102 protein-coding genes and 1 pseudogene (2 of these 103 only partly in view) are annotated in these 114,945 nt (G+C 73.3%); 60 read left to right on the forward strand and 43 right to left on the reverse strand.

The genetic code is table 11. The features are described 5' to 3' along the window. The 9 genes from ACN27G_RS15900 to ACN27G_RS15940 form a co-directional block, all read left to right on the forward strand. Positions 1 to 353 carry the 3' end of an MSMEG_0569 family flavin-dependent oxidoreductase gene (locus ACN27G_RS15900; RefSeq protein WP_421493588.1) on the forward strand. 1,036 nt of this gene lie to the left of the window's left edge, so the window shows 353 of its 1,389 coding nt (coding positions 1,037-1,389); its start codon lies off the left edge, out of view; its stop codon occupies positions 351 to 353. Beyond that, entirely contained in the window at positions 346 to 1,161 is an 816-nt protein-coding gene (locus ACN27G_RS15905) for an amidohydrolase family protein (RefSeq protein WP_421493589.1), read from the forward strand. The genes ACN27G_RS15900 and ACN27G_RS15905 overlap by 8 nt, the downstream gene beginning before the upstream one ends. Before the next feature lie 19 nt (positions 1,162 to 1,180). Continuing rightward, positions 1,181 to 1,693, forward strand: coding sequence for an MSMEG_0572/Sll0783 family nitrogen starvation response protein (locus tag ACN27G_RS15910; RefSeq protein WP_421493590.1), 513 nt, complete (start codon positions 1,181 to 1,183; stop codon positions 1,691 to 1,693). Positions 1,694 to 1,702: 9 nt separating this feature from the next. Beyond that, the gene (locus tag ACN27G_RS15915) at positions 1,703 to 2,755 is read left to right on the forward strand and encodes an MSMEG_0568 family radical SAM protein (RefSeq protein ID WP_421493591.1); all 1,053 of its coding nucleotides are present in this window, start codon (positions 1,703 to 1,705) and stop codon (positions 2,753 to 2,755) included. Beyond that, a complete protein-coding gene (locus ACN27G_RS15920) occupies positions 2,752 to 4,242 on the forward strand; it encodes an MSMEG_0567/sll0787 family protein (protein WP_421493592.1) in 1,491 nt (496 codons plus the stop codon). Before ACN27G_RS15915 ends, ACN27G_RS15920 begins: the two co-directional genes overlap by 4 nt. Continuing rightward, positions 4,239 to 5,087 carry a carbon-nitrogen hydrolase family protein gene (locus ACN27G_RS15925; protein ID WP_421493593.1) on the forward strand — a complete coding sequence of 283 codons (849 nt, stop codon included), beginning with the start codon at positions 4,239 to 4,241 and terminating at the stop codon, positions 5,085 to 5,087. Before ACN27G_RS15920 ends, ACN27G_RS15925 begins: the two co-directional genes overlap by 4 nt. Positions 5,088 to 5,122: 35 nt before the next feature. Then, on the forward strand, positions 5,123 to 5,959 hold the full coding sequence (locus ACN27G_RS15930; RefSeq protein WP_421493594.1) for a carbon-nitrogen hydrolase family protein: 837 nt from the start codon (positions 5,123 to 5,125) through the stop codon (positions 5,957 to 5,959). Further along, positions 5,956 to 7,221: an MSMEG_0565 family glycosyltransferase gene (locus ACN27G_RS15935; RefSeq protein ID WP_421493595.1), complete on the forward strand. Its 1,266-nt coding sequence runs from the start codon at positions 5,956 to 5,958 to the stop codon at positions 7,219 to 7,221. Before ACN27G_RS15930 ends, ACN27G_RS15935 begins: the two co-directional genes overlap by 4 nt. A gap of 312 nt (positions 7,222 to 7,533) precedes the next feature. Then, entirely contained in the window at positions 7,534 to 8,529 is a 996-nt protein-coding gene (locus tag ACN27G_RS15940) for a serine hydrolase domain-containing protein (RefSeq protein WP_421493596.1), read from the forward strand. Positions 8,530 to 8,555: 26 nt separating this feature from the next. Here the strand turns inward: ACN27G_RS15940 and ACN27G_RS15945 are convergent, their stop codons facing one another. From ACN27G_RS15945 to ACN27G_RS15955, 3 genes are all read right to left on the reverse strand, one after another. After that, a complete protein-coding gene (locus ACN27G_RS15945) occupies positions 8,556 to 9,269 on the reverse strand; it encodes a hypothetical protein (RefSeq protein ID WP_421493597.1) in 714 nt (237 codons plus the stop codon). A gap of 152 nt (positions 9,270 to 9,421) precedes the next feature. After that, the gene (gene katG / locus ACN27G_RS15950; protein ID WP_421493598.1) at positions 9,422 to 11,620 is read right to left on the reverse strand and encodes a catalase/peroxidase HPI; all 2,199 of its coding nucleotides are present in this window, start codon (positions 11,618 to 11,620) and stop codon (positions 9,422 to 9,424) included. Between the two features lie 371 nt (positions 11,621 to 11,991). After that, positions 11,992 to 12,867 carry a universal stress protein gene (locus ACN27G_RS15955; protein ID WP_421493599.1) on the reverse strand — a complete coding sequence of 292 codons (876 nt, stop codon included), beginning with the start codon at positions 12,865 to 12,867 and terminating at the stop codon, positions 11,992 to 11,994. A gap of 470 nt (positions 12,868 to 13,337) precedes the next feature. Between ACN27G_RS15955 and ACN27G_RS15960 the strand changes: the two genes are divergently transcribed. Further along, positions 13,338 to 14,015 (forward strand): phosphoribosyltransferase, encoded by a 678-nt coding sequence (locus ACN27G_RS15960; protein ID WP_421493600.1) that lies wholly within the window; start codon positions 13,338 to 13,340, stop codon positions 14,013 to 14,015. A 79-nt stretch (positions 14,016 to 14,094) separates the two neighbouring features. Here ACN27G_RS15960 and ACN27G_RS15965 read toward each other — a convergent pair whose 3' ends face one another. After that, positions 14,095 to 14,811 (reverse strand): CBS domain-containing protein, encoded by a 717-nt coding sequence (locus tag ACN27G_RS15965; RefSeq protein WP_421493601.1) that lies wholly within the window; start codon positions 14,809 to 14,811, stop codon positions 14,095 to 14,097. A gap of 433 nt (positions 14,812 to 15,244) precedes the next feature. Between ACN27G_RS15965 and ACN27G_RS15970 the strand changes: the two genes are divergently transcribed. Next, the gene (locus tag ACN27G_RS15970; RefSeq protein WP_421493602.1) at positions 15,245 to 15,805 is read left to right on the forward strand and encodes a hypothetical protein; all 561 of its coding nucleotides are present in this window, start codon (positions 15,245 to 15,247) and stop codon (positions 15,803 to 15,805) included. 428 nt (positions 15,806 to 16,233) lie between these two features. Then, entirely contained in the window at positions 16,234 to 16,386 is a 153-nt protein-coding gene (locus tag ACN27G_RS15975) for an AbfB domain-containing protein (protein ID WP_421493603.1), read from the forward strand. Positions 16,387 to 16,471: 85 nt separating this feature from the next. On the opposite strand, the gene ACN27G_RS15980 is transcribed toward ACN27G_RS15975, so the two are convergent. From ACN27G_RS15980 to ACN27G_RS16025, 10 genes are all read right to left on the reverse strand, one after another. After that, complete coding sequence (locus ACN27G_RS15980) at positions 16,472 to 17,920, reverse strand: RICIN domain-containing protein (RefSeq protein ID WP_421493604.1); 1,449 nt, start codon at positions 17,918 to 17,920, stop codon at positions 16,472 to 16,474. A 356-nt stretch (positions 17,921 to 18,276) separates the two neighbouring features. Then, positions 18,277 to 19,365, reverse strand: coding sequence for a substrate-binding domain-containing protein (locus ACN27G_RS15985; RefSeq protein WP_421493605.1), 1,089 nt, complete (start codon positions 19,363 to 19,365; stop codon positions 18,277 to 18,279). 13 nt (positions 19,366 to 19,378) lie between these two features. After that, entirely contained in the window at positions 19,379 to 20,143 is a 765-nt protein-coding gene (gene kduD, locus ACN27G_RS15990; protein WP_421497337.1) for a 2-dehydro-3-deoxy-D-gluconate 5-dehydrogenase KduD, read from the reverse strand. A gap of 2 nt (positions 20,144 to 20,145) precedes the next feature. Then, a complete protein-coding gene (iolB, locus tag ACN27G_RS15995) occupies positions 20,146 to 20,970 on the reverse strand; it encodes a 5-deoxy-glucuronate isomerase (protein WP_421493606.1) in 825 nt (274 codons plus the stop codon). Between the two features lie 63 nt (positions 20,971 to 21,033). Next, entirely contained in the window at positions 21,034 to 22,260 is a 1,227-nt protein-coding gene (locus ACN27G_RS16000; RefSeq protein WP_421493607.1) for a glycoside hydrolase family 88 protein, read from the reverse strand. A 65-nt stretch (positions 22,261 to 22,325) separates the two neighbouring features. Then, the gene (locus ACN27G_RS16005; RefSeq protein WP_421493608.1) at positions 22,326 to 23,003 is read right to left on the reverse strand and encodes a hypothetical protein; all 678 of its coding nucleotides are present in this window, start codon (positions 23,001 to 23,003) and stop codon (positions 22,326 to 22,328) included. A 4-nt stretch (positions 23,004 to 23,007) separates the two neighbouring features. Further along, on the reverse strand, positions 23,008 to 23,904 hold the full coding sequence (locus tag ACN27G_RS16010; protein ID WP_421493609.1) for a carbohydrate ABC transporter permease: 897 nt from the start codon (positions 23,902 to 23,904) through the stop codon (positions 23,008 to 23,010). After that, on the reverse strand, positions 23,901 to 24,809 hold the full coding sequence (locus ACN27G_RS16015; RefSeq protein WP_421493610.1) for a carbohydrate ABC transporter permease: 909 nt from the start codon (positions 24,807 to 24,809) through the stop codon (positions 23,901 to 23,903). Before ACN27G_RS16015 ends, ACN27G_RS16010 begins: the two co-directional genes overlap by 4 nt. A gap of 84 nt (positions 24,810 to 24,893) precedes the next feature. Then, positions 24,894 to 26,195, reverse strand: a complete 1,302-nt coding sequence (locus tag ACN27G_RS16020) for an ABC transporter substrate-binding protein (RefSeq protein ID WP_421493611.1) — start codon at positions 26,193 to 26,195, stop codon at positions 24,894 to 24,896. Continuing rightward, positions 26,192 to 28,261, reverse strand: coding sequence for a DUF2264 domain-containing protein (locus tag ACN27G_RS16025; RefSeq protein ID WP_421493612.1), 2,070 nt, complete (start codon positions 28,259 to 28,261; stop codon positions 26,192 to 26,194). The genes ACN27G_RS16020 and ACN27G_RS16025 overlap by 4 nt, the downstream gene beginning before the upstream one ends. A 303-nt stretch (positions 28,262 to 28,564) precedes the next feature. Between ACN27G_RS16025 and ACN27G_RS16030 the strand changes: the two genes are divergently transcribed. Further along, complete coding sequence (locus ACN27G_RS16030; protein WP_421493613.1) at positions 28,565 to 29,701, forward strand: substrate-binding domain-containing protein; 1,137 nt, start codon at positions 28,565 to 28,567, stop codon at positions 29,699 to 29,701. A 98-nt stretch (positions 29,702 to 29,799) separates the two neighbouring features. After that, positions 29,800 to 31,335, forward strand: coding sequence for a hopanoid C-3 methylase HpnR (hpnR, locus tag ACN27G_RS16035; protein WP_421493614.1), 1,536 nt, complete (start codon positions 29,800 to 29,802; stop codon positions 31,333 to 31,335). Between the two features lie 42 nt (positions 31,336 to 31,377). Here hpnR and ACN27G_RS16040 read toward each other — a convergent pair whose 3' ends face one another. From ACN27G_RS16040 to ACN27G_RS16080, 9 genes are read right to left on the reverse strand one after another with little or no spacing between them, the layout of a single operon-like run. Further along, entirely contained in the window at positions 31,378 to 33,099 is a 1,722-nt protein-coding gene (locus tag ACN27G_RS16040; protein WP_421493615.1) for a cytochrome b, read from the reverse strand. Then, positions 33,096 to 33,962, reverse strand: a complete 867-nt coding sequence (locus ACN27G_RS16045) for a ubiquinol-cytochrome c reductase iron-sulfur subunit (RefSeq protein WP_421493616.1) — start codon at positions 33,960 to 33,962, stop codon at positions 33,096 to 33,098. Before ACN27G_RS16045 ends, ACN27G_RS16040 begins: the two co-directional genes overlap by 4 nt. A 22-nt stretch (positions 33,963 to 33,984) precedes the next feature. After that, positions 33,985 to 34,962, reverse strand: a complete 978-nt coding sequence (locus tag ACN27G_RS16050) for a c-type cytochrome (RefSeq protein ID WP_421493617.1) — start codon at positions 34,960 to 34,962, stop codon at positions 33,985 to 33,987. Between the two features lie 13 nt (positions 34,963 to 34,975). After that, entirely contained in the window at positions 34,976 to 35,371 is a 396-nt protein-coding gene (locus tag ACN27G_RS16055; RefSeq protein ID WP_421493618.1) for a c-type cytochrome, read from the reverse strand. Further along, positions 35,368 to 36,351 carry a cytochrome c oxidase assembly protein gene (locus ACN27G_RS16060; protein ID WP_421493619.1) on the reverse strand — a complete coding sequence of 328 codons (984 nt, stop codon included), beginning with the start codon at positions 36,349 to 36,351 and terminating at the stop codon, positions 35,368 to 35,370. The genes ACN27G_RS16055 and ACN27G_RS16060 overlap by 4 nt, the downstream gene beginning before the upstream one ends. Next, a complete protein-coding gene (locus ACN27G_RS16065; protein ID WP_421493620.1) occupies positions 36,339 to 36,737 on the reverse strand; it encodes a hypothetical protein in 399 nt (132 codons plus the stop codon). The genes ACN27G_RS16060 and ACN27G_RS16065 overlap by 13 nt, the downstream gene beginning before the upstream one ends. Further along, positions 36,737 to 37,357 carry a cytochrome c oxidase subunit 3 gene (locus ACN27G_RS16070; protein WP_421493621.1) on the reverse strand — a complete coding sequence of 207 codons (621 nt, stop codon included), beginning with the start codon at positions 37,355 to 37,357 and terminating at the stop codon, positions 36,737 to 36,739. The genes ACN27G_RS16065 and ACN27G_RS16070 overlap by 1 nt, the downstream gene beginning before the upstream one ends. Then, entirely contained in the window at positions 37,354 to 39,279 is a 1,926-nt protein-coding gene (gene ctaD, locus ACN27G_RS16075; RefSeq protein ID WP_421493622.1) for a cytochrome c oxidase subunit I, read from the reverse strand. The genes ACN27G_RS16070 and ctaD overlap by 4 nt, the downstream gene beginning before the upstream one ends. A 12-nt stretch (positions 39,280 to 39,291) precedes the next feature. Then, complete coding sequence (locus ACN27G_RS16080) at positions 39,292 to 40,299, reverse strand: cytochrome c oxidase subunit II (protein ID WP_421493623.1); 1,008 nt, start codon at positions 40,297 to 40,299, stop codon at positions 39,292 to 39,294. A gap of 119 nt (positions 40,300 to 40,418) precedes the next feature. Between ACN27G_RS16080 and ccsA the strand changes: the two genes are divergently transcribed. Genes ccsA through ACN27G_RS16110 form a run of 6 tightly spaced genes read left to right on the forward strand, consistent with a single transcriptional unit; the run spans position 40,419 to position 45,714 of the window. Further along, the gene (ccsA, locus tag ACN27G_RS16085) at positions 40,419 to 41,324 is read left to right on the forward strand and encodes a cytochrome c biogenesis protein CcsA (protein WP_421493624.1); all 906 of its coding nucleotides are present in this window, start codon (positions 40,419 to 40,421) and stop codon (positions 41,322 to 41,324) included. Further along, the gene (locus ACN27G_RS16090; protein WP_421493625.1) at positions 41,321 to 41,548 is read left to right on the forward strand and encodes a hypothetical protein; all 228 of its coding nucleotides are present in this window, start codon (positions 41,321 to 41,323) and stop codon (positions 41,546 to 41,548) included. Before ccsA ends, ACN27G_RS16090 begins: the two co-directional genes overlap by 4 nt. Further along, positions 41,545 to 41,952, forward strand: a complete 408-nt coding sequence (locus ACN27G_RS16095) for a cytochrome c maturation protein CcmE (RefSeq protein ID WP_421493626.1) — start codon at positions 41,545 to 41,547, stop codon at positions 41,950 to 41,952. The genes ACN27G_RS16090 and ACN27G_RS16095 overlap by 4 nt, the downstream gene beginning before the upstream one ends. Beyond that, entirely contained in the window at positions 41,949 to 44,060 is a 2,112-nt protein-coding gene (locus ACN27G_RS16100; RefSeq protein ID WP_421493627.1) for a heme lyase CcmF/NrfE family subunit, read from the forward strand. Before ACN27G_RS16095 ends, ACN27G_RS16100 begins: the two co-directional genes overlap by 4 nt. Continuing rightward, positions 44,057 to 44,686, forward strand: coding sequence for a TlpA family protein disulfide reductase (locus ACN27G_RS16105; RefSeq protein WP_421493628.1), 630 nt, complete (start codon positions 44,057 to 44,059; stop codon positions 44,684 to 44,686). The genes ACN27G_RS16100 and ACN27G_RS16105 overlap by 4 nt, the downstream gene beginning before the upstream one ends. Continuing rightward, positions 44,683 to 45,714 (forward strand): cytochrome c-type biogenesis protein CcmH, encoded by a 1,032-nt coding sequence (locus ACN27G_RS16110; protein ID WP_421493629.1) that lies wholly within the window; start codon positions 44,683 to 44,685, stop codon positions 45,712 to 45,714. Before ACN27G_RS16105 ends, ACN27G_RS16110 begins: the two co-directional genes overlap by 4 nt. Before the next feature lie 115 nt (positions 45,715 to 45,829). Here the strand turns inward: ACN27G_RS16110 and ACN27G_RS16115 are convergent, their stop codons facing one another. Further along, positions 45,830 to 46,234, reverse strand: coding sequence for a phage holin family protein (locus tag ACN27G_RS16115; protein ID WP_421493630.1), 405 nt, complete (start codon positions 46,232 to 46,234; stop codon positions 45,830 to 45,832). Between the two features lie 64 nt (positions 46,235 to 46,298). Further along, complete coding sequence (locus tag ACN27G_RS16120) at positions 46,299 to 46,787, reverse strand: Asp23/Gls24 family envelope stress response protein (RefSeq protein ID WP_421493631.1); 489 nt, start codon at positions 46,785 to 46,787, stop codon at positions 46,299 to 46,301. A gap of 249 nt (positions 46,788 to 47,036) precedes the next feature. Between ACN27G_RS16120 and mbhE the strand changes: the two genes are divergently transcribed. From mbhE to ACN27G_RS16180, 12 genes are all read left to right on the forward strand, one after another. After that, the gene (mbhE, locus tag ACN27G_RS16125; protein ID WP_421493632.1) at positions 47,037 to 49,382 is read left to right on the forward strand and encodes a hydrogen gas-evolving membrane-bound hydrogenase subunit E; all 2,346 of its coding nucleotides are present in this window, start codon (positions 47,037 to 47,039) and stop codon (positions 49,380 to 49,382) included. After that, the gene (locus tag ACN27G_RS16130) at positions 49,379 to 49,903 is read left to right on the forward strand and encodes an MnhB domain-containing protein (RefSeq protein WP_421493633.1); all 525 of its coding nucleotides are present in this window, start codon (positions 49,379 to 49,381) and stop codon (positions 49,901 to 49,903) included. Before mbhE ends, ACN27G_RS16130 begins: the two co-directional genes overlap by 4 nt. After that, positions 49,900 to 50,277, forward strand: coding sequence for a sodium:proton antiporter (locus tag ACN27G_RS16135; protein WP_421493634.1), 378 nt, complete (start codon positions 49,900 to 49,902; stop codon positions 50,275 to 50,277). Before ACN27G_RS16130 ends, ACN27G_RS16135 begins: the two co-directional genes overlap by 4 nt. Continuing rightward, the gene (locus ACN27G_RS16140; RefSeq protein WP_421493635.1) at positions 50,274 to 51,854 is read left to right on the forward strand and encodes a Na+/H+ antiporter subunit D; all 1,581 of its coding nucleotides are present in this window, start codon (positions 50,274 to 50,276) and stop codon (positions 51,852 to 51,854) included. Before ACN27G_RS16135 ends, ACN27G_RS16140 begins: the two co-directional genes overlap by 4 nt. Beyond that, entirely contained in the window at positions 51,851 to 52,390 is a 540-nt protein-coding gene (locus ACN27G_RS16145) for a Na+/H+ antiporter subunit E (RefSeq protein WP_421493636.1), read from the forward strand. Before ACN27G_RS16140 ends, ACN27G_RS16145 begins: the two co-directional genes overlap by 4 nt. After that, on the forward strand, positions 52,387 to 52,641 hold the full coding sequence (locus ACN27G_RS16150; protein WP_421493637.1) for a monovalent cation/H+ antiporter complex subunit F: 255 nt from the start codon (positions 52,387 to 52,389) through the stop codon (positions 52,639 to 52,641). The genes ACN27G_RS16145 and ACN27G_RS16150 overlap by 4 nt, the downstream gene beginning before the upstream one ends. Then, positions 52,641 to 53,012: a monovalent cation/H(+) antiporter subunit G gene (mnhG, locus tag ACN27G_RS16155; RefSeq protein WP_421493638.1), complete on the forward strand. Its 372-nt coding sequence runs from the start codon at positions 52,641 to 52,643 to the stop codon at positions 53,010 to 53,012. Before ACN27G_RS16150 ends, mnhG begins: the two co-directional genes overlap by 1 nt. A 231-nt stretch (positions 53,013 to 53,243) precedes the next feature. Next, positions 53,244 to 53,879 carry a hypothetical protein gene (locus tag ACN27G_RS16160; RefSeq protein ID WP_421493639.1) on the forward strand — a complete coding sequence of 212 codons (636 nt, stop codon included), beginning with the start codon at positions 53,244 to 53,246 and terminating at the stop codon, positions 53,877 to 53,879. Next, a complete protein-coding gene (locus tag ACN27G_RS16165) occupies positions 53,876 to 54,316 on the forward strand; it encodes a phage holin family protein (protein ID WP_421493640.1) in 441 nt (146 codons plus the stop codon). The genes ACN27G_RS16160 and ACN27G_RS16165 overlap by 4 nt, the downstream gene beginning before the upstream one ends. Before the next feature lie 58 nt (positions 54,317 to 54,374). Further along, positions 54,375 to 55,037: a DUF3618 domain-containing protein gene (locus tag ACN27G_RS16170; RefSeq protein WP_421493641.1), complete on the forward strand. Its 663-nt coding sequence runs from the start codon at positions 54,375 to 54,377 to the stop codon at positions 55,035 to 55,037. A gap of 293 nt (positions 55,038 to 55,330) precedes the next feature. Continuing rightward, the gene (locus tag ACN27G_RS16175; RefSeq protein WP_421493642.1) at positions 55,331 to 56,329 is read left to right on the forward strand and encodes a LacI family DNA-binding transcriptional regulator; all 999 of its coding nucleotides are present in this window, start codon (positions 55,331 to 55,333) and stop codon (positions 56,327 to 56,329) included. A 263-nt stretch (positions 56,330 to 56,592) separates the two neighbouring features. Then, positions 56,593 to 57,834 (forward strand): cellulose-binding domain-containing protein, encoded by a 1,242-nt coding sequence (locus ACN27G_RS16180; RefSeq protein WP_421493643.1) that lies wholly within the window; start codon positions 56,593 to 56,595, stop codon positions 57,832 to 57,834. A gap of 102 nt (positions 57,835 to 57,936) precedes the next feature. Here the strand turns inward: ACN27G_RS16180 and ACN27G_RS16185 are convergent, their stop codons facing one another. Further along, positions 57,937 to 58,347, reverse strand: a complete 411-nt coding sequence (locus ACN27G_RS16185; protein ID WP_421493644.1) for a winged helix-turn-helix transcriptional regulator — start codon at positions 58,345 to 58,347, stop codon at positions 57,937 to 57,939. Positions 58,348 to 58,425: 78 nt separating this feature from the next. On the opposite strand from ACN27G_RS16185, the gene ACN27G_RS16190 reads away from it, so the two are divergent. Then, a complete protein-coding gene (locus ACN27G_RS16190) occupies positions 58,426 to 58,836 on the forward strand; it encodes a RidA family protein (RefSeq protein ID WP_421493645.1) in 411 nt (136 codons plus the stop codon). Positions 58,837 to 58,897: 61 nt separating this feature from the next. On the opposite strand, the gene ACN27G_RS16195 is transcribed toward ACN27G_RS16190, so the two are convergent. The 3 genes from ACN27G_RS16195 to ACN27G_RS16205 all read right to left on the reverse strand — a co-directional run bounded on the left by ACN27G_RS16195 (position 58,898) and on the right by ACN27G_RS16205 (position 72,483). After that, positions 58,898 to 60,298 carry an MFS transporter gene (locus ACN27G_RS16195; protein WP_421493646.1) on the reverse strand — a complete coding sequence of 467 codons (1,401 nt, stop codon included), beginning with the start codon at positions 60,296 to 60,298 and terminating at the stop codon, positions 58,898 to 58,900. After that, the gene (locus ACN27G_RS16200; RefSeq protein ID WP_421493647.1) at positions 60,295 to 71,052 is read right to left on the reverse strand and encodes an amino acid adenylation domain-containing protein; all 10,758 of its coding nucleotides are present in this window, start codon (positions 71,050 to 71,052) and stop codon (positions 60,295 to 60,297) included. The genes ACN27G_RS16195 and ACN27G_RS16200 overlap by 4 nt, the downstream gene beginning before the upstream one ends. Positions 71,053 to 71,451: 399 nt before the next feature. Beyond that, a complete protein-coding gene (locus ACN27G_RS16205) occupies positions 71,452 to 72,483 on the reverse strand; it encodes a LacI family DNA-binding transcriptional regulator (RefSeq protein WP_421493648.1) in 1,032 nt (343 codons plus the stop codon). Between the two features lie 124 nt (positions 72,484 to 72,607). On the opposite strand from ACN27G_RS16205, the gene ACN27G_RS16210 reads away from it, so the two are divergent. From ACN27G_RS16210 to ACN27G_RS16235, 6 genes are all read left to right on the forward strand, one after another. After that, on the forward strand, positions 72,608 to 73,846 hold the full coding sequence (locus ACN27G_RS16210) for an amino acid ABC transporter substrate-binding protein (protein WP_421493649.1): 1,239 nt from the start codon (positions 72,608 to 72,610) through the stop codon (positions 73,844 to 73,846). 8 nt (positions 73,847 to 73,854) lie between these two features. Further along, positions 73,855 to 74,742, forward strand: coding sequence for a branched-chain amino acid ABC transporter permease (locus ACN27G_RS16215; protein ID WP_421493650.1), 888 nt, complete (start codon positions 73,855 to 73,857; stop codon positions 74,740 to 74,742). Continuing rightward, positions 74,726 to 75,886, forward strand: a complete 1,161-nt coding sequence (locus ACN27G_RS16220; RefSeq protein ID WP_421493651.1) for a branched-chain amino acid ABC transporter permease — start codon at positions 74,726 to 74,728, stop codon at positions 75,884 to 75,886. Before ACN27G_RS16215 ends, ACN27G_RS16220 begins: the two co-directional genes overlap by 17 nt. Before the next feature lie 19 nt (positions 75,887 to 75,905). Continuing rightward, positions 75,906 to 76,685: an ABC transporter ATP-binding protein gene (locus tag ACN27G_RS16225; RefSeq protein WP_421493652.1), complete on the forward strand. Its 780-nt coding sequence runs from the start codon at positions 75,906 to 75,908 to the stop codon at positions 76,683 to 76,685. Continuing rightward, positions 76,675 to 77,445, forward strand: a complete 771-nt coding sequence (locus tag ACN27G_RS16230) for an ABC transporter ATP-binding protein (protein WP_421493653.1) — start codon at positions 76,675 to 76,677, stop codon at positions 77,443 to 77,445. Before ACN27G_RS16225 ends, ACN27G_RS16230 begins: the two co-directional genes overlap by 11 nt. A 107-nt stretch (positions 77,446 to 77,552) precedes the next feature. Further along, entirely contained in the window at positions 77,553 to 79,700 is a 2,148-nt protein-coding gene (locus tag ACN27G_RS16235; protein ID WP_421493654.1) for a PQQ-dependent sugar dehydrogenase, read from the forward strand. Positions 79,701 to 79,807: 107 nt separating this feature from the next. On the opposite strand, the gene ACN27G_RS16240 is transcribed toward ACN27G_RS16235, so the two are convergent. Together ACN27G_RS16240 and ACN27G_RS16245 are read right to left on the reverse strand one after the other, a co-directional pair. Further along, positions 79,808 to 80,464 carry an exonuclease domain-containing protein gene (locus ACN27G_RS16240; protein ID WP_421493655.1) on the reverse strand — a complete coding sequence of 219 codons (657 nt, stop codon included), beginning with the start codon at positions 80,462 to 80,464 and terminating at the stop codon, positions 79,808 to 79,810. Between the two features lie 6 nt (positions 80,465 to 80,470). After that, entirely contained in the window at positions 80,471 to 82,306 is a 1,836-nt protein-coding gene (locus ACN27G_RS16245; protein WP_421493656.1) for a putative nucleotidyltransferase substrate binding domain-containing protein, read from the reverse strand. Between the two features lie 332 nt (positions 82,307 to 82,638). On the opposite strand from ACN27G_RS16245, the gene ACN27G_RS16250 reads away from it, so the two are divergent. Continuing rightward, entirely contained in the window at positions 82,639 to 83,061 is a 423-nt protein-coding gene (locus tag ACN27G_RS16250; RefSeq protein WP_421493657.1) for a hypothetical protein, read from the forward strand. 17 nt (positions 83,062 to 83,078) lie between these two features. Here ACN27G_RS16250 and ACN27G_RS16255 read toward each other — a convergent pair whose 3' ends face one another. Further along, positions 83,079 to 83,732, reverse strand: a complete 654-nt coding sequence (locus ACN27G_RS16255) for a CBS domain-containing protein (RefSeq protein ID WP_421493658.1) — start codon at positions 83,730 to 83,732, stop codon at positions 83,079 to 83,081. A gap of 225 nt (positions 83,733 to 83,957) precedes the next feature. Here ACN27G_RS16255 and ACN27G_RS16260 point away from each other — a divergent pair, with 225 nt between their 5' ends. The 9 genes and pseudogenes from ACN27G_RS16260 (at position 83,958) to ACN27G_RS16300 (ending at position 93,626) form a co-directional block, all read left to right on the forward strand. Then, positions 83,958 to 84,272, forward strand: a complete 315-nt coding sequence (locus tag ACN27G_RS16260) for an HPF/RaiA family ribosome-associated protein (protein ID WP_421493659.1) — start codon at positions 83,958 to 83,960, stop codon at positions 84,270 to 84,272. Positions 84,273 to 84,473: 201 nt separating this feature from the next. Then, entirely contained in the window at positions 84,474 to 84,701 is a 228-nt protein-coding gene (locus ACN27G_RS16265; RefSeq protein ID WP_421493660.1) for a DUF1918 domain-containing protein, read from the forward strand. Continuing rightward, positions 84,698 to 85,738, forward strand: coding sequence for an Acg family FMN-binding oxidoreductase (locus ACN27G_RS16270; RefSeq protein WP_421493661.1), 1,041 nt, complete (start codon positions 84,698 to 84,700; stop codon positions 85,736 to 85,738). Before ACN27G_RS16265 ends, ACN27G_RS16270 begins: the two co-directional genes overlap by 4 nt. After that, positions 85,731 to 86,921, forward strand: a complete 1,191-nt coding sequence (locus tag ACN27G_RS16275) for an ABC transporter ATP-binding protein (protein WP_421493662.1) — start codon at positions 85,731 to 85,733, stop codon at positions 86,919 to 86,921. The genes ACN27G_RS16270 and ACN27G_RS16275 overlap by 8 nt, the downstream gene beginning before the upstream one ends. 65 nt (positions 86,922 to 86,986) lie before the next feature. Then, positions 86,987 to 87,973 carry an Acg family FMN-binding oxidoreductase gene (locus tag ACN27G_RS16280; RefSeq protein WP_421493663.1) on the forward strand — a complete coding sequence of 329 codons (987 nt, stop codon included), beginning with the start codon at positions 86,987 to 86,989 and terminating at the stop codon, positions 87,971 to 87,973. A gap of 298 nt (positions 87,974 to 88,271) precedes the next feature. Next, positions 88,272 to 89,885, forward strand: coding sequence for a hypothetical protein (locus ACN27G_RS16285; RefSeq protein WP_421493664.1), 1,614 nt, complete (start codon positions 88,272 to 88,274; stop codon positions 89,883 to 89,885). 418 nt (positions 89,886 to 90,303) lie between these two features. Further along, the gene (locus tag ACN27G_RS16290) at positions 90,304 to 91,722 is read left to right on the forward strand and encodes a cytochrome ubiquinol oxidase subunit I (RefSeq protein WP_421493665.1); all 1,419 of its coding nucleotides are present in this window, start codon (positions 90,304 to 90,306) and stop codon (positions 91,720 to 91,722) included. Positions 91,723 to 91,734: 12 nt separating this feature from the next. Further along, positions 91,735 to 92,727 (forward strand): annotated as a pseudogene (gene cydB / locus ACN27G_RS16295) (cytochrome d ubiquinol oxidase subunit II); the annotation flags it as partial. 185 nt (positions 92,728 to 92,912) lie between these two features. Beyond that, positions 92,913 to 93,626, forward strand: a complete 714-nt coding sequence (locus ACN27G_RS16300; protein ID WP_421493666.1) for a DsbA family protein — start codon at positions 92,913 to 92,915, stop codon at positions 93,624 to 93,626. Here ACN27G_RS16300 and ACN27G_RS16305 read toward each other — a convergent pair. Beyond that, a complete protein-coding gene (locus ACN27G_RS16305; protein WP_421493667.1) occupies positions 93,601 to 93,894 on the reverse strand; it encodes a DUF1876 domain-containing protein in 294 nt (97 codons plus the stop codon). The genes ACN27G_RS16300 and ACN27G_RS16305 overlap by 26 nt on opposite strands. 301 nt (positions 93,895 to 94,195) lie before the next feature. Between ACN27G_RS16305 and ACN27G_RS16310 the strand changes: the two genes are divergently transcribed. From ACN27G_RS16310 to ACN27G_RS16355, 10 genes are all read left to right on the forward strand, one after another. Then, complete coding sequence (locus tag ACN27G_RS16310; protein ID WP_421493668.1) at positions 94,196 to 95,314, forward strand: NAD(P) transhydrogenase subunit alpha; 1,119 nt, start codon at positions 94,196 to 94,198, stop codon at positions 95,312 to 95,314. Continuing rightward, on the forward strand, positions 95,311 to 95,670 hold the full coding sequence (locus tag ACN27G_RS16315; protein WP_421493669.1) for an NAD(P) transhydrogenase subunit alpha: 360 nt from the start codon (positions 95,311 to 95,313) through the stop codon (positions 95,668 to 95,670). Before ACN27G_RS16310 ends, ACN27G_RS16315 begins: the two co-directional genes overlap by 4 nt. Beyond that, positions 95,667 to 97,067 (forward strand): NAD(P)(+) transhydrogenase (Re/Si-specific) subunit beta, encoded by a 1,401-nt coding sequence (locus ACN27G_RS16320; RefSeq protein WP_421493670.1) that lies wholly within the window; start codon positions 95,667 to 95,669, stop codon positions 97,065 to 97,067. Before ACN27G_RS16315 ends, ACN27G_RS16320 begins: the two co-directional genes overlap by 4 nt. Before the next feature lie 9 nt (positions 97,068 to 97,076). Further along, on the forward strand, positions 97,077 to 97,643 hold the full coding sequence (locus tag ACN27G_RS16325; RefSeq protein ID WP_421493671.1) for a 2-oxoacid:acceptor oxidoreductase family protein: 567 nt from the start codon (positions 97,077 to 97,079) through the stop codon (positions 97,641 to 97,643). Next, entirely contained in the window at positions 97,636 to 98,817 is a 1,182-nt protein-coding gene (locus ACN27G_RS16330) for a hypothetical protein (RefSeq protein WP_421493672.1), read from the forward strand. The genes ACN27G_RS16325 and ACN27G_RS16330 overlap by 8 nt, the downstream gene beginning before the upstream one ends. Continuing rightward, entirely contained in the window at positions 98,814 to 99,815 is a 1,002-nt protein-coding gene (locus ACN27G_RS16335) for a thiamine pyrophosphate-dependent enzyme (RefSeq protein WP_421493673.1), read from the forward strand. Before ACN27G_RS16330 ends, ACN27G_RS16335 begins: the two co-directional genes overlap by 4 nt. Then, on the forward strand, positions 99,812 to 101,437 hold the full coding sequence (locus ACN27G_RS16340; protein ID WP_421493674.1) for an NAD(P)-binding protein: 1,626 nt from the start codon (positions 99,812 to 99,814) through the stop codon (positions 101,435 to 101,437). Before ACN27G_RS16335 ends, ACN27G_RS16340 begins: the two co-directional genes overlap by 4 nt. A 41-nt stretch (positions 101,438 to 101,478) precedes the next feature. Further along, positions 101,479 to 101,889, forward strand: coding sequence for an Hsp20/alpha crystallin family protein (locus ACN27G_RS16345; protein WP_421493675.1), 411 nt, complete (start codon positions 101,479 to 101,481; stop codon positions 101,887 to 101,889). Positions 101,890 to 102,042: 153 nt separating this feature from the next. Continuing rightward, a complete protein-coding gene (locus ACN27G_RS16350; protein ID WP_421493676.1) occupies positions 102,043 to 102,960 on the forward strand; it encodes a universal stress protein in 918 nt (305 codons plus the stop codon). Further along, positions 102,960 to 103,949 (forward strand): Acg family FMN-binding oxidoreductase, encoded by a 990-nt coding sequence (locus ACN27G_RS16355; protein ID WP_421497338.1) that lies wholly within the window; start codon positions 102,960 to 102,962, stop codon positions 103,947 to 103,949. The genes ACN27G_RS16350 and ACN27G_RS16355 overlap by 1 nt, the downstream gene beginning before the upstream one ends. 100 nt (positions 103,950 to 104,049) lie before the next feature. On the opposite strand, the gene ACN27G_RS16360 is transcribed toward ACN27G_RS16355, so the two are convergent. Continuing rightward, a complete protein-coding gene (locus ACN27G_RS16360) occupies positions 104,050 to 104,559 on the reverse strand; it encodes a universal stress protein (RefSeq protein WP_421493677.1) in 510 nt (169 codons plus the stop codon). A 377-nt stretch (positions 104,560 to 104,936) separates the two neighbouring features. On the opposite strand from ACN27G_RS16360, the gene ACN27G_RS16365 reads away from it, so the two are divergent. After that, positions 104,937 to 105,206 carry a dsRBD fold-containing protein gene (locus tag ACN27G_RS16365; protein ID WP_421493678.1) on the forward strand — a complete coding sequence of 90 codons (270 nt, stop codon included), beginning with the start codon at positions 104,937 to 104,939 and terminating at the stop codon, positions 105,204 to 105,206. Between the two features lie 63 nt (positions 105,207 to 105,269). Here ACN27G_RS16365 and hypE read toward each other — a convergent pair whose 3' ends face one another. The 9 genes in view from hypE to ACN27G_RS16410 are tightly spaced (at most 5 nt apart) and all read right to left on the reverse strand, a layout consistent with a single transcriptional unit that may run on beyond the window. Further along, positions 105,270 to 106,304, reverse strand: a complete 1,035-nt coding sequence (gene hypE / locus ACN27G_RS16370) for a hydrogenase expression/formation protein HypE (protein ID WP_421493679.1) — start codon at positions 106,302 to 106,304, stop codon at positions 105,270 to 105,272. After that, the gene (hypD, locus tag ACN27G_RS16375; protein ID WP_421493680.1) at positions 106,295 to 107,410 is read right to left on the reverse strand and encodes a hydrogenase formation protein HypD; all 1,116 of its coding nucleotides are present in this window, start codon (positions 107,408 to 107,410) and stop codon (positions 106,295 to 106,297) included. Before hypD ends, hypE begins: the two co-directional genes overlap by 10 nt. Further along, on the reverse strand, positions 107,407 to 107,706 hold the full coding sequence (locus ACN27G_RS16380) for a HypC/HybG/HupF family hydrogenase formation chaperone (protein ID WP_421493681.1): 300 nt from the start codon (positions 107,704 to 107,706) through the stop codon (positions 107,407 to 107,409). The genes hypD and ACN27G_RS16380 overlap by 4 nt, the downstream gene beginning before the upstream one ends. A gap of 5 nt (positions 107,707 to 107,711) precedes the next feature. Beyond that, positions 107,712 to 110,213 carry a carbamoyltransferase HypF gene (locus ACN27G_RS16385; RefSeq protein ID WP_421493682.1) on the reverse strand — a complete coding sequence of 834 codons (2,502 nt, stop codon included), beginning with the start codon at positions 110,211 to 110,213 and terminating at the stop codon, positions 107,712 to 107,714. Next, positions 110,210 to 110,779 carry a hydrogenase maturation protease gene (locus ACN27G_RS16390; RefSeq protein ID WP_421493683.1) on the reverse strand — a complete coding sequence of 190 codons (570 nt, stop codon included), beginning with the start codon at positions 110,777 to 110,779 and terminating at the stop codon, positions 110,210 to 110,212. The genes ACN27G_RS16385 and ACN27G_RS16390 overlap by 4 nt, the downstream gene beginning before the upstream one ends. Continuing rightward, positions 110,776 to 112,152 carry a Ni/Fe hydrogenase subunit alpha gene (locus tag ACN27G_RS16395; RefSeq protein ID WP_421493684.1) on the reverse strand — a complete coding sequence of 459 codons (1,377 nt, stop codon included), beginning with the start codon at positions 112,150 to 112,152 and terminating at the stop codon, positions 110,776 to 110,778. Before ACN27G_RS16395 ends, ACN27G_RS16390 begins: the two co-directional genes overlap by 4 nt. Further along, a complete protein-coding gene (locus tag ACN27G_RS16400; RefSeq protein WP_421493685.1) occupies positions 112,136 to 112,948 on the reverse strand; it encodes an oxidoreductase in 813 nt (270 codons plus the stop codon). Before ACN27G_RS16400 ends, ACN27G_RS16395 begins: the two co-directional genes overlap by 17 nt. Further along, entirely contained in the window at positions 112,948 to 113,853 is a 906-nt protein-coding gene (locus ACN27G_RS16405; RefSeq protein ID WP_421493686.1) for an FAD/NAD(P)-binding protein, read from the reverse strand. The genes ACN27G_RS16400 and ACN27G_RS16405 overlap by 1 nt, the downstream gene beginning before the upstream one ends. After that, positions 113,850 to 114,945: the 3' portion of a 4Fe-4S dicluster domain-containing protein gene (locus ACN27G_RS16410; RefSeq protein ID WP_421493687.1), read on the reverse strand. The gene runs 35 nt beyond the window's last position; 1,096 of the gene's 1,131 nt are visible here — the last part of the coding sequence; its start codon lies beyond the right edge, outside the window; the stop codon is at positions 113,850 to 113,852. The genes ACN27G_RS16405 and ACN27G_RS16410 overlap by 4 nt, the downstream gene beginning before the upstream one ends.

Consider the following 114,945-nt stretch of genomic DNA (forward strand, 5'->3'; position numbering starts at 1 on the left):
TCTGGAGCACCGGCTTCCACCGCGACCACCGCTGGGTCGAGGTGCCGGTCTTCGACGGTCGGGGCTATCCGGCGCACGAGCGGGGCGTGACGAGCTGCCCGGGGTTGTACTTCCTCGGCCTGCCCTGGCAGCACACCTGGGGGTCCGGCCGGTTCGCCGGGGTCGGCGACGACGCCGGGTACCTGGCCGGGCGGATCGCCACGGCGGGCCGGCAGCGCGCCACCGACGAGGTCCGGTGGATCGCGGGTACGCCGTCCGAGACGTATCCCGACCTGGACTGGTTCCTGCCCCGGCCCGCCGGTGGCCGGGTCGCCACCGGAGCCGGCATCGGCACGGGAGCCGGCAATGGCTGACTCCTGGGTCAGCGACGCACACCGGCACCTCGGGGTGCTGCCGGCGTACCCGTTCTACGGCGGCGGCCCGGTGCAGCCGGCGACGGCCGCCCGGGCCACCGTCGCGCAGCTCATGGCCGACCTGGACGCCGAGCGCACCGAACGGGCGCTGGTGCTGCCGAACTACGGCGTGCCGGACCCGGACGTGGCGTTCGCCTTCAACGAGCTGGTCGTGGAGGCGGCGCAGGCCGACGACCGGATCCGCTGTGGACTCTGGGTCTCCTCCCGGGCCGACGACGTGGAACGCACCGAAGCGGCGCTCGCGCTCGCCGGCGAGCCCGGCGTACGCGCCCTGAAGCTCAGCTTCCTGCTCGGCGGTCGCGCGGACGACGCCGGCCTCGACCGGATCTTCGCCGTCGCCCGGCGGCACGGGCTGGTGGTGCACGTGCACACCTCCCCGGGCGCCGCCTCCGACATCGACCAGGTGGGAGAGCTGGTCGACCGGTACGCCGACGACGTCGCCCTGCACCTCGTGCACTTCGGCGGCGGCATGAGCGGGCACATCAAGCTGGTCGGCGGCCGGTTCTTCGACTGGATCTCCGCCGGCAAGCGGGTCTACACCGACCTCTCCTGGGCGATCGGCTTCGCGCCCCGCTGGCTGGCCCAGGAGATCTCCCGGCGCGGCGTCGGCCACGACCGGGTGCTCTTCGCCAGCGACGAGCCGTGGGGCGACCACGCCGGCGAGCTGGCGAAGCTGCGCGCCGCCGCCGGTGACGGCGAACTCGCCACTGCGATGTTCCACGGGACCTTCGACAAACTCTACGGATAGCCCCCGGAAAGGACTCATCATGGCCGAACTGACCGACCTGGAGCAGAAGAGCCTCAGCGAGATCCCGCACCCCTCGCTCGCCGAGGGATCGACGATCTACGGTGGCACCAAGGTCTTCCCCGACTACCAGGCCGAGGAGGGCGAGGTCTACTTCACGCTCGTGCACGGCATCGCGCACGAGTCGTCGGTGAGCTTCGTCGCGATCCTCCAGGCGACCCGGGCCCTGCGCAAGGGCTTCGAGTCGGCCATCTACTTCTACGGACCCGGGTCGCTGAACTGCCTCGCCACCCGCGGCTTCCCCACCACCGGCAACTCCGCGTTCCCCGGCGAACACAACATCAACAACTCGTTGCAGACCTTCATCGCCGAGGGCGGCAAGGTCTACTGCTGCCGGTTCGGGCTCTCGCTGCACGGTGCCCGCGAGGAGGACCTGATCGAGGGGGTCATCCCGACGCACCCGCTCGACGTCCAGGACGCGCTGATCCACTACAAGCGCAAGGGTGCGGTCATCAACTCGACGTACATGTTCTAGGAGGCGACGGTGAGCGTTGGCACCCGGGCGGAGATCGCCGTTCGCGGCGTACGCGTGGAGGCCCCGGTCCGCCGGCCGGCGGGCGCGGGGCCCAGCGACGACGGCCATCTGGTGGTGGACGGTGCCAACGCCGCCCTCCCGGTGGACCCCACCAGCCCCTACGTGGTACGCGACCAGCGGCTCTGGCGCGACGGCCGTGACCTGGGGCTCTCGATCCAGGTGGTCCGGCGTCCCCGGTTCTACGACCTGACCACGACCGACGGCGTCCCCTACGAGCAGATCGCCCGGCTGCACGGCGCGGACGTGCTGGCCAGCACGGTGGTGCAGACCTGCATCCGCTACGACGAGCCGCAGCGCTGCCGCTTCTGCACCATCGAGGAGTCGCTGCGCTCCGGGGCGACCACGGCGGCCAAGACCCCGGAGCAGTTGGCCGAGGTCGCCGAGGCCGCCGTCCGGCTCGACGGCGTGCGGCAGATGGTGCTGACCACCGGCACCACGGCCGGGCCCGACCGGGGCGGCCGGCACCTCGCCCGCTGCGTGCGTGCGGTGCTGGCGGCCGTGCCGGGGCTGCCGATCCAGGTGCAGATCGAGCCCCCCGGCGACCTGAGCGTGCTCGGTGAGCTGCGGGACGCCGGGGCGGCGGCGATCGGCATCCACGTCGAGTCGCTCGACGACGCGGTACGGCGGCGCTGGATGCCGGGCAAGGCCACGGTGCCGCTCGCCGACTACGAGCGGGCCTGGGACGAGGCGGTACGGCTCTTCGGCCGCAACCGGGTCTCCACCTACCTGCTGATCGGCCTCGGCGAGGATTCCGACGAACTCGTCGCCGGTGCCGGGCGGCTGATCGCGCGCGGGGTCTACCCGTTCGTGGTGCCGTTCCGGCCCACCGTCGGCACGCTCGCCCGCCGCGACGGTATCGGCGGGCCGGCGCCGGCACTGGTCCGGGACGTGACCGAACGGGTGGCGGCGCTGCTGCGCGCGGCCGGCATGACCGGCGCCGACCAGACGGCCGGCTGCGCGGCGTGCGGGGCGTGCGGTGTGCTGACGGCGGCCGGCGGATGACCGCGGTCACCGGCCTCCCCACCGGCCTGAGGACCCGGCTCGGCGTGGCCCCCGCCGATCTGGCACCGGTGCTCACCGGGAGCCGCCCCGGGCCGACACCGGTGGCCCGGGTCGAGCCCGCCGAGGACCCGGCGACGCTGGCCGCGTACCGGCGGCTGCGGATCAGGGTCTTCGTCGAGGAGCAGGGGATGTTCGCCGGCGACGACCGCGACGAGCACGACGACGACCCGCGCACGCTGGTCCTGGTCGCCCGCGACCCCGACGGCACCGTGCTCGGCGGGGTGCGGCTCGGCCCCGCCGGTCCGGGTGCCGACCTGGGCTGGTGGATCGGTGGCCGGCTGGTCGTCGACCCGGCGGCCCGCGGCGGGACAGGCATCGGGCCGGCGCTGGTCCGGGCCGCCTGCGCCTGGGCGGAGACCTCGGGTGTCCTGCGGTTCGAGGCGACCGTGCAGGCCCGCAACGAAACGCTCTTCCGCCGCCTCGGCTGGCAGGCGGTACGCCCGGTGCGGGTCGCCGCCCGGCCGCACGTGCTGATGCGCTGGCCGATCGGGCGGGTCGCCGCGCTCGCCGAAGCCACCAAGCGGTCGCTCGGCACCCTGCTCGCCGGGATGGCCCCGGGCGGTCCCGGTTTCGTCGGCGACGACGGCGCACCGGTCCCCGGCACCGACGTGGTCGCGGCCTGCGACGCCGTCATCCCGTCGATGGTGGAACGGGATCCGTGGTGGGCCGGCTGGTGCGCGGTGCTGGTCAACCTCAACGACCTCGCCGCGATGGGCGCCGCCCCGGTCGGCCTGCTCAACGCGGTCGGCGCCCGGGACGCCTCGTTCGCGGCGCGGATCCTCGCCGGCCTGCGCGCCGGCGCCGGGGCGTACGGCGTACCGGTCCTCGGCGGGCACACGCAGCTCGGCGTGCCGGCGGCGCTGTCGGCGACGGCGCTGGGGCGTACCGCCGATCCGGTGCCCGGCGGCGGTGGGCGCCCCGGGCACCGGGTACGGGTCACCGCCGACCTGGGCGGCCGGTGGCGCCCCGGTTACCACGGGCGGCAGTGGGACTCGACGACCGGCCGCGACCGCGCGCAGCTGCGGGCGATGCAGAGCCTTGTCGCCACCGCCCGGCCCGCCGCCGCCAAGGACGTGTCGATGGCCGGGATCGCCGGCACGCTCGGCATGCTCGCCGAGGCCAGCGGGGTCGGGGCGGTGCTCGACGTCGCGCACGTGCCGCGGCCGGAGGGCGCCGCCATGGGTGACTGGCTCACCTGCTTCCCGGGCTTCGGGATGGTCACCGCCGACCGGGCGGGGAGCCCGGTCCCGGTGGCCGGGCCGACGGCCGGCGCCGACTGCGGCGAGCTGGTCGCCGGGCGGGGAGTCCGGTTGCGGTGGCCGGACGGTGAACTCACCGAGGCGATACCCACCGACGTCACGGGATTGGGCCCGGCCGCCGCCACGGCATCGGGAACGGCCGGCATCACGGGATTGGGGACCGCATGACGGGCATCGTACGGATGGCGGCCGCCGCCGCACCCTTCGGCCGCGACCTGGCGGCGGACTTCGCGAGGATTGAGAGCATCGTCGCGGCCGCCCGGGCGGCCGGCGTCGACCTGCTCGCGCTCCCCGAGGCGTGCCTCGGCGGCTATCTGGCGCACCTCGACGGCGGTGCCGACGGGCCGCCCGCGCTCCGGGTCGACGGGCCCGAGATCGCCCGGCTGTCGGCGATCGCCGGTGACATGGTGGTCTGCGCCGGGTTCTGCGAGGCCGACGGCGAGCTGCGCTACAACAGCGTGGTCTGCGTCGACGGCGGCGGCCTGCTGGGGCACCACCGCAAGGTGCACCAGCCGTTGAACGAGAGCGCCAGCTACGCCTCCGGCGGGTCGTTCGACGCGTTCGACACACCTGTCGGCCGGATCGGCATGATGATCTGCTACGACAAGGCCTTTCCGGAGGCGGCGCGGTCGCTGGCGCTGGACGGCGCCGAGATCGTCGTCTGCGTCTCGGCCTGGCCCGCCAGCCGTACCGCGCCCAGCGACGATCTGGCCGAGGACCGCTGGACCCGGCGGTTCGACCTCTTCGACCGGGCGCGGGCCCTGGAGAACCAGGTGGTCTGGGTCTCCGCGAACCAGTCCGGCACCTTCGGTTCGCTGCGCTTCGTGGCCAGCGCCAAGATCGTGGATCCGGGCGGGGACGTGCTGGCGACGACCGGCACGACCGCGGGGACGGCGATCGCCGAGCTCGACCTGGGCCGGGCGCTGAGCACCGCCCGCCGGTCAATGGCCCACCTGCGCGACCGGCGCCCCACCGCGTACGCCCGGCTGGCGCCCGAGCCGGTGGTCGTGTGAGCGGCCCCGCGCACCGGTCCTCGAAGATCTAGGCCATGCCCGTCACGCGTATCGCCGCCGCCGCCGCACACTTCGGCCGCGACCTGGAGTTCGACCTCGCCCGCATCCGGAAGATCATCGCCGATGCCGGTGCCGTCGGTGTCGGCCTGCTCGTCCTGCCCGACGCGGCCCTCGGCGGTTACCTCGCGGACCTGCGGCACCCGGATCCGGCCGCCCTGCCGCCCGCGCTGAAGCGGGACGACCCGGTGATCGAGCAGATGATCGCGATGGCGGGCAGCATGGTGGTCTGCGTGGGCTACTGCGAGGCCGACGGCGACGACCGCTACAACGCGGCGGTCTGCGTCAACGGCGACGGTGTGCTCGGCCGGCACCGCAAGGTGCACCTGCCGGCGGCCGAGGTCACGGTCTACCGGCCGGGCGACACCTTCGCCGCCTTCGACACCCCGGTCGGTCGCATCGGGATGCTCATCGACTACGACAAGACATTTCCCGAGTCCGCGCGCACCCTCGCGCTGGACGGGGCGCAGATCGTCGCCACCCTCTCGGCCTGGCCGGCGAGCATCACCAACCAGGCGCCGAAGCTGTCCCAGGACCGCCAGTCGCGCCTCTTCGACCTCTACGACTGCGCCCGCGCCGCCGAGAACCAGATCGTGGTGGTCTCGTCCAACCAGACCGGTGCGATGGGCGGGATGCGGTTCCTGGGCCAGTCCAAGGTGGTCGGGCCGGCCGGCAACGTACTCGCCCGTACCTGGGCAAAGGCCGGCCTCGCGGTCGCCGAGCTCGACGTCGCCGCCGAGATCGCGGCGGCCCGCCGGGTGCTGCACCACCTCGACGAACGCCGTCCCGAGTCCTATCTGGACCGGCGGCCGTGAGCCCGGGGAGCGCGTCGCCGCAGCCGTCCCGGGAGCGGCTCTCGATCGCGTTGCTGAGCTACTCGACCCGGCCGCGCGGCGGGGTCGTGCACACGCTCGCCCTGGCCGAGGCGCTTGCCGCGCTCGGCCAGGAGGTCACCGTCTGGACGCTCGGCCGGGGCGGCGACACCGGCTTTTTCCGGCCGGTCGACCCCGCGGTCCGGCAGCGGATCGTGCCCTTCCCCGACCGTCCGGGCGAGACGGTCGGCGCCCGGATCCTGCGCTCCATCGCCACCCTCCGGTCGTCCTTCACCCCGGACCGGTACGACGTCGTCCACGCCCAGGACTGCATCAGCGCCAACGCGGTGCGGCGCTGTCTGCGTACCGTCCACCACGTCGACCAGTTCACCACTCCTGAGCTGGCCGCCTGCCACGAGCGGGCCATCGTCGAGCCGGCCGCGCACGTCTGCGTCTCGGCCGCGGTCGCGGCGGAACTCCACGCCGGCTGGGGCATCACGGCCACGGTCATCCCGAACGGCGTGGACGCGCCCCGGTTCGCGGCGGCGGCAGAGCCGGCGGGGTGGCGCGCCCGGCGCGCCTGGCGCCGCCGGTTCGGCCGGTACGTGCTCGCCGTCGGCGGCATCGAGCCGCGCAAGGGCTCGCTCGAGCTGCTCGGCGCGTACGCACTGCTCCGCCGCGACCTGCCCGACCTGCGCCTGGTGGTCGCCGGTGGCGAGACGCTCTTCGACTACCGCGACTACCGGGCCCGCTGGGACGCGACAGCGACACGCCTGGCGGTCGCGCCGGAGATCCTCGGTCCGGTCGACCACCGGGCGCTCCCCTCGCTGGTGGCCGCCGCGAGCGTCTTCGCCTTTCCCTCCACCAGGGAGGGTTTCGGGCTCGCCGCCATGGAGGCCCTCGCCGCAGGCGTGCCGGTGGTCGCCCGTGACCTTCCGGTGCTGCGGGAGGTGTTCGGCGACGCGGTCCGCTACGGCACCGACCCGGTCACGCTCGCGGCCGCCATGCGCGCCGCCGTCGAGCTGCCCGACCCGGCCCGGCAGGCCGCCGGCCGGGCGCTGGCCGGGTCCCACACCTGGCACGCCGCCGCCGAGGCGCACCTGACCCTCTACCGGTCGCTGCTCGCCCCTGTCACCGGCCACGACTCCACCGGCCGCGACTCCACCGGCCACGGCTCCACCGGCCACGGCTCCACCGGTCGCGGCTCCACCGGCCGCCGCTCCACCGGTCGCGGCCCGGTGGGAGACCGACCGTTGCGGCGATGACAGGGGCCACCGGGCCGGCGGAGAATAGGTAGCCTGTCCGACGTCACACTCGATCACCTGGGAGATCATCGTGCGGGTGCGAACCGTGCTCATGACCGTCGCCGTCCTGCTGGTCGCCACCGGGGTGGCCGTCGTCCTCGGCCTCGGCCAGGTGCCGGCCGCCTGGGACGTTGCCGGCTACACCTGGTCCAACTGACATCTGCGCACCGCGTCCGGCCGGTGGGCGCCGGACCGCCGCCCTGGCGGCCACCGCCCGCGCCCCGCCGGCCGGATCGGTGTGCGCGCCGCGTGATCCTGCGGAACGGGGGCCCGATGACGGCGACACAGCTGCGCGACCGTCTGGACGAGACGATCGAGGAAGGACAGACCGCCGGCCTGCATGCGGTCGTCGCCGTCCGCGGCGGCGAGACCCTGCTGGAGTACTACGGCGCGGGCGAGGACTTCGCCTGGAACATCCCACTGGGCGTCGTCGAGTTCGGGCCCGGGACATTGCACGACCTCCGCTCGGTCACCAAGAGCGTGACGGCGCTGCTCTACGGCATCGCGCTGCACGAGGGCCGGGTCCCGCAGCCTTCGGCACCACTACTGCGGCACCTCTCCGAATACCCCGACCTGGCGGCCGACCCGGCACGGGCCCGGCTCACCGTCGAACACGCGCTGACGATGTCGCTCGGTCTGGAGTGGCGCGAAGACCTTCCTTACGACAGTCCGGCCAACGCCGAGATCGCCATGGAACTCGCGCCGGACCGCTACCGCTACGTGCTGGAGCGGCCGATCGTCGATCCGCCCGGCACCCGCTGGCACTACTGCGGAGGCGCCACGGCGCTGCTCGGCCGGCTGATCGCCGACGGCACCGGCCAGCCGCTGGCGGAGTACGCCCGGACGGCGCTCTTCGAGCCGCTGGGCATCCACCCCGTCGACTGGATGGCCGGGCCGGACGGGGTGGCCTCGGCCGCCTCCGGGCTCCGGCTGGCCGCCCCCGACCTGGCCCGGATCGGCGAGCTGGTGCTCGGCTGCGGAACCTGGCACGGCCGCCGGATCGTTCCCGCCGACTGGATCCGCGAGATGCTCCGGCCCCGCCCCCACCTGCGCACCCACTGGGGCGCCGGCTACGGCTACCAGTGGTACGTCGAGGCCGTCGCGGAGCACCGGATGGTGGCCGGCATGGGCAACGGCGGCCAACGCCTGCTCGTCCTACCCGACCTGGACCTCGTCGTGGCCATCAACGCCGGCAACTACACCGAGCCCGAGCAGTGGCGGACCCCGGTGACCGTGCTGCAGCGGGTCATCCTGCCGGCGTTGAGCTGACGCGCGGGGCGGGCTGACACGCCGGGTCACTCCCCCGTGCGCAGGCGCTCGACGGCCTTCGGTGCCAACTCGCGGACGTACGACTCGGTGCCGCTGGCGTTCTCCCAGCCCAGATCGGCGAGAACCATGATGTGGTCGCCGACCCGTGCCAGCACGGCCGGGGTGGTGGTGACGGACTCCTCGTCGCCGTAGCGGAACCGCGCGGACACCCGCACGAGCAGCGACTCGTCACCGGCGACGTCCGTGCCGGCCACCTCCCAGCGGTGCTCCCCGGACTCCAGGCTGCCCGGACACCGCCGCACCGCCGCCGCGATCTCGTCGAAGGCCGCCGCTCCGTGCCCGGGATGCAGCCCGACGTACTCGAGCACCACCTGTGGTGTCTCATTTTCGCCGGGGCTGACGTGCGCCCGCATGGCGACGGCGGCGGTCCGGGTCTCGTCACTCGGATAGCGCTCGCCACACGGCCGCAGCGGCCGCAGATGCTCGCTGTCGCCCTGCGGCATCGGCCCGAGCGTCGCGCCGCCGAGGTCCTCCGGCTGGAGCAGCGCCGACGAGCGGATCACCTGCGTCGCGTCGGGTGACGGCGACCCGGTCGGTGGGCTCGCCGAGCCGGTCGCACCGGCCGGCGCCGTTGCGGAGGACGTCGAGGTGGTCTCCGGGCTGCCGTCCTGGGCACAGCCGGCCAGCAGGGCGACGGCCACCGCCGTGGCGAGCAGGGCCTGCGGAGCGGTACGGCGCATGACATCCCCCGTCATAGTTCGGGTTGGTTCGGACGTTATCCCCCGAACTGCCCCGGTGCCTCGACGGGCAAACATTCCTCGGGCGGGTCGCCGTAGCCGGACGAGGCAGCGGCCCGGGTCAGCGCACGCCGGCCCGGGCCGCTACCCGCGCGTCAGACCAGGTCGTACCGGTCGAGGTTCATGACCTTGACCCACGCCGCCACGAAGTCCCGGACGAACTTCTGCTGCGCGTCCGCACCGCCGTAGACCTCGGCGATGCCGCGGAGCTGGGAGTTCGAGCCGAAGACGAGGTCGACGGCGGTGCCGGTCCACCTGACCTGCCCGGTCGCCCGGTCCCGCCCCTCGTAGACGTCCTCGGCCGAGGCGGAGACCTTCCACTCCGTGCCGATGTCGAGCAGGTGCACGAAGAAGTCGTTCGTCAACGTCCCCGGCCGGTCGGTGAGGACACCGTGCGGCGCCTGCCCCAGGTTCGCCCCCAGGGCCCGCATGCCACCGATCAGGACCGTCATCTCCGGGGCGGTCAGCGTCAACAGGTTGGCCCGGTCCAGCAGCAGGGTCTCCGGCGAGAGCTTCTGCCCGGCTCGCAGGTAGTTGCGGAACCCGTCCGCCCGGGGTTCGAGTACGGCGAACGACTCCACGTCGGTCTGCTCCTGCGAGGCGTCGGTGCGCCCCGGCGTGAACGGCACCGTGATGTCGTGCCCGGCGTTCCTCGCCGCCTGCTCGATGGCCGCGCAGCCGCCGAGGACGATCAGGTCGGCGAGCGAGACCTTCTTACCGCCCGACTGCGCGCCGTTGAACTCCTGCTGGATCCCGGTCAGCGTCTGCAGCACCGTGCCGAGCGAGGCCGGGTCGTTGACCTCCCAGTTCCGCTGCGGTTCGAGCCGGATCCGGGCGCCGTTGGCCCCGCCCCGCATGTCGGTGCCGCGGAAGCTCGCCGCCGACGCCCAGGCGGTGAAGACCAGCTGGGAGACGGAGAGCCCCGAGCCGAGGATCGTACGCTTCAGCTCGGCGACGTCCTGCTCCGTGACCAGCTCGTGGTCGACCGGCGGGACCGGGTCCTGCCAGAGTTGGGGCTCCGGCACCCACGGGCCGAGATAGCGGGTGACCGGTCCCATGTCGCGGTGCAGCAGCTTGTACCACGCCTTGGCGAACGCCTCCGCGAACTGGTCCGGGTTCTCCATGAAGCGCCGGGAGATCGGCTCGTAGATCGGATCGACCCGCAGCGCGAGGTCCGTGGTCGCCATCATCGGGGCGTACCGGACGGAGGGGTCGTGGGCACCGGGCACGGCGTCCGCCCCGGCACCACCCTTCGGCCTCCACTGCTTCGCGCCGGCCGGGCTCTCGGCGACCTCCCACTCGTAGCCGAAGAGCGTCTCGAAGAAGCTGTTGTCCCAGGTGATGGGGGTCGGTGTCCAGGCGCCTTCGAGGCCGCTGGTGATGGTGTCCCCGCCCTTGCCGCTGCCGAAGCTGTTCTTCCAGCCGAGCCCCTGCTCCTCGAGCCGGGCCGCCTCGGGCTCCGGGCCGACGTACTCGTCGGCCCGGGCGGCCCCGTGGGTCTTGCCGAAGGTGTGACCACCGGCGATGAGGGCGACCGTCTCCTCGTCGTTCATCGCCATCCGGCGGAAGGTCTCCCGGATGTCCCGGGCGGCGGCCAACGGATCCGGGTTGCCGTTCGGCCCCTCCGGGTTCACGTAGATCAGCCCCATCTGCACCGCGCCGAGCGGGGCGGCGAGGTCCCGGTCGCCGCTGTAGCGCTCGTCGCCGAGCCAGGCGTCCTCGGGACCCCAGAAGATCTCCTCCGGTTCCCAGACGTCCTCCCGCCCGAAGCCGAAGCCGAAGGTCCTGAACCCCATCGACTCCAGGGCACAGTTGCCGGCGAAGACCAGGAGGTCGGCCCAGGAGATCTTCTGTCCGTACTTCTGCTTGACCGGCCAGAGCAGCCTGCGCGCCTTGTCCAGGTTCGCGTTGTCGGGCCAGCTGTTGAGCGGGGCGAAGCGCTGCGCACCGTCGCCGCCACCGCCGCGACCGTCCTCGATGCGGTAGGTGCCGGCGGAGTGCCAGCTCATCCGGATGAAGAGCGGCCCGTAGTGACCGTAGTCCGCCGGCCACCAGTCCTGCGAGGTCCTCATCACCTCGAAGACGTCCCGCTTCAGCGCCTCGACGTCGAGCTTCTGGAACTCCTCGGCGTAGGTGAAGGACTCGTCCATCGGGTTGGCCCGGGGTGAGTGCTGATGGAGGACCTGAAGGTTCAGCTGGTTGGGCCACCAGTCCCGGTTGGTCCTCGGCCGGCCCCGCTTGGGGGTCGGGGCCGGAATTGCCGGGTTTTCGCTCTCGCTGCCGTGCTCAGGCACGTCGATCCTTCTCCTGTCAGTCGCTCGTGCTGTCAACCGGTTGCTGGTGCCCGGAGGCACTCGGGGCAAAACACCCTGGTAGATGACTTGTATCGTCCGGTCGGGACGCTCGGCTGTCGGATGCGCTCGGGCGGGGACGCCCGTCGGCGGTGCTGTCGAGGTGGATGACGGCACCGCCCGACCGACGTCCCGCAGTATGCCCTACTTTGTTCTTGAATGCATCAAGTATCCGATAGAGCCTTGCCGGGCGGGTCGGGCGCACGCCAGCGCAGGCGCGGGGATGCGCGGCGTGCCGCCACACCCGACCGTATCTCCACTCCGGGCGCCGTGCAGGCGCCGGCCGAGGAGTTCGCGGGAATGTCCGGTCCCGGTCACCGATGGACGACGGCCACCGGACAGGCCGCGTGGTGCAGCGCGGCGTGACTGACCGAGCCGAGCAACAGCCCGGTGAAGCCACCGCGCCCGCGCGAGCCCACGACGAGCAGCCCGGCCTCGGCCGACTCCTCGATGAGGACACTGCCCGGACGGCCGTGACGAAGCCGCCGGATGACGGAGACCTCCGGGTACCGCTCGCGCCAACCCGCGATCGACTGCGCCAGCACCACCTCCTCGTCGGTGCCGGGGACATCCCGGTCGTACACCAGGGGAAGCATGTCCCCGGGAGCGGTGGAGGTCGGATACCGCCACGCGTGCGCCGCGACGAGCGGCACGCCGCGACGGGCCGCCTCGTCGAACGCGAAGGCGACGGCGCGCTCCGAGACCTCCGAGCCGTCGACGCCGACCACGACCGGACCGCCGGGCCGCTCCTGACCCCGAACGACCACGACCGGGCAGGTCGCGTGCGTGGCCGCCTGGACGGCGATCGAGCCGAGCAGCAGCCCGGAGAACCCGTCGAGGCCGCGGTCACCGAGCACCAGCATCGCGGCGTGCCGGGCATGGCGCAGCAGTACCGGTGCCGCCGACCCGTCGTCGATCGTGGCGCTCACCGTCACGCCGGGGGCCGCCCGCCGTGCCTCCCGCATCGCCTCCGCCACCACTCGCTCGGCCTGATGCCGGAAACCGCCCTCGGGAGGCCCGGCCGGGTCCGGACCGAGCGGCACCGGCAGCAGCGCCCACACGAAGGCGTGGACGAGGAGCAGCGGCCGGCCGTGCAGCGCCGCCTCGCGGGCCGCCAGCCGTGCGGCGGCCAGCGCCGATTCGGAACCGTCGATACCGACGACAACCTGTCCACCTGGTGAGTCGGACATGTCTCCTCCTGGTACCGAAGCGCCCGCAGCCGGACGGTCCGGGTGGCCGGATCAACCGGGGTGGGCGTCTGTCTCCACGATGCCCCGAAGTCGATCTTCTCGGCAGGGCCGGACGCCGGGATGGGGCGGGACCTTCGGCCCGGCCCCCGCGCCCGGCGTCACGGCCGGCCGCGGCGGCGCCGTTCCCCCGACGCCAGGCCCGCCACGGCAGCCGCTCGGGTCGGACGACCAGGGACGGTTGGACCTGCGAATCAGGGACCATCGCCGGTACGCAGCCGGCGCCGCTCGTCGCATCCTCACCGTGGGAGGACCGCATCCTCGCCACGGGACGGGCCGCATCCCCGCCGATCGGGAGAGGCCACATGTCCCCGCCGTTCGGAAGAGGCCGCGTCCCCGCCGATCGGGAGAGGCCACATCCCCGCCGTTCGGAAGAGGCCGCGTCCCCGCCACCGAAGGAAGGAGGCGGAACCGTGAGCTTCCGGGATCGTGCAGAGGCGGGCCGGCGGCTGGGCCAGCGGCTCGCGCAGCTACGTGGGGGCGACGCGGTGGTGCTCGGCGTCGCCCGAGGCGGTGCGGCCGTCGCCTACGAGGTGGCCCGGGTGTTGGCCGTGCCGCTCGACGTCGTCGTCGTCCAGCGCCTGGTGGACCCGTTCGTCTCCGGACTGACCCTGGGGGCGGTCGCCGAGGGCGGTGTCGTGGCCACCGATCGGACGGCGGTGGATCGGGCGGGCATCGACGCCGATGGTCTCGCCCGCATGGTCGACGCCGTCCGGCGGGAGGTTGCGCAGCGCGGCCGACGGATGCGGGCCGGGCGGGCGCCGGTGCCGCTGGCCCGGCGTACGGCGGTCGTCGTCGACGACGGCGTCGGCACCGGCATGACGGCCCGGGCGGCGTGCCGTTCCGTGCGGGCCCGCCACCCCGACCGGATCGTCCTCGCCGTGCCGCTCGCCACGATCGGGACCGTCGTCGCCCTGGCCCAGGAGGCCGAGGAGGTCGTCTCCATCGGTGCCCCGGCGTGGCTCCCGGAGCGCTCCCGCTGGTACCGGCTGCCCGCTCCGTCCGACGAGGAGGTGGCTGAGCTGCTGCACGTCGCGGCGATCCACTCTCCGTACCGGCCCGGCCGCCGAACGGGTGCGACGGCCGGGTAAGCCGCCGTGCCTCCGTCCCGATCCCCGGCCGGCCCGGCTCCGGGACGGCCTCATCAGGTGTGGGACGGCCTCATCAGGTTCAGTTCCGGGACGGCCTCATCAGGCGTTCCGCGCTGCCGAACGCGTAGCCGTGCGACCGGAGCATCCGGGAATCGTCGTGCTCCCAGCGGAGCCGGTCGACGACCTCCACCACGCCGGCTACCTCGGTGACGAACGTGACGACGAGGCCGGCGAGGCTGCGGCTCTCCACGGTGCCCGTCAGCGTCACCGCGCCGTCGACAACGTCGACCTGGACGGCCAGCGGATCGACCCAGAGGGAGCGCCGCAGGACGTCGTCGACGATCTCGGCCCGGATCGCGGCGTCCGGCCGGGTGTGGATGCGCAGGAGGTCCCGCCGGGACACGATGCCCACCAGACACCGGTCGCTGTCGACCACGGGCATCCGCTTGATCCGCTCCTTCTCGAGGCGCCGCGCGGCGGTGCTCACCGGTGCGTCGGGGGACACGACGACGGCCGGTGCGGTCATGAGGTCGGCGGCGACGGTCGCGCGCGTCCTGCTGTCGACCCGCCGCCGGCCGGCGAAGATCCGCCGGTGCTGTTCGTCCCCGATCGCCTCGACCTTGTGCAGGAGGTCGGCTTCGGAGACCACACCGAGGACCCGGCCGTCGGCGTCGAGCACCGGCGCGGCACTGACGCCGGCCCCGGTCAGCGTGTCGACCACTTCACGGTAGGTGGCGTCCGGCGCGACCGACACCACGTCGCGGGTCATCACGTCCTCGACTCTCCACCGTCTCATCGTGGGCTCCTTCCTCTCGTCGGCGGTCGAGCCGCCGCATCTCGCGTTCGGGTCGGCTCCCGCGTTCGGGTCGGTCTGCCCGCGAGGTGGGGCGTGGACACCCCACGGCAGGCGGGCCGGCACGCGATCCTCCCGCTGCCTCACCTACAGCCTCGGTCCGCCGGGCTGCTGGCGGCAGTGGCGTTCGGCCCGATGACGCCGGGCCGAACGCCCGGAACCGCTCGCGGAAGAGCGGCCGGTAACCGCTCCGACAGGGGCGACCCGGTCCCCCCTCCGACGGGAGCGACCGGGATCGGGTCGAAGGTCCCGGCGACGGCGGGACGGGAGACCCGCCGCCGTCCGGCCTGCGGACTCTGCTGGTCAGAGTTCGAAACCGATGAAATTGATGTGTGCCCAGCGGGGGCACGGCGGAGACGAGAGGACGTGCATCGCCATGACCGCGATTTCCGAGCGGCAGACGACGGGAACGACCGCTCCTGCGGTCGGCATCGGCGTGACCGAAACGGCGGCACAGAAGGCCGCCCGGTACATCTGGGCCGCCGTGCGGCTGGCCCTCGGCTGGACCTTCCTGTGGGCGTTCGTCGACAAGGTCTTCGGCCTGGGCTTCGCCACTCCGGCGGAGCGGGCCTGGATCGAGGGCGGCAGCCCGACCCAGGGTTTCCTGAGCGGCTCGGAGGGACCCTTCGCGGGCTTCTACCACTCCCTGGCCGGCACCGGCTTCGCGAACTGGGCCTTCATGCTGGGCCTGCTCGGGATCGGTCTGGCTCTCACACTTGGCATCGGAATGCGGGTGGCGGCCACGGCCGGCGCGGCACTGTACGTGATGATGTGGTCGGTGGCGCTGCCGCCGCAGACCAACCCGTTCATGGACGAGCACCTGATCACCGCGGCCGTGATGGTCGGCCTGGCCCTGGTGGGCGCCGGTAGGACGATCGGCTTCGGCAAGGTCTGGGAGAGTCTCCCGATCGTGCAGAAGCAGCCCTGGCTCAAGTAGGCCCGGCTTGACCCGCGTCTCACCTGAACACCGCTCCACCCGATGGGGGCGCCGCCGTAGCGGCGCCCCCGTCGCACGCGTCCGCATCTCACGTGGATCAACCCTCCCGTGCCGGCGCCGTCCGGGTTACATCGGTACCGGAAACAGCGACCGGGCGCCAGGATCCGAACCGAGAGGTTCAGGACCGTTCACACTCGAACACGCCCGGCACGACCACCAGGGATCGAGGTTTGTCGAGGGCTTGACAGGCGCCGTGTTACCGCTAACATCTCCTTGCAACACGGCCTTGCCCGGTGCGACATCAGGCGCGGATGGCGCACCGACCCTCGCCCCGAGGCCGTCGGTCCGGGCCCCCACGCGCACCACCACGCATGCCGTCCAGACGGCCGATCCGTGCGAGTCTCGTGCCGACGGCGGTCCGGACTGCCATGCCGACCGCCCCCGGAAGACACCACCGCACGTCGTTCCAGTCCCACAACTACCCCGACCGGTACATCCGGCACCACGACTACCTGCTCCGCCTCGACCCGATCGGTGACACACAGGGACGCGGCGACGCGACCTTCCGGGTGACCACATAGCCGACGCACACCCGGAGGAGCCGAGCACCCGGGCGCCGCGCCTCACCGGCGCGTGCCACGGGTGCTCGGCGCGTCTCCGGCACGGTCAGGACTGGGTACGGCTCCACTGCTGGTTGGTGCCGCCGGTGCAGGCGTACTGCTGGATGTCCGCGCCGTCGCCGGTGCCCCGGTCGACCACGTCCAGGCACTTGCCGCTGTGCCGGGCGCGCAACTGGTGGTAGCTGCCGGTGGCGACCCACTGCCACTGCTGGTTGGTGCCGCCGCCACAGGTGTACTGGATGATGTTGGCCCCGTCGGCGGTGGAGGCGGAGGCGACGTCGAGACACTTGCCGCTGTTGGAGTTGATCACGCGGACGTAGCCGCCGCCGGCGTCCTGGAACTCCCACTTCTGGTTGCCGCCGCCGTTCCAGCTCCACTGCTTGATCTCGGCGTTGTTGGCGGTCGAGCCCTCGATCACGTCCATCACCTTGCCGCTGTTGCGGTTGGTGACCCGGTAGTAGGTCGGCGAGCTGCCGGTGACGGTGCCGGTGGCGGTGTCGATGGTGATGGAGGGGTACCAGCTCAGGCTCATGCTGGTGCTGGAGGGAAAGCTGATCGGCAGCCAGACGTACTGGGAGTCGTTGACCGGCCCGTCCCAGGCGCCGGCCCAGCGGTCACCCATGTAGAGGTAGCTCGTGGTGGAGCTGCCCTGGATCGGCAGCACGTAGGTGGGCTGGGAGCTGAAGGTGGTGGAGTTGCCGACGTTGGTCCAGCCGGTCCACGGGCCGGAGATGCTCGACGCCGTGGCGTACTTCGCCTGGTTGGGGCTCCAGCCGGTGGCGGCCGAGGTCAGCAGGAAGTACGTGCCGCCCCGCTTGAACATCGCCGGCGCCTCCCGGTGTGCGTCGTTCCAGAAGTTGCCGACCAGGCTCGCCACGTTGAGATAGTCGGAGGTGAGCCGATAGATGTGCAGGTCGTAGTTCTCGTCGGCGGCCGAGATCATGTACGCGGTGCCGCCGTCGTTGTAGAGGGTGATGTCCCGGGACATGTGCTGGCCGAGCGGCCGGAAGCTGCCGTGGTAGGTGTAGGTGCCGTCCACGGTCGCCGAGGAGGCGACGGCGGCCCGCGCCTCGCTGTAGTTGGACCCGTTCTCCTTGTGCATCCACATCACGTACCGGCCGGTGCTGGCGTTGTAGATCACCTTCGGTCGCTCGATGTTGGCGACCTGCAACTCGGATGCGGACGACTGGGTGAGGACGTTGTTGCGGAACTCCCAGTCCCGCAGGTTGGTGGAGCGGTAGACGGAGACGGCCCGGAAGGTGTTGTTGGCGTTCCGGTTCTCGCCGAACCAGTAGTAGTAGTCGCCGACCTTGAGGACGCCGCCGCCGTGCGCGTGCAGCGGGTTGCCGCCGGTGTCGGTGAATTGGGTCCCGTTGGTGATGGTGACCGGCGCCGCCTGCGCCGGAGCGGGGGTCACCGCCACCGCCGCCAGGATCGCCGTGGCGGTCACGGCGAGTGCCGTGCCGAGGGACGCAGGGCGTCTGGTAGCTCTCACTGCGGTCGTCCTTTCCGTTGGTGGTGGAACCTGTCGCGGCGGCGGGGACCGGCCACCGCCGGGGTGGTCGGGACAGACCCCGCCTGGGTGGTCGGGACAGACCCGCCGGGCCGTTGCGGGCGGCGCCGCCGAGCGGATGCGGCAGGCCCGCGACGGGCGTCGGTCCGCCTCGTCGGTAACCCCTTGGTAATCGAGCGGGGCTACGGACACCACAGTTCGAACCGACTCATTCAAGAAGATACATACACGAACATTAATCTCCGAAGCCCCGCATGCGGGAGCCGGGCCCGACGGCGCGGCCTCCGCGAATCTGACGGTTGCCTGACGGTCGGGTCCACGGATGGCGGCCGCCGGTGTCAGCGCATCGGTGACAACCGCAGCGACGAGCCCCGGACGACAAGTTCGGGGGCGAGGAGAACCCGGCGTGCCGGTCGGCGCTCCCCGTCGAGCAGGCGGGAGACCATCAGCTCGACGGCGAGCCGTCCGACCGAGCCCTTCGGCGGCCGGATGGCGGTGAGGGTGGGCTCGCCGAGGTGGGCGATCTCGTCGTCGTAGGAGACGATCGCCAGGTCACCGGGAACGGCGATGCCGCCTTCCGCGCAGAGCTGGGCCACGGCGATGGCGTGCGGGTCGCTGTGCACGATCAGGGCGGTGATCTTCGAGTGCCGGCACTCCCGGAGGATGCGACGGATGGCGTCCCGCTCCCCGGGTGCGCCGAGCATGATCGCCTCCGGGCCCGAGCCGGCGGGAGCGGCCACGGCCGCCCGCCAGGCGTCCCGCAGGTGTGCCGACGTCGGACTCCCCTGTGCCAGCACGAGGCCGATGCGCCGGTGCCCCTGCTGCCGGAGGTGGTAGACGGCGATCTCGAGGCCGAGCGCGTGGTCGCTGCGTACCCACTCGATGTGCCGGGTCGTCGGCGTCCACCGGCGCGGCTGGCGTTCGACGAGGATGGTCGGCACCGAGAGGCGACCGATCCAGTCGAGGATCTCGGCGGAGTCGTCACCCTCCAGGCTCGGCGCCAGGAGCAGGCCCTGGACCTGCTGGGCGTCGACGAGCCGGCCGATCTGCCGGTGGTCCTCCTCCGGGTCGTAACTCGAACCGCGCAACTGGATCGCGACGCCGAGCGCCGCCGCCGCGGCGCGCGCCCCGGCCACGACGAGCGGCCAGTAGAAGTCGAGCGAGGGAACGACCATGCCCACCGTGAAGCGCGTCGCGGTGGCGCGCCGGGGCGGGCCGGCGGCGGAGCTCTGGGACGGCAACGTCGCCCCGCCGTGCACCTTGGCGACGAGACCGCGTTCGGCCAGCGCGGCGATGTCGCGGCGGATGGTCAGCTCGCTGACGCCGAGGTCGCGGGCGAGGTCGCGTACCCGCACGGCACCGTGCCCGCGAAGCTCGGCGAGCAGTCGCTCCTGGCGCTGCGCGCTGAACAGCCGATCCGTCTCCACGAGGCGTCCACTCCTAACGGGCGAGCCAGCCTCCGTCCACCGGCAGGACGACGCCGTGCACGTACCGCGCCGCGTCGGAGGCGAGGAAGACCACGGCGCCCGTCAGGTCGTCGGGCACCCCCCAACGACCGGCCGGGATCCGCTCCCGGATCGCGGCCTCCCGGTCGGCGTCGGCGCGCAGCGGTGCGGTGTTGTCGGTGGCGATGTAGCCGGGGGCGATGGCGTTGACGTTGACCCCGGTGGCGGCCCACTCGTTGGCCAACGCCCTGGTGAGCCCCACGACGGCGTGCTTGGCCGCCGCGTACGACGGCACGCGGATCCCGCCCTGGTAGGAAAGCATCGACGCGAGGTTGACGATCTTCCCGTGCCGCTGGCTGAGCATGATCCGGCCGGCGGCCTGGCAGAGCTGGAACACCGCGTCGAGGTCGACCCGGAGCACCACGGCCCAGTCCTCGGGCGGGTGCGCGACCGCCGCCGAGCGGCGGATGATGCCGGCGTTGTTCACCAGGATGTCGAGGCGGCCGAGCTCGTCGGCCGCCGTCGCGACCGCCCCGGCGAGGTCGTCCGGGCCGGCGGTGGCGAGATCGACGGGTACGACGAGCGCCCGCCGGCCGAGCGCCGCCACCCGGGCGACGGTCTCGGCCGGACGGGTGCGGCCGAGCAGCGCGACGTCGGCACCGGCCTGCGCCAGGGCGGTGGCGAGCGCCTGCCCGATGCCCCGGTTGCCGCCGGTGACGAGGGCGACGCGGCCGTCGAGCCGGAAGCTGTCCAGGACCATCGTCACAGGCCCAGGCCGCGCAGCGTCGGAACGGTCTGGCCGACCCAGGCCAGCGCGGCATCCTCCCGGGCGCCCTGGGTGCGCTGGGTGCCGGCGAGGAACCAGAGGAAGTAGGTGGTGTAGCCGGGTGCGCTGACCACGGTGTGGTAGCCCTCCGGCATCATCTGCATCACGTGGTCGCGGATGGTGACGTTCTCCTCGTACCCCTCGTCGGTGTAGACGCGGCTGATCCCGAAGCCGTCCGCCGGGCTGACCCGGTAGTAGTACATCTCCTCGTGCGCGGCCTCGGCGGGCAGGTCGTCGACCTTGTGCCGGTGCGGCGGATAGGTGCTCCAGTTGCCGGAGGGGGTGTAGGTCTCCCCCACGATGAGCCTGCGGGCCGGCAGCTCCGGCTGGGAGATCTCGGTGAGGATCTGGTGGTAGGTACGCCCGAAGTTGGCCGCACCCCACCGGCCGCCGACCACCTGCTCGGGCGCGATGACGTACGGGTCGGTGGCCAGCTCGCTGGGTGCGCTGGGCAGCGCGACCTCCAGGTCGGTGACCGCCTCGACGGCAAGGCTGGAGCCGGCGGGGACGTAGACGGAGTACGGCTTGCCGGAGAAGACGTCCGGCCGCCCGCCGACCCCGGCGAAGCGGCGGCCGGCGACCGTGAAGTCCGCCGTGCCGCCGAGGACGACGGCGAGGATCTCCCGGTCGCCGGATTCGACGCTCCAGGACTCGCCGGCGGCGAGCCTGAGCAGGTTGAAGTCGAGCAGCCGGCAGGGGTTGACGGGCAGGCTGTTGCAGCCCGCGCCGGCCGGGATCGTGCAGTGGTACCGGTAGTCCATCATGCCTTCCTCACAGGTGTACGTCGGTCGCGTCGGATGCCGGGACGGTGTCGACGAGGGCGGTTACCGGGGGCTGGACCAGGGGCTGGACCAGCCGGTAACGGTGGCGCGGGTCAGTGCCTCCAGATAGAAGTAGTCGCCCCAGAGATTGCCCTCGTCCACGCCGATCCCTTTGGGCTTGTCGTAGACGCCGTGCCGGAGCAGCGCCTCCGGGCCCCGCTGCCGCTCACCGCCGTGACCGGCGGTGGCGTAGCCGTCGATGAGCGAGTGCAGGATCTGCCCGGCCGCCGTGCGGTACCGGTCGGCGTCGGCCCGGTATGCGTCGGCCCGGTCGGCGAGGTTGTCGGCGAGCTCGACCAGACCGCAGGCGGCGATGGCCGCGGCCGAGCTGTCCCGCTCCTGGCCGCTGCCGTCGCCGAACTCGAGGTCCCAGTAGGCGACCCGGTCCGCGGGGAGGTGGTCGAGGAAGTAGTCGGCGCAGGTACGCGCCGCCGCGAGCAGCGCGGGATCGCCGGTGTGCCGGTGGTTGAGGCTGAACCCGTAGATCCCCCACGCCTGCCCCCGGGCCCAGCAGGAGTGGTCGGCGTGGCCCTGCTCGGTCTCCCCCCGCAGCGGCGCCCCGGTCTCCGCGTCCCAGTAGTAGGTGTGGAAGGTGGTGCCGTCCGGGCGCAGGATGTGCGCGCGGAGCTGGGCGGCGTGCCGGCGGGCGGCGTCGGCGTAGCGGTGGTCACCGGTGGCGTCGCTGGCCCAGAAGAGCAGCGGCGTGTTCATCAGGCTGTCGATGATCGTGCGACCGCGCTGCCGGGGATCGTCCAGGTCACCCCAGGCCTGGATGATCCCGGCCGGTTCGAGGACCCGGGTCATCAGGTGGTCGGCGGCGGCGAGCGCGGCGCCCCGGGCCCGCCGATGGCCGGCCCGGCGGGCCGGGATCACGCAGGCCAGCGTGTAGAGGAATCCGAGGTCGTGGGTGTCCAGGTCGATGCCGCGGTCGACCCGGTCGGCGAAGCTTTCCACGTGCGACAGCGCCGCGTGCCGGTAGCGCTCCTCGCCGGTCAGGTCGTACGCCAGCCAGAGCATGCCCGGCCAGAAGCTGGTGGTCCAGCCGACGTTGGACCCCTGCGGCAGGCCACCGGCCGGCGGTCGCAGGGGGTAGCGGTTGCCGGCGGTGGTGTCCGCCGGATACCGGTCGCCGAGGGCGTCGATGTTCCTGCCGATGGTGCGGAGCGCGGCCGCGACGGCGTGCGCGGTCGCGCCGGCGTCAGGGCTGGGACGGACGTCGGTCGCCGTCATGGTTGCTGTGTCTCCCTCGTGTGTCCGGGGCGGGTGCCGGCGGGTTCCGCCGTGCTACCGGGCGGTCAGGCGGTCGTCGGGGCGGTCGTCGGGGGGTCCAGGGCGGCGCGCAGGGTGAAGCGGCTGTTGGCCCAGACCACGTAGAGCAGCGGCGCGGCGGCGAGGCCGAGCGCGATCGCGGGCCGGGCCACGAGAAGCTGCCCGAGCAGCCCGAGGACCAGCAGGGAGGCGGCGGTGAGGTACCACCGGCGCACCGCCAGGTAGAGGCAGGCACGGGCCACGTCGGGCAGCCGCGCGCCGGGCCGTTCGGCGATCACCACCAGCCCGAGCAGCCCGGTGCCGGCGGTGAGGACGGCGAGCACGACCAGGACCGGCAGGGCGAGCGCGCCGGCCCGGTGCCCCCAGAGGGCGTACGCGTCGACCCCGAGGACGACCAGCACGGCGGTCGCCCCGGCCGCCCAGAGCGTGGCCGGCCGGGCGGCGGCGCGCCAGGCGTGGCCGTACCTGCGCAGCAGGCTTCCGCCCGCCCCCGACGGGTAGCCGGACATCACCGCGAAGACGCCGCAGAGCCCGGGGGCGCAGAGCGGTGCGGTCAGCGCGTAGAGCGGCCAGGAGCGCGCCGGGTCGGTGGTGAAGAGCAGCACGACCAGCGGCAGGCTGCCGAGGACCAGCAGCATGTTGCTGACCAGGGCGACGTACGCACCGTCGAAGACGGCGGCGATGGTCTGGTGGCGCGGTCGCACGGCCTCACCCCTTCAGTCCGGTCGAGGCGATGCCCTCGACGAAATACCGCTGCCCGAGCAGGAAGATGACCGCCACCGGCAGCACCGAGAGCACGGAGCCCGTCATGATCAGCGCGTACTCGGCGTTGTACTGCGAGATGAACGTGCGCAGTCCCAGCTGGACGGTGCGCAGCTCGGGGCTGCGCAGATAGATCAGCGGGCCGAGATAGTCGTTCCAGGTGGTGACGAAGGTGAGCAGGGTCAGGCTGGCCAGCGCCGGCCGGGAGAGCGGCAGCATGATCCGGCGGTAGATGCCGAACTCGGTGAGCCCGTCGACCCGCGCCGACTCGCTCAGCTCCTCCGGGATGGTCTCGTAGAACTGCTTCATCAGGAAGACGCCGAACGCGCCGAACGCCTGCAGCGCGACGATCGCCCAGAGCGTGTTCGACAGGTGCAGCTTCGACATCAGGATGAACTGCGGGATCATGTACGACTGCCACGGCACCGCGATGGTGCCGACGTACGCCAGGAAGAGCAGGTTGCGGCCGGGGAAGCGGACCCGGGCGAAGCCGTACGCGGCGAAGCTGCCGGTGAAGACCTGCAGAAGGGTGACGATCACCGAGAGCAGCAGGGTGTTGCCCAGCCAGGTCGTCATCTCCGAGCGCTGCCAGATGTCGAGGTAGTTGCGCCAGACCACCGGGTCCGGCAGCCAGGTGATGGGGATGGTGAAGACGTCGTTGTTGGTCTTCAACGACGACACGACCATCCAGTAGAAGGGCAGCAGCAGCGCGGCGGCCGAAGCGGCGAGGACGGCGTAGCCGACCAGCCGCCAGCCCCGCGACGCGACGCGGCGGCCCGGTGGCCGGACGCGGCCGGGGACGGTGATGCCGGCGGGGGGCGCGGGGGCCTCGGTCGCGGTCATCGTGCGTTCCTCCGCTTGTTGATCATGAACTGGATGACCGTGACCCCGAAGCAGAGCGCGAAGAGCACGATGGAGACGGCCGAGGCGTAGCCGAACTGGTTCTCCATGAAGCCCTTCTGGTAGATGTACTGTGACAGCACCAGCGTGGACTGCCCGGGACCGCCCTCGGTCATCACCAGGATGAGGTCGAAGACCTTGAAGCTCTCGATGGTGAGGATCACGGTGACGAAGAACGTGGTGTGCCGCAGTCCCGGGAGCGTGACGTGCACGAACCGCTGCCAGGCGGTGGCACCGTCGATCTGGGCCGCCTCGTAGAGCTGTGCCGGGATGGTCTGCAGGCCGGCCAGGAAGAGCAGCATGTAGTAGCCCATGTAGCGCCAGGTGCCGACGATGATGACGGCCGGCATCGACCAGTCCGCCGAGGTCGTCCAGCCGGGCGGGTTCGCCACGCCGACGGCGCCGAGAAAGGCGTTGATCGGCCCGTACTCCGGGCTGAAGAGCTGGTTCCAGACCACCGCGATCGCCACGATCGAGGTGATGTACGGGAAGAACGCGACGGTACGGAAGAACCGCACGCCGCGCAGCCTGCGGTTGAGCAGCAGCGCCAGCCCGAGCGAGGCCACCATGGTCAGCGGGATGTGGAAGACCGTGTAGTAGACGGTGTTCCACAGCGCTGTCCAGAAGCTGGCGTCGTTCCACAGCCGCCGGAAGTTCGCCGTGCCGGTCCAGTTGGCCACGCCGAAGACGTTCCAGTCGGTGAAGGCCATGTAGAAGAGCACCGCCACCGGCACGAGCGTGAGCACGGCGAAGCCGAGGAAGTTCGGCAGGATGAACGACCAGCCGGCGATCGTGTTGCGCCACACCAGCGGCCGGCGCCGCAGCCGCGTACGCGGCATGGTTGTCATAGGAAGTCTCCGGAAAGCGTCTCGGCGTGGGGTGGTGGGTCCGGCGCGCGCGGTGCCGCACCGGACCCACCGGCGGTCAGCACCTCACTGGTTGAGGACCTCGTTCTTGGCGCGGGTCTGCGCCTCGTTGATCGCCTCGTCCAGGCCCTTGCTGTCGGAGAGGATCGCCGAGTGCGTCTCGTTGAGGATGTTCTGCAACCCGGCCGTGTGCTTCGACACCGGGTTCTCCGGCTTGATCATGTGCGTGGCGTAGGCGAACTTCGACACGTCGTCCTGCGGTACGCCGTCGAGCCCGAAGAGCGTCGCGCTGACCGCCTCGGTGACCCGGGCGGGGGTGATGCCGATCCCGGCCAGGGCCTTGGCGGCGTCCTCGCTGGCCGCGTAGCCGACGAAGGCCTTGGCGGCGGCGACCTTCGACTTGTCGATCCTGGGGTTGATGCCCAGCCCGGTCGGGTCACCGAAGGTGACCGGTGTGGCGGAGGTGCCGGTGGTGGAGGTGTCGAACTGCGGCGCCGGGGCGATACCCCACTCGAACGTGTCGGCGTCGCCGCTCCTGCGCTGGTTGAGCAGGGTGGCGATGTACCAGGTGCCCATGACCATCATCGCCGACTGCTGCTTGCCGAACTGTGCCTGGTAGGTGAGCTTGTTGGTGTTGGCGGTGCCGAAGCTCGGCTGCGCACCGGCCGCCTGCAGGTCCAGCGACCGCTGGTAGTACGGCTTCAGGTAGTCGAAGTTTCCGGAGAGCAGGTCCGCGCCGGGTGTCTGGGCGAGCGCGAGACCCTGCACCGTGGACTGGAAGATGTGCTGGTAGGCGCCGCTCGCGTTCGAGCCGGCCGCCTTGAGCCCGGTGCTCAGCTGCTTCGCCGCCGCCACGTAGTCGTCCCAGGTCCAGGTGCCGTCCGGGGGCGGCACCTTCGCCTTGGCGAAGAGCTCCTTGTTGTAGTAGAGCACCCACGAGTCCTGCCGGTACGGGATCGCGTACATCTTGCCGTCGACCTGGTAGGACGCGAGCGCGGAGACCGAGCCGAGATCGGCGGCGGCGTCGGAGACGTCGAGCAGCTGGCCGCCGCTCGAGTAGGTGTAGAAGTTCTTCAGGTTCTTCTGCACGTAGACGTCGGGGGCGGTGCCGGCGGCCAGGTCGGCGGTCATCTGGGTGTCGTAGTTGGCCGTGTCGTATTCCTTCAGCTCCACCGTCACGTTCGGGTGGCTTGCCTTGAACCCGTCGGCGAGCGTCTTGAACTCGGGCGTGGAGGAGAGGCTCCAGCCCGCCAAAGTGATCGTCACCGGTGCGTTGGGGTCGACCGGCTCGTCCTCGCCACTGCAACCGGCGAGGACGAGCGCCAGCGCCGTCGCGGCACTGACCACGGCCGGTATCGCGCGCTTCATCCCTTCTCCTTAGGTAGGGGGCCCGGTGTGGGCCCGCAGGACTGCCCGGTCGCCGAAGCGGCGAACCCGGCAGGATCCGTCTCCAGGCGGGTCGCGGTGCGGGCCCCGTCGGGCCAGTCGACCGCCACCTGGAGACCGTCGGTGCCCTCGGCGAGCAACACCCGGCACGGGCGGCCGGTGGCCGCGACCGTCGCGGTGAGCTCGACGAGGACGGTGATCCACTTTCCCGGCCGGACGGCGTGGTCCAGCCAGGGCACCACCAGCCCGCCGGGCAGCGGCCCGCCGTCGGGCAGGGTGGTGGTGCCGGCCGTCCCGCCGCCGTGCACACTGGCGAGCCGGCTGGTCAGACCCGCCCCCGTGACCCGGACCAGGCCGCCGTCCAGGGCCGCCGTGGCCTCGCCGGGCACGGCCCAGCCGCCGACCCGGAGCCGCAGCGCGTCCGCCGGCACGCCCTCGGCCAGGCTTTCCACCCGGGCCAGCCGGACCTCCCAGGGACCGCGCACCAGCGACCAGACCGCGAGCTGCCCGGCAGGCCAGCTCCGGCCCGCCCGGCCTCCGCCGTGGTCGCGCTGGTCGGGATCCGGCTCGACCCAGTGGGCCAGCGCGCGAGAGCCCGCCACACCGACCAGGACACGGTCGCCGTCGCCGTCGCCGTCGCGGTCGCGGTCGCGGTCGCGGTCGACGCGTACGGCCAGCAGGCGCATGCCGGCGCGGTGGGTGGCCCGGCCGGCGAGGTCGACGAGGGTGACCGACTGGTCGAGCGGGGTGAGCCAGCCGCTCGGGTCCAGCACCGGAGTGGTCGCGGTGGAGTAGCCGAGGCGGGCGTAGAGCGGGGAGTCAGCGACGGCGGCGCCCTCGCCGGCATGGTCGGTGCCGTGGTTGACGACCCGGACGATGCCGTCGGCGCGGGTGGCCGAGACCAGCCAGCCGGGCGCGGGCACGGCGAGCACCGCGTCCCGCTCCTCGACCGGCAGCGGCTCCTCCGGCGCCGTCCATACCGGGTGCTCCGCCGGCAGCGCGAGGCCGAGCAGGCCCTTGCTGGCCCAGTACGGCGAGCCGGGTCCGGAGTACGACTGGGCCAGTCGCGGCCACGGCCCGTGCCAGCCGAGGGTGAGCAGGCCCCGCCCGTCGGGTGCGCCGTGGTCGACGAAGTGCCGCACGATGCCCGTGGCGGCCCGGCGCAGCCGCCCGAGGCCGACCGAGGGCACCCCGGCGAGTGCGCCGATCCAGAACGGTGCGGCGGCGGCGAACCGGTAGACCAGGCTCCGGCCCTGGATCAGCGGGGATCCGTCGGCGCCGACCAGCGTCACCGCGTCGCGCAGGAAGCGGTCGAGCATCGCCACGTCCCGGTCACGGCGGGCGGCGGCCAGGTCGGTGGCGCCGGCCATCCGGGCCCAGAGCGCCGGGTAGAGGTGCAGCGCCCAACCGACGTAGTGGTCGTAGGCGCGCTCGGGACCGTCGGACATCCAGCCCTCGGCGCGGACGAAGCTGTCGTGACTGGCGAGATCCTCGGCCATCTCGTCGGGTGAGTACGGGCCGCCCACCGAGCGGAGGAAGGTCTGCACCACCAGCCGGAACCAGACCCAGTTGATCCGCGGATAGCTGCTGTCGCCCACCGCCGGGGCCAGGTAGTCCACCACCCGCTCCCGCACCTCGGGCGCGAGCCGGTCCCAGATCCAGGGACGGGTCAGGTCGAGCACCAGGGCGAGGGAGGCGGCCTCCACCTTCGCCTGGGCGTGCTCGTCCAGCCGCACCCAGCGATCCGGGGCGGACGGGTCGGTGCCGGCGGCGATCCCGGCCGCGTACCGGTCGGCGAGCTCGTCCAGGCCCTCGCCCCGGGCACCGGCGATGCGGAAGCCCGCCAGCAGGAAGGTCCGGGCGAACCCCTCCAGCCCGTCGACCGCGCGCCCGTAGCCGCCGGCCGGACCGGGGAAGGTGACCAGGGCGTGGCCCGGTGAGGCGTACGGCCGGGCGGCGGCGAGCATCCGGTCGGCCAGCGCCACCAGCTCGGCCCGGCCCCAGGTGTCGGCGGGGGCGGCGTGGGGTGTCGCGCGGTCCTGTCGCATCGGTCCGTACTCCAGGGGCGGGCGGAGGGGCGGTGTCGACGTTGTGTCGGGCAGGCAACCGCCGGGTTTCCGAAGTAAAACGCTCACAAGTGAACGTGTCAATACGATGTCCGGACTGAAACGAGCAGACTCGATCAGAAGTCGACCTGGTATGGTCAGGATCGATCACAGCCATCCCGCAACTCGGCGAGGTCTGATGCCCACCACCCCGCCCCGCACCGGCCGGCACGGCGCACCCTGCCCGATGCCGCCGGTCCCCCCGCGAGGAGCCCGCGCCCGCGCCGCGACCCCCGGAGGTGCCCGATGACCCACCACGGCAACCCGGCCGACACACCGGAGGCCCGCGGACCGCTCCAGGTGGCCCGCCGCCAGCAGTTGCTGGAGGCGCTCCAGCGGGACGGGGCGCTGCGCATCTCCGACCTGTCCCAGGCACTCGGCGCCGCCGCGGTCACCATCCGGCGCGACATCGCCCAGCTCGCCGCCGAAGGTCTCGTCCGGCGGGTGCACGGCGGGGTCGCCCTGATCACGCCCGACGGCGCGCCGCCGGCCGACCCCGGCCCCGCCGCCGGTCCCGACGGCTTCAGCGGGCGCACCCTCGGCATGCTGGTGCCGTCGCTCGACTACTACTGGCCCGAGGTGGCCCGGGGCGCCGAGGAGGCCGCCCGCGAGCTCGACATGCGCGTGGTGCTGCGCGGCTCCTCATACGAGAGCGAGGACGACCAGCCGCACCTGGCCCGCCTTCTCGACCGGACGGCGGTCGACGGTCTGATCGTCGCGCCCCGGATGGACGCGCCGAGCACGGAGCGCACCATCGGATGGCTCCACCGGGCCGGGGTACCGGTCGTGTTGCTGGAGCGCACCGCCACCGTGGGCGCCGCGCATGCCGTGATGGAGTCGGTGGTCACCGACCACGCGCTCGGGGCGGCCACGGCGGTGCGGCACCTCGGCTCCCTCGGCCACCGCCGGGTCGGCCTGGTGCTCGACAGCAACAGCCCGACCAGCCCGCACGTCCGGCGCGGCTGGTTCGAGGCGACCACGGAGTGCGGCATGGCGGCCGGCTCCACGGTGGAGGCGCTGGTGCCGGACGCCCGGTCGCCGGACCGGGACGCCGTCCTGGACGGCGTGCTCGACCGGTGCCAGGCGACCGGCACCACCGCGCTGCTGGTGCACGCCGACGCCGAGGCGATCGCGCTGGTGCAGCGCTGCGAGGAGCGGCACGTCGCCGTTCCCGGCGACCTGTCCATCGTGGCCTACGACGACGAGGTCGCCGCGCTGGGCAATCCGCCGCTGACCGCCGTACGGCCACCGAGGCGCTCCATCGGGCGCGCCGCCGTACGCCTCGTCGCCGACCGGCTCGCCGATTCCGACCGCCCGGCGCACCGCGTGGTCATCAGCCCCTCCCTCCGGATACGCGAGTCGACCGCAGCGCCGCGCGGATAGCCCGACCGCGCTGGACCGTCGCATTCACCTCCCGCACCCATGTCGGGTATGTAAGGATAAAAGTCGCGGATCGGCGCCGACCGGACGGGGTGGATGACATGAAAGTCATGTTGGTGCATCCGAGCGTCCTGATGTATTCGGAATTGTTTCTCCGGCTGGAACCGTTGGGGCTCGAGTGCGTGGCCGCGGCGACAAGAGACGCCGGCCACGAGGTGCGCCTCGTCGATCTGCAGACCCACAGCCTGGCTGAGATGGCCAGGGAATACCTGGATTTCGAACCGGACGCCGTCGGATTCGGCCTCAACTACCTGGCGAACGTTCCCGAAGTCATCGACCTGGCCCGCTGGGTCAAGAAGCGGCGACGGCCGCCCTTCGTCTTCGTCGGCGGCCACTCGGTCTCGTTCGTCGCCGACCACGTCCTGCAACAGGCCGACGGCGCGATCGACGCCGTCGTGCGGGGCGAGGGGGAGACCGGGACCGTGGCACTGCTGGCCGCCGCCCGGGACGGCGCCGCGCACGAGGCGCCCGGCGCGGTCACCCCGCAGGGGCGCGGTCCGCAGCCCCGGCTGCTGGAGTCGATCGACACCCCGCGCCCGGCCCGGGACCTCGTCCGCCGCCGCAACCGCTACTTCATCGGGGTGCTGGACCCCGCGGCCTCGGTCGAGTTCACCCGGGGCTGCCCCTGGGACTGTTCCTTCTGCTCGGCCTGGACCTTCTACGGCCGCAGCTACCGCAGACTCTCCCCGGAGGTGGCGGCCGACGAGATATCCAGGATCAGGGAGCCCGGGATCTTCATCGTCGACGACGTGGCCTTCATCCGCCCGGAGCACGGCGACGCCATCGCCGCCCAACTGGAGCGCCGCCGGATCCGCAAGCAGTACTACCTGGAGACCCGGGCCGACGTACTGCTGCGCAACACGGAGGTGTTCGCCCGGTGGAAACGACTCGGCCTCAACTACATGTTCCTCGGCATGGAGGCGCTGGACGCCGAGGGACTGGACCTCTTCCGTAAACGCATCAGCCCGGACGAGAACATCAGAGCACTGGAACAGGCCAGAAAGCTCGGCCTCTCGGTCGCCATCAATCTGATCGTCGATCCACAATGGGACAGCGAACAGTTCCGTCTGGTTCGGGAATGGGCGTTGAGCGTACCGGAAATCGTCCACCTGTCGGTGATGACGCCGTACCCGGGCACCGAGATCTGGCACACCGAGTCGCGCAAGCTGACCACTTTCGACTACCGGCTCTTCGACATCCAGCACGCCGTCATGCCCACCCGGCTGCCGCTGCCGGAGTTCTACCGGGAGCTGGTACGCACCCAGGCGGTGATCAACCGCAAGCACCTCGGCGTCGTCGCGCTGGCCCGCACCGCCGGGCTGGTCGCCCGGCACCTCGCGCACGGGCAGACCAACTTCGCCAGGATGCTCTGGCGGTTCTCCCGGGTGTACAACCCGGAACGACTCTACGCGGAGCACCAGCGCCCGGTCCGGTACCGGCTTCCGGAGCCGAAGCCGCAGGCGGTGGGAGCCCGTGACCGCAAGCAGCTCTACATCCACGCCGACCGCGAGTCGGCGGCGCGAACCGTGCCGGCCGCCGACGCCGTTGCCCTGCCCGACCTGCACCGCCCCGCGTGACACCGAAGGCGGCGGGGCGGCACCGCGCGGCCGGGCGTGCGGTCACTCCCGTCGGTCCCGGCGCCCCCGCCGGAATGCGAGCACCAGCAGGGCGAGGTAGGAGCCGGCCCGACCGGCCGCGCGTCCCGCCCGCCGCACCGAGCCGCTCGCCGTGCCGGCCGGGGCGCCGGGCGGCTCCACCTGCCGCACCGGCAGCCCTCCGTACGCGGTCTCCGCCGCCCGCGCAGCCTCCGTGCGGGACAGGTACGCCTGGTTGCCGTTGAGCGTGATCACGCTGCTCCGGTACTGCCAGCGCCACACCCCGGACCGTTCCCGCCACAGTTCGATCCGGTCGCCGTCCTCCGGTGGCGTGCCCGGCCGCCCGCCGCCGGTCGGCCCGTGCCGCGGTCCGGGCGTCCCCGGTGCCGACCGCAGCGCCGACCGCACGTCTGTGTCGCTCACCTCGCCGACTCCCCGGGCACCGCCGGCCCGGAGCGTGCGGGCGACGAGGTAGGCGACGACGCCGGCCGGAACCGGCAGCACCAGCACCAGCACCCGGAGGACGGAGAGGATGTCCAGCACCGGCACCCGCAGTACCTTGGCGATGATGTCGTCGGCCGCGGCGACGAGCAGCACGGCGAAGAGGGTCAGCACGGCGACGCCGGTGCCGAGCCGCACCGGATGGTCGCGGGGTGGGTCGAGGAGCTGGTGGGAGAGGCGGCTTCCCGCGCGGCGGCGGTCCAGGAACGGCCAGAGGTAGAGGATGGTGAAGGTCAGCCCGCCGAACACCACCCCGGGGAGGAACGGCGACGGCACCAGATGGCCGAAGATCCGGAAGTCGACGGCGGGAAAGAGGCGTAGCGCCCCGTCGCCCCAGGCGACGTACCAGTCGGGTTGGGCCGGCGAGGTGGCCTGGGCCGGCGCGAACGGCCCGTAGAGCCAGACCGGGTTGATCTGCGCCAGCCCGCCGAGGGCGAAGGTCACCGCCAGGACCCAGGCGAGGAGCGCGAGCGTACGCACCGTGTAGCCGGGCCAGAACCGCGAGCCGACCACGTTGTTCTCGGTGCGACCGGGGCCCGGGAACTGGCTGTGCTTCTGTCTGATCAGGATGCCGAGGTGCGCCGCGATCAGCGCGGCCAGCACGGCGGGGACGAGCAGCACGTGCGTGACGAAGAGCCGGGGCACCAGGTGCTCGGTCGGAAACTCCCCGCCGGCGGCGAGGAAGACCAGCCAGGCGCCCACCACGGGGATCGACTGGGCAACCGAGTAGAGGATCCGCAGGCCGGTACCGGAGAGCAGGTCGTCCGGGAGGGAGTAGCCGGTGAAGCCGTTGAATATCGCCAGCAGCAGCATGGTGACCCCGATGAGCCAGTTGATCTCGCGGGGCCGGCGGAACGCGCCGGTGAAGAAGATCCGCAGCAGGTGGAGCACGATCGCGGCGACGAAGAGCAGCGCGGCCCAGTGGTGCGTCTGCCGCATCAGCAGGCCGGCCCGGACGTCGAAGCTGAGCCGGACCGTCGAGGCGTACGCGGCGGAGGTGCGGGTGCCGTCCATCGGCGCGAACGAACCGGTGTAGACGGTGTCGGCGGTGCTCGGCTCGAAGAACAGGGTCAGGAAGATCCCGGTCAGCACGAGGACGACGAAGGAGTAGAGGGCGATCTCCCCGAGCATGAACGACCAGTGGTCCGGAAAGATCTTGGCGAGCGCCCTGCGGAGTACCGGCGCGGTCCGCAACCGGTCGTCGACGCTCCGGGCCGCCCGCCGGAGGAGCCAGCGTGTGATCACTTCAGGCTCCAGAAGCCGGGCCCGGGCGGGGCGGTGAAGTCGCCGGTGGCGACGAGAAAGCCCTCGGCGTCCACGGCGATCGGCAGCCCCGGCAGGGGTCGGGCCGCCGGCCCGGCGATCGGGCGGGCCGCCGCCAGCAGGTCGAAGTTCGACTGGTGGCAGGGGCAGAGCATCCGGGCGGTCTCCTGGATGTAGAGGGCGACCGGGCAGCCGGCATGGGTGCAGAGCAGCGAGTGGACGACGACACCGTCGACCTGCCCACCGGGCGGCGGTACGGCGAACCGGGCCGGGTCCAGCCGGACGGCGAAGGCCGGTACGTCGCCCCGGTCCTCGTGCCCCTCGGGAAAGACGGTCAGCAGCGTGCCCTCGACGACCTCGGCGGGGCGTACCGGGGTGCCGTCGGCGCGGACCAGCCGGATGCCGGCGGCCCAGGGCGTGGTACGCAGCGCCCGCACCGGGCGCTCCCGGTCGAACGGCAGCAGGGAGCGGAGCGGAAACAGGGCCGCCCCACCCAGCGCGGCCAGCGCCAGCGCCAGCATGGCCACCAGCCCACTCCGGCGTGCCGGGCTCTCCGGCCCGAGCAGCGCCTCGTCGGTGAGCTGCCGCTCGGACGCGGGCGAGTCGAACGGCTCGTGCTCCTCCACGTGGCCGCCGACGGGGAGCAGCCGGCGGGCCCAGACGCCCAGCCCGGCCGCGAGTCCAGCGAAGGCGACCGCCAGCGAGACCCCTTCCAGCTGGGTCTGCCCGCCGGTGGCGTACACGGTGGCGAACCCGGCCGCGCCGAGCGCGCTGACGCCGAACGCGGCGCCGACGACCCGGGACGCGGCACGTTCGCGGCGGCTCTCCTGGTCGGTCCGGGTCACGGCAGCTCCCGGCGGTGCACGGTCACTCGCCGGCCCTGGAGCCGAGCCAGCGGGCGGCGAGGACGAGCAGCACCAGGCCGATCCCCCAGGCCACCAGCCCCTCGGTGGTGGGACCGAGCCGGCCCAGTGACGCACCGCCCCGGTCGAGCCGGTCGCCGCGCAACTCCTGGACGTAGCCGGCCAGCGCGTCGACCTGCTCCCGGCTCAGGACGCTCTCCGGAAAGACCGGCATCAGCCCGGGGCCGACCCGGATCGCCTCGGCGACCTGGATCGGGCTGGACCGGTCCAGCGAGGGAGCGACGAATCCGTTGCTCAACGTCGCGCCGACCCCGGTGGCGGAGTGGCAGGCGGCACAGGTGCTCAGGTACAGCTCGCGGCCCTCCCGCAGGTCACCCGGGCCCACGGTCGGGATCTGCGGCCCGCCGCCGCCGAAGCTGGCCACGTGGGCGACGAGCGCCCGGATCTCCTCGGCGTCGAAGGCGGGCTCCCGGTGCGGTACCTGGGCCACCTCCCTCTGCACCGGCATCCGGCCGGTGTTGAGCTGGAAGTCCACCGAGGCGGGACCGACACCGACCAGGGAGGGCGCCCGCTGGCTCCCCTGCCCCGCCGGCCCGTGACAACTCGCGCAACTGCGAAGGTAGAGCTCCGCTCCCCGGGCTGCTGCCGGATCCACCGAGGGTGTCGGATCCGCCGGGGATGGGTCGGCCGAAGGTGGCGGGCCCGGTGCGCCCGTCGAGGGCGGCGGCACCGGCGACCCGGCCGGACCCGGGGTGCCGGCAGGGGACGACGTGGCGGCCGGCGGAGGTGTCGGGGCCGGGGCCGCGTACCCGGGCAGCGGCACCGGGCCGGCGGCGAGGCCCAGCACGGCGGCGACCACCAGGCGGCGCCGGCCGTACGGCCGGCCCACCGGCGACGGCGTGCCGGGGACGCGGCGGCCGGCACCACCGGCACCGTCCCGGCCCGCCGTGGTCAGCGTCGCTGTCGTCGTACGCCCCTTCACCCCGTGCCCCGCCTCACTCGAGGGTGAACAGGTAGGCGGCGATGTCCCGGGCGTCGGTCTCGGTGACCCCGAGATCGGGCATGGCCGTGCCGGGCTCCACCGACTGCGGGTCCTGGATCCAGCGTTGCAGGTTCTCCGCGTTGTTCGGCAGCGCACCGGCGATGTAGGACCGGGCGCCGAACCGGGTCAGCGGCGGACCCACGAGACCGTCCGCCCGCCGCACACCCGGCACGACGTGGCAGCTGCCGCAGCCGTACTCCTGGATCAGCCGCGCCCCCCGGTCGGGGTAGCCCTCCCGGAGCTCCGGTGGTGGCGGCGGCGGTACCCGAGCGCACGCGGCGAGCGTGGCCACGGCGGCGAGCACCGCCGGCAGCGTCGACCGGGACCAGCCCACGACGGTCCGGTTCATCGGGTGCCCCTCCCGGCCGCCGGACCCACCGGCGGACCCTCGGTCAGCTCGGGCCGGCCGATCGCGCCGGTGCCCGGATCGCCGCTGCCGCCCACGCCACCATCCGGAAACGGGGCCGGTCCGCGCGGCGAGCGCCGGTCCAGGCCGGAGAACCAGCGCAGGAAGACGACCGCCGCCACCGCCAGCACGATCACGTCCATCGGGATCCACATCAGCAGGCCGGCGAGCTGCTGCGCGGTGAGCGGGTCCCCGCCCTCGGGGGTCAGGGTGGCGACCGGATAGACGGGCCCGGGTGCGAGGGTGAGGGCCGCGCCGAGTGCGGAGGCCACCAGCATCGTGCCGACCAGCAGCAGCACGGCGGCCGGGCCGTCGAGCCGGTGCCGGCCGGCGCCGAGCACCACCGACCAGAGCAGCGCCGCCGCCACCACGAAGGAGACGTGCTCGACCAGGTGCAGGAGCGTGTTCTCCGCCGCCAGCCGGTAGGGGGTGGGCAGGTGCCACACCCAGAGCACGGCGCCGTGCAGGGTGCCGGCGAGCAGGGCGACGGGTCCGGGCCGGCGCATCCGGGCACCGGCGGTCGACGCGCGCCACCGCGCCCAGTACCGGCGCAGCCGCCTCGGCGCGGCCAGTGCCAGGGGCAGCCCGACCGCCGCGGCGGCCAGCGCCGGACCGGCCACCACCAGCAGGAGCATGTGCTGAGCCATGTGCCCGGCGAAGGAGCGCGCGGCCAGCCCGTGCACCGGCCCGGTCGAGGCGGCCAGCACCGCGCCGACCCCCAGGGCGAAGCAGCCGACCCGCCACCGGCCGACGACCGCGCCGACCCCGCGCCGGCTCCAGAGCTCGTGCACCCCCCTGGCGTATCCGGCGCCGACCAGCGCGAGCGTGGTGACCAGCCCGAGATTGGTCCACGCCTGCGCCGCCACCGCGCCGCCGTGGGCCAGCGGCACGGCCGGCGCGGCCCAGCAGGTCACCGCTGACATGGCGGCAGCACCAGGGCGGCCACGCCACCCAACGCGATCATGGCCAGCGCGAGCATGTTGAGCCAGAGCCCGACGAAGGCGAGCATGTGTGCCCGGCCCACCGACCGGTGGCCGCCCTCGGGCAGGTCGGACCGGGTACGGCGCCAGGCGAGCACCGAGACGGCGAGCGCGGCGACGGCACCGGCCGCCGGTACGAGTACGGCCAGCGCGATCGCGCCGCTCAGCGGAAACCCGGCGAGGTTGTCGTGGCCGGCGGCGCAGGTGAGTTCGTCGACGGCCCAGGCGACCAGCGCGTGCAGGGTCCAGAAGGCGACGCCGCCGAGTACGGCGAACCAGAGCAGCAGCCCGCCGACCAGGGCGGTACGCGGTGGCAGTCGCTCCGTCATCACAACCTCGGCGAGAGGTAGATCGTGAAGAGGATCGCCACCCAGACCGCGTCGACGAAGTGCCAGTAGAAGGCGACGATCCGGACCCGTTCGTGGCGTTGGGCGCCGAAACTGCCCTGTAGCGAGCCGGCGAGCAGCCAGCAGACCATGAGCAGCCCGACGGTGACGTGCGCACCGTGGAAGGTGGTGATCGAGTAGAAGAGCGACCCGTAGGCGTTGCTGGTGAAGGTGAACTCCCGCAGCTTCTCGGAGTACTCCAGGCCCTGCAGGCCGAGAAAGGTCCCACCCATCAGCAGCGTGGCGAGCAGCCCGGCGCGCAACTGCCAGCGCCGGCCGCGCCGGATGCCGGCCTCGGCCCAGAGCACCGGCAGGCTGCTCGGCACCAGCAACGCGGTCATGACCAGCGGCAGCAGGAGTTCCGGTTCCCGGATGCCCTCCGGCGGCCACGGCCCGCCCTGCTGGAACCGGAGATAGAAGTAGCTCCCGAGCAGGGCGGCGAAGACCGTGCCCTCGGTGGTGATGAAGAGCATCACCCCCCACCACGCGGTCGAGCGGCCGACCGGCTCCTCGGTGGCGAGCGCCGAGGGGCGGATCGCCGTGCGGGCGTCCCGGATGGTCATGCCGGCAGCCCCGCTTCCTCCGGCGTACGCCGGGGCGGCCAGAGCCAGGCGGCCAGCGTGCCGGCGACCAGGGCACCGCCGGCGGCGGCGACCCAGTACCAGGCGAAGAGCAGCCCGACGAAGAGGACGAGCAGGCCGAGCGCGGTCACCAGCGGCCGGACCGTCGGCTCCGGCATCTCCACCGCCCGCTCGTAGCGGCCGTCGAACTCGCTGGTGAAGAGTGCCCGGTGCCCGTCGGCCAGGATCCGGTCCCCGGTCGCGCCCGGCCCCATCGACTCGGCGGTCCGCGGATCCCAGACCGGATGCAGGGTGTGCACCCGGGGCAGCACCGCGAAGTTGTACGCCTTCGGCGGCGAACTTGTGGCCCACTCCAGGGTGTCCCCGCCCCACGGGTCGTCCGGTGCCTCTTGCCCCCGGCGCAGCGCGTGCACCACCCCGATCGCCACCAGCAGCAGCCCGACGGCGAGCAGGTACGCCCCGACGGTGGCGGCCAGGTTCCACGGGTCCCAGCCGAGCCCGCCGGGATAGGTGTAGACCCGGCGGGGCATGCCGAGCAGCCCGGCGAGGTGCATCGGGAAGAAGGTGAGGTTCATGCCGACGAAGACCAGCCAGAACGCCCACCGACCGAGGCCGGCGTGGAACATCCGCCCGGTCATCTTGGGCAGCCAGTAGTAGATCCCGGCGAGGATGGGGAAGACGGCACCGCCGAAGAGGACGTAGTGGAAGTGCGCCACCACGAAGTAGCTGTCGGTGACCTGCTGGTCGAAGGCGGTGAACGCGAACATCACCCCGGTGAAGCCGCCGATGACGAAGGTGACGAGGAAGCCGAGCACGAAGAGGAACGGCACGCTCAGCACGATCCGACCGAGCAGCATGGTGGCGAGCCAGGCGAAGATCTGCAGCCCCGACGGGATGGTGATGATCGTGCTCGCGGCGCTGAAGAACGAGTACGACAGCTGTGGCAGGCCGGTGGCGAACATGTGGTGCACCCAGACGCCGAACGAGATGACCGCGATGGCGACGATCGAGAAGACGATCAGGGGATAGCCGACGATGGGGCGCCGGGAGAAGACCGGCAGCACCGACGAGACGATGCCGAGGGCGGGCATCACGATGATGTAGACGTCCGGGTGACCGAAGATCCAGAAGAGGTGCTGCCAGAGCAGGACGTTCCCGCCGTGCTCCGGTTGGAAGAAGCGGGTGTCGAAGCGGCGGTCCAGGAAGAGCATGGCGTTGTCGAGGTTCAGCACCGGGATGGCCACGATCACCATGAACGAGGTGGCGACGATCGCCCAGACGAAGATCGGCACCCGGTTCAACGACATCCCGGGCGCACGCATCTTGAGCGCGGTGACGATGAAGTTGATCGCGCCGGCCGTGGTGGAGATGCCGAGGAAGAGCAGCCCCAGCGTGTAGACGTCGAGGTGCAGGCCGGGCGTGTTCCGCTCGTCGGTCAACGGCACGTACGCGAACCAGCCGCCGTTCGGCGCCACCCCGGCCGGCACGCTGGCCCACATGAAGAGCCCGGAGAAGAGGAACACCCAGTAGCCGAAGGCGTTCAGCCGGGGGAAGGCCATGTCCCGGGTGCCGAGCATCAGCGGCACCAGGAAGTTGCCGAACCCGAAGAGCATCGGCGTCGAGAAGAGGAAGATCATCGCCGTGCCGTGCATGCTGAAGAGCTGGTTGTACTCGCCCGGCGACAGGACCTGCGCCTCCGGGGCGGCCAACTGCGTACGCATGGCGAGCGCGCTGATCCCGGCGAAGCCGAAGAAGAGCCCGGCGGTGACCAGATAGCGGCGCCCGATCTTCTTGTGGTCCACGGTGGTGAGCCAGGCCCGCAGGGTCGACGGCTCCGCCCAGTGCCGCTGCAACGACTCGCGCGCCTCGGCGACGGCGTCGTGTGCGGCGGTGCGAGACGACATGGTCTCCGGCTCCTAACGCAACGACGCGAGGTAGGCGATCAGATCCGGCAGGGCCGCCGCGTCGACCGGTTGCGGCGGCATCGCGTTGCCCGGCTTGATCGTCTGGGAGTTGACGATCCAGCCGCCCAGGTGCCCGCCGTCGTTCGGCGCCGCGCCGGCGCCGAGGCTCCACCGGGAACCGATGGTGGTGAGGTCCGGCCCGACGGTGCCGCCGGCCGGAGTCCCCCGGACGGTGTGGCAGGCGACGCAACTGCTCTGCAGGAACGCCTGCTGCCCGCGCTGCTCCGCCTCGCCCTCCGGTGCCGGGGCCGGCGTGGATAGCCGCCCCAGCCAGGCGTCGAAGTCGGCCCGCGGCCGGGCCACCACCAGAAAGGCCATGTGCGCGTGCTGGAGACCGCAGTACTCCGCGCACTGGCCGCGGTACTCCCCCGGCCGCTCCGCCCGGAGCCAGGTCTCGCGTACCTCGCCGGCGATCAGGTCGGTCTTCGGCATCAGTTGCGGCACCCAGAAGCTGTGCAGGACGTCGACGGTGCGCAGCCGGATCCGCACCGCCTCCCCGACGGGGATGTGGATCTCGTTGGCCGTGGCGCCGTCGACGCCCGCGTAGCGCACCTCCCACCACCACTTGTGCCCGGTCACGTCGACCGTGACGGCGGGCGGCTCGTCCGGCGGTCCGAGCGCCGCGAGATCACGTAGCCCGATGCCGTAGACGGCCACCAGTACCACGAAGGGCAGGCCGGCACCGGCGACGACGACGAAGCGGATCGGGTCGGAGCGGTTGACCCGGCCGGCCCGGCTGCGGAACACCAGCGCCCAGGCCAGCAGGGCCATGACCTCCACGAAGACCGCCACCGAGATCCAGAACAGCAACCACCAGAAGCCCTCCAACCGGCGCGCTCCCGTCCCCGCCGGGTCGAGTGTGGAGGGTGCGCTGCCGGCGCACGCGGAGACCAGCGGGAGCAGGACGACGGCGGCCGGGACGAGAAGCCACCGGCGGTGGGCGGCGGGCTTCCTGCCCATCACCGGTCACCACCTCCGCTCGTCCAGGCTGCGAGCCAGCCTAACCAGGCAAATACGACAGGTGGTCTATTTCGCTATTTAGCTATCGAGTCACCTCTCACTCCTGCATCATCGGGCTCGTGGACCTTCCTCGACCGGTGCCCGGCACCGCCCGGACTGCCGGCACCGGCCGGGTTGCCGGCACCGGCCAGCGGCGCGGCACGTCCCCGACCTCCACCGTCAGCGACCGGCGGGCGGCCGGTGACCGGCGGGCGGCCGGTGACCGGCGGGCGGCCGGTGGCCGGCGGAGCCTCGGCTGGCTGGCCGCCGGCCTGACCGGTGCCGCCGCCGCGGCGGGACTGCTGATCGCCCCGCCGGACGCGCTGCAGGGTGACGCCCAGCGGCTGATGTACCTGCACGTGCCGGCCGCCTGGACCGCCTACCTTGCCTTCGCCGCCGTCCTCGCCGCCAGCCTCGGTTACCTCGCCACCCACGACCTGCGGTGGGACCGCTGCGCCCGGGCCGCCGCCGAACTCGGCGTCGGACTCACCGCACTGACCATCGCGCTCGGCGCCGTCTGGGGCCGGGCGGTCTGGGGTACCTGGTGGGCCTGGGACCCGAGGCTCGTCAGCACCGCCCTGCTCCTGATCGTCTACCTCGGTTACCTGGCGGCCCGGCAGTCCCTCCATCCCGGCCCCGCCCGGGCCGGCGGCCCGGGGGCGCACCGGAGCGCACGGATCGCCGCGGTCATCGGGATGGCGGGCTTCGCGCTGGTGCCGCTGGTGCACTTCTCCGTCGTGTGGTGGCGGTCCCTGCACCAGCCCGCCACGATCCTCGCCCCCGAACGCCCACCCATCGACCCGCTGATGGCGGCCGCCCTGGGACTGAGCCTGGCCGCCTTCACCGTCGCCGCGATCTGGATCTTCCTACGTCGTCTCGCGACGCTGGAACCCGCACTCCCCCGCCGCACGCCACCATCAGGCTCGACTCCACCGCCACCGCTACCAGCACCCACGTCGGCGTCGAGTGTGGTGCGGGCCGGATGACCGGCTGGACCGCCGTGCTCGCCGGTGTCGGCCTGACAGCCGCGACCGCCGCCTGGGCCATCCGGTGGAGCGGTGCCCGGCCGCGCCCGCCCCGGCCCACCGGCACACCCCGCTCCGGCACCACACCGCTCCCCCACACGGCACCGCTTCCCCACACGGCACCGCTCCCCCACGCCGCACCGCACTCCGACATCGTCGGGCCGGCGGCCCGGGAGGCAGGGTGATCCGGCCGACCCGCGCCCGCCTCGCCCTGTCGGCGGCCGTGCTCACCGGCACCGGAGTGCTGGTCTACGCCGGTTTCCAGGGCGCCCTCAGCTACTACCGCACCCCGGCGGAACTGGCAGCCGATCCGGACGCCCTGCTCTCCCGGACCCGGCTGGGCGGGGCCGTGGTGCCGGGTTCGGTCCGGCACGAGGGCGGGGAGACCGTGTTCCGGCTCGCCTCGGAGGGGCGGGAGATCACGGTACGACAGCGGGGCGTGCCGCCGGAGGCGTTCCGCGCCGGCCGGGACGCGGTCGTCGAGGGCGTTCTCGGCACCGACGGCGTCTTCCACGCCGACCAGATACTCGTCAGGCACGGCAACGACTACCGACCGGCGGAAGCGGCTCCGTCCGGGACGGCCCGGTGACCGGTCAACTCGGCACCTGGTCGCTCGGGGCCGGCCTCGCCGCCTCCGTGGCGGCGACGCTGCTCTGGCTGCGTCTCGCACTGATCCCGGCAACGCCCGTCCGGCCCGCCCGGCTCGCCACCGGGGCCGGGCTGCTCGCCGCGCTCGGTGCGTTCGGCGCCCTGGAATGGGCGCTGCTGCGGCACGACTTCGGTCTGCGGTTCGTCGCCGAGAACGGCGGCCGTGACGTGTCGCCGTACTACACCTTCACCAGCCTGTGGTCGGCGCTGGACGGTTCGCTGCTGCTCTGGCTGGTGATCCTCGCCGGCTACGCCGGCCTGCTCGCCCGCACCGCACCCGCCGGCGACCGGCGACTGCATCACTGGGCGATGAGCGTGGTCAGCCTGGTCGCCGTCTTCTTCTTCGCGCTGTCGTACTTCGCCGCCAACCCCTTCCACCCGGTTTCGCCGGTGCCGGCCGACGGACCCGGGCCCAACCCGCTGCTGCGGGAGCATCCGGCGATGGGGTGGCACCCGCCGCTGCTCTACGCCGGCTACGTCGGGCTGGTCGTCCCCTTCGGCTACGCCATCGCCGGACTGTTGGCGGGCCGGAGCGGCCGGAACTGGGCGGGCCCGGCACGGCGCTGGACGCTGCTGGCCTGGGCGCTGCTCACCGCCGGCATCCTGCTCGGCGCCTGGTGGTCGTACGCGGTCCTCGGCTGGGGCGGCTACTGGGCCTGGGACCCGGTGGAGAACGCCTCCCTGCTGCCCTGGCTGACCGCCACGGCATTCCTGCACACGCTGCTCACCCGCCGTGGTCCGGCCCGGGTCGGTTGGCCGGCGGCCCTGGCCTGCGCCAGTTTCCTCCTCGTCCTGGCCGGCACCTTCCTGACCCGGTCCGGCGTGGTTGCCAGCGTGCACGCCTTCACCGAGTCGCCGCTCGGTCCCATGCTCCTCGGCTTTCTGCTGCTCGTGGCGACCGCCACCGTGGTCCTGATCGGTTGGCGGGCCGGGTCCACACCGGATCCGACGGAGGCAACCCTGCCGCGCCCCGACGCGGCAGGGACAGCTCCGCCGCTGTCCCGGGCCACGGCGCTGCTGGGCAACCGGATCCTGCTGAGCACCATCGCCACGGTGGTGCTGGTCGGCACCGTCTTTCCACCGATCGCCGAGGCCGTCTCCGGCACCGCCGTCGCGGTCGGACCGGTGTACTACCACCGCACGGCGGTCCCCCTGTCGATCGCCCTGCTGACGCTGATGGGCCTCGCCGTTCTGCTGCCGCCGACCGGTGCACGCCCCGCCGAGACCGCCCGCCGGGTTCTCGGTCCGGCCGCCGCCGGCCTGGCCGTCGTCGCGGCGGTCGGTCTGGCGAGCCGTCCCGGTCCCATGGCGTTGGCCGCCTTCGGCTGCGCGGGTTTCTCGCTCGCCGCGACGGTCGCCGCACTGTGCCGGGGGCGGCACGGCGACGCTGCGCAGCGCCGGATCCGGCGGTGGCCCCGGGTCGGCGGCGCCCTGGCACACGCCGGAATCGCGCTCGTCGCCGCCGGGGTCGCCGCCTCGTCGGCCTACACCGTGGCCACGGAACGGCAGCTTCCGGTCGGCGAGACGCTTCGGCTGTCGGCGGCCAGCGTACGGCTGACCTCGGTCGACCGGGTCCAGACCGGCGCCGGCATGACGGTCCGGGCCCGGCTGGCGCTCGGTCCGGCCGACCGGCCGGCCGGCACGCTGGTGCCGCAACTGAGGTACCACCCGCAGCACGACACGACGGTGAGCCGCCCCGCCATCCGGTCGGGGCCGTTCCGGGACACCTACGCCACCCTGCTCGCGGTCTCGGCCGACGGTCGTTCCGCCACGGTCCGGCTGGCGGTCAACCCGATGGTCGCGCTGATCTGGGTCGGCGGGCTGTTCTGTGCCCTCGGTGGCCTACTCGCCCTCGGGACGGGGCTCCGGCTGCCCCGGCGGGTGCGGGCGGCGCACCGCCGGGCGGGACGGGAGCCCGTCGCCGCCGGCCCGACCGACCGACCCGACGTCCCGGCGGCCGGCACCGCGGTCCGGTCCGGACGAGCTGCCGCCGCCGGCCGGGAGGACGGGCCGGTGGCGGGGTCCGCCGCCGGAAGCGAGCCCGGATGATCGGGGTGATCGGGCGGCTCCGACGGCGCCGGCCGGCGTTGCGCCCTTCCGGGCGGCGCCGTCGGAAGCCGACCCTGCGGCTGGCGTACGGTCCGGTCCCGGTGATCGGTCTGGTCGCCGCCCTCGCCCTGGTGGCCGTCGTCGTGGCGGCGGTCGGCACGGCGGCGGGAGGCAACGGGGGCGACCCGGCGGCCGGGTCGGGCCGTCCGGTCGCGGACGCGCCGGGGCTCGCCGGACGGACCCTCGACGGCGAACCGTTCGACCTCGCCGAGCTACGCGGTCAGGTGGTACTCGTCAACGTCTTCGCGTCCTGGTGCGGCCCGTGTCAGGACGAGTTGCCGCTGCTGGTCGACGCCGGACGCCGGTGGTCGGGACGGGACCTCCGGCTGGTCGGGCTGGCCGTCCGGGACAGCGAGGTGGCCCTCCGCGCGCTGCTCGAACGGACCGGCGCGCGGGACCTGGCCGTGCTTCCGGACCCGGCGGGCAGCACGGCCGTCGACTGGGGGGTACGCGGCGTGCCGGAGACGTTCCTGCTGGACCGGCACGGCCGGATCGTCGACCGGATGATCGGCCCGGTGACGGCCCGCTGGCTCGACGAGCGGCTGGCGCCGCTGCTGGGCCCGTGAGGCTCCGCCGGCTCGCGGTCACGGCAGGGCTGACGATCCTGATCGCCGGCGCCCTGGCCGGTGCCTGGCGTTCCGTGGCGGCCGGCGGCGAGGACGATCCGGCCCGGCGCCTCGCCGCCGGACTGCGCTGCCCCGCCTGTCAGGGAGAGTCGGTGGCCGACTCCCGGTCGCCGATCGCCGCCGCCATGCGGGAGGTGATCGCCGGCCAGCTCCGGGAGGGACGCGGCCCGGAGGAGATCCGGGCCTACCTCGTCGACCGCTACGGCACGGAGGTGCTGGCCGCACCGCCGGCCCGAGGTTGGGGGCTGCTGCTCTGGACCGCTCCGGCCCTGGCGTTGACGGGGCTGGTGGTGCCGGCCGGGTACGCCCGGTTCCGGTCCCGCCGCCCCGGCACCGCCGCGTCCGGCCGGCGAACCCCGGGCCGCCGGGCCGGCCCCGGACCCTGGGCTGGCTCCCGGCCCTGGACTGGCTCCCGGCCCCGGACTGGCTCCCGGCCCCGGACTGGCTCCCGGCCCCGGACTGGCTCCCGGCCCCGGGACCGCCGGATGCCCGATCGCGGTGGCCGGCTCTGGAGCGTCGGCGCGGTCGTGGTGCTCGCGCTGGTCGGCGCCGTCGCCCTGGCCGCACCACCGGCTCACCGCGCCGCGCACCCTGCTGTCCCGCCCAGCCCCGGACCCGCCGATCCGACAGCCGGCCAGCTGATCCTGGCCCGGTCGCTGGAGTCGCGGGGACACTACGCGACGGCGGCGCAGGTCTACCGGACGGTGCTGGAGCAGCGCCCGTCCGCCGAGGTCCGGCTGCGGCTGGCGTTCACGTTGATCCGGCTCGGGCAGGCCGCCGAGGCCGCGCGGCTCGCCCAGGCGGTGCTGGCCGACCATCCCGACACACCGGACGGCCTCCTGATCCTGGGGCTCGCCCAACGGCGCAGCGACCCGAAAACGGCGTCCGCGACGCTGCGCCGGTTTCTCGTCCGGGCACCCGGGCATCCCGCTGCGGCCGAGATCCGCCGGCTCCTCGACACCGGCTGACCCCCGCGCGCCGCAGATGCCCGTCCGGAACGGCCGGTGCCGGCTCGCGGCGCCGCCGGGCGAGGGCCTCGCGGTCGCCCGGCACGTCGTCGCCGGTGGAGGAGGCGGGTTCCGCTCACCTCCGGCCGGCCCGCACGCCGGCCACTATCCCGCGCAGCTCGGTGGTGACGCGGTCGGTCCGACCACCCGCCGCCCGCAGCCGCGTCAGCCCGGTGACGGCGAGCAGGGCGGCACCACCGAGGTATCCGGCCGCCAGCACGGCCGTGGAGCGCCGGGCCGGCAGCCTCGCATCCACCAGCGACAGTACGGCGGCGGATGCCGCTCCCAGGCCCAGGAGGGCGGCGATGCCGGCGCCGGCCAGCAGCGCCGCTCCCAGCCCGGCCCGGCGCGCCGACTCCGCGAGATCGGCACGGAACCGCATCGCCTCCTGGACGGCCAGCTCCCGGACGTCCCGGGCGAGCCGGTCGCCGGGAGCCGCCGCCCCGGTCAGGGAATCGTCCGCCCGGTGCACCCTGATCACCCCTTCCCAAGGCTGCCGACGGTCGCGGCGGCCCGTGCAGAGAGCCGACGAACGGCGCGGGCCCCTACCGCGTGCCGGGCCCGGTGGCGGAGCCGTTGCCGCCGTCACCCTCGACGAAGACGTCGTCGACGTTGATGTTGACCTCGACCACCGTGAGCCCGGTGGTGCCGCGTATCCGGTCGACGACATTCCGGCGTACCGCATCGGTGACGTCGACGATGCTCTGGCCGTACCAGGTCACGATGTCCAGGTCGACGGCGGCCTCCCGCTCCCCCACCTCGACCGATACTCCCTGGTCGGAGGCTTCGGAGCTACCCGGCAGCATGTTGCGGAGCTGGCCGAGTCGACGGCTGACGCCGCTACCCATCGAGTGCACGCCCGGGATCTCCCGGGTGGCGATGCCGGCCAGTTTCGCGACGACTCCCGCCGCGATGCGGGTCTTGCCGGTGTCGGTGGTGATCTGGGCACGCGCCGGTCCGCCGTCCGGGGTCATGGACTGCGCCGCGCCCCGGAGTTTCTCGCCGGCATCGCTTCTGGTCTCGGTCGCGGCCATCGGCCTCTCCTAGTCGTCCGCCCTGCTGCCTGTCGGTATGGGGGATACACCGATGGTGGCCGGTCAAACGGGCTGGCCGGGTTGGGATGGGCGGAGTTCGACAACTGCGACGCTCGGGTTTCCGGCCGGCCTCACCGGGTATGCGGCGCCGGCCAACCCGACGAAACGGCGCAAACGGGCCGGAGAGGAGCGCCGGTGTTGCACCGAGCCAGGACCGCGGCCCGGTCCGGAATCGCCGGGTAGCCCGACATGGCAGTCGTCCTCGGGCTCCACGTCCTGGTCGCCGTCGCCTGCGCCGGTCTCGTCCGGCGCTGGGGAGCCCGGGTCCTGGCCCTGGGTGCGGTCGCCCCCGCGATCGGATTCGGCTGGCTGCTCAGCGCGGCACCCGACGTGCTCGCCGGCCGCGAGCGCCGGATCTCGGTCGCCTGGGCGCCGACGCTCCGGCTCGAGCTGCCGCTACGGCTGGACGCGCTGGCCCTCCTGCTCGGGCTGATCATCACCGGCGTCGGCACCGTCGTCCTGCTCTACGGGGTCCGGTACTTCGCCGGACGGCGGCGCGGGCTGGGACAGACCGCCGTGGTGCTGGTGCTCTTCGCCGGGGTGATGCTCGCGCTCGTCCTCGCCGACCACCTGCTGGCGCTCTACGTGGCGTGGGAGCTCACGACCGTCTGCTCCTTCCTGTTGATCGCCGACGGCGGCCGGCACCGGGCGGCACGCCGGGCCGCTCTCCGGGCCCTCCTGGTCACCAGCGGTGCCGGCTTCGTCATGCTCCTCGGGCTGGTACTCCTCGGGCAGGTGGCCGGCGACTACCGGATCTCCGGACTGCTCGCCGCGCCGCCGCGAGGACCGGCGGTGACGGTCGCCGTCATGCTGATCCTGGTCGGGGCGGTCGCCAAATCCGCACAGGTGCCCTTCCATCCCTGGCTGCCCGAGGCCATGGTGGCCCCGACACCGGTCAGCGGCTACCTGCACGCGGCGGCCATGGTCAAGGCCGGGGTCTATCTGGTGGCCCGGCTCGCACCGGGTTTCGCCGACGTGCCGGGGTGGCGACCGGTGGTCCTCGCGGTGGGTCTGACGACGATGCTGCTCGGCGGCATCCGCGCGCTCACCCAGACGGATCTCAAGCGACTGCTCGCCTTCGGCACCCTGGCACAGCTCGGCTTCATCCTGGTGCTCGTCGGGGCCGGCACCCGGACCGCCGCGCTGGCCGGGACCACCATCCTGCTCGCGCACGCCCTCTTCAAGGCGACGCTGTTCCTCGTCGTCGGGATCGTCGACCACGAGGCGGGGACCCGGGACCTGCGGGAGTTGAGCGGGGTGGGGCGCCGGGCACCCGGCCTCGCCCTGGTGGCGCTGCTGGCCTGCCTCTCGATGGTGGGCCTGCCGCCGACAGTGGGTTACCTGGGCAAGGAGGCCGCGTTCGAGGCGTTCGTCGCGCACGGCCCCGGCCAGGGATGGGTACTGGCGGGGCTGGCGGTCGGCTCCGCGCTGACCGCCGCATACACCGTACGTTTCCTCTGGGGCGCCTTCGCCGACCGGGCCGGTGTGCCGAGCCGGCTGCGGCACGTGCCCGTGCCGTGGTTGCTGACCACCGCGGTCTGTGCGGTGGCGGGGCTGGTCCTCGGCTGCGTGCCCGCCGTCGCCGGAGCGCCCGGAGCCGACTACGCGGCGGCGTACCCGGCCGCGGCGGGCGGATACCGGCTGGCGCTCTGGCACGGCGTCGGGCTGCCGCTCGGGATCTCGCTGCTCACCCTGGTCGCCGGGGTGCTCCTGCACCTCGGCCGGAGACCGCTCGTCCCGGTCGCGACGTGGATCCGGCAGCATGTCGTCGCCGCACTCGCGGTCCAGGACCGGCTGGCCAGCGGCGTCATGACCGGCGCGCGCATCCTGACGGTCCGCACGCAGGTGGGGTCGCTGCCGAGATACCTGCTCGTCACCATGTCCGTGCTGGTGCTGGGGCCCGGCTTCGTGCTCCTGGCCGGTGCCGGTGTGCCGTTGCCCGCCCGCGCCTGGGACGAGCCGGCGCAGGCGGTGCTGGGTCTCGGGCTGGTGGCCGGGGTGCTGGCCCTGGTCATGGCACGGCGGCGACTCGTCGTACCGCTGCTCCTCTCGGCCGTCGGATACCTGGTGGCCGGCCTCTTCGTCCTGCACGGCGCCCCGGATCTCGCCCTGGCCCAGCTCCTGGTGGAGACGCTGACGCTGGTGCTCTTCGTCCTCGTGGTACGCCGGATGCCGCCCAGGACCCGGCACGCGCAGCCTCCGTCCCGCTTCCTGCGCGCCGGAATCGCCGTGCTGGTCGGGGCGTTCGTCACCGGCGCCACCCTGGTCGCGACCGCCCGCCACGTGCCGTCCCGATCGACGGAGGGCTACTTCCGGGAGGCATCCCCGGCGGGCGGTCCGAACGTCGTCAACGTGATCCTGACGGAGTTCCGGGCCCTCGACACCCTCGGCGAGGTCACCGTGCTGGCCGTCGCGTCGACCGGGATCGCCGGTCTCGTGATGGTGAGCCGGCGCGGCACCGGGCCGCGGCGCCTGCGGGTCGCGCCCGGCCGTCACCGGCGGGCGGCCGGCAACTCGGGGAAGGGCCCGGGATGAGCCCGTCCCGACCCCGCCCGCCCCGGCCACTGGCCGCCGCCGACCAGCAGCGCCCGGACCGGCGCAGCATGCTGCTCGAGGTCGTCACCCGGGTGGTGTATCCGAGCGTGCTGCTGGTCGCCGGATATCTGCTGCTGGCCGGGCTGCACCGCCCCGGCGGGGGTTTCGCGGCCGGGCTCGTCGCCGGGCTCGGCCTGGTGCTGCGGCGCCTCGCCGGCGGCCCCGGCGAGGTCGAGGTGGCGGCGCCGGTCCCGGCGCGGCTCCTGCTCGGTCTCGGGCTGTTCACCTGTGCCGGGTACGGCCTGGCCGGCCTGCTGCTGGCCGGTGAGCTCCTCGCCGGCCTGGCCCGGCAGGTCGATCTCGGCCCCGCCGGGCACCTGGAGGTGAGCACCTCGCTGCTGTTCGAGCTCGGCATCGCGCTGATCGTCGTCGGGCTGGTGCTGGACGTGCTCCGCAGCCTGGGCGCAGAGGACGACCAGGTCCGATACGGTGACGTCTGGTCGGGCGAGGAGTCGCGGTGACCGCCGGCAACCTGAGCCTCTCGCTGATCGTCGGCGTCCTCTTCGCCGGCGGGACGTACCTGCTGCTGCAACGCGGCCTGCTGCGGATCGTGGCGGGTTTCGTGCTGCTCGGCCACGGCGCCAACCTCACGCTGCTGCTGGCGGGCGGCCCGGCCGGCCACGTTCCCGAGGCCGACGCGACGGCGCCGGCGGAGGCGGCCGATCCGCTGCCGCAGGCGATGGCGCTCACCGCCGTGGTCATCACCTTCGCGATCACGGCTCTGCTGCTGGCGCTCTCCGACCGGAGCGTGCGCCTCTACCGCGACGACGGCGTGCAGGACGACCTGGAGGACCGGCGGCTGCGCCGCCGCCGTCCCGAGGCGGAGCAGGCGTGACCGGCGCGATGCTCGTCTCCGTGCCGGTGGCGGTGCCGCTTCTCGCCGCCGCCGTCTCCACCCTCTGCGCCAGGTGGCTGACCGTCCAGCGGGTCTTCGGGGTGGCCGTGCTCGGCGCGGTCCTGGTCGACGCGGTCCTTCTCCTGCTCCGCGTCGACAGCGCCGGCCGGCAGGCGACCCAGGCCGGCGGATGGGAGCCGCCGCTCGGCATCACGCTGGTGGCGGACCGCTTCTCGGCGCTGATCCTCGCCGTCGCCGTCGTGACCTGTCTGGTGGTGATGGTCTTCGCCATCGCGCAGGGCAGCGCCGAGCGGCGCGTCGAGAACGTCCCGGCGGTGTTCCACCCGACCTACCTCGTGCTGCTCGCGGGTATCGCGCTGGTGCTGACCAGCGGCGACCTCTTCACCCTCTTCGTCGGGTTCGAGGTCATGCTGATGGCGAGCTACGTCCTCATCACCATGGGGGCGACCCGGCAGCGGGTCCGGGCCGGCCTGACGTACGTCGTCTCCAGCCTGACGGCCTCGATCCTGCTGCTCACCACCATCGGCCTGGTGTACGCCGTCACCGGCACCGTCAACCTGGCCCAGCTCAGTGCCGCCACGGCCGACCTGCCCGACGACCTGCGGAACCTGCTGGGACTGATGCTGCTCGTCTCGCTCGGGATCAAGGCGGCCATGGTGCCGCTGCACTGGTGGTTGCCGGACAGCTACCCGACCGCCGCGGCCCCGGTGACCGCGATCTTCGCGGCACTGCTCACCAAGGTCGCGATCTACGCGATCATCCGGACGCAGACCCTGCTCTTCCCCCGGCAGGAACCCTGGACCCTGCTGCTGGTGCTCGCCGCCTCGACCATGCTGGTCGGGGTCCTCGGCGCGCTGGTACAGGACGACCTCAACCGGATCCTCTCCTTCACCCTCGTCTCGCACGTCGGCTACATGCTCTTCGGGCTCGCCATCTTCTCGGTCGCGGGCCTGACCGGCGCGGTGCTCTACCTCGTGCACCACATCACCGTGCAGACCGCGCTCTTCCTGATCAGTGGTCTGATCGAGCGGGAGCGGCGGACGGTGTCCCTGGCCCGCCTCGGTGGGCTCGCCGCGACGGCGCCGGTGGTCGCGGCGCTCTTCGCCGTGTCGGCGTTCAGCCTGGGCGGCCTCCCCCCGCTGGCGGGTTTCGTCGGGAAGCTGGCGCTGTTGCAGGCGGCCGCCGCCCGGGCCGGCCCGGTGGTCCTCGCCACGGCGGTCGTCGCGGTGCTCACCAGTCTGCTCACGCTCGCCGCGCTGATGCGGATCTGGCTGCGCGTCTTCTGGGGCCGCCCGACCGGCGCCGGCAGCCCGCCGCCGGCACACGCGGGTGGTTTGCCGCCGTCCGGCGACGGCGGCCCGCCGCCGCGCGGCTCCGTCGGGACGCGGCTGCCGGGCTGGGTCGAACGGGCCGCCGCCACCGCCGCCGTACTGGCCGGGTTGGCCGTCACGCTGGCCGCCGGCCCGCTCTCGGCGTTCAGCCAGCGGGCCGCGGCCGATTTGCTGGACCGCGACGGTTACCGCAGCGCGGTACTCGGCCACCGGGACGCCGGATGACGGCCTTCGCGGAGCGCGTCGCGCTGGCCGCCTGGTTGGCCCTGCTCTGGCTGCTGCTCTGGGGTTCGGGCAGCCTCCTGGCGCTCGGCTCGGCACTCCTGGTGGGGCCGCTCTGCCTCGCCGCCTGCCGGCTCCCCGCGCTACCGGCGGCGTCGCGTCCACGGTGGCGACGGCTGCCGATGACGCTGGCCCGGTCCGGGGGCGATGTCCTGGCCTCGTCGCTCCAGGTCTGCTGGACGACCCTGGCGCGTGGGCCCCGGGCCAGATCGGCGGTGCTCGCGGTGCCGGTGGGTCACCCGTCGGCCGCCGCGTTGACGGTGGTGGTCAACCGGATCTCGCTGGAGCCCGGGACGCTGGTGCTCGGCGTGGCTCCCGAGGCCGGCGAGATCTACGTCTTCGTCCTCGACGTACGCGGTCCGGAGGACCTGGAACGGGCCCGCCGGAACGTACGCCGCACGGCCCACGACCTACTGACAACGCTCGGCGAGGACGTCCCGGACGGCCGGGCGCCCGGACCGGAAGGGAGCGGATCGTGAGCATCGCCCTCGTCGTCACGGCCGGCCTGCTGGCGGTGGCCGGACTTCTCGTCCTGGTACGGCTGCTCCGGGGGCCCACCCTGCACGATCGACTGGTCGCGCTCGACACGCTGGTCGTCGTCCTGATCAGCGCGATAGCCGTCGAGGCGGCGCGGAGCGGGCAGGGCGGCAACGTGATCCTGCTCGTCGTGGTCTCGCTGGTCGGCTTCCTCAGTACGGTCTCGGTGGTCCGGTTGGCCGGGAGGGCGTGATGGGCGTCCTCGGCCGGGTCGGCGAGCTGCTCGCGGCGGCGGCACTGGTGGCCGGCGGAATCCTCGCGGTCCTGGCCGGGCTGGGCCTGATCCGCCTGCCGGACGTCGCCGCCCGGTTGCAGGCGGCGACGAAGCCACAGGTCGTCGGCCTGGCGCTGATCTGTGCCGGTGCGGCACCCCGGATCGGCGGCACGGAGGCGCTGGCGCTCGTCGTGGTGGTGCTCTTCCAGTTGGTGACCGCGCCGGTCCTTGCCCAGCTCGTCGGCCGGTCCGCCTACCGCTCCGGCGTCACCCACCAGGCGCTGCTCGTCGACGAGTTCCGGGACCGGTCGGGCAGGCCGGCGGGCGGCGCCGACCGGCCTGGCCGGTAGCCGGGCACCACCCGCCGTTCGCCTGCCGGCCGGCGTCCGGCCGGCTGGTGGCGACCTCGTCGGAGTGCTGGAACCAGCGGGGACGAATCTCCCGAACGGCGCCGAAACTCCGCCCCGGGTACGGCGTCGTTGCTGGTCACGGCCTGATCCGGCATAACGACCAGCCGGCCGGGTAAGCCGGCCCCGATCCCACGCGAAGCATGGGGGCGAAACGCGAAGCTGGGGGCGAAGATGACCAGAGACGATCTCGACCCGTCCGGTGACGGCCACCGGTCGGGGACCCAGGTCGCCCGGGAGGGCGCCGCGCAGACCGGGCAGCGGTTGACGCAGGCCGGCGGCGGCCTGGCGCACGACGCCACCAACCGGGGCCGGGATGTCGCCGCCGAGACGCGACGGCAGGCTCAGCACCTGATGGGACAGGCCACCGACCAGCTCAGGGCGGAGGCCGGTGCCCAGCAGCAGCGGGCGGCATCCGGGCTGCGGGCCCTCGGTGACGAGTTGCGCACGATGTCGGAGCGGACCGACCGGCCGGGGGTCGGCACGGACCTGGTGCGGCACGCGGCCGAGCGGGTCCAGCAGGCCGCACACTGGCTCGACGGGCGAGAACCCGGCAGGGTCCTCGACGACGTGCGGGACTACGCCCGCCGCAATCCCGGACTCTTCCTCGCCGGAGCGGCCGTGGCCGGGGTGATCGCCGGCCGGCTCACCCGGAACCGCGACGCGTTGCAGGATGGCCCGGGGACAACGACAACCCCGGGTGGCGCGGGACCGCACCCGGACGGGATGCGGAGCGGGGCCGGCCAGCCCGGTGCCATGGGTGAGGGCGGCGTCATGGGTGAGGGCCGGGCCCGGGAGGTACGGCGGTGAGCGCCTCCGCACGCGGGCTCGGCACCGAGCGGGAACGGGACCCGGGACAGGCATCGATCGGCGAACTGCTCGGCGCCGTCACCCGGGACACCTCGACGCTGGTCCGCCAGGAGATCCAGCTGGCCAAAGTGGAGCTGCGGCAGGAGGTACGCACCGCCGGCCGGGTCGCCGGAATGTTCGGCGGTGCCGCCCTCGGTGCGCTGATGGTGCTGCTCTTCCTCTCGTACGCCCTCTGGTGGGGACTGGCGAACGTGATGGACCAGGGTTGGGCGGCGCTGGTCGTCGCCGGGGTCTGGGCCCTGGTCGCCGCCGCCCTGGCCGGGGTGGCCAGGGGCCAGGCACGCACCCTCAGGGCGCTGCCGCAGACGTCCGAGTCGATCCGGCGGATGCCCGCCGCCCTCCGGGACGGGCACGGCACCGACCGGGCACAGCACTGATCGGCACGGCGCTGGACGGGACAGCAGTGAACGGGGACAGCACTGATCGGAGGAAACGATGAGCACGGATCCACGCTCGCTCCGCGACGAGATCGACCGCAACCAGGACCGACTCGGCGAGAACCTCAACGCGCTCGGTGACCGGATGTCCCCGCGCAACGCGGCGCACCGGCAGGCGGGCAGGGCCCGCGGCGCCTGGCAGCGGATGCGCGAGAACGTGATGGGCAGCGCCACGCAGGCCCGGCAGGGCGTGCACGGCGCCACCGCCCAGGCCCGGGAAGGGGCCGAGCACGCCCGCGGCAACCTGCGGCAGGCCGGCGCGGCTACGCAGGCCGGGATCTCCACCGCCGGTGACCGGATCCAGTCGCTGGGACAGCAGACCCGGCAGGCCTCGGAGGGGCACCCGCTCGCCGCCGGCCTCGTCGCGTTCGGGCTCGGTATGGTCGCCTCCGCCCTGCTGCCCGGCGGTGAGACGGAGCGGCGGATGGCCGGACAGCTCCGGAACAAGGTCGCCGAGCACTCCGGCGAGGTCCGGCAGCAGGCCGGCGAGATCGCCGGCAACGCACAGCAGAACCTGCGGGAACCGGCGCAGCAGGCCGCCGAGTCCGTCCGCTCCCGGGCCGGCCAGCAGGCCAGCGATCTGGGCGGGCAGGCGCGTTCCTCGGCGGAGGAACTGCGCGGACAGACCCGGGAGACGATGGAGCAGGCACGCCGGCGCTGACCGGTGCGGCGGGCGGGGCCCCTCCCGGCCGGCGCCCTCGGTGCGGCGGTGCGTGCGGCACGGGGGCCGACATAGTGACTCATATCACTGCCCGCCATCACCCCGCCGCCCGAAAACGTTTTCGGCAAGATGTCGGCCCTGCGATGCCGCTCCGGGCACGCGCCCGTCGGCCGCCTTTTCGGAACTCCGCCCGACGCACTACGCTGGCAGGGAGCACCGGGCCCGGCGGCCTGCCGTCGGCGTCCAGAAATCTTGCGAAAGGCTTTCGGTTGAGCCGGCGACGATCCCAGTCAGTGACGCTTACCGACGTGGCGAACCGCGCCGGCGTCTCCGTGGCCACCGCCTCCAAGGCGCTGAACAGCCGGGGCGAGGTCGCCTCGGCCACCCGGGAGCGGGTGCTGCGCGCCGCCGCCGAACTCTCCTTCCAGCCCAACGTGCTGGCCCGTGGCCTGATCTCCGGCCGCACCCGCACGGTGGGGCTGCTCACCGACGAGCTCGGCGGGCGGTTCGCCATCCCCATCCTGCTCGGCGCGGAGAACGCGCTCGGCAACGGGCAGATGTCCGTGCTGCTCTGCGACGCCCGGGGTGACGCGATACGCCGCCAGCACTACATCCGTACGCTGCTGGCCCGGCAGGTCGACGGCTTCATCGTGGTCGGCGACAGCAACGACCTGCGCCCGTCGCTGACCCCGGACATCCCGGTCCCGGTGGTCTACGCCTACGCCGAGTCGACCGACCCGGACGACCTGTCGATCGTCGCCGACGACGAGGGCGGCGCCCGGCTCGCCGCCGAGCACCTGGTGCTGCATGGCCGACGCACCGTCGGACACATCACCGGGCCGGACACCTACCGCGCGGCCCGGGACCGGGCGGCGGGGCTGCGGGCGGTGCTCGCCGAGGCCGGGCTCTCACCGGCCGGCGATCCGCTCTACGGCGAGTGGTCGCAGCGCTGGGGCCGGCACGCCGCGCGCCTGCTGCTGGCCGCCCGGCCCGAGGTGGACGCGATCTTCTGCGGCAACGACCAGGTGGCGGCCGGGGTCGCCGACACCCTGCGCGACCTGGGCCGGCGGATCCCGGACGACGTGGCGATCGTCGGGTACGACAACTGGGAGTTCTTCGCCGCCGACTGCCGGCCGCCGCTGACCACCGTGGACCTCAACCTCGAGCAGCTCGGGGCGACGGCGGTCAACCACCTGCTCGCGGCCCTGGACGGCAACCCCGGCTCGGGCGTCATCCGGCAGCCCGGCCGCCTCGTGGTACGCGAATCCACCGGACCGGCGCCGCACCGCTGACCCGCCCTGTCATTCCGGCCGGCCGCGTCGGGCCGCCGGACGGGCCGGGACCGCGGACCGGGGGCGCGTGCCGGTTCGAGCCCCGCCACCCTGGCGGACGAAAAGCTTTTCGGCAATATGTGCCGCCGATTACGGCGGTGTCTGCGAACACCGGGACACCCCGCTTGCCACCCGGCACCTTCCCTACTTAGTTTGGATAGCCAACAATCTATTCGCCGGAGGCCGCGCTCACGGCCGTCCGGCCCGACGGCAGAGGACCCTGCATGACACCGTCCAGAACAGGGGTGCGACTGGCAGCGGCGCTGGTCGCCACCCTGGCCACCACTGCGGCGCTCGCGGTCACCGGCGCCCGGGCCGCCGCACCCGGCTGCCGGGTCGACTACCGGGTCACCAACCAGTGGTCCGGCGGCTTCGGCGCCGACGTGACCGTCACCAACCTCGGCGACCCGCTCAACGGCTGGACGCTGACCTGGACCTACGCGGCCGGGCAGACCGTCGCCCAGGCGTGGAACGCCACCGTGACCCAGAGCGGCAACCGGGTCACCGCCACCAACGTCAGCTACAACGGTGGCCTGGCCACCGGCGCCGGCACCTCCTTCGGCTTCAACGGCTCCTGGGCCGGAAGCAACCCCGAGCCCACCTCGTTCGCACTCAACGGCGTGACCTGCACCGGCGCGCCGGGCACCCCGGCGCCGACCACCCCCGGCACGCCCGCGCCGACCACCCCGGCACCCAACCCGACCACACCGCCGCCGACCAGCGGCTGGAACCCGCCGGCCAACCTGGTCACCCCGTTGCACGAGGTCTGGCAGCACCAGGAGCAGACCTACAACAACGGCAACCTCTACGGGTTCCGCAACTACGGCTGGGACCAGGTGATGGCGAACCGCGGTTACGTCAACTACTGCGTCCGCTGGGACTCCAGCGCCACGGTGACCGCCGCGCAACGCGACCAGATCCACGCCACGCTGGCCCGGCAGTACAGGAAGTGGATGGACGTGATGGCCGGGCACAACGCCTGGCCGTACCAGGACGTGCCGGTCCGGGTCGTCGGCTGGGCGGTGCGGGACCGCAACCAGTTGCAGTGGACCGACAACTCCGTCGACATCTACGTCGGCGACATCCGGGAGAACGCCCCGCAGTGCGCCGCGCCCTGCGGCCGGTTCTTCAACCAGAACGGCCAGTACCCGAACTGTCCCGGCGGAGCGGCCCGGCACTACGACCAGTCGCTCTGGCTGACCGACGGGTTCGGCGGCGGTGCGGGCGGTGACTGGGGGCAGCGGATGGGCCGCGAGTACTTCATGAACAACCTCAACGCGGCGAACATGACGATCCTGCTGCACGAGATCGGCCATACCTTCGGCCTCGACGACTTCTACGACTGGACCCCCAGCGGCGTCGGCGGGTTCCTGATGAAGGCCGGCAGCGCCAGCTCGATCACGGAGTTCGACGCCTGGATGCTCCGCGACTGGTGGCGCCACCTCAGGAGCCGGTACGGCTACTGACCCCCGCGCCGTGTTCCGGGGTCGGCGGTGCGCCGGCCCCGGAACGTGCCACCGGACGTGGTCTGGGCTCAACGCCGCACAGTTGGGTGTGGGTGTGACCGGTCAAGGGGTGTGCCGACCGGGAAGCGAGAAGCGGGGTGCGCTGACCTCGTCGTACTGCCGGCGGGCTGCCTCGACGGCGGCCAGGTGGCGGTCGGCCCACTCCAGGAGGGCGTCGACCGGTGACCGGAGCGTCTTGCCGAGCGGTGTGATGCCGTACTCGACGGCGACCGGCCGGGTGGCGAGGACGCGACGCTCGACGATGCCGTTGCGTTCGAGCCGGCGCAGGGTCGCGCTCAGCGACTTCTGCGAGACGGCCGGGATCGCCTGGCGGAGCTCGTTGAACCGCGAGGGCCGCTCGCAGAGCGTGTTGAGCACCTCCAGCGACCACTTGTCGAGGACCTGGTCCAGCAGCTCGCGATGCGGCGGGGTGACCTCGAGGCGTTCGGTTGCGGAGGGGTCGGTTTCTGTCACGACACCTAGTCTCGTTGAAGTTTCCTCCAAGCACCAGGTATCAAGGAGATACCGCAGTGACCTGAGAAAGGATCTTCCGTGGCCGTCACGTTCTCGTCCCCGCCGGGCATGATGCAGCCCGTTCCCTACCACCACGTCGCCGTCGCGTCGGGTTCGCGGCATGTCCACGTCGCCGGCCAGATCGCCCGCGACGAGGCGGGGCGGCCGGTCGCGCCCGGCAGTCTCCGGGGTCAGGTCGGCCAGGCGCTTCGGAACACGGCGCGCGGCCTGGCCGGTGCCGGCGCCACCTTCTCGGACGTCGTCCGCCTGACCTTCTACGTCACGAACTGGTCGCCCGAGCGGATCGAGGACTTCATGGCCGGCGTCGAGGAGGTCGCGGGAGAGGTCGGGCTGCCGCGGCCGCTGCCTCCGGCGTCGCTGATCGGCGTCGACCACCTCTTCGAACCCGATGTCCTGGTCGAGGTGGAGGCGACGGCGATCGTGGACTGAGGGTGAGCATCGCCGATGGGCTCCAGCGGGACGGGGCGCATCGACGGCCTGGCGGTGCCGGTCAAGCGCAACCCGACCGACCCGGTTGGCCCGACCGACCCGGTTGGTCGGGCGGCGCGGCGACGGCGCGGTCCGGGGCACGCCAGCGGGTCCGGGCCAGCAGCAGGAAGGCAGCGGCGGCGGCGACAACCAGGCCGTGGCCGACCGCGACAACCGGCAACGGGGCGACGTGGTCGAGCACGACCCCGCTGGCGAACATGCCGGCGGCGAAGCCGAGCGTCTCGACGCTGGCCGACGCTCCGAAGAGGATTCCACGCACGTCGTCGGGGGCGGCCTGCAACCTGGACGAGTAGGCCAGCTCGGTGAACCCGTCCGCCATCCCGGCGACGAGCGCCGTTGCGACCAGCAGCGGTGCCGGTGGTGCGGTGAACGCCGCGACGAACGCCAGGGACATCACACAGGCGGCGATCGCGAAGGCCCGCTCGTCCAGCGACCGGCCCGCACGGGGAGAGCGCAGCGCCACCGCCTGGATCAGCAGGGTGCCCACCGCCCAGGCCGTCCAGAACTGGCTGAGCACGGCCGCCGGGTTGCCGGGGTCCATGTCGGTGGCGAGCAGCGGCAGGGCGACGTTGTGCGACGCTGATCCCCAGGCGTCCACACCACGCAGCGCCACCATCGCCGCCACGATCGGCGGACCGGCGAGCAGGACCCGGACGGTACGCAGGCCGGCCGCCGCCGGTTTGGGACCGGCCGGCCCCGACCCCGACGACACCGACCCCGACGACACCGACCCCGACGACACCGATCCCGACGACACCGATCCCGACGGCCGGTGCCCGACGTCGGCGGACCGGCGGAACGACAGCGGCGAGCGGACCAGCACGGCTGCCGAGACGAGGAAACTGGCGGCGTTGACCGCGAACGCGGCGGGGAATCCGATGCCACCGACCAGCGGACCGGCCGAGGCGAAGCCGAGGACCATCGCCACCGACTTGCCGGTGAGCAGGTATCCGTTGCCCCGCACCCGGTCCTCGGCACCGACCATCTCGGGGACGCTGGTGCGCAGCGCCACCGTGAAGACGGTGTTTCCGGCGCCGAGGACGGCGGCCACCGGGTAGAGCACCCAGGAGTGCATGGTCGAGGGCGTCACCAGCAGGGCGATCATCGACGCGGCCTGCCCGAGGTCCGTGACGACCATGACGGCGCGCCGGTCGCAGCGGGTGACCAGCCTGCCCGCGACCGGACCGGCGAGAAACCCCGCGGCGAGCCGAACCGCCATCAGCACTCCGGTCTGCAACGCGCTTCCGGTCAGGTGGTAGGCATACAGGTTGAGCGCGACGAGGTTGACGAAGTTGCCGAAGGTCGAGACCGCGTAGCCGGCAACCAGGGCCGTGAACGCCCGCAGGTCCCGCCGGCTCGTCCGCGTACCGGCCGGCGTCGTGGGGGTACCGGGCAGTGTCATCGGGGTACCGGGCGGCGGTGGATCTCGGCCTGCGGCGCGGCGGCCATCCGGTGCAACGCCGCCACGAAGGCCGCCGCCCAGTCCCGCACCGTCGACGTGTCGAACAGGTCGGTGGAGTACTCGAACACCCCCTCGATCGTCTCCTCGCCGGGGGTCAGCACGACGTACAGTTCGGTCCGGGCGACGTTCGGCACGGCGAGGCTCCGCACCTCTGTCGAGAGTTCCGGCAGCGGAAGCGTCGGCGGTGGTGCCGTGACGACGGTGAAGAGCAGTTGCGGTGTCGCGAGGTCGACGCCGACCGCCGCCGCCACCTCGCCGAGCGCGAGCGCGTGGTGGTCGAGCGCGGTGAAGGTACGCCGGGTGACGGCGTGCACGAGGTCGTCGAAGCGGAGCCCGTCGGCGAGGGTGACCCGGACCAGCAGCGCCTCGCCGACCGGACCGACCAGGCCGCCGTGCCCGGGGCGGACGCGGTTCGCGCTCGACAGCGGCAGCACCAGGTCGCGCTCCCCGCTGAGCTCCGCCAACCATCCGGCGAAGGCTGCGGTGAGCACCGCCGCCGGCGTGCTGGCCAGCTCGCGCGCTGCCGCGTGCACGAGTCCGACGGTCGGCTCGGGGACGGCGAACCGGTGCAGTGCGCCCCGGCCGGAGAGCACGTCCGGACGGGGGCGGTCGTAGGGCAGGTCGACCCGGAGCGGCGCCCCGGCCAGCTCGCTACGCCAGAACGCGACCAGGGCGTCCCGGCGGTCCCCGCAGAGCTGCGCGGCCCGCCAGCGTGCGTACTCCGGAAACTGTGCCGGGACCGGTAGCTCGGCTCCGGCGCCCGCCACCTCGGCCGGGTAGAGCGAGGAGAGCTCCCGCCAGATCACCCGCATCGACCAGCCGTCGCAGATCACGTGGTGCAACACCAGCACGAGCACCCAGCGCCGGTCTCCCAGCCGGCCGAGCCGGGCACGCCAGAGGGGCGCGTCGGCCAGGGTGAAGGGCTCCTCCGCCGCCGCCCGGCACCAGCCGCTTCCGCCGTCGGCCTCGGCGGTGAGGTCGGTGACCGGTAGTCGCACAGGTAGGTCGGCGAGGACCTGCTGGATCAGCTCGCCGTCCCGGAGGACCAGCCGGGTGCGGAGCGCGGCGTGCCGGCGGACCAGTCCACCGATGGCACGCCGCAGCGCGGAGGCATCGAGGTCGCCGTCGAGCCGGATCCGGTGCGCGACGTTGTAGACCTCCGGATGCGGGTTGGTGTGATGCACACGCCACCCCCGCTGCTGGAAGCTGGTCGCCGGAGCGGTCTCCACCAGCGCCGGTGCCGGCGTGCCCGACCCGACCGACCCGGTGCCACCACCGGTGCCACCACCGGTGCCGGTGCCGGAGGCGGGGGCGGGGGCGGGGGTGCCGAGGCGCCCGGCCATCGCCCGGATGGTCGGCGCGTGGAACAGGTCGGCGACCCGCACCTCGACGCCGAGCGCCTGCCGGATGCGGTCGACCAGTTCGACGCCGGTGAGCGAGTGCCCGCCGAGCGCGAAGAACGAGGCGTCGACCGGCACCTCGGTCAACCCGAGCTGGTCGGCCCAGAGCCGGTGCAGGGTGTGTTCGAGCTCGTTCTCCGGCGCGGCTCCGGGCCGGTCGGCCCGGCCCGGTTCGGGCAGGCGGGCCCGGTCGAGCTTGCCACTGGCGTTGACCGGCAACTCGTCGACCCGCACCCACCGGGACGGGACGAGATAGCTCGGCAGGGTCGCGGCGAGCCGGTCGGCGAGGCGCGCGGCGACATCGCCGCCGGCATCGTCGGCGTCACCGTCCGCGAGCACCACGTACGCGGCCAGATAGGTCTCGCCGCGATCGTCCTTCCTGGCCAGTACGGCGGCATCCCGCACCCCGTCCAGCGCGTAGAGCGCCCGCTGCGGCTCGCCGACCTCCACCCGGTGTCCGCGGATCTTCACCTGGTCGTCGAGGCGCCCGAGGTATTGCAGGCTCCCGTCCGGGAGCCACCGGCCCAGGTCGCCGGTGCGGTAGAGCGTGCCGGTCGGCGACGCCGGATCCGTGACGAAGGCCCACGCGGTCTCCTCCGGCCGGGCGATGTACCCCCGTGCCAGACCCACCCCGCCCAGGTAGATCTCCCCCACCGCCCCGACCGGCACCGGAAGCCGCCGCTCGTCGAGGAGGCGGACGAGCACGTTGTCGACCGGGCGGCCGATCGGTGGCTTCGCACTCTCGTCCGGCCGCACCCGCCCGACGGTGGCGATGATCGACGCCTCGGTCGGCCCGTACTCGTTGTAGAGGGCGCACCCGGGATGCGCGGCAAGGAACCGGCGCAGCGCCGGGGTCAGGGTCAGCTCCTCGCCCGCCGAGACGATCTCGCGCAGCGACGGCAGCGACGGCGCGGTTTCCAGCAGGTATTTCAGCGGAGTGAAGGGCATGAAGACCCGTTCGACCCGATGGCGCCGGATCGTCCCGACCACCGCCTCGGGATCGTGCCGCGCCTCCTCGGCCAGGAGCACGAGCGCGGCCCCGGAGGCGAGCGTCGAGAAGATCTCCTGGACGCTCACGTCGAAGCCGACCGACGTCCACTGGAGGGTACGCAGTGCCGGACGCCGCCGAAGGTACCAGCGGATCAGGTTCGCCGGCCCCCGGTGCGGCACGGCGACCCCCTTCGGGCGGCCCGTCGAACCGGAGGTGTAGATGGCGTACGCCAGGTTCTCCGGCCCGGCGGGGCACGGCGGCGGCGCCTCCGCCCGGGGATCGGTGCAGTCGTCCGGCGCCACCCGCAGCACCGGCAGGCCGAGCCGCTCGCCGAGCCGGGCGCCGGGTCCCGCCTCCCCCGCCTCCTCGGCCAGGACAAGGACCGCACCGCTGTCGCTGGCCATGAACCCGAGTCGACCCTCGGGAAGGCTCGGGTCCAGCGGCAGGTACGCCGCGCCCGCCTTCTGCACCCCGAGCAGCGCGACGATGAGCGGGACGCCCCGGGGCAGGCAGACGGCGACGTACTCGTCCGGGCGTACGCCGTGGTCGTGCAGCCGCCAGGCCAGCGCGTTGGCCCGGCGGTCCAGTGCGGCGTAGCTGAGCCGGACGTCTCCGGCGACGAGCGCGACGGCGTCCGGGGTGCGGGCCACCTGCTGCTCGACCAGCGCCGGCAGGCTGCTCCCCGGCTCCTCCCGCTGGTCGCCGCCCCACCGGTGCAGCACGGCCCGGTCCGCCTCGACCGGGGCGGTCAACGCGGGCAGGTCGAGCTCCGGCGCCGCGCACGCCCGGGCGAGCACGGCTTCGAGGTAGTCGAGCAGCCGGCGGACGCTGCTCTCGTCGAACAGATCCGTGTTGTATTCGACGACGCACTGCACCCGGTCGGGGTGTGCGGTCAGGTAGAGGGTCAGGTCGAGCGGTGCCCGGTCGCCGGGTACGTCGAGCATCGTCGCACCGACCCGGGGCGGGTCGAAGTCGACCGTGGAGGCGTTCTCGTACTCGACCATCACCTGGAAGAGCGGATTCCGGCTGGTGTCCCGTTCGGGGTTGACCGCCTCGATGATCTCGTCGAAGCCGACGCCCGCGTGCTCGAACGCCTCGGTGCTGCCGTCCCGGATCCGCTGGACGAGGCCGCCGAGGGTCGGCGCACCGGAGAGATCGATCCGGAGCGGGACCGAGTCGATGAAGAGGCCGATCAGCTCCTCGGTGCCGGCCGGCCGGTTCGTCAGGACGGTCCCGAGCACCAGGTCGTGCTGACCGCCGAACCTGCCGAGCACGGCGGCGACCGCGGCGAGCAGCGTCATGAACGGCGTCGCCCGGTGCGCCCGGCTGAACTCGCGGACCGCCGCCGTCAGCCCGGCATCCAGGTCGTGCACGAGCGCGGCGCCGCTCGCCGTCATCACGGGAGGCCGGGGCCGGTCGGTGGGGAGCCGCAGCAGCGGGGCTCCGGCGAGGGTGGTGCGCCAGTAGTCCAGGTGCCGGCGCCGCTCGTCGGCCCCGAGCAGTCGGGCACGGACGTGCTCCGGATAACTGAGCGGGAGCGGCGGAAGCGCCCGCGGGTCCGGCCACGACCGGTACAGGGCGGCGAGGTCCCGGACGAAGACGGCGGTCGAGAAGGAGTCGAAGACGATGTGGTGGGCGTAGAGCACCAGCACGTGCTCGTCCGTGCCGAGACGGACCAGCCTGAGCCGTAGCAGCGGCCCGGTCGCCAGGTCGAGACCGTCCGTACCGCACGACCGCACCGCCTGCCGGATGGCCTGGTCGGCGGTCGCCCCGGGCAGGTCGACCAGCGGGCAGTCCAGCTCGGCCGAGGCGAGGACCACCTGCTGCGGCTCGCCGTCGACGGTGCGGAACACCGTACGCAGCGAGGCGTGCCGCTCGACCACCGCGCGCAGCGCCCAGCGGAGCGCGGTCACATCGAGCGCCCCGTGCAGCTTGACCGCCTTCGGCTCGTGGTAGCTGCTCCGCCCCGGATAGAGGCGCTCCAGGAACCAGATGCCGCGCTGGGCGGCGGACAGCGGCGCGGACGGCTGCGGCACGGGCCCGTCCCGCACCGGATCGGGACGGGGTGATGCGGGATCGGGTCGCTGGTGTCGCAGCCGCGCCTCGGCCACGAGGTGCAGGCTCCGCAGCATCTGGTCGGCCGGGACCCCGAAGTCGACGAAGCAGGCGATCTCGTCGACCCCGGCCGCCGAGAGGCGGCCGACGATCGGAGCGCTGCTGTCGATCGTCCCGATCAGCGCCCGCCCCTCGCAGTACCGCGCGTATGCCTGGCCGAGCATGAAGTCGACGTCCTCGGCCGGGGTGTGCTCGTCGATCCGCATGCCCAGGCTGTTGGCGACGCCCCCCAGCAGCGACAGCGACGACCGCAGATAGTCGCAGAACGGCTGGTACGCCTCGGCACGGGCACGCCGGACGTCGTCGCCGAGATACGTGTGCACCAGCACGACGACCCGGCCGGCCTCCGGGTCGAGGCCGTGTTCCCGCCTCGTCCGGCGGTAGAGGGCGATGTTCTCCGCCAACTGCTCGATCGACTGCATCATGAGATTCGTGACCACGCCGAGATCGCGGGCGGCGGCGGCGCGGTAGGTCTGCGGGTTGCCGACGGCGGCGACGAAGAGCGGCGGCATCGGCTGCACCGGCCGGGGATAGATCCGCACGTCGATCTGCGCGCCGCTGCCCGACCTGGCCGGCACCGAGGCTCCGGACCAGAGCGCCTGGACGGTCTCCAGTTGCTCGTACATCAGGTCGCGGTGCCGGCCGAACGCCTCCGGGTTGAGTGCGAAGTCGTTCGCGTGCCACCCGCTCGCCACGCAGAGCCCGACCCGCCCGTCCGAGAGATTGTCGACCACCGACCACTCCTCGGCGACCCGGATCGGGTGGTGCAGCGGCAGCACCACGGAGCCCGCGTTGATCCGGATCCGGGAGGTCTCCCGGGCCACCGCGGCCGCCAGCACGACCGGGTTCGGGAAGAGCCCGCCGAACGAGTGGAAGTGCCGCTCCGGCAGCCACACGGCGTGGAAGCCGTGCCGGTCGGCGAAACGGGCGGCGTCGAGGATCGGGCCGTACTTGTCCCGCCGGTCCTGGTCCGGGTAGTCGCCGAAGAAATAGAGGCTGAAGTCGCAGCGCCCGGTCGGGGCCGGCCGCCCCTGGTCCGTGGTCCCATCCGTGGTCCGTGTCGCCGGTCCGGGGTGGCGGCTCTCCGGCCCGGGACGGCGGCTCTCCGGCACCGCCGGGCCGGGCTGCGCCGTTGCCGGGCCCGCGTCGGCGCCCAGCCGATCCACGATCAGCGCCGCCAGCCTTTCGGGTGTGTCGGCGGCGGTGAAGAGTTCCCGGGCGGCGAGTGCAATCCCGAACGAGTTCCGCACCTCCTGCACCATCCGGAGCATGGCGAGCGAGTCGGCACCCAGTTGCAGAAAGGTGGTGTCCGGGCGGACCGTGGCCACCGTGGCGCCGAGCTGCCGGGCGGTCTGTTCGCGTACCGTCGCCAGGATCTCCGCCTCCGACGCGATCGGCGTGTCTCGCACGGCGGCCGGCGCGCGATCCACCGTGGTCGGCGCCGGCTGGGCGGCAGTCGGTGCGGCGGAGGGCCGGTCGGGAGTCCCGTCGCCCCGGTCCGGTACGCCGGCCGCCACCCCCGCCCCGCCGTTGCGGTCCGGCGCGGTCGTGGCGTCGATCCAGTAGCGATCGCGCCGGAACGGATAGCTCGGCAGCGGCCGTCGCCGCCCGCCACCCGCGACTGCCGTCCACTCCACCGGGACACCGAGCCGGTACAGCTCGGCGACCGCGTGTTCGGTGGCCCGGATCGGATCGGTGTCGCGCCGCTGCGCCGGCACCCAGTCGGTGTCGGGCCGGGCGCGCTGCCCGATGCCGCTGAGCACGGCGTCGGGACCGAGCTCCAGGAACCGGCGCGATCCCCCGTCGGTCAGGGCCTGCACCGCGTCGGCGAAGAGCACCGGCCGGCGGATCTGCCGGGCGAGGTAGCCGGCGTCCAGCACGGTGCCGGCCGGCAGGAGCCGCCCGCTCACCGTGCAGGCCATCGGGATCTCCAGCGGGGAGATCGCTGTCGCCGCGGCCCGCGCGGCGAAGATGCCGACGACCGGATCGAGCGACGCGCTGTGGAACGCCCGGTCGACCGCCAGCCGCTGCCAGGAGATGCCCTCCCGGACGAGCCGGTCGACCGCCTGCCCGATCGCCTCCTCCGGCCCGGTCAGCACGTACTCCTCGGGGCCGTTGACGGCGGCTATCTCGACCCCCGCCCCGGACGCCACCTTGTCGGCGGTGGTGCGGTCGGCCCAGAGCCCGACCATGGCACCCGGCGGAGCTTGCCGGCCCATCAGCTCGCCACGCAGGGCGGTGAGGCGGACCCCGTCGGCGGCGGAGAGCGCTCCGGCGACACAGAGCGCCGGCAGGACGCCGACGCTGTGCCCCAGCACGGCGCCGGGCTCGACGCCGAACGCCCGCCAGAGCCGCGCCAGCGCGACCTGGAAGGCGAAGAGCGCGGGCTGAGCCGTCTCGGTGGACCAGGCGTGCTCGCCGTGCTCCCCGCAGAGCAGTGCGAGCAGGCTGTGGTCGTGCGCCTCGGCGTACGCCCGCTCGCACTCGTCGAGCGCCCGGCGGAAGGCCGGAAACCTGGCGTGGAGTTCGCCGGCCGTGCGGGGGCGGCCGGCGCCCTGCCCGGTGAAGGCGAAGGTCAACGGGGCGGTGCCGACCGCCGGTGTCTCGCCCGGTCGGGCCCTGTCGAGGGCGTCGGCGAGCTCGGTGGCGCTGGCGCCGACGACGGCGACGCGGTGCGGGTGGTGCGGACGCCCGAGCGCGGCGGTGGTGACCAGGTCCCCGACCGCCAGCCCGGGATCGGCGTGAAGGTGGTCGCGCGTCCGCCCGATCAGCTCGGCGAGTGCCGCCGGGTCCGCCGCCGAGAGCGGCAGCACCCCGAGTACGTCGGCGTCGGCGTCGGGTTCCGGCTGGCGCGGTGCCTCCTCGAGGATGACGTGCGCGTTGGTGCCGCCGACGCCCAGCGCGGTGACTCCCGCCCGGCGGGGTGTCCCGCCGGTGTGCCACTGGCGCAGCTCGGTGCCGAGCACGAAAGGGCTGCCGTCGAGTTCGAGTTCCGGGTTGGGCCGGCGCCAGTTCGCCAGCGGCACCAGGGTGCGGTGCGACAGCATGAGAACCGTCTTGATCAGACCCGCCATGCCGGCGCAGCTGTCCAGGTGCCCGATGTTCGGCTTGACGGAGCCGACGGTGCAGAAGCCGACCTCGTCCGTCCGGTCGCGCAGCGCCCGGGCCGCGGCGCGCAGCTCCACCGGGTCGCCGAGCGGCGTACCGGTGCCGTGCGCCTCCAGGTAGGAGATCGTCTCGGCGGGCACCCCGGCCCGGTCGAGCGCCCGCTCGATGACGTCGACCTGACCCGGCACGCTCGGCGCCGTGAAACCGACCTTGCTCGCCCCGTCGTTGTTCACCGCCGAGCCGAGGATCACCGCGTGGATCGTGTCGCCGTCCTCCAGCGCCCGGTCCAGCCGCTTGAGCAGCACCGCCGCCACCCCGTTGCCGCCCACCGTGCCGTCGGCGTCGGCGTCGAACGCCCGGCACCGCCCGCTCGGCGAGAGAATCGAGCCGGGATACGCGCGGTAGCCGGTGACCTGGGGGACGTGCACGGCGGCGGCGCCGGCCAGCACGAGGTCCGCGTCCCCGGTGCGCAGCGCCTGGCAGGCCAGATGCACCGCGACCAGCGAGGTCGAGCAGGCGGTCTGCACGCCGACCGCCGGGCCGGTCAGCCCCAGCCGGTACGCGACCAGCGAGGCCAGGAAGTCCGGCTGGGTGCCGATCGCCGCCTGCATCGTCCCGATCGGGTCGTGCGGCCTGCCGAGGAGATTGTTCAGCAGGTAGCTCTGGTGGGTGTAGAGGTTCATGCCGCTGCCGGCGAAGACCCCGATCCGCCGGGTGCCGGTGGTGCCCGCGTATCCGCCGTGCTCCAGCGCGTGGTAGCAGCACTCGAGGAAGAGCCGGTGCGCCGGGTCGGTCCGCTCCGCTTCCGCCGCGCTCATCCGGAAGAAGCCGGCGTCGAACGCGTCGATGCCGGCGAGTGCCCCGGTGACCGGCACGAAGTCGGCACGGGTCCGGTCGGCGGCGGGGATCCCGGCCGCCGCCAGTTCCGCCGGGCCGAACCGCCGGACGCTCACCACGCCCGCCGTCAGGTTGGCCCAGAACTGCTCCAGCGTGTCTGCCCCGGGCAGTCGCGCCGACATGCCGACGATCGCGATCCGCTGCTCGGCCCCGGAAACCGAGTCGGCGCGTGACCGCCCCGCCGGGGCGGTGCCGAGCGTGCCCAGATGGCTGGTGAGTGCGGCGATCGTCGGGTGCTCCAGCATCGCCAGCTTGCTGAAGCGCAGGCCGAGCTGCTGTTGCAGCCGGGCGTGCAGCCGGACCAGGGTCACGGAATCGATGCCCAGCTCGTAGAAGGGTGTCCCCTCCCCGACATCGGCGCGGAGCACGACGCGGAACACCGACCGTACCGAGTCCGCCAGCCCGACGCCGACGACAGCGGCGGGAGCGGGGTCGGCGGCGGGAGCGCGGGCAGGGGCGGGGGTGGCCGGAGCAGGGCCGCTGCCGAATCCGCCGTCGAGGAACCGCCGCCGCAGCGCCGACCGTTGCTTCTTGCCGCCGCCCGTCTTCGGGAACGCGGCGGTCGGCATGGTGACCACCCGGACGGCCCCGCCGAGCCGGGCGAAGAGCGCCTGCCGGACCGCACCGACCGTGCCGGCCGGCTCGGCGGCGTCGGTGCCGAGGAACAGCACCAGGGACTCGGTGCCGCTCGCCCCGTCCGGCACGCCGCAGGCCGCGACGAACGCCGGATCGACGCCGGGCACCTCGGCAACCGCGTTCTCGATGTCGTGCGTGTAGTGGTTCTGCCCGTTGAGGATGATCCGGTCGTCCTGCCGACCCACCATGACGACCTGCCCGTCCACCCCGAAGGCGAGGTCGCCGGTGTCCAGCCACACCGCGCCCGGCGGGCCGCCGGTGACGAAGGCGGCCCGGTCGGCGTCCGGGTCGTCGAGGTAACCGGGGGTGACCCGCGCCGAGGAGACCTGCAGGCGCCCGATCCGCCGCTCCGGGAGTACGCCGCCGGTGTCGTCGACGACCCGCAGCGTCGCGCCGGGTGCGGGCGACCCGACCGCCACGAAGGTGACGCCGCCCTCCTCCCCGTCGGCGTCGTCCGCCCACTCCAACTCGGCGTCCAGGCTCGACGTGCGGATCCGGTGCACGTTCGGGGTGAGACCGGGACGGGCGAAGGTGATCCCCGTTACCGTCTCGGTCATCCCCCAGGCCGGGACGAATGCCTCCGGTCGGACGCCGAACGGTGCGGTGGCGCGCAGGAAGTCCGTCATCACCGGGACGGTGATCTGCTCACCGCCGCTGACCAGGGTGGCGACGGACGACAGGTCCCAGTGCCTGCCCGGCCGTTCGGCCAGCGCCTGGTTGACCAGCTGATAGCCGAAGTTCGGCGCCCAGGCGTGGTTGACCGCGTGCTCGGCGATCAGGTCCAACCAGTGCAGCGGGTCGGCGAGGACCAGCTCGGTGGAAACGTGCACGTTGGTGCAGCCGACGAAGACCTCGAGGAGGTGGTAGAGGAGGAACGCCCCGCTGTGGTCCAGCGGGAGCCAGTTCAGCGTGGTCTGGCCGGGACGGATCGGCAGCAGCGCGGGCGTTCCCACGCTGAATTCCAGCAGGCCGCGCTGGGTGAGCTGGATGATCTTCGGCTTTCCCGTGCTGCCGGAGGAGGTCATCAGCAGGGCGACGTCGTCCGGAGCCGCCTGGTGCAGCTCGGTCGCGGGTGGATGCTCGGGATGTCGGGTGACGTCGAGCAGGCGTAGCCGTCCGGACAGGCCGGCGGGGTCCGGCCGGTCGCCGACGACGAGCGGCTCGCCGAGGAGCCGGGTGACGTGGCGGAGCCGGTCGAGAGCGGCGGCGGTGGCGCCCGGATCGGCCGGGCGGGCGATCAGCAGTGGACGGAGACCGCCGAGGGCGCAGGCCCAGAACGAGGCCAGGAAATGCACCGGATCGCCGACGTACAGCACGACGGGGTCGCCGGCCCGCAGGCCCCGCCGTCGTACGGCGGTGAGCAGCCGGCGGGCCCGGTCGAGCAGCGCCGGATAGCCGACGAACTCGGCGTCCCCCCGTTCCCGCACCGCGACCACGCCCGCCTCCGGGAACAGCCGCGCGGCGCGCGACAGTGCCTCGGCGAGGTGCCGCGGATGTCCCTGCGGCGGGTCCAGGCGCTCCCTGCGGTACAGAGCCGGTCTTTCCACTCTTCCCCCGTTGTTTTCGCCGCCCCGGAATCCGGGGGGCCGTCGGCGCCCGTCCGGTCAGCGGGTCGCGGTGTGTCCGGCACCGAACCCGCAGCCGGGCACAGCCGCCCGTGGGGCTCCCCGCACGGTCCCCGCACCGGTGGAGACGGAGATGACCGGGACCGCGCCGGGGCCTGGCAACCGGGACAGCGGGCAGGAAACATCGCAAGGACCGATCGCGGCCACCCACCCAGCCATGTGCTCCCCCGTGTGACAACCTGCCGGCGACGAGCGGCCGGCCCCGGTCACCTCGCATGTGGACGGTCGACGACCGACGCGTTCGTCGATGTCGGTAGAGTATGGCACTGCCGCGACGGTCCCTGCTATTTGCCGCAAACGGGATGCGGGGCGGAGCCGTGCTCATCCCGGCGGCGGTGCGGTCGAATCACGGACCACGAGCGCCTGCCCGGTCCGCCGTCGGCGGGGCCGCTTCGACCGCGGCCTGAGCGCCAGTTCCAGGGCCATCCGGCCCATCCCGGTCATCGGCAGCCGGACGGTCGTCAGACCGGGCGCGAGGTCCGCGGCCACCGAGACGTCGTTGAAGCCGACCACCGACATCCGCTCCGGTACGGCGACCCGGTGCGCCCGCAACGTCGCGAGTACCCCGATCGCCATCGAGTCGTTCAGCGCCACGATCGCCGTGCTGTCGGGATGCTCGCGCAGGATCTGTTCGGCCGCGACCCGACCACCGTCCCGGGTGAAGTCGGTCTGCACGACCGGCAGCTCGTCGAGGCGCAGCCCGTGCCGGCGCAGCGCGTCGGCCAGCCCGGCGAGCCGGTCGATGACGGTGGTGAGCCCGCCGGTCGCGGCGGCGACCGCGATGCGGCGGTGCCCCAGCGCCAGCAGGTGCTCGCCGAGGGCACGCCCGCCGGCCTCGTTGTCGGGGAGTACGGCGTCCACCCCGAGCGAGTGCCGACCGATCACCGCGACCCGTCCGCCGAGCACCTGGTACGTCGCCAGCTCGCCCCGCGCCTCGGCCTCCACCCGGGGGTCGTCGTAGCCCGAGCCGGCGATCAGGATGATGCCGACCCGCTGGGCGATGAGGTGCCGCAGCTGCCGCAGCTCCCGGTCGGGGTCGCGGCCGGAGTGACAGATCTGCACCAGCAGGCCCTGCTCGTCGGCGACCTGGATGACCCCGCCCGCGATCTCGGAGAAGTAGGGGTCGTCGACCTGGTGCACGACGAGCCCGACGGTCGAGGTGGCACCGCCGGCCAGGGTGCGGGCGTACGGGTTCGCCACGTAGCCGAGCTCCCGGGAGACCTGCCGGACCCGGTCGGCCACCGCCTCGCTGACACCGTCCCGCCCGGCGAGCGCCCGGGAGGCGGTCGCCAGCGACACGCCGGCCCGCTCGGCGACGTCGACGAGGCGCAGCCTCCCGCCAGGCTTGGGCATCGGTAACTCCCGAGAAACATCGAGGACGGTCGCCGGTAACTATTGCGAGTGACGTAGACCACAGCCTATGGTACGAAAGCGCTTACGTAAGCGCTTTCGTTACCTGTGCAGAGGAGCGTCAGGAATGACATCCCGAGCGACACACGGACGAGCGACACACGGACGACGGGCAACGGCGGTCGGCGCGGCGCTGGCACTCCTGCTGGCGGGCTGTGGCGACGACGACGGCGGATCCGGCTCTTCAAACGATCCGATCGTCGTCGGGATCTCCCTCCCGCTGACCGGGGACTTCTCCGAGCCCGGCAAGGGCGTGCAGCGCGGCTACGAGGCCTGGGCGAAGATTACCAACGACAAGGGCGGCCTGCTGGGCCGCCCGATCGAGCTGAGGATCCTCGACGACCAGTCCAACGCCGACCGGGTGGTGGCCGACTACGAGCAGTTGATCGGCAAGGACAACGTGGACATCGTGGTGGGTCCCTTCTCGACCCGCCTGGTCGTCCCGGCCGCCCGGGTCGCCGAGGAGTACGGCATGCTCTTCGTCGAGCCGGCCGGCGCGGCGAAGGAGGTCTTCGAGCAGGGCTTCAAGAACCTCTTCTACGCCGCACCGGCGGTCGCCGACGACCACTACAACCACCTCGCGGAACACCTGCTGGCACTTCCGGCCGGCCAGCGCCCGGCGACCGTCGCCTACGCCGCCATGGACGACCCGTTCGCCCAGGGCACCGCCTACGGGCTGAAGGCGAAGCTGGAGGCGGGCGGTGTGCGCACTGTGGTCGACGAGGTCTACCCGCCGAACACCACCGACTTCAGCGGCATCGCGGCGAAGATCGCGGCGTCCAAGGCCGACATGGTGGTGGGCGGCTCGCAGTACCAGGACGGCGTGAACCTGATCGTCGCACTGCAACAGCTCGGATACCAGCCCAGGCTGGCGGCCTTCTCGACCGCGCCGACCAACCCCGAGTTCGCCGCCGCGATCGGTAACAAGACCGAGGGCATCCTCGCGCCGACCGGCTACACGCAGAAGGCGCCCTATCCGAGCAACGTCGAGTTCGTGCAGAAGTACACCGCACAGTTCGGCACGGCTCCGGAGGAGGACGAGGCGAACGCGTACACCACCGGCCAGGTGGTGGCCGCCGCCGTCACCGCGGCCGGCTGTGCCGAGCAGGGCGAGTGCCAGCAGAAGCTGGTCGACTGGATACGCGGCAACGAGGTCGAGACCGTCGTCGGCCCACTCACCTGGGATGCCACCGGCAAGCCGCAGGGCGCGCACATGATCCAGCAGTGGGTCGGCGGCCAGATCCAGATCGTCCTGCCGGCGGAGGCGAAGGAGACCGACCTCGTCTACCCGAAGCCGGCCTGGTGAGGTAGCGGATGCCGTCGGGCGCCCTGCTCTTCCAGAGCGTCATCCTGGGCCTGCTGCTGGGTGGGCTCTACGCCCTCCTGGCGGCGGGCCTGACGCTCTACTTCGGCATCATGCGGGTGGTGATGATCGCCCACTCGGCGTTCCTCATCCTCGCCGCCTATCTCGCCTGGTGGACCCGGACCAGGCTCGGCGTGGACCCGCTGCTGTCGATGGTCGGCACCGTCCCGCTCTTCTTCGGCCTCGGCGTGCTGCTCCAGCGGCTGCTGCTGGCCCGGCTGCGTCCGGCCACCCTCACGATGATGTCGGTGCTGCTCACCTTCGCCATCGCGGTACTGATCGAGGGGCTGCTCGGATACCTCTTCACCGGCACGCAGCGGCGCGTCCAACTCGGCTACGGCTCCGCCAGCCTCGGTCTCTTCGGCGCCCGGATCGCGGTGGTCAAACTGATCGCGTTCGGGCTCGCCGCCGTCTCGCTGCTCGCCCTCTATCTGCTGCTGAAGCGGACGAGGTTCGGCTGGGCGCTGCGGGCGACGATCCAGCACCCCGACGCCGCCCGACTGGTCGGGATCGACACCGAGCGGGTCGCCGGCTTCGGCTTCGGCCTCGGGCTGGCCACCGCCGCCGTCGGCGGTACGGCGCTGGCCCTGGACACCACCATCTACCCGTCGCTGCACTGGCACTGGATCGGCCCGCTGATGGCGATCATCGTGGTCGGCGGGCTCGGCAGCGTGCCGGGAGCGGCCGCCGCCGCGATGCTGCTCGGGCTGGTGCAGAGCCTGCTGCAGATCCCGCTCGGCACCACCTGGGCGCAGACGGTCTTCTACCTGGCACTCTTCGCGACGCTGGCGTTCCGCCCGCAGGGATTCTTCGGAGGTCGGCTTGCCCAGCGCTTCTGACCTCCTCCCGCCGGGTACCCGCCGGTCGCCGCGGGTCCACCGGCTCGGCCGGGTGCTGCCGGCGGTCGCCGTGCTGGTCCTCGCCGCCGCCGTGCTCTCCTTTCCCGCCTGGGCGCCGAACCCCTACATCCTGTCGGCCGGTGTGGTCGTGCTGAACTACGCGGTGCTGTCGACGTCGTGGAACCTCGTCGGCGGGTTCACCGGCTACATCTCGCTCGGCCACGGTGCGCTGGCCGGGCTCGGCGGCTACGCCACCGGGCTGCTCGTGGTCCGGGCCGGCCTGCCGAGCTTCGTCGCGCTCGCGGTGGCGGCCCTGCTGGTGGCGGCCTTCGCGGTGCCGGTCGGGTTCGCCGCGCTGCGGGTACGCGGCGCCTCCTTCGTGATCGTCTCCATCGCGCTGGTGCTGATCCTGCTGCTGGTCTTCCAGAGCTGGGCGTCGGTCACCGGCGGGTCGCGCGGGCTCGTCGTACCGCGCCCGTTCCCGGGACTGCTCCGGCCCGAGCACCACCGGGTCTTCTTCTATCTCTTCACGGTCCTGCTCGCGGCGGCGCTGCTGGTCTGGTGGCTTGTCGACCGGTCCCGCTTCGGCCTGGGCCTGAAGGCGATCCGGGAGGACGAGGACAAGGCCGAGGCGCTGGGTACGCCGACCTTCGCGTACAAGCTGGTGGTCTTCGTCGTCTCGGCCGGCTTCACCGGACTGGCCGGTGGCCTCTACGCGCTCTGGTTCGGCGACCTCGACCCGGTCTTCCAGTTCTCCATCCTCACCGGTTCCTACCTGGTGCTGATGGCGCTGCTCGGCGGGGTACGCCAGCTCTTCGGCCCGCTGGTCGGCGCGCTCGTCGTCGGGATCGGGCTGGAGTACTTCAAGGTCGAGTTCGGCAACACGCCGCTGCACCTGGTCGCCACCGGACTGCTGCTGGCCCTGGTGGTGATGTTCATGCCCGACGGGGTGCTGCCGGCGATCGGCGCGCTCGCCGACCGCCTCCTGCGGCCGGCGCAGGGTTCGATCCGTGAGGTCAGCGCCGCCGAGCTGCGCGAGCGCGACGCCGCCGCACCGGCCGGCGGTCCGGCCGCGCGGCCACCGGCCGAGAGCGCCGACGCCACCGCCGGCACCGGTGACGGGCGGGCGGAGGAACGTTCGTGACCGGGACGGAGGAGCGATCGTGACCGGAACGGCGGGTGCGGCGGTCGGGAGCGGTGCGACGAGTGCGGCACAGAGCCTGGCGACGGTCGGGCTGACCAAGGCGTTCGGCGGGGTGACCGCGCTCGACGCGGCCACCGTCACGTTCCGGCAGGGCGAGGTCAACGCGCTGATCGGGCCGAACGGGTCGGGCAAGACCACCTTCTTCAACTGCGTCACCGGGATGATCCGGCCGGACGGCGGGCGGACGTCGTACCGGGGCGAGGAGATCACCGGCCGCGCGCCGCACCTGATCGCGCGGGCCGGCATCGGGCGGACCTTCCAGCTCTGCCGGGTCTTCCCCCGGATGTCGGCGCTGGACAACGTGCTCGTGGCGGCCCGGAGCGGCGGGCTCTGGAACGGCCTGCGGGGCGCCCGGCGCCGCGCCGAGGTGGACCGGGCCCGGGGCTGGCTGACCCGGCTCGGCATCGAGCACCTCGCCGACGTCGAGGCCCGGAACATGTCCTGGGGGCAGCAGAAGCTGCTGGAACTCGCCGGGGTGCTGATGAGCGGCCCGGAGACCGTCCTCCTCGACGAGCCGGCCGGCGGGGTCAACCCGGCGCTGCTGGACCGGATCGGCAGCCTGGTGCGGGAGCTCAACGCCGAGGGAAGGACCTTCGTGATCGTCGAGCACAACATGGACCTGGTGATGAGCATCAGCGACCACGTCGTGGTCTTCGACCGGGGACGGCCGATCGCCGAGGGGCCACCGTCGGTGATCCGCTCCGACGAGCGCGTGCTGGGGGCGTACCTTGGGGTCTGAGATCGCACTCGTCGACATCCAGGCCGGGTACGGGCGGGCCGCCCCGGTGCTGCGCGGCCTGGACGTGTCGGTCGAGGCCGGCACGATCGTCTGTCTCGTCGGCCCCAACGGCGCCGGGAAGTCCACTGTGCTCAAGGTGGCGAGCGGGCTGTTGAGGCCCCGGTCCGGCCGGATCCTCGTCGGCGGGGTCGACGTCACCGGCCGGGGACCGCAGCAGCTGCTCGCCTCCGGGGTGGCGCACGTGCTCCAGGGACACAGCGTCTTCCCGGAGATGACGGTGGCCGAGAACGTCCTGCTCGGCGGCTACACGCTGCGGAACTCCTCGCTGCGGGCCGAACGGGCCGACTTCGTCCGGGACCTCTTCCCGGTGGTCGCGCAGCGCTGGGGAACGCTCGCCGGGCTCCTCTCCGGCGGGCAGCAGAAACAGGTCGAGTTCGCCCGCTCGCTGATGGTCCAGCCCCGGGTCGTCCTCCTCGACGAGCCGTCGATGGGCCTCGACCCGAAGGCGACCAGCACGGTCTTCGAGCAGGTGGTGCGGATGCGGGACGCCGGCACCGCCGTACTGCTCGTCGAGCAGAACGCCCGGCGGGCGCTGCAGACCGCCGACCTCGGCTGCGTACTCGACCTCGGCCGGGTGCACATCTCCGGGCCGGCGGCGGAGTTGCTGGCCGACCCGCAGCTCGGCGACCTCTACCTCGGCAACCGTCCCGGCACCGCACCGGTCGACGGCGGCACAGGCAGCACAGGCAGCACCAGATAGTCGGGCGGTCACCGGACCGACCCGACCGACCCGACCGCACCACCGGCACCATCCGCACCATCGGCACCACCCTGCCTCAGCCCTCCGAAGAGGATGGAGTGACCCGCGTGCGTATTCCCACCCCGACGATCCGGGCGTCCGGGACGACCGCCTCGCTCACGGCCGCCGCCCTGATCCTGTCCGCCGCCCTCGCCACCTCGCCGGCCCAGGCCGACCCGGTGTACGACCCGATCCCCGAGCCGCCGATCCAGTCCGGGCTCGGTCTCGTCCTCGAGGAGTACGCGGCCTTCCCCAGGTCGGAGCCGGTGCCGGCGCCGACCGACGTACGCCTGATGCGGCACGCCCGGATCAACGCGCTCGTCGAGCTGCCGGACGGATCCGGCCGGCAGGCCGTGCCGGACCTCAACGGCCGGCTCTACCTCGTCGACCCCGGCGGCTCCGGCGGCTCCGGCGGCTCCGGCGGCTCCGGCGACCCCGGCGGCGATGTCGATCCGCGCGTCTACCTCGACGTCGGCGCGGCGTTCGCCCCGGAGTTCTTCTCCGGTCAGGGGCTCGGCCAGGGCTTCGGGTTCGTCGCCTTCGACCCCGGCTTCGGGCGCAACGGACGCTTCTACACCGTGCACACCGAGCAGGCGTCCCGGGTCACCGAGACACCGGACTTCGCCCAGCCGGGCACGCAGTTCCACGGCATCGTCACCGAGTGGACCGCCGACGACCCGGCGGCCGACACCTTCGCCGGCACCCGGCGGGAGGTGCTGCGGATCGGGTTCGCGGGGCGGGTGCACGGCATCCAGCAGATCGACTTCAACCCCACCGCCCGGCGGGGCTCGTCCGACCACGGCCTGCTCTACGTCGCGGTCGGCGACGGCGGGACGGGTGCGCGCGGCACCGATCCGCAGAACATGGCGATGCCGCACGGCAAGATCCTCCGGGTCGACCCGCGGGGCACGAACGCCGGCAACGGCCGGTACGGCGTACCGCCGGGGAACCCGTTCGTCGGCGACCCGGGCGCGCTCGGCGAGATCTACGCGGTCGGGATGCGCGACCCGCACCGGTTCAGTTGGGACCGGGCAACCGGCCGGATGTACCTCGGGCACATCGGCGAGCACGCGATCGAGGCGATCTACGACGTGCGGGCCGGCGACAACCTCGGCTGGAGCGAGCGGGAGGGTGCCTTCGTCTTCGACCGGACGGCGACCGACCCGTGCGACCGGATCCTCCCGCTCCCCGCCGACGACGACCGGTACGGCTACACCTACCCGGTCGCCGCCTACGACCACGACCCGCCGCCGGGCTGGAACTGCACCGACGACGTCGGCGTCGCGGTCGCCGGAGGGTTCGTCTACCGGGGCCGGGACGTGCCGGCGCTGCGCGGCAGGTACGTCTTCGGCGACATCGTCGACGGGCGGGTCTTCTACACCGAGGCGAGCCGGATGCGGCGCGGTGGCAGGCTGGCACCGCTGCACCAGTTGATGCTCTTCGACTCCACGGGCCGGCGGGTGCGGATGCAGGACCTCTCCGGCCCCGGGGCACCCGGCGACCCGAACCGGGTCGACCTGCGCTTCGGCACCGACGCCGAGGGCGAGCTCTATCTGCTGGCAAAGGCGAACGGAAAGATCTGGCGGGTCACCGGCACCCGGACCTTCGCCACCGGTGACGTCGGGGACACCCGGGTCCGCGACACGATGCGGCCGACCAACTGGCGGCCGGTGACCCCGGAGAAGTGGCGGTTCCCCCGGGGCCAGGTGGTGCTGGCCGAGGCCGGGGAGCAGCGCCCCGGCCCGCGCCGACCCTTCGAGTACGCCGTGCTGACCGCCGGCCCCGAGTTCGGCGCGGTGCAGGTCACCGCCGAGGTCAGGCTGGACACCCCGGTGGAGGTCACCAACCGGGACGTGATCATCGTCTTCGGCTACCGCTCGGACACGGAGTTCTACTACGCCCACCTCTCGACGGACAACACGATCTATCCGCACAACGGCATCTTCAAGGTCGACAACGCCGACCGGGAACGCCTCGACCACCAGTGGAACGGGGTGCGGGGCGCGCCACCGGCGATCACCGACGCCCGCTGGCACCGGGTCCGGCTGGTCCACCTGCCGGCCACCGGCGAGATCGCCGTCTATCTCGACGGGTCGCGGGAGCCGCTGATGACCGCGGTCGACACCACGTTCGGCTCCGGCCGGGTCGGCTTCGGCTCGTTCGACAACGTCGGCCGCCTCCGCGACCTGGCGGTACGCGGCACACCTGCGCCGTAGGACGCGGTACGCGGACACCTGCGCCGTGGGCGGACACCTGCGCCGTGGGCGGCACACCTGCACCGTAGGCGGCACACCTGCGCCATGGGACGACGAGCGGCCGGTGCCTAGTGGCTGCGGTGGTGCCGCGACACCGCGTACAGGTCGCCGACGGTGAGCGTGCGCCGCCGGGTGCCGGCCGCGGAGCGCTCCATCCGGGTCGCGAGTGCGAGCAGCAGTTCCGCCGTGGTGAAGGCGTCGCCGAGGGCATGGTGCGGGGTGTGCACCGGCAGTCCCAGGCCCTCGGCGGCGGCTTCGAGCTCCGGCTCGCGGCCCGAGTCGGCGGTGGCGAGTCTGGTCGCCCGGAGCAGTGCCGCCGTGTCCAGCATGATCCGCCCCGGGCGGCGGCCGTACGGTCGCAGCGCGCGGTCGAGGAAGGCGCGCTCGACCCAGGCCGCGTGCGCGACCGGCACCCGGTGACTGAGCAGCCCGACGAGTTCGTCGAGCAGCTCCGCCAGCACGGGTGCGTCGGCGAGGTCGGCGGCCCGCAGCCCGTGCACGGCCAGCGCGGCGGCGGAACTGGGCCGGGACGGCCGTAGCTGCCGGTAGGTGACCTCCGCACAGGGGATCCGGGCGTGCCGGACGAGCACCGCCCCGTACGAGACGATCTCGTCGCGTCCCAGGTCGAGGCCGGTCGTCTCCAGGTCCAGGACGCAGAACTCCGCCTCCCGCCACGGTGTGCGGGGATCGGGTGTCGGCAGCGGCGCGCGACGACGGAGGCGCATCGCGGCTCAGCGCGCCCGCTCGGGCAACCGGTAGCGCCAGTTGCGGTCCACCCCCGCCTGCACCAGGGCGACCGACCGGAAGGTCTCCCGCAGGTGCCGCCGGGTCAGCGAGTCCAGCTCCTTGGGGGCGAGGTACGTCGTCGGGGTACGACCGTCCCGGATCGCCGCGATCTCGTGCTGGATCAGCAGCCCGTAGATGCTCTCGAAGCCGCCGGCCAGGGTCTCCGCCTCGTCGGTGCTGAGCAGGCCCAGGGCGGCGCCCCGGTGCAGTCGGTCGACCGTGCCGCCGGTGGCGTCCCCGGCCGCGATCGCGATCCAGCGGGCCAGCGCGACGATCGGGGTGAGCCCGCCGGCCTTGAGGTCGAGCTGGCCACGGTGCTCACCGGTGTGCGCCACGACGAAGTCCCGGACGAAGCCGTTCGGCGGCCGCCACGCCAACGCCTCGTCCAGGACGGCGCGCAGAAACTGGCTGGTACGGGTGTGCGAGCGGATCCCGGCGGTCAGCGCCTGGCCGAGCGCCGGCTCGGTGAGCGGGCGGCTGTCGGCGACCATCGCGGAGAGCAGCAGGGCCTTCTCCTGGGTCGGGTCGCCCTGCCAGTCGCGTGCCGCCGCTATCCACTCCGACCGGGAGCGGCTGAAAAGGGGGTTGTGGGCGTTGACGCCGTTGGCGCAGAGGGTCAGGCCGCACCGTTGCAGGTCGCGGAGGACCTCCCTGGCCCCGGCGCGGAACCGCTCCGCACGATCCGGCTCGGGCGTCGCCGGATCGTCGGGGTCGGCCCAGACCAACGCCGTGTCGATGTCGGAGAGTGGCAGCGGCTCCCGGCGGGCCAGGGAGCCGAGCAGCACCCACGAGTGCCGGACGCCGTCCAGTACCGGGCCGTGGTGCAGCCGCAGCACCCGCCGGACGACCGCGTCGACGACCGCCGCATGGACGGCGCCGATGTGCACGGCCGCGACACCGTTCCCGGCGAGTTCGACCAGGGCGCCCGGCAGCAGCCCGCACGCCTCGGCCAACTGGTCGAGGTCATCGGCGTCGTCGACGGCCGAACGGACCAGCAGCGGATCCCGCACCTCGACCTGGGCCAGGTCCACGGCCCGCACCACCCCGGACGGCCGGCCGTCCCGGTCGACCACGACCAGATGGTGCACGCCGTGCTCGACCATCCGCAGCAGCCCCGCCGCCTGGGTGGCGTCCTCCCGCACCGTCAGCACCGGCACGCTGGCCAGGTCGGCGACCGGCGCGTCGACGCCGACCCGGCCGGTCGCCACGCCCCGCCGAAAGTCGAGGTCGGTGACGATGCCGAGCCCGGCGGTGGTGCGTACCAGCGCACACGACGAGCCGTTCGCGCCGATCCGGTCCGCCACGTCGCGTACCCGGTCGGCCCCGTCGCACCAGACCACCGGCCGGGACAGCCGGGTCAGGGGCTGGCCGGCGCGCCCCGGACCGGCGCCGACGACGTGCTGCCGGCCGGTACCGGGCCGGACGGCGGCGTAGCGCAGCCGGTCGGGACGGGACAGGAAGCCGCGGGGATCGGGGATCCGCAGGCAGAGGCTCTCCTCGTGGGCCCGGAGACGCACCGGCGGCGGCAGGCCGGAGAGCAGCCAGACGTGCCCGTAGGTGTCGCCGGGCCCCAGCAGGTCCACGACGCGGCCCCGGTCCACCACCTCCAGTGCCCCGGTGCGCACCACCCAGAGGTGGGTCAGCGGCTCGTCCTTTGGCACGACGGTGGCACCGGCCGCGAAGTATTCGACCTCGACGCGCGTGACGAGCCGCGCCAGGTCGTCGGGGTCCAGCGCGTCGAAGGGCGGCTGCTCGCCGAGGAAGTCCGCGAACTCCTTCACCGCCGCCCGCTCCCTTCGACGGTCCTCGACGGACGACCGCCGCAGGCACCGTACGACGATTGTCGCCCGTCCGCTCCCGATGCTCCTCCGCCGCGCCCTTGCAGAGTGCCGCGCCCCTGCAGAGTGCCGTGCCCTGCCTGAGTGCGGTCAGTGCCGGAGGCCCCGGGGACGCCCGCCCTCCGGCCCTACTGCGCATTGCCGGCCGCGATGTACGACGAAGGCAGAGGAGGGTACGACCGGGAAACAGGACGAGTCGTACGACCGCGAGCGGGACGACCCGCGCCGCCCTGACCGGATACGGCGCCCGGTGCGCCCGGATCAGGAGGAAGGCCATGCTCGACACCGTCACCCGCCCTGACCAGGGCCGGCGAGCCGATCCGCCGGGTCAGCCGGTCACGCTGGCCGGCCCCGAGCCGGTGATCCTGGTGCCGGTGGTCCGGGGCGGCTCGGTTCCACGGCCGATCGGCGCCTGGGTGCTGACACACGGCACCGTCCGCTACCGGCCCGCGGTCGACCTGCGGGAGGTCCTCGGGGCGGCGGTGCTCGTCGCCGCCGTCACGGCGGTGGCGGTGACCCGGCGGCGTCCCCCGGCCGTCGGCGCCATCCGGATGGGGCACGGCGGCTGGGTGAGCCTCAAGGGCGTGCCGGCACCGGCGCTGACCGCCGGCCGCCGGCCGTGGTGGGCCCGCGTGCTGCGGGCCCGCCGGCTGGTCGTGGAGCGCCCGACGAGGCGACCGCGGATGCCGGCCCGGTGAGGCGCCGGACAGCCCGGTCAGGCGACCCCGACGAGCGTCGGTGCGGTGTCGTCGAAGGCGAAGGTCAGCCGGTTTTCTACGGCGACCACCCCGGCCACGGCCTCGGCGAGGCGCACGGCCGTGACGACGGCGCTGTACCGGTCGAGTTCGCCGGCCAGCGTGACCACGCCGTCGTGCACCTCCACCCGGACGGTGCCGTCGCGGACGCCGAGGATCCGGTGCAGGACACCTTCGACCACGTCGCGGCGGATGTCGGCGTCCGGGCGTAGCTGGATCCTGAGCAGGTCACCCCGGGTGACGATGCCGACCAGCCGGCCCAGGTCGTCGATGACCGGCAGGCGTTTGACGTGTTCGGCCGCCATCCGCCGGGCAGCGGCCGGGATCGGCGTGTGCGCCATCGTGGTGACCGGCGGGCCGGTCATCAGGTCTCTCGCCAGCGCGGCGGTGGCCTTCACCCGGGCGGTACGGCGGCGCCGGCCCTCGAACACCCGGCGGGTCCCCGGGTGCCCCTCCGTCTCGATCTTGTGCAGCAGGTCGGCCTCGGAGACCACCCCGAGCACGCGGTCGAAGTTGTCGACCACCGGCACGGCGCTGACCCGCCTGCTGGTGAGGAGGTCGACGATTCCCCGGTAGGGCGTCTCCTCGTGCACCGTGGCGACGTCCCTGCTCATGACATCGGCGACCGTCCATAGTCTCATCGTCTGTCCCGCCTTCCGACCATTGGTTCTCGTTCTCACCTCGACCGTATGGCCACGGCCACGTCGCGGATCAGTGCCGACCTGCCGCGTTCCGCGGGACCAAGGACCGGTCCGGGCGGGTCGGCCGACCCTGGGCGCTCCGGAAGCGGCCGAGCCATGGTGAACGCCCATGATCTTCTGCTCTGGAGGGGATCGGCGATGACCAGACTGACCGCACCACCGCAACCCCAGGTGTACGTGCACGGCCCGATCCGGGCCGGCCAGATCGAGTACGCACGCCGGAAGACGGGCGCCGCCCTCGAGCACGCGCCCCGGCCGGTCCTCTTCGTGCGGCTGACCCTGGGCCACGCCAGGGTGCGGGGTGCGGGGCAGCCGTACGCGGTGGCGGTGCACGCCGACGTCTCGGGCCTGGAGATCCACGCGGCGGCGACCGCGGCGACGTTCAGCGAGGCGGTCGACCTGGCGCAGCGGCGACTCGGCGCGCAACTGAGCCGGGCGGACCGGCGGCGGTAACGGCTGAGCCCGGTGAGGCGGCGGTAACGGCTGAGCCGGGCGAGGCCGGCCTGCGGGCGGGCCTGGACGCGCCAGCCCTCGGTGCCGCCGCGCCGAAGGTCCCTGCCAGTGCGGCAGGAGGGCCCTGGCCCGACCGGCCTTACCGCCGGCAGGGTCACGGTAGAGGGGTCCCAGCGGGGACGGCAGACATCGGAGGTCACCATGAAGGCCAAGGTCAGCGACCGTCTCGTCCTGGAGGGCACGCACGTCGGCGACCCGAGGCGGGTCGGTGTCGTCACCGCCGTGCGCAGCGACGCCGGTGAACCGCCGTACGTCGTCCGCTGGCTGGACAGCGGGAAGGAGTCGCTGGTGTTCCCCGGTGCCGACGCGCGCATCGAGCCCGCGTCGCGGGCACCGGCACCGGCTCCCGGAGGCGAGGGCGGGCGGTGACCACCGGCGACTGGGCGGCGGACGCGGACGGCACGCCGCGGGGGCTGTTGCGGGCGTGCCTGGAGGCCGCCGTCGCCGCACCCTCGGTGCACAATACCCAGCCCTGGCGGTTCAGGATCTCCGGCGGCACGGTCGACATCCTCGCCGACCGCGGCCGGCGGCTGGCGGTACTCGACCCGCAGGGCCGCGAGTTGCTCATCAGCATCGGCGCCGCCGTGTTCAACCTGCGGGCGGCGATGCTCGCCCACGGCCGGACCCCGGTGCTGCACCTGCTGCCGGCGGTCGACGAACCGGACCTTGCCGCCCGGATCACCGTCGGCCCGCCGACCAGAGCCCCGGCCACGGCGATGATGCTGGCCGAGGCGATCCCCCGGCGGCACACCAACCGGCAGCCGTTCCACGAGGTACACGTGCCCGCGGAGGCCCTGGTCGACCTCTCGGCCGCCGCCGAGGCCGAGCGGGCCCGGCTGGTGGTCACCGATCCGCGCGCACGGGACGCGGTCCTGGACGTGGTCCGCATCGCCGAGCAACGGCGCCGGCACGATCCGGCGTACTGGCGGGAACTGCACGAGTGGACGTTGCCGGCCGCGGAGCGCCACGACGGGGTGCCGCCGGAGGCGTTCGGGTCGTGGGACGCCCTGGAGACGGTGCCGATCCGTGACTTCAGCACCGTACGCCCCGCCCACCGGCGCGGACCCGCACCGTTCGAACAGGCGCCGGCGATCGCCGTGCTCTACACCCGGGGCGACACGCCGTACGAGTGGCTGCGCGGCGGGCAGGCGCTGGAGCGGGTGCTGCTCACGGCCACCGTACGCGGGCTGGTCTCCACGATCATGACGCAGCCGGTGGAGGTGCCGCACCTGCGGGCGCTGCTCGAAGACCCTGCCGACGGGAACGTCGCCCAGGCTGTCCTGCGGTTCGGCTACGGACCGGTGAGCGCGGCCTCGAAGCGGCGCCCGCTGGAGGAGGTCATCGTGCCGGCCGACCGGCCCGCCCGAGCGTCGGCGCGTCAGGAGAGGAAGGGCCCAGATGGCTGACGTGACCATGACCGACGTGACGAAGGTCTTTCCCGGCGGGACCACCGCCGTCGACCGGGTGAGCCTGACCGTCGCCAACGGGGAGTTCATCGTGCTGGTCGGACCCTCCGGCTGCGGCAAGTCGACCCTGCTGCGGATGGTCGCCGGTCTGGAGGAGGTCACCGACGGCACGATCGAGATCGGCGGCCGGATCGTCAACGACGTGCCGCCGAAGGACCGCGACATCGCGATGGTCTTCCAGAACTACGCGCTCTATCCGCACATGACGGTGGCCCAGAACCTCGGCTTCAGCCTGCGCCTGCGGGGGATGCACAAGCCGGCCATCCAGGACCAGGTCGGCGAGACGGCCCGGGTGCTCGGCCTGACCACGCTGCTCGACCGCAAGCCGGCCGCCCTCTCCGGCGGCCAGCGGCAGCGGGTCGCCATGGGCCGGGCCATCGTGCGGCAACCCCAGGTCTTCCTGATGGACGAGCCGCTCTCCAACCTGGACGCCAAGCTCCGGGTCGCGATGCGCGGCGAGCTGAGCCGGCTGCACCAGCGGTACGGCACCACGACGATCTACGTGACGCACGACCAGGTCGAGGCGATGACCCTCGGCAGCCGCATCGCGGTGCTGGACCGTGGCCGGCTCCAGCAGGTGGGCCCGCCCGACGAGCTGTACGCCTCTCCCCGGAACGTCTTCGTGGCCGGCTTCATCGGGTCACCGGCGATGAACCTGGCCACCTGTCGGGTCGAGGAGACCGAGGAGGGGCTGGCCCTGCTGCTCGGTGGCCACCGGTGGCCGGTACCCGACGGCCAGGTGGCGCTCCGGCCCGGTCTGCGCTCCTACCGGGGTCGCGAGATCGTCCTCGGGCTCCGCCCGACCGCCATCGGACTGCCGGAGGCGGCGGCCGGTGACTGTCCCCGGCTGCGGGTGACGGCCGTGACGGTCGAGTCGCTGGGCGGGGAGAAGAACCTGCTCTTCGCCCCACCGTCCGGTGAGGCCCGGGTGGAGTCCCTGGCCACGGCGGACGACGGCGCGCCGGCACTCTGGACCGCGCGGCTGCCCGCCCTGGCCCCGGTGCACGCGGGCGACGAGGTCGAGGTGGCGGTCGAGCTGGGCCGGGCCTACTTCTTCGACCCGGAGAGCACCGAGGCGCTCCCCGTCACCGAACCCGCGCCGGTGCTGCTCGCCACGAAGTGAGCGGGTCGGCACGCGCCGGCCGCCGCCACCGGGAAGGATAGGGGCACGGTCCGAAGGGAGCTGTGATGACCGAGACCGAACGCCCCGCCGCCGCGGTTCTGGCCGAGGCCGCCGAAGCCGCCGGCTACGCGCCGTCCGTGCACAACACCCAGCCCTGGCGGTGGCGGGTGGCGGGCGACATCCTCGACCTGCACGCCGTACGCGAGCGCCAACTGCGGGTGGCCGACCCCGAGGGGCGGCTGCTGACGATAAGTTGCGGCACCGCACTGCACCACGCCCTCGTCGCGCTGGCCACCGAGGGCTGGTCCGCCGAGGTCACCCCGCTGCCCGACCCCGCCGACGCCGACCACCTGGCGCGGGTCAGGCTCACCGGCCGGGTGGGCGTGACCCCGGAGGCGATGCGCCTCTTCCAGGCGGTACGGCTGCGCCACACGGACCGGCGGCCGGTCAGCGAGACGCCGGCCGGCGAGGAGGCGCTCGCCGCCGTGGAGCGGGCGGTGCGGGCCGAGGGCGTCCAGTCGCACCTGCTCACCGGCGACCAGATCCTGGAACTGGCCGCCGCCGCCTCGCACGCGGACCAGGTCGAGACCGAGGACGAGGAGCAGGTCACCGAGCTGGCGTACTGGATCGGCGGTGACCGGCCGGAGGGTGCCGGCATCCCGGACGCGGTGATCCCGAGCCGGGCCCCGGAGACGACCGTGCCGGGCCGCGATTTCGTCCGGGCCGGCACGCTCACCGTCGGCCCCGGGCACGACCGGGCCGCACGCTACGCCGTGATCTACGGTCCGGGCGACGAGCCGGCCGACTGGTTGCGGGCCGGTGCGGCGGTCTCCGCCGGCTGGCTGGTCGCCACCGAGCACGGCGTCACGGTGCTGCCGTTCAGCTCCGTCGTCGAGCTGCCCACGACCCGGCGCCAGCTGCGCGAGATGATCAGCAACGTCGGATACCCGTACCTGGTGCTGCGCCTCGGCACCGCCGATCCGGAGACGGCCGGCCCGCCGCACACCCCCCGCCTGCCGGCTGCCCAGACCATCGAGGTCGTCCGAGAATAGCGCAGGGATCCCTCAGTCCGGTCTCTGGAAACGATATCGTCGGCAGCGCGCCCGACTGACAACCCATCAGAACCAGGTCACAAAAAAATCGGTGCGATTAGATCAGATTTTTCACCTGCAACGTCCGACTGGGAACAAACATTATCTGGCTACAGAATGGATCACGAAGGTGTTTACCCTACCCGATATTGAGTAGATCAGGAGCTATGGCAAAATTCATGGTGTGGTGACAGTAGAATCTGAGAGTGTTGCAGGAGTCGACACTGCCCGACGCGATCGGCCTGGACGGTTAGCCCTGTTGGTTGGCATCGCGCTCGGAATCGCCGGGCTCGGCTATCGGCTGGTCATGCTTCTCATTGACGTTCCGCCGAGCAACAGCGATGAGGCGACGATGGGGCTCGCGGCCATGCACATCTCCGAGGGTCGACACTGGCCAGCGTTCTTCTACGGCCAGCACTACATGGGCACCCTGGAAGCCTATCTCGCCGCGCCGATCTTCGCCTGGCTCGGACCGTCCGTCCTCGCCCTGCGTCTACCACTGCTGTTGCTCTACGCGGCGTTCCTGGTCTTCCTCTGGGTACTCACCCGATGGCTCTACTCGCCGTGGCTGGCCACCTTCACGGTGGGCCTGCTGGCGCTCGGCTCCGACCGAATCTTGAAAAACCAGCTCATCGGCGGTGGCGGCTATCCGGAGATTGACCCCCTCGGGGTATTGCTCCTACTGCTCAGCATCGGGCTAGCCTTGAATCGTATCCGCCATCGGACTGTCGGTTACGCAGCCTGGGGCTTGATCGCTGGAATGCTGGTCTGGATCCAATGGCTGATGATGCCCTACGTGGTCGCGGCCGGCGTGTTGCTGCTGGCCAGCACCCGCCGGCAGATGCTCCGCCGGGGTCATTTGAGCGTGCTGGCTTTGCTCGGTGGGTTTCTGCTCGGTGTTGCGCCGCAGTTGGCCCATACGTTGAACACCGGCCACGACCCTGTCTCGGTCTTTCTCAACCTCAGCAACGGCGGACAGGCCGGCTGGCTCGACCGCCTCTACGGCGGGACGCTCTTCGGTCTTCCGATGGGTACTGGGATGTGTATGCCCAGCCAATGCCAACCGTGGCAGCTTTGGTGGGGGCTGGCCTACCCGGTCCTGCTGGTATCCGCCGCAGTGCTGGCCTGGCGAGGGCTGCGCCGAACCACCGCGTGCGCGCCCCTTCCGGGCGGCTCTGAGTCGGACCTTGCAACAGGACTTCCCGCCTGGCCCGCCGATCGGATCCGTCACGCCGCACGACTAACGCTGGTCGTCGCAGCCGGAGTGAGCCTGCTCTCCTATGTTCTGAGCAGTGCCGCCGGGGCCACTCCGGTGGAGAGCGCCCGCTACCTCCACGGCTTGCTCATCTCCACTCCGGCTCTCCTCTGGCCGCTATGGCAGGTCGCCAGCCGATCCGGCACTCAAACCGGTAGCGGTGCGATCGCCCGGACAACTCGCATCGGTACAAGTGCCGCGCTGGCCGGAGTGCTCTGCACCGCATTGGTGGCAACCGTCGGCCTCTTGAAGCAGGCACCGGACTACCGACGACTCGCCGAGCAGCGCCTAGACCTGGTAGCCATACTCCGCGTCGACGACGTCCAGCACATCTATGCCGACTACTGGACCTGCAATAGCATCACCTTCGCCACGAGTGAGGAGACCATCTGCGCGGTTCTCGGCGAAGACCTTCGGGCCGGGCTGGACCGATACCTGCCGTACCGCAACCAGGTGGCGAGCGCCCCACATCCGGCCTTCGTCCTACCGGCTGGCTCACCACTGAGCGCGGCGGTCGCCGAGCACATCGCCGAACAGGGCCTCGACCCACACCTGCGTCACATCTCCGGGTACGACATCTATCGACCGAGCCAGCGGATCGGGCTGCCCCGGCCCTAAGTCGTCTGGTCGGAGCCCATACTCGTGTCTCTACGCCAAGGTGATGTGCTGGTGTGGGGAGGCGTGGCCCTGCCCCGTCGGTCATAGCCGCGTTCAAGGACTACTGGTGGCACCCTGCGCCTGAGCTGAGCGGCGTGAGCGCAGGGAATCTTCTCGATCTCACATGTCCGACCGCGTGGCAGGTGCCGACGGTGGCCGGGTGAACTCGTGCTGCGGGTGGTGGCGGTGGACTCCCGCCCGACCTACCACGGCTTCGCCTGGATCACCGGCTACTGACGCCCGCGCCCGGGCCGGTATGTGCTCTCGGTCCCGCCGGAACGGGTCTTGCGGCCCTGCCGGGCCGGGCGCCCCGGACTGAATCCTTCTCCCAGGGCGGCGCTGTCGCGCGGCCGGCACAACTGGGGAAAGGGACGGCAGCGTGGATGCACTGGATCTGGCCCGGTGGCAGTTCGGGGTCACCACCGTCTACCACTTCCTGTTCGTACCGATCACGATCGGGCTGTCGTTCCTGGTCGCGACGATGCAGACGGTGTGGGTACGGACCGGCGACGAGCGGTGGCTCCGACTGACCCGGTTCTACGGGAAGCTTCTTCTGATCAACTTCGCCATGGGCGTGGTCACCGGCATCGTGCAGGAGTTCCAGTTCGGGATGAACTGGAGCGACTACTCCCGCTTCGTCGGCGACATCTTCGGTGCGCCGCTGGCCGTGGAGGCGCTGCTGGCGTTCTTCCTCGAGTCGACCTTCCTCGGCCTCTGGATCTTCGGCTGGGACCGGCTGCCCCGCCGGATCCACCTCGCCACCATCTGGGCGGTGTCGATCGGCACGATCCTGTCGGCGTACTTCATCCTGGCCGCCAACTCCTGGATGCAGAACCCGGTCGGCTACCGCTTCAACCCGGACACCGGCCGGGCCGAGCTGACCGACTTCCTCGCCGTACTGACCAACAAGGTCACCCTGGTCACCTTCCCGCACACCCTCGCCGGATGCTTCATGACCGCCGGTGCGCTCGTGCTGGCGGTGGCCCTCTGGCACCTGATCCGTCGGCCCGGCAGCGACCAGGTCGGCGCCTTCCGGGTGGCGGCGAAGCTGGGCGCCTGGGTCACCCTGGTCGGCACCGTGGCCACCCTGATCACCGGCGACATCCAGGGCAAGATCATGACCCAGGTGCAGCCGATGAAGATGGCCGCCGCCGAAGGGCTGTACGACTCGGAGCAGTCCGCCGCGTTCTCGGTCCTCACCATCGGCAGCCTCGACGGCAGCCGCGAGGTCTACGCCCTGAAGATTCCCGGCCTGCTCTCCTGGCTCGCCAGCGGCGACTTCAACGCCGAGGTGCAGGGGATCAACGACCTCCAGGCCCAGTACTCGGCCCAGTACGGCGCCGGCTCGTACACGCCGGTCATCCCGGTCACCTACTGGAGTTTCCGCCTGATGATCGGCTTCGGCATCCTCGCCGCGCTCGCCGCCCTCTGGGCGCTCTGGACGATGCGCCGCGGCCGGACCCCCACCTCCCGGTGGCTGCTCCGCACCGGGCTGGTCCTGCCGCTGCTCCCCCTCGCCGCCAACGCGTTCGGCTGGATCTTCACCGAGATGGGGCGCCAGCCCTGGATCGTCTTCGGCGAGATGCTCACCCGCGACGGCGTCTCCCGCACCGTCTCCACCGGAGAGGTGGTCACCTCCCTGGCCGGCTTCACCCTCCTCTACGGGGTGCTCGCCGTCATCGAGGTCGGCCTGCTGCTCCGCTTCATCAAGGCCGGCCTGCCCGACGCCGCGCCACCGTCACCGCCCGACACCGGCTCGGACGCCGACGAGGACCGTCCGCTAGCGTTCGCCTACTGAGGAGTCTGCACAGTGGAACTCTCCACCATCTGGTTCATCCTCGTCGCCGTGCTCTTCACCGGCTACTTCGTCCTGGAGGGGTTCGACTTCGGCGTCGGCATCCTGCTGCCCGTCCTCGGCCGGGACGAGCGGGAGCGCCGCGTCCTGATCAACACCATCGGCCCGGTCTGGGACGGCAACGAGGTGTGGGTACTCACCGCCGGTGGCGCCATGTTCGCCGCCTTCCCCGAGTGGTACGCCACGCTCTTCTCCGGCTTCTACCTCCCGCTGCTGCTCATCCTGGCCGCGCTCATCCTGCGCGGTGTGGCGTTCGAATACCGTGGCAAGCGCGCCGAGCCGCGCTGGCGGGCGCGCTGGGACGCGGCGATATTCGCCGGCTCGCTGCTCCCGGCCGTGCTCTGGGGCGTCGCCTTCGCCAACATCGTCCGGGGCGTACGCCTGGACGCCGACCACGAGTACGTGGGCAACCTCTTCCACCTGCTCAACCCGTACGCCCTGCTCGGCGGACTGGTCACGCTGAGCCTCTTCGTCACGCACGGCGCGGTGTTCCTGGCCCTGAAGACCAGCGGTGACGTGCGGGTCCGGGCCAACGCGCTGGCCGCCCGCGCCGGGCTGGCCGCGGCGGCCCTCGCGGTGGTCTTCCTGGCCTGGACGCTGCTGGGCGTCCGGGGCGGCGTCGCCGCCGCGGTGCTCGCGGTGCTCGCCGCCGTCGCGCTGGTCGGCGGGCTGCTGGCCAACCGGGCCGGACGGGAGGGCTGGGCCTTCCTCGGTACGGCCGCCGCGATCGCGCTCGCCGTCGCCACGCTCTTCTCCGCCCTCTATCCGAACGTGCTCCCGTCCACGCTGGGCAGCGCCAGCAGTCTCACGGTCGACAACGCCTCCTCCACCCCGTACACGTTGAAGATCATGACCTGGGTGGCGGTGGTCTTCACGCCGATCGTCCTGCTCTACCAGGGCTGGACGTACTGGGTCTTCCGCCGCCGCATCGGCGTCGGCAACATCCCGGACGAACCCGTGCCCGGGCCGACCGGGCCGACCGAGCCGACCGGGCCGACCGAGTCCGCCCGGCTCACCGCGTCGATCGGGCCGGAGGACCCCGGGGCTCCGGGACCAACGGGTCTGCCCGGAGGCGGCAGGCGGCGCCAGGATCGACGCACGACCGTAGGTGACGCGGGTGGGAGGGATCAGGCATGAGCAGCCGGGCGAGCCGCAAGGAACAGATCCGGGTGGCGCGCGAGCTGCGCGCGCGGCAGCAGCGCCGGCGGCGGACCAGGCTGGTGACCGCGGTCGCGGTCGGGGTCCTGCTCGCCGCCGGGTTGACCGGGTACGCGGTCTACGCCGCGCAGCGCGTCGGGGACGACTTCGCGGTGCCCGCCTCCGCCACCTCCGACCGGGCCGGACTGCGGGTCGGTGACGGGCCGGTCACCGTCGAGATCTACCTCGACTTCCTCTGCCCGGCGTGCCGGGCCTTCGAGGCGGAGGCCGGCACGACGATCGAGCGTCTGGTCGACGAGGGACGCATCACGCTCGTCTACCACCCGGTGGCGATCCTCGACCGCTACTCGAGCAACGCCTACTCGTCCCGCTCGGCCGCCGGAGCCGGCTGCGCCGCCGACGCCGGCAAGCTGGCCGGCTACGTCACGGCGCTCTACGCCGACCAGCCCGCCGAGGGCGGCCCCGGGCACAGCGACGAACGGATCGCCGACCTCGCGGCCGGCGCCGGGATCCCCCGCGAGCCCTTCGCCCAGTGCCTGCGCGAGGGTCGGTACGCCGACTGGGTGACCCAGGTGACCCACGCGATGGGCGAGCAGCGGGTCACCGGCACGCCGACGGTCGTGGTCGACGGCGAGCGCCTGGCCAGGCCGAGCGCCGCGAGCCTCACTGCGGCCGTCGAGGCGGTGTAGCCGGTCGAGGCGGAGTGGCCGGCGGCACGGTCGCCGGCGGCCGCGCCGCCTCCAGCAGTAGGTGGGCCAGGTCCGTGAGGGCCCGGGACACCGCCAACTCGTCCCCGATCTCCGGCATCTCCGGGTCGGTCGGGTTGCGCCGCGCCACGCCGCTGCCGACCAGGCCGATCCGGCTCGGTGTGTGCAGCCGCGCCTCGGCACGGGTACGCCGCTCGTCACCGTGCTCGTCGATGAAGATGTCCACCATCCACCGTTTCGCCTGCGTCATCGCGATCACCTCCGCACGTCCAGGGTTGCCGCGGCCGAGGGGTGCCCCAAGGGGCGAAGGTCCCGCCGACACGTTCCGCAGGACCCTGCCGGGCGGATCGCCGGGGCAGCAGTGTCGAGGTGTGACGCCCGCCGGGCCTGGGCGGTGACACCGGCACCCGAGGTCGGCACCGCCGGTGCGGCGCCGTGGTCCGTCCGGACCGGCCCACCGTCGCACGACGGGGACCGCCGATGCCGGAGTCGAACCCGGTGGCCCGGCGGGCGCCGCCGAACAGGAGGCCACCGATGGAGGGATCCGGGCGATGGGCGGTCTGACCGTGGCGGTTCCACGGGAGTGCGTACCGGGCGAGCGGCGCGTCGCCCTCGTACCCGACGGCGTCCGCGAACTGCGGACCGCCGGGTTCACGGTGCTGGTCGAGTCGGGCGCGGGCGGCGGGGCCTACTTCCCCGACGACGCGTACGCGGCGGCCGGCGCAGAGGTGGTCACCGCCGAGGAGGCGTACGACCGCGCGGACGTGCTGCTCACGGTGGGCCGGCCCGGCCCCCGGCTGCACGGCGGACAGCTGGTGCTGGGCATGCTCGGCGGCGCCGGTGACCCGGACTACCTCCGCGGGCTCGCGGCGCTCGGCGTCACCGGGGTCTCCTTCGAGGGACTCCCCCGGCGGCTCAGCCGGGCCCAGCCGATGGACGCGCTCACCTCGCAGGCGAACGTGGCCGGCTACAAGACCGTGCTCGTCGCGGCGAACGCGTACGGCGGCTACTTCCCGATGCTCGTCACCGCCGCCGGCACGGTGCGCCCGGCCCGGGTGCTGGTGCTCGGTGCCGGCGTCGCCGGACTGCAGGCGATGGCGACCGCACGCCGGCTCGGTGCGGTGGTGTCGGCGTACGACATCCGGCCCGAGTCCCGCGAGGAGGTCGCCTCCGTCGGCGCGACCTTCCTGGATCTGGCCTCCCCCGCCGGTGCCGGCGACGGTGGTTACGCCCGGGCTCTCGCCGCCGGTGAGGAGCGGGCCGAGCGGGCCGCCCTCGCGGCGCACCTGCGGCGGCACGACATCCTCATCACCACCGCGCTGGTACCCGGGCGCCGGCCGCCGCTGCTGGTCGACGACGACGCCGTCAAGGCCATGGCGGCGGGCTCGGTGATCGTCGACGCCGCCTGCGGGCCGCTCGGCGGGAACGTGTCGGTCGCCCGGCCCGGGACCACGCTCGTCACCGACGAGGGGGTCACGGTGGTCGGCGCCGGCAACCTCGCCGCCACCGTCCCGGTCGCGGCGTCGACCGCGTACTCGCGCAACGCCATCGCCCTGCTGCGGCACCTCGTCCGCGACGGCAGGCCCGCCATCGACCTGACCGACGAGATCCAGGCCGGCGTGGTGCTCACCCACGACGGCCGGACAGTCCACGAAGGAGTGCCGTCGTGAGTGCCGAACTGCTGGCCACCCTGAGCATCTTCCTGCTCGCCCTGCTCGTCGGCTTCGAGGTGATCGGGAAGGTCCCGGCCACCCTGCACACCCCGCTGATGTCCGCGACGAACGCGGTGCACGGGGTCATCCTGGTCGGCGCGATGATCGTCGCCGCCAGCGCGAGCGGCACCGGCGGGTACGCGCTCGGCTTCGTCGCGGCGGCGTTCGCGGCCATGAACGTCGTCGGCGGATACGTCGTCACCGACCGGATGCTCGGGATGTTCCGGGCCCCGACGGCGCCGCGCGCCTCCACCGGCACCGCGCCCGGAACGTCGCACCCCTCGACCGGCAGCACGGCGGGGAGCGCACGATGAGCGCCGTCGAGACCGTCGTCCGGCTGGCGTACCTCGCCGCCGCCACCTGCTTCGTGCTGGGCCTGCACCTGATGAACGCCCCGGCGACCGCCCGGCGTGGCAACCACCTGTCGATCGCCGGGATGACCGTCGCGGTCGCCGCCACCCTCGTGCTGCTCGCCGACTCCGGCGGTACCACCCCGACCGGCTGGACGGTGCTGGCCGCCGGTGCGGCGGTCGGCACGGTGGCCGGGCTCTGGGGCGCCCGATCCGTCCCGATGACCGCCATGCCGCAGCTGGTAAGCCTCTTCAACGCGGTGGGTGGCGGCGCGGCGGCGCTGGTCGCCGTGCCCGAGCTGCTGCCACCGGCGGAGGCGGCGTCGGTGCGGGTGCCGGCCGCCCTGGACGTGGCGATCGGCGCGGTCACCTTCGCCGGTTCGCTGGTGGCGGCCGGCAAGCTGGCGGGTGTGGTACCCGGCCGGCCGGTGGTCTTCCCGGGCGCCCGGCTCGCCGGCGGCGCCCTGGCCGTCGCGGCGGCGGTCGCCGGTGGCGTACTGATCTACGGCTACGGTGGCGGCGCCGCGCTCGCCGTCCTCGCCGGCACGGCGCTCGTCTTCGGCGTCGCCCTGGTACTGCCGATCGGCGGCGCCGACATGCCGGTCGTCATCTCGCTGCTCAACGCCTGCACCGGCACCGCCGTCGCGATGGCGGGCCTCGCCACCGGCAACAGCGTCCTGGTGGTGGCCGGTGCGCTCGTCGGCGCCTCCGGTGCCATCCTCACCGGGCTGATGGCGGCGGCGATGAACCGGTCGCTCGGCGCGATCCTGCTCGGCGGCTACGGCACCGGCGACGGAACGGGTGGTCCCGCCGGCCCGGCCGGCGCCGCCGTGCGGGCCGTCTCGGCCGACGACGTGGCGATCCAGCTCGGCTACGCCCGGCGGGTCGTGGTGGTGCCCGGCTACGGGCTCGCCGCCGCGCAGGCCCAGTACGCGCTGCACGAACTCGCCAGCGTGCTGGCCGCCCGGGGCACCGAGGTCACGTACGCGATCCACCCGGTCGCCGGCCGGATGCCCGGACACATGAACGTGCTGCTCGCCGAGGCGAACGTGCCCTACCCGGACATGCGGGAGCTGGACGCGGCCAACGCCGAGCTGCCGCTGGCGGACGTGGCGCTCGTGGTCGGCGCCAACGACGTGACCAACCCGGCCGCCCGGCGCCCCGGCAACGCCATCTCCGGCATGCCGATCCTCGACGTCGACCGGGCCGCCGCCGTCATCGTGCTCAAGCGGTCCATGGGACACGGCTACGCCGGCCTCGACAACGAGCTCTACACGGATCCGAAGACCGGGATGCTCTTCGCCGACGCACGGGCCGGGCTGACCGCGCTCACCGCGGCGGTCAAGACCCTGGTCGGCTGAGGAGGCGCGATGTTCGAGGTACGCATCCACGGGCGGGGCGGCCAGGGCGTGGTCACCGCCGCCGAGCTGCTGGCCGCCGCCGCGTTCGCGGAGGGCCGCTCCGCGCAGGCGTTCCCGAGCTTCGGATCGGAGCGGACCGGGGCACCGGTGGTCGCGTACTGCCGGATCGCCGAGCGTCCGATCCGGCTGCGGGAGCCGATCCTGCGCCCCGACGCGCTGATCGTGCAGGACCCCACCCTCCTGCACCAGCCGGAGATCTTCGCCGGCCTCGTCGGCGGCGGGCTGGTGCTGGTCAACTCCACCCGGACGGTCGCCGAACTGGGCCTGCCCCGGCTCGACGGACGGGTCTTCGTCGTGCCCGCGACCCGGCTGGCCCGCGAGCACGTCGGCCGGCCGCTGCCCAACGCGGCGCTGCTCGGCGGCTTCGCCGCGCTCTGCGACCTGATCCCGATCGACTCGGTCACCGCCGCGATCCGGCAGCGGTTCGCCGGTCCGGTGGCCGAGGCCAACGCGGCGGCGGCCACCGCGGCGTACCAACTGGTGAACGCCGAGCGGAAGGAGCCGACCCGTGCTTAGCCAGATCGAGGGTTCGCGTGCGGTCGCCGAGACCGTCGCGCGCTGCCGGCCACAGGTCGTCTGCGCGTACCCGATCTCGCCGCAGACGCACATCGTCGAGGCGCTCTCCGCGCTTGTGAAGTCCGGGCGGCTCGACTCCTGCGAGTTCGTCAACGTGGAGAGCGAGTTCGCCGCGATGTCGGTCGCGATCGGCGCGAGCGCGGCCGGCGCGCGGGCCTACACGGCGACCGCCAGTCAGGGTCTGCTCTTCATGGCCGAGGCGCTCTACAACGCCTCCGGGCTCGGCCTGCCGATCGTGATGACGGTGGCCAACCGGGCGATCGGCGCGCCGATCAACATCTGGAACGACCACAGCGACGCGATGAGCCAGCGCGACTCCGGCTGGATCCAGCTCTACGCCGAGGACAACCAGGCCGCCGCCGACCTGCACGTGCTCGCCTTCCGGCTGGCGGAGGAGCTCTCCACCCCGGTCATGGTCTGCATGGACGGTTTCGTGCTCACCCACGCGGTCGAGGCGGTCGACGTCCCCGACCGGGCGGCGGTGGACCGCTACCTGCCGCCGTTCGCACCGCGCCAGGTGCTCGACCCGGACGCGCCGGTCACCATCGGGGCGATGGTGGGGCCGGAGGCGTTCACCGAGGTCCGGTACCTGGCCCACACCAACCAGCTCGCGGCGCTGGACCGGCTGCCGGAGCTGGCCCGGGAGCTGGCCGCCACCGTCGGCCGGCCGATCACACCCGTCCTCTCCGGATACCGGTGCGAGGACGCCGAGACCGTCGTGGTCGCGCTCGGCTCGGTGCTCGGCACGCTCAAGGAGACCGTCGACGAGCTGCGGGCGGCGGGGACGCCGATCGGCGTACTCGGGCTGACCGCCTTCCGGCCGTTTCCGGTGGCGGCGGTGACCGAAGCGCTCGGCGGCGCCAGCCGGGTCGTGGTGCTGGAGCGGGCGTTCGCGGTGGGGGTGGGCGGCATCGTCACCGCCGACCTGGCCGCCGCCCTCCCCCGCGGCGACCACCACCTGCACACGGTCGTCGCCGGCCTCGGCGGCCGCCCGGTCACCCGGGAGTCGCTGCGCGAGGTGCTCGCGGCAGCCTCCGCCGGCCGGCTCCCTCCGTTGACCTTCCTGGACCTGGACGAGCGGCTCCTGCGAGCCGGTGCGGAGGTGGCGTCATGACCACGGAGCGGGTGCGGTTCTACCAGACCGGCAGCTTCGCGGTCGGCAACCGGCTGCTGCCCGTCGAGGCCCGCACCGTGCAGGCCGACCCCGGCCGCAGCAACGCGCTCACCTCCGGACACCGGGCCTGCCAGGGCTGCGGCGAGGCGCTCGCCGCCCGGTACGTGCTGGACGCGGCGATGCGGGCGACCGGCGGCCGGCTGGTCACCGTCAACGCCACCGGTTGCCTGGAGGTCTTCTCCAGCCCCTACCCGGAGACCTCCTGGCAGGTGCCGTGGCTGCACTCGCTCTTCGGCAACGCGCCCGCCGTCGCCAGCGGCGTCGCCACCGCGCTGCGGGTACGCGGCCGCACCGACATCCGGGTACTCGGCCAGGGCGGCGACGGCGGCACCGTCGACATCGGCTTCGGCGCCCTCTCCGGGATGTTCGAACGCGGCGACGACGTGCTCTTCGTCTGCTACGACAACCAGGGCTACATGAACACCGGTGTCCAGCGCTCCGGTGCGACGCCGCCGGCCGCCCGTACCGCCACCACCCAGGCGGTCGGGCCGGCGCCCGGCAACGTCTTCGGGCAGGGCAAGAGCGCCCCGCTCATCGCCATGGCGCACGAGATCCCGTACGTCGCCACCGCCACCATCGCCGACCTGCACGACCTGGAGGACAAGGTGGTGCGGGCGATGGGCATGCACGGCGCCCGCTACCTGCACGTGCTGGTGCCCTGCCCGCTCGGCTGGGGCAGCGACGCCGGCCAGACGGTCCGGATCGCACGACTCGCCGTGCAGAGTGGACTCTTCCCGGTCTTCGAGGCGGAACGGGGCGAGGTGACGGCCGTGTCGCCGATCCGGCACCGCATCCCGGTCGAGGAGTACCTGCGGCCGCAGGCGCGCTTCCGGCACCTCTTCGCGCCGGAGCGCCGCGACGACGTCATCGACCGGCTGCAGGCCGACGCCGACCGCACCATCCACCGTTTCCACCTCCTGCCCGGGGAGCAGAGATGAGACTCCCGTTCGCCATCACCCTTCAGGCCGGCAGCAGCCTGGCCAACAAGACCGGCGCCTGGCGCACCGAACGCCCGGTCTACGTCGACCGGCTCCCACCCTGCAACGACGCCTGCCCGGCCGGTGAGAACGTGCAGGGCTGGCTCTACCACGCCGAGTCCGGCGACTACGAGACGGCGTGGCGGAAGCTGATGGCCGACAACCCGTTCCCGGCCGTCATGGGCCGGGTCTGCTACCACCCCTGCCAGACCGCGTGCAACCGCGGCCAGCTCGACGAGGCGGTCGGCATCAACGCGGTCGAGCGCTTCCTCGGCGACGAGGCGATCCGCCGGGGCTGGAGCGTGCCGGTGACCGCCGCACCGTCCGGCCGGCGGGTGCTGGTGGTCGGCGCCGGGCCGTCCGGGCTGGCCGCCGCGTACCACCTGCGGCTGGCCGGGCACGAGGTGACCGTACGGGACGGGGCGGCCCGGGCCGGCGGCATGATGCGGTACGGCATTCCCGCGTACCGGCTGGCCCGCGACGTCCTGGACGCGGAGGTGGCGCGGATCGCCGCGATGGGCGTCACGTTCGAACTGTCCCGGCCGGTCGTCGATGCCGGTGCCGCGATGCGGAGCGAGGGCTTCGACGCGGTGTTTCTCGCCGTCGGCGCGCAGCTGAGCCGGCGCACCGACATCCCGGCCGGCGACTCCGCCCGGATCCTCGACGCCCTGCACGTGCTCCGCGACGTCGCCACCGGCGAACCGCCGCAGCTCGGCCGGCGGGTGGTGGTGTACGGCGGCGGCAACACGGCAATGGACGTCGCCCGTACCGCCCGGCGGCTCGGCGCCACCGAGGCGGTCGTGGTCTACCGCCGCACCCGGGAGCGGATGCCGGCCCAGCCCTTCGAGGTGGCCGAGGCCGAGCAGGAGGGCGTGCGGATGCGCTGGCTCTCCACCATCGCGGCGGCCGACGGCGGACGGGTCACCGTGGAGAAGATGCGTCTCGACGAGACGGGCTTCCCCCGGCCGACCGGCGAATACGAGGAGCTGGCCGCCGACGCGGTGGTGCTGGCCATCGGGCAGGACGTGGACCGGTCGGTGGTGGCGGGCCTGCCGGAGGTGTCGGTCGAGGACGGCGTGGTCCAGGTCGGGTCGGACATGATGACCGGGGAGCCGGGGATCTTCGCCGGTGGTGACATGGTGCCCTCCCCGCGTACGGTCACCGCCGCCGTGGGGCACGGCAAGCAGGCGGCCCGGCACATCGACGGCTGGCTGCGCGGGCAGCCGTACGTGCCACCGCCGCGCCACCCGCTGGCCAGCTTCGACCGCCTCAACACCTGGTATTACAGCGACGCGCCGGCCACGGTGCGGCCCACCCTGGACGCGGTCCGGCGGGTCGACACCTTCGACGAGGTGGTCGGCGGCCTGGACGAGGGCTCCGCGCTGTTCGAGGCGCGTCGCTGCCTCTCCTGCGGCAACTGTTTCGAGTGCGACAACTGCTTCGGCGTCTGCCCGGACAACGCGGTACGCAAGCTGGGCCCGGGTGAGCGTTACGCGATCGACCTCGACTTCTGCAAGGGCTGCGGCATCTGCGTCACCGAATGCCCCTGCGGCGCCATCGACCTGGTGCCGGAGGAGACCTGACGACGGGAGGGACCGACCATGACCCTGGTGCTGGAGCCCCGGTGACAGGATTGGACGACGACATGGTTGCCGTACTCGACCGGTTGCGCGCCGGGCTGCTGCCGCTGGAGCGGGCCCTGCGCGGGATCGCCGGACGCGACATCACCATCGAGGAGTACGCCGAGCCCGGCCGGTACGTGGTGCAGGCCGAGCTGCCCGGCGTCGACCCCGGTCAGGACGTCAGCCTCTCCGTCTTCGACGGCGAGCTGAAGATCGACGTCAAGCGGGTGGACTGGCACCGGCACGGCGGGTCCGAGTTCCGCTACGGGACCTTCAGCCGTACCGTCACCCTGCCCCGCCGGGCCGCCGAGGAGACCCTCAGCGCCACCTACGAGCGCGGGGTGCTGGAGGTCTCGGTGCAGGTGGCGCCGCTGCCCCCGATCAGCCGGAGCCTGCCGATCCGGGCCCGCTGACCGGTGCACCGAATGCCCTGGTGCCCACCCGGTGGGGACCTCCGGCCCTTCAGCCGCCACCCGTATCCGGCGCATCGTGGAGGTGGACCGGACCGGTGGCCGTAGTGACGACGACCACCGGCACAGCCTCGATCGCGAGTAGGAGGAAGAGCCGTGCGACCCACCATCCTGGTCGGCCTCGGTGGCAGCGGTGGCTGGCAGGCCCTCGCCTGGGCGACCGACGAGGCGGCTCTCACCGGTGCCCGCCTGACCCTGCTGCACGCATGCCCGCCGAACTCGCCGCTGGCGTCCCGTGCCGCCACGCCCTCGCTTGCCGTCATCGAACTGTTCGACCCGCCACTGGCCCGGGCGGTGGCCACCACCCGGGCGAGGCTCGGCGGCGACCGGGTCGACCTGCGGCTCGTCCCGGGCCGGCCGGGGACGCTGCTCGCCGCGGCTGCCACCCGGGCCGGGCTGGTCGTGGTGGGTCCGCCCGCGCGGCACTATCCGGGCGGCTACGGCAGCACCACACACCATGTCGTCACGCACGCGCCCAGACCGGTTGTCGTGGTACGGCCCGTCCGCGCCGAAGCGACCGCCCCGCTGCTCGGACACGTCGTCGTCGGCGTGGACGGCGACAGCGATCCGGACGCCGCGCTGGAGTACGGCTTCGAACGGGCCGCCACCCACCGCGCCATCCTCGCCGCCGTGCACGTGACCCCCCGGCAGCGCGAGGACTACTGGTTCGACGAGACCACCCTCGGCACGCACTTCTCGGTCGAGCCGGCCGGCCTGGAGTTGCTGGCTCGGGCGGTGGAGCCCTGGACGCACAAGTACCCGCAGGTGCCGGTGAAGTTCGCGGTCTGCGCCGGACGCCCGTTGCCGGGCCTGCTGCGGGCGGCGCACGGTGCCCGGCTGCTGGTGGTCGGCGACCACGGTCACGGCCGACTCGGCCCGGCCGGCAGGGCGCTGCTCGGCAGCGTCGCCCACGGCGCCCTCGACCGGGCCACCGGACCCGTCGCGGTCGTCCGGCCGGCACGAGCGCAGGTCCTGCGCTCCGGCCCGCCCGTGCGAACGGGAGCGGCGAGGTGATCACCACGGCGTATACCGCCGCGATGCTGGAGAAGGCGGTGGCGGCGGCCATCCGCGCCCCCTCGATGCACAACAGCCAGCCCTGGCGGTTCCGGCTCTGCGGCGGCGACATCGAGGTACGCGTCGACCGCCACCGCCCGCTGCCGGTCGCCGGCCACGGCCATCTCGGCGACTGGGCCGCGCAGATCGCCTGCGGCGCCGCCCTCTTCAACCTGCGGCTGGCTCTCGCCGCCGAGGGCGTACCCGCGCGGGTCCGGCTCTGTCCGGACCGGCACGATCCCGACGTGGTGGCCCGGCTGGAACCGGGCGGCGTCGGCCCGGCGGACAGCCCCGGGCCCGGTCTGCTCGCCGCCGTGCCGCACCGGCACAGCAGTCGGGCACCGTTCTCCCCGGAACCGGTGCCCGGCGATCTCCGACGGCGGTTGGTCCAGGCGGTCCACGCCGAGGGCGCCTGGCTGGAACTCGTGGTCGGCACGGCCGCCGTGGAGGCGGTGGGAGAACTGGCGCGCAGCGCCAACCGTGTCCTCGAACGCGACCCCGGCTACCGGGACGAGATCGCCCGGTGGACCCGGCACGGGCCGGCACCGGACGGCGTGCCGGCCCGTGCCGGTGGACCGGTCGCCGAGCCGCAGGACCTGTTGCCGCAGCGCCCCTTCGGCGCCCACCCCGGGGCGCCGGGGCGGAGCGTCGAGTCGGAGCCCCTCGTCGCCGTACTCGGCTCGGCCGCGGACACCGGGACCGACCGGATCGCCGCCGGGCAGGCCCTGCAGCGGATGCTGCTCACCGCGACGGACGCCGGGCTCGCCGCGTCGATGCTGTCCCAGCCGATCGAGGTGCCGGCCGCGCGGGAGCGGCTGCGCACCGCACTCGGCCGCTTCGGGGTCCCGCAGATGGTCGTCCGGATCGGATACGGCCAGCCGGGCCGACCCACCCCGCGACGGGAACCCGCGGCGGTCATCGACGCCCCGACCACCCCGGCCGGGGTCTGAGCTGTGCCCCAGGGAAGCGGCCGGCCGCTCTCCCGGTGAGTGCGACGCCGGCCGGCCGCTCTCCTGTGGGATGGAGGCTCCGTCCGTCCTCCGGGGACGGTCAGCCGCCGAACGCCGAGAGGTCTCGAATGATCGCCCGTGCCTGGCTCCGGCTGTCGGCCATTTTCGCGAAGGTGTCCACCGGGACGACCACCACCGGGCAGGACGCGTGTACGGCGCAGTATTCCGCGGCCGAGGGGCGGAACAGCCGGCGCCACCAGCTCCGCCGGGACGTGCCGACGAAGAGCAGGTCGTCGTCGCGGCAGGCATGGTCGACCAGCGCGCTTCCGGGCCGCCCGGCCAGGGTGGTGATCTCGACCCGGACGTCGGTCGGCACCGCACCCATGGCCACGGCGAAGGCCGCGACCGCCTCGGCCCGGGCCTGCTGATCCATCTCGCGCACGAAGCAGGTCTCGGTGCCCTGCCACGAGGTGTCGTAGTCCCAGACCCGCACGGCGTGCAGCACCGTCCGGCGCCGGCGCGCCTCGGCGACGGCCAGACGCAACGCGCGCAGCCCGGCGAGCGTGTCGGCCACTCCGACGATGATCCGACCGGAAGTCTCGCGACGCATGGCTTTCCCTTCGACTGCTTTCGCGTCTCGACGCTCGGGCGCCCGCGTCTCGACTGGTGCCCTGCGTTTTCGACGCTAGACGGGGGCCGAACTCCGGCCACAGAGTCGGAGGGCCCGCCGGCAGGGGACGACCGGGCAACACCGCCGTTGTCCGTCCTGGCGCCGGCAGCCGGGACGTTCCCGGGCCCGATCCGTCCGAGTCGATCCACCGGGTCCCGGAGGCCCGGGTCCGACGGCCCTACCCCCGGCCCGTCCGACGGTCGAGGCTGGAAACGGGCAGAGGACGCGGACGAGATCCTCGGGGCGGCCCCGTGGCGGCCCGTACCACTGCCGTGACGTCCGGGCCGGATCGAGCGGATCTGCACAGGGAGGCCGACATGACCGCCATGAAGCGCTGGAACGTCGAGATCCTCATCGGCGAGGTGGAGAGGCGCACCTACGCGGAGGCCCAGCTCTACGACGAGATCCGGGACGACCTCGTCGGCACCGGTCAGGCGCGACGGCGCAGCGGCGAGCCCGACGTCCCGGAGATCGACGACGAGATCGCCGTGGCCCGGGCCCTCTCCGACCTGGGACACCGCCTCCTGGTCGCGGCCTCGGGTGACCTGGAGGACGCGACGCGCGAGCACGTGGAGCTGGATCACTGATCGGCGGCGCCGGAGCCGGGAGGGTCGGGACGGCCCTTCCGCCCGGCAGGTGCGCCTTCCGGCTCAGCAGATGCGGGGCAGTTGCTCGCCGACGAGCATGTCGACGACCCGGCTGGAGCCGACCAGGGTGCGCGCGGTGACCCGGCCGGCGGTGCCGGCGGTGACCGTGCCGATGGCCCGGGCGGATCCGGCCTCCGGGCCGTCCCGCATCGCCGCCAGGACCGCCTCCGCCGCCTGCGGGGCGACGAGCGCGACCAGGCAGCCCTCGTTGGCGACGTGCAGCGGATCCAGGCCGAGCAGCTCGCAGGCGGCGGCGACCGGCGCGGGCACGGGCAGCCGCGCCTCCTCGATCTCGATTCCGACGGCGGCGGCCGCGGCGAGTTCGTTGAGGGCACTGGCCAGCCCGCCCCGGGTGGGATCGCGCAACGCGTGCACCAGCGGACCACCGGCGGCGATCATGCGGGCGACCAGCCGGTGCAGCGGCCGGCTGTCCGAGCAGATCTCGGATTCGAAGCCGAGGTCCTCGCGGGCGGAGAGCACGGCGGTGCCGTGGCAGCCGATCGGGCCGGAGAGGAGCACGACGTCGCCGGGGCGTCCGCGCGCGGCGGAGACCTCGGCGCCGGGCAGCAACGCGCCGAGGCCGGTCGTGGTGAGGTAGATGCCGTCCACGGCACCCCGGCCGACGACCTTGGTGTCCCCGGTGACGACCGGCACGCCGGCGGAGCGGGCCGCCGCCGCCACGGAGGCGGTGATCAGGGCCAGCTCGTCGATTGGCAGCCCCTCCTCCAGCACGTACGCGAGGCAGAGCGCAACCGGGGTGGCGCCGCGCATGGCCAGGTCGTTGACGGTGCCGTGCACCGCGAGCGCGCCGATGTCCCCGCCGGGAAAGAAGCGCGGCGTGACCACGAAGCTGTCGGTGGAGAGCACCGCCTGGCCGTCGCCAAAGGGTACGAGCGCGGCGTCCTCGGCCGGGCCGGGCGCCAGCAGGCCGGGGGTGATGACCCTGCCGAGCAGCTCGGCCATGAGCTGGCCGCCCGACCCGTGGCCCAGCAGGACCCGTTCGGTCTCGACCCGGGGCACCGGGCAGCTCAGTTCCATCGTCGACTCCCTCCTGTTGCCGGGCGGCGCCCGGCGGAGAAGAACGCCGCGCAGGTGCCTTCGGCGGAGACCATCGGCGCGCCCAGCGGGGTGCGGGGGGTGCAGTCCGTGCCGTACGCCGCGCAGTCGGTCGGCAGCCGGGTGCCGCGCAGGATGTGCCCGGCGATGCAGGCCGGATGTTCGCCGGTGCCGAGCTGGTCGACGGCGAACCGCTGCTCGGCGTCGTAGCCGGCGTAGAGGGGCGCGAGGGCCAGGCCGCTGGCCGGGATCTCGCCGATTCCCCGCCAGGTACGCGCGGTCACCGTGAACACCTGGCGGATCGCGTCCTGTGCGGCGGTGTTGCCGGTCCGGCGGACGGCGCGGGCGTACTGGTTCTGCACCTCGGCACGCCCCTGCTCGAGCTGGCGGACGGTCATCAGGATGCCCTCGATCAGATCCAGCGGCTCGAAGCCGGTGACCACGATCGGCACCCGGTAGCGGGCGGCGATCGGCTCGTACTCGGTGTAGCCCATCACCGCGCAGACGTGCCCGGCGGCCAGGAAGCCGCGGACCTCGTTGTCCGGCGCGTCCAGGATCGCGGTGATCGCCGGCGGCACGAGCACGTGGCTGACCAGCACGCTGAAGTTGGCCAGCCCGCGCGCCTCGGCGTGCAGCACCGCCATGGCATTGGCCGGCGCGGTGGTCTCGAACCCGACCGCGAAGAAGACCACCTGCCGCTGCGGGTTCGCCTCGGCGATGCGGACGGCGTCGAGCGGCGAGTAGACCACCCGCACGTCACCGCCGCGCGCCTTCACCCCGACGAGGTCACCGATGGAGCCGGGCACCCGGAGCATGTCACCGTAGCTGGTGAAGATCACGTCCGGTCGTGCGGCGATGGCCACCGCCCGGTCCACCATTGCCAGCGGCGTCACGCAGACCGGGCAGCCCGGCCCATGGATCATCCGGATACCGGCCGGCAGCAGTTCGTCGATGCCCTGCCGCACGATCGTGTGGGTCTGCCCGCCGCAGACCTCCATGATGGTCCACGGCCTGGTCGCCACCTCGCCCAGCTCGGCCAGGAGACGGCGGGCCAGCACCGGGTCGCGGTACTCGTCGAGATACCTCATCCGTCCCGCACCTCCGGACCGGGTCCGGCGGCGAGCGCGTCCGGACCGAGTTCGGCGGCGAGCGCGTCCGGGATGGCGCGGACGACCGCGAGGGTGCGGGCCGCCTCCTCCTCGTCGACGCGACTGATCGCGAAGCCGACGTGCACGATGACGTAGTCGCCGGCCTCCGCCTCCGGGGTGTAGACCAGGCACACCGGCCGGCGGATCCCGTCGAAGTCGACGACTCCGGTGCGCAGGTCCGGCCGATCCGCCGGTGCGCGTACCTCGACGATCCGGCCGGGGATTCCCAGGCACATCGCGGTCACCTCCCACCCAGCCGGGCGGCCGCCACGACCGCCTGCCCGTAGCTGATCCCCCCGTCGTTGACCGGTATCCGCCCGCCGAGGTGGGCCGCGAAGCCGGCGGCGTCGAGCGCGGCGACGGTCGCGGCGGCGAGTCGGCGGTTCTGGAAGACGCCGCCGCCGAGGCAGACCGTCCGGTTCGGACGACCCGCACCGGCGGCGGCCTCGGCGAGCGCGACGGTGACCTCCACAACGGTGCTGTGGAAGCGGGCCGCGACCAGTCCGGCCGGCTCGCCCAGGGCGCGCTCCAGCGCGTCGGCGATGGTGGGTGCGGGGTCGTAGACCCGGAGGCCGTCCCGTTCGACCAGGCGCCAGCGCAGCGGGCTCGCCTCGGGATACGGCTCCGCCGCCGCCTCCAGGCGGATCGCAGCCTCGCCCTCGTATCCGCTGTCGTCGGCGACACCGAGCAGGCTGGCGACGGCGTCGAAGAGCCGGCCGGCGGAAGAGGCGAGCGGGCAGTTGAGCCGGCGCTCGACCATCCGGCGCAGCACCGCGACCTCGGGGCCGTCCAACCGGGCCAGCAGGGCGGCGGCCAGTGCCGGATCGGGGCGGCCGGCGCCGAGGTCCTCGACCCCGAAGAGGTAGCCGAGCGCCATCCGGGCCGGGCGGCGGATCGCGGCGGCACCACCGGGCATGGGCGCCCGGGCGAAGCGGCCGACCCGCCGATAGCCGGTGTAGCCGGCCAGCAGCACCTCGCCGCCCCAGAAGGTGCCGTCGGCGCCGAGGCCGAGGCCGTCGTAGGCGATCCCGACGAACGGCTCGGGCAGGCCGTGCTCGGCGGCGACGGCAGCCACGTGCGCGTGGTGGTGCTGCACCGCCACCCGCCGGTCGGCCGGGAAGTGCGCCACCGCGTACTGGGTCGAAAGATAGCCGGGGTGCGGGTCGTGTGCGACGACGCGGGGGCGGGCGGCGCGGAGCCGGGCCAGCCGCGCGACGGTCTCCTCGAAGGCGGCGAGCGTCTCGGCGTTCTCCAGGTCGCCGGTGTGCGGGCCGACAACGGCCCGGTCCCCGATGGCCAGCGTCGTGGTCTGCTTGAGCTGTGCCCCGACGGCGAGCACCGGTTCCGGTGCGGACACGGGCAGGGGCAGGGTTTCGGGTGCGTACCCACGGGCGCGGCGCAGCACCCGCCGGGTGCCGGCGACGACCCGCACCACCGAGTCGTCGTAACGGGAGTGGATCGGCCGGTCGTGGTCGAGCACGCCGTCGACCAGCGGGGCGAGCACCCGGCGCGCGGTGGCCGGCTCGGTCGCGATCGGCTCGCCGGCCCGGTTGCCGCTGGTCACCACCAGCGGGCGGGCCAGCGCGGCGAGCAGGAGATGGTGCAACGGGCTGTACGGCAGGAAGATCCCGACCTCGGACAGCCCGCCGGTCACCCCGGCGGCCAGGGCCGGCCCGTCGGCGCGACCAGCCGTCGCCCCGCCACCGGGGGCCGGCGACGCGGCGGGCGCCGTACCGGGGGCCCGCCATGTGGCGCGGACCGTACCGGCGCGCGAGCGGGCCAGGACGATCGGTCGGGCGACGTCGTACAGCAGCGCGCGCTCGGCGGCGTCGAGCCGGACCAGGCGTTCCGCGGCCGCCAGGTCCGGCACCATGACGGCGAGCGGCTTCGCCGGCCGGTGCTTGGCGGCACGGACCCGGGCGACCGCAGCCGCCGAGGTCGCGTCGCAGACGAGCTGGTACCCGCCGATCCCCTTGACAGCTACCAGACCGCCGCCCTCGATGGTGGCGATCGCAGCGGATAGCGCCGCCTCCCCCGTCCCGTGCCCGGCCTCCCCGGTGCCGTGCCCGGCCGCTCCGGTCCACCAGGCGAGCCGGGGGCCGCAGGCCGGGCAGGCGATCGGCTCGGCGTGGAAGCGACGGTCGGCCGGGTCGTGGTACTCGGCGGCACAGTCGTCGCACATCGGAAAGCCGGCCATGGTGGTCCGTGCCCGGTCGTACGGCAGGTCGGTCACGATCGTGGCGCGCGGCCCGCAGTCGGTGCAGTTGATGAACGGATACCGGTGGCGGCGGTCGGCGGGGTCGAAGAGTTCGCGCAGGCAGGCCGGGCAGGTGTCCAGGTCGGGCGGCAGGTCGCGGTCGCCGCCGGTGGCGCCGGTGCTGGCGACGACCCGGAACGCGGTGTCCGGGGCCCGGCCGTCCAGCGGGACGGTCTCGACGCGGTCGATCCGGGCCTGCCCCGGTGCGTCCAGCACGAGCCGGTCCAGGAAGGCGGCGACCGCACCGTCCGGGCCGAAGACCTGGATGGTGACGTGGCCACCGGCGTTGCGTACGTCGCCACGGAGGCCGCACGCCACGGCCGTACGGTAGACGAACGGCCGGAAGCCGACCCCCTGCACGACCCCGTGCACCTCGATGCGCAGTCCACCGCCGCGCCCGGCGGCTCGGCTGGCGGTCGTCCCCGCCCGACCGGGGACCCGGGCGGACGGCGTCTCCGCGTGGTCCCACACGCTGGCGGTGGTCACCGTGGCTCCGGTTCCGCCGCCGTGCCCGGGCCGAGGTCTGGGCCGGGGCCGGGACCGGGGGATGCTCCGGGCCGGAGTGCCCCGGCGACGATCGACCGGACGGGTGCCGGCCGCCCGGACGCCTGCCGGAGCGTCGCCGTCACCTCGGCGGCGAGCCGGTCCGCCGCCGCCGCCACGGCCGGCGACAGGCCGACCCCGAAGGAGGTGTCGGCCGCCTCGACGGCGTAGAGCAGCAACAACCTCGGCAGCCGGCCGAGGGCGCGGGCCAGTTCCACCGCCGCGCCGAGGTCGGACCCGTGCGAACTCGCCGGCCGGCCCGCCACGGCGGCGTGGTGCATGCTGCGCCGGTGGATCCGGCCGGGCCGGGGCTGCCGGGTCCGAACCGCGTCGACGAGGATCACCAGGTCGGCGTCGCACCACAGCTCCAGCAGCCGCCCGGTCTCCCCGTCGCAGTCGACCAGCCGCACGCCGGGCAGGTCCCGGCCGCGCAGCAGGGCGACGACCGCCGGGCCGACGCCGTCGTCGCGGCGGAACTCGTTGCCGATCCCGATGACGACGGCACTCACGAACTCCCCCGTTCCACCGAGTCTTCACGTTCCACCGAGGTCTCGCCTTCCACCGAGGTCTCGCCTTCCACCGAGGTCTCGCGCTCCACCGTGAGGTCGAGGAAGTGGGTGGCGCAGGAGATGCACGGGTCGTAGTTGCGGATCGCCTGCTCGCAGTCATGGGTCAGCCGGTGATCGTCCAGGTCGAGGCGGTCCTGCACGAAGCGACGCAGGTCGTTCTCGATGGCGGCCTGGTTCTGCGAGGTGGGCGGCACGATCCGGGCGGTGCGCAGCGTCCCGTCGGCGGCCAGCTCGTAGCGGTGGAAGAGCGTCCCGCGCGGTGCCTCGGTGGCGCCGTACCCGGGACCGGCCCGGGGCGGCACCTCCAGGTGGGGCACGGCCGGCGGCTCGTACTCCTCGACGAGGCGCAGGGCCTCCTCGACCGCGTAGGTCAGCTCCACGGCCCGTACGACGATGCTGCGGAACGGGTTGCGGCAGACGCCGTCCAGGCCGGCGGCGGTGGCGGCCTGGCTCGCCAGCGGGGAGAGCCATGACCTGTTCAGCGCGAACCGGGCGAGCGGTCCGGTGAGATAGCGGCCCCGCCCGGCGAGTCGGGCATGCAGGGCGGTCGAGTGCGGCACCTGCTCCTCGTGCACGTGCCGCTCGAAGTCGCGTACCGGGAAGGTCAGGCCGCGATCGGTGCGCGGTGTGCCCCGCTCGATGGCGTACCGGCCGGGCTCGGTCAGCGCCAGCAACTCGTGCTCGTGGGTGAAATCCGGAAAGTCGAAGCCGGCGACCCAGGTCACCGTGGTGAGGGCGTCCTCCAGGGCCTGCCGGAGCACCGGCCGCAGGGCGGCGAGAGCGGCCCGGTCCGGCACCCGGTAGAAGCCGCCGACCCTGATGTTGATCGGGTGCACGGCCCTGCCGCCGACCAGCTCGAGGATCGCGTTGCCCGCCTTCTTCAGCGCCAGGCCCCGCTCGACGATCTCCCGGTGGTCCTGGGCCAGCTCCACCGCGCCGGGATAGCCGAGAAAGTCCGGGGCGTGCAGCAGGTAGATGTGCAGCGCGTGGCTCTCGATCCACTCGCCGCAGTAGAGCAGCCGCCGCAACTCGGCCAGGGCGCCGCCGACCTCGACCCCGCAGGCGTCCTCGATCGCGCGGCAGGCGGACATCTGGTAGGCGACGGGGCAGATCCCGCAGATCCGGGCGGTGATGTCCGGTGGTTCCGTGTACCCGCGCCCGCGCAGGAACGCCTCGAAGAAGCGCGGTGGCTCGTAGATCTCCAGCCGTACGTCGGTGACCCGGTCGTCGAGGACGCGCACGTGCATCGCGCCCTCCCCCTCGACCCGGGCCAGGCCGGCCACCCGCAGGTTCCGGTCACTGCGGTGGGTCATCGTCATCCCCTCCGTCGGCCGGCCGCACCCCGGCCGCCTCGGCGGCGGCGCGGAAGGCGGGTGCCGCCGTGTTGAAGGTCCGGTAGAGGCGGGCCAGGTCGGCTCCTGACAGCCCCGCCGCGCGCAGCACGGGCGCGAGCGCGTCGGGGTCGGCGCCGGCGGCCGGGCCGAAGCAGCCGTAGCAGCCCCGCCCGTACGCCGGGCAGAGCGCCCCGCACCCGGCCTGGGTGACCGGGCCGAGGCAGGGCGTCCGGGCGGCGACGAGCAGACATGCCGTGCCGCGCAGCTTGCACTCGAAGCAGACGCTGTGCGTGGGCAGGCTCGGGCGCCGGCCGGCGAGCAGCGCGCCGAGCAGTTCCAGCAGCTGCGCCCGGCTGATCGGGCAACCGCGCAGCTCGTGGTCGACGCTCACGTGTGCCGAGACCGGGGTCGACTCGGCGAGCGTGGCCACGTATTCGGGCCGGGCGTACACCACCCGCCGGAACTCGTCCACATCGGCGCCGTTGCGCAGCGCCTGGATGCCGCCGGCGGTGGCGCAGGCACCGATCGTCACCAGTATCCGCGACTCCTCCCTGATCCGGTGGATCCGCGCCACGTCGGCCGGTGTGCTGACCGAGCCCTCCACCAGCGAGATGTCGTACGGGCCCTCCGCCACCTCGCGGGACGCCTCCAGAAAGTGGGCGATCCGCACCGCGCCGGCCACCGCGAGCAGTTCGTCCTCGCAGTTGAGCAGGCTCAGCTGGCAGCCGTCGCAGGAGGCGAACTTCCAGACCGCGAGCGTGGGGGTGGCAGCCATCACAGCTCCTTCACCGCGAGCAGTGGCCCGGCCACGTCGTAGCCGACCACCGGACCGTCCCGGCACACCAGCAGCGGGCCGAGCTGGCAGTGCCCGCACAGGGCGATCCCGCACCGCATGTTGCGTTCCAGCGACACCCGCACGGCTCCGGCCGGCACGCCGAGATCACCGAGGGCGCGGGCGGTGGCGCGCATCATCGGCTCCGGCCCGCAGACGAACGCGACGGTGCTGGCGGGCGCGAACACCGCCCGGTCCAGCACGGTGGTGACGAGGCCGACGTGCCCGTCCCAACCCGGCCCGGCGCCGTCCACGGTGACGAGCATCTGGATGCCGGCGTCCCGCCAGCCCGGGTAGTCCGTCGGGTAGAGCAGTTCGGCCGGCGTACGGGCGCCGACCAGCAGGACGATCCGGCCGTACCACCGGCGGCGGGCCAGGGCCCGGTCCAGTACCGGGCGCAGCGGCGCCAGGCCGATCCCGCCGGCGACCAGCACCAGGTCCGCACCTGTGGCGCTCCCGACGTCCCAGCCACGCCCGTACGGGCCACGCAGGCCGAGCACCCCGCCCACCTCCGTGGCGCAGAGCGCGTGGCTGACCGCGCCCACGTCCCGGATCGTGTGCCGGATCGTGGCGCCGTCGCCACCGCTGATCGAGATCGGCACCTCGCCGACGCCGAACGCGTACAGCATGGTGAACTGACCCGGCTCCCAGGGGCCGACGTCCGCCGCCACCGGCGCCAGCGAGAGCGTCACGGTGTCGTCCGTCTCCACCCGCCGCCGGGTGACCCGGTACGGCAGCGGCAGCATGCCGTCGGAGACCGCCGCGGGCCCGGCCGCCGATGCCGACGTGGCCGGGCCGGGGCGGAACGGATCCGCGGCCGGCCGCTCGTACGCCGAACGGACGATCATGACGCCACCTCCTCCGCCGCCAGGGCGTGCACTTCCTCCGCCAGGGCGTGCATTTCCTCGGTGATGTCGATGCCGGCCGGACACCACACGATGCACCGCCCGCATCCCACACAGCCGGACTCGCCGAACTGGTCGTGCCAGGTGCCCAGCTTGTGGCTCAGCCACTGCCGGTAGCGGCTCGGTGCGGACGCCCGCGCCGGGCCACCGTGCAGGTAGGAGAAGTCGACATCGAAGCAGGAGTCCCAGCGCTCCTCGCGGCGCGCCGTGCCACCGGTCAGGTCGGTGCTGTCCTCGACACTGGTGCAGAAGCACGTCGGGCAGACCATCGTGCAGTTTCCGCAGGTCAGGCAGCGCCGCCCGACGTCGTCCCAACGAGCGGCCGTACGCGCGCCGACGAGCAGGTCCCGCAGGTCACCCTCGGGCAGACCGCGTCCCATCCGCCCGGCCGCCGCAGTGACCGCCGCACGGGCCTCGGTGCGGGCGGCCTCGCCCGCGGGCGTGCCGGGCAGCCTGGCCAGCAACCCGGCCCCGCGCTCGGAGCCGGCCTCGGCGAGATAGCGCAGCCCGTCCGGCCCGGTCAGTTCGGTGAGGGCCAGGTCGAAACCGGCCCGCGCGGCGGGTCCGCTGCCGGTGGCGGCGCAGAAGCAGGTCGCGGCCGGCTCGGTGCAGTTGACCGCGACGACGAAGATCTGCTCCCGGCGCCGGGCGTAACGGCCGCCCGGTACGGTGAGGACCCGGTCGAGGACCGCGATGGCGCGCAGGTCGCAGGCGCGTACGCCGAGGAGGGCCAGTCGCGATGCCTCCTCCTCGGGCTCCCGGGCGACCGGGCCGCCGGGCTCGTCCCGGCGGGCCGTCCAGAGCGGCCGCCGGGGCGGATGCAGGTAGGACTTCCACGATCGCGGGCTCGCCGCGTGCGCGAAGGCGGCACCGTCGGCGCGGCGGCGGAGCCGGTAGCCGCCCGGCTCGACGTCGACCCCCCAGCCGTACGGCAGCTCGTCGGCCGACTCCAGCTCGTCGAGCCCGACCGTGCCGTCCCGCACGGTCGGGCCGACGACCCGGTAGCCGTCCTCGCGGAGCGCCACCACCAGAGGC

Source organism: Plantactinospora sp. WMMB334 (genome assembly GCF_049179095.1).
GTDB lineage: Bacteria > Actinomycetota > Actinomycetes > Mycobacteriales > Micromonosporaceae > Plantactinospora.

Coding starts and splice junctions, on each gene's coding strand:
- ACN27G_RS15905 (WP_421493589.1), top strand. CDS start 346: ATGGCTGACTCCTGGGTCAGCGACGCACACCGGCACCTCGGGGTGCTG.
- ACN27G_RS15910 (WP_421493590.1), top strand. CDS start 1,181: ATGGCCGAACTGACCGACCTGGAGCAGAAGAGCCTCAGCGAGATCCCG.
- ACN27G_RS15920 (WP_421493592.1), top strand. CDS start 2,752: ATGACCGCGGTCACCGGCCTCCCCACCGGCCTGAGGACCCGGCTCGGC.
- ACN27G_RS15925 (WP_421493593.1), top strand. CDS start 4,239: ATGACGGGCATCGTACGGATGGCGGCCGCCGCCGCACCCTTCGGCCGC.
- ACN27G_RS15930 (WP_421493594.1), top strand. CDS start 5,123: ATGCCCGTCACGCGTATCGCCGCCGCCGCCGCACACTTCGGCCGCGAC.
- ACN27G_RS15940 (WP_421493596.1), top strand. CDS start 7,534: ATGACGGCGACACAGCTGCGCGACCGTCTGGACGAGACGATCGAGGAA.
- ACN27G_RS15945 (WP_421493597.1), bottom strand. CDS start 9,269: ATGCGCCGTACCGCTCCGCAGGCCCTGCTCGCCACGGCGGTGGCCGTC.
- ACN27G_RS15955 (WP_421493599.1), bottom strand. CDS start 12,867: ATGTCCGACTCACCAGGTGGACAGGTTGTCGTCGGTATCGACGGTTCC.
- ACN27G_RS15965 (WP_421493601.1), bottom strand. CDS start 14,811: ATGAGACGGTGGAGAGTCGAGGACGTGATGACCCGCGACGTGGTGTCG.
- ACN27G_RS15970 (WP_421493602.1), top strand. CDS start 15,245: ATGACCGCGATTTCCGAGCGGCAGACGACGGGAACGACCGCTCCTGCG.
- ACN27G_RS15975 (WP_421493603.1), top strand. CDS start 16,234: ATGCCGACCGCCCCCGGAAGACACCACCGCACGTCGTTCCAGTCCCAC.
- kduD (WP_421497337.1), bottom strand. CDS start 20,143: ATGGTCCTGGACAGCTTCCGGCTCGACGGCCGCGTCGCCCTCGTCACC.
- iolB (WP_421493606.1), bottom strand. CDS start 20,970: ATGGACTACCGGTACCACTGCACGATCCCGGCCGGCGCGGGCTGCAAC.
- ACN27G_RS16000 (WP_421493607.1), bottom strand. CDS start 22,260: ATGACGGCGACCGACGTCCGTCCCAGCCCTGACGCCGGCGCGACCGCG.
- ACN27G_RS16010 (WP_421493609.1), bottom strand. CDS start 23,904: ATGACCGCGACCGAGGCCCCCGCGCCCCCCGCCGGCATCACCGTCCCC.
- ACN27G_RS16015 (WP_421493610.1), bottom strand. CDS start 24,809: ATGACAACCATGCCGCGTACGCGGCTGCGGCGCCGGCCGCTGGTGTGG.
- ACN27G_RS16020 (WP_421493611.1), bottom strand. CDS start 26,195: ATGAAGCGCGCGATACCGGCCGTGGTCAGTGCCGCGACGGCGCTGGCG.
- ACN27G_RS16025 (WP_421493612.1), bottom strand. CDS start 28,261: ATGCGACAGGACCGCGCGACACCCCACGCCGCCCCCGCCGACACCTGG.
- ACN27G_RS16030 (WP_421493613.1), top strand. CDS start 28,565: ATGACCCACCACGGCAACCCGGCCGACACACCGGAGGCCCGCGGACCG.
- hpnR (WP_421493614.1), top strand. CDS start 29,800: ATGAAAGTCATGTTGGTGCATCCGAGCGTCCTGATGTATTCGGAATTG.
- ACN27G_RS16055 (WP_421493618.1), bottom strand. CDS start 35,371: ATGAACCGGACCGTCGTGGGCTGGTCCCGGTCGACGCTGCCGGCGGTG.
- ACN27G_RS16060 (WP_421493619.1), bottom strand. CDS start 36,351: ATGTCAGCGGTGACCTGCTGGGCCGCGCCGGCCGTGCCGCTGGCCCAC.
- ACN27G_RS16065 (WP_421493620.1), bottom strand. CDS start 36,737: ATGACGGAGCGACTGCCACCGCGTACCGCCCTGGTCGGCGGGCTGCTG.
- ACN27G_RS16070 (WP_421493621.1), bottom strand. CDS start 37,357: ATGACCATCCGGGACGCCCGCACGGCGATCCGCCCCTCGGCGCTCGCC.
- ctaD (WP_421493622.1), bottom strand. CDS start 39,279: ATGTCGTCTCGCACCGCCGCACACGACGCCGTCGCCGAGGCGCGCGAG.
- ACN27G_RS16080 (WP_421493623.1), bottom strand. CDS start 40,299: ATGGGCAGGAAGCCCGCCGCCCACCGCCGGTGGCTTCTCGTCCCGGCC.
- ACN27G_RS16090 (WP_421493625.1), top strand. CDS start 41,321: ATGACCGGCTGGACCGCCGTGCTCGCCGGTGTCGGCCTGACAGCCGCG.
- ACN27G_RS16105 (WP_421493628.1), top strand. CDS start 44,057: ATGATCGGGGTGATCGGGCGGCTCCGACGGCGCCGGCCGGCGTTGCGC.
- ACN27G_RS16120 (WP_421493631.1), bottom strand. CDS start 46,787: ATGGCCGCGACCGAGACCAGAAGCGATGCCGGCGAGAAACTCCGGGGC.
- mbhE (WP_421493632.1), top strand. CDS start 47,037: ATGGCAGTCGTCCTCGGGCTCCACGTCCTGGTCGCCGTCGCCTGCGCC.
- ACN27G_RS16130 (WP_421493633.1), top strand. CDS start 49,379: ATGAGCCCGTCCCGACCCCGCCCGCCCCGGCCACTGGCCGCCGCCGAC.
- ACN27G_RS16145 (WP_421493636.1), top strand. CDS start 51,851: ATGACGGCCTTCGCGGAGCGCGTCGCGCTGGCCGCCTGGTTGGCCCTG.
- mnhG (WP_421493638.1), top strand. CDS start 52,641: ATGGGCGTCCTCGGCCGGGTCGGCGAGCTGCTCGCGGCGGCGGCACTG.
- ACN27G_RS16160 (WP_421493639.1), top strand. CDS start 53,244: ATGACCAGAGACGATCTCGACCCGTCCGGTGACGGCCACCGGTCGGGG.
- ACN27G_RS16170 (WP_421493641.1), top strand. CDS start 54,375: ATGAGCACGGATCCACGCTCGCTCCGCGACGAGATCGACCGCAACCAG.
- ACN27G_RS16180 (WP_421493643.1), top strand. CDS start 56,593: ATGACACCGTCCAGAACAGGGGTGCGACTGGCAGCGGCGCTGGTCGCC.
- ACN27G_RS16195 (WP_421493646.1), bottom strand. CDS start 60,298: ATGACACTGCCCGGTACCCCCACGACGCCGGCCGGTACGCGGACGAGC.
- ACN27G_RS16205 (WP_421493648.1), bottom strand. CDS start 72,483: ATGCCCAAGCCTGGCGGGAGGCTGCGCCTCGTCGACGTCGCCGAGCGG.
- ACN27G_RS16210 (WP_421493649.1), top strand. CDS start 72,608: ATGACATCCCGAGCGACACACGGACGAGCGACACACGGACGACGGGCA.
- ACN27G_RS16215 (WP_421493650.1), top strand. CDS start 73,855: ATGCCGTCGGGCGCCCTGCTCTTCCAGAGCGTCATCCTGGGCCTGCTG.
- ACN27G_RS16240 (WP_421493655.1), bottom strand. CDS start 80,464: ATGCGCCTCCGTCGTCGCGCGCCGCTGCCGACACCCGATCCCCGCACA.
- ACN27G_RS16250 (WP_421493657.1), top strand. CDS start 82,639: ATGCTCGACACCGTCACCCGCCCTGACCAGGGCCGGCGAGCCGATCCG.
- ACN27G_RS16255 (WP_421493658.1), bottom strand. CDS start 83,732: ATGAGCAGGGACGTCGCCACGGTGCACGAGGAGACGCCCTACCGGGGA.
- ACN27G_RS16260 (WP_421493659.1), top strand. CDS start 83,958: ATGACCAGACTGACCGCACCACCGCAACCCCAGGTGTACGTGCACGGC.
- ACN27G_RS16265 (WP_421493660.1), top strand. CDS start 84,474: ATGAAGGCCAAGGTCAGCGACCGTCTCGTCCTGGAGGGCACGCACGTC.
- ACN27G_RS16275 (WP_421493662.1), top strand. CDS start 85,731: ATGGCTGACGTGACCATGACCGACGTGACGAAGGTCTTTCCCGGCGGG.
- ACN27G_RS16280 (WP_421493663.1), top strand. CDS start 86,987: ATGACCGAGACCGAACGCCCCGCCGCCGCGGTTCTGGCCGAGGCCGCC.
- ACN27G_RS16300 (WP_421493666.1), top strand. CDS start 92,913: ATGAGCAGCCGGGCGAGCCGCAAGGAACAGATCCGGGTGGCGCGCGAG.
- ACN27G_RS16305 (WP_421493667.1), bottom strand. CDS start 93,894: ATGACGCAGGCGAAACGGTGGATGGTGGACATCTTCATCGACGAGCAC.
- ACN27G_RS16310 (WP_421493668.1), top strand. CDS start 94,196: ATGGGCGGTCTGACCGTGGCGGTTCCACGGGAGTGCGTACCGGGCGAG.
- ACN27G_RS16320 (WP_421493670.1), top strand. CDS start 95,667: ATGAGCGCCGTCGAGACCGTCGTCCGGCTGGCGTACCTCGCCGCCGCC.
- ACN27G_RS16325 (WP_421493671.1), top strand. CDS start 97,077: ATGTTCGAGGTACGCATCCACGGGCGGGGCGGCCAGGGCGTGGTCACC.
- ACN27G_RS16335 (WP_421493673.1), top strand. CDS start 98,814: ATGACCACGGAGCGGGTGCGGTTCTACCAGACCGGCAGCTTCGCGGTC.
- ACN27G_RS16340 (WP_421493674.1), top strand. CDS start 99,812: ATGAGACTCCCGTTCGCCATCACCCTTCAGGCCGGCAGCAGCCTGGCC.
- ACN27G_RS16360 (WP_421493677.1), bottom strand. CDS start 104,559: ATGCGTCGCGAGACTTCCGGTCGGATCATCGTCGGAGTGGCCGACACG.
- ACN27G_RS16365 (WP_421493678.1), top strand. CDS start 104,937: ATGACCGCCATGAAGCGCTGGAACGTCGAGATCCTCATCGGCGAGGTG.
- hypE (WP_421493679.1), bottom strand. CDS start 106,304: ATGGAACTGAGCTGCCCGGTGCCCCGGGTCGAGACCGAACGGGTCCTG.
- hypD (WP_421493680.1), bottom strand. CDS start 107,410: ATGAGGTATCTCGACGAGTACCGCGACCCGGTGCTGGCCCGCCGTCTC.
- ACN27G_RS16380 (WP_421493681.1), bottom strand. CDS start 107,706: ATGTGCCTGGGAATCCCCGGCCGGATCGTCGAGGTACGCGCACCGGCG.
- ACN27G_RS16395 (WP_421493684.1), bottom strand. CDS start 112,152: ATGACCCACCGCAGTGACCGGAACCTGCGGGTGGCCGGCCTGGCCCGG.
- ACN27G_RS16400 (WP_421493685.1), bottom strand. CDS start 112,948: ATGGCTGCCACCCCCACGCTCGCGGTCTGGAAGTTCGCCTCCTGCGAC.
- ACN27G_RS16405 (WP_421493686.1), bottom strand. CDS start 113,853: ATGATCGTCCGTTCGGCGTACGAGCGGCCGGCCGCGGATCCGTTCCGC.